We start from the raw sequence: 114,142 nt of genomic DNA, 5'->3' as shown, positions 1-114,142 counted from the left end.
AGCAACAACACCAGAAACAGCACCGCATAAAACGGCATAAGCGCTTTCACGGTGCTCTCGATACTCACCTTGCCCACCGCCGAACCGACAAACAGCACCGCGCCCACCGGCGGCGTTATCAGCCCGATCCCCAGATTGACCAGCATGATCATGCCGAACTGCACCGGGTCAACGCCAATGCCCAGAATCACCGGCATCAGGATCGGCGTCAGGATCAGGATCAGCGGCGCCATGTCCATCACCGTGCCCAGCAACAACAGCATGGCGTTGATGCACATCAGGATCACGTAGCGGTTGTCCGACAGCGTCAGGAACATCGTGGTGATCTTTGCCGGGATCTGCATCAGGGTCATGATGTAACCGAAGCTGGCGGCAAAGCCGATCAGGATCATCACGATCGAAATGGTCCGCACGGTGCGGTGCATCAGTTTCGGCAGTTCGCTCCATTTGTAGTCGCGATAGATGAACATCGTCACGAAGAATGACCACAGCACGGCGATGGCCGCCGACTCGGTGGCGGTAAAAATCCCCGAGAGAATCCCGCCCAGGATGATCACCATCGCCATCATGCCCCACATCGCCTCGCCGCAGATTTTCAAGGCCTCGCGCAGCGGTATGACTTCACCTTTGGGGTAGTTGCGTTTTTTCGCGAAGATCAAGCACAGCGCCATCAGGCACGCGCTCATCATCAGGCCGGGCACGACACCGGCCATGAACAGCGAGCCGATAGACACGGTGCCGCCAGCCGCCAGGGAATAAAGCACCGAGTTATGGCTGGGCGGCGTCAGCAACGCCTGCACCGAACCACTGACGGTGACCGCCGTGGAGAACTCGCGCGGATAGCCTTTGCGCTCCATTTCCGGGATAAGCACCGAACCGACCGAAGCGGTATCGGCCACCGAGGAGCCGGAGATCGCGCCAAAAAACGTCGAGGCCATGATGTTGACCAGCGACAGGCCGCCGCGCACGAATCCCACCAGCACCCCGGCGAACGCCACCAGCCGCCGTGACATGCCACCTTCGGCCATGATCGCGCCAGCGAGGACGAAGAACGGGATCGCCAGCAGCGAAAACTTGTTCACCCCACCAGCCACCTGAATCATCAGGGCCTGGAACGGGATATCGATCCACCACGCGCCGATCAATGCCGACAGCCCGAGGGCGTAGGCCACTGGCATGCCGATCAGGATCAAGACAATAAAACTGCCCAACAGAATCAACGCGTCCATCAGGCAGCCCCTTCGTGTTCTTCAACCAGATCGAACCGCACCACGCGGCGGTTGCTTTGGTCACCCAGAAACAATTTTTCCAGCACGAAAATCATGGTCAGCGCGCCACCGATCGGGATGGGCATGTAGGTGATGCCCACGCGCAAAGTGGGCAGGGCGCTCATGAACTGGTTCCAGGTCGACAGGCACAGTTTGGTGCCCCAAATGGTCATGAACAGGCAAATGGTGGCCATCAGCAATTGCGACACGATGCCCATGCCTTTGCGCAGTGGCGCAGGCATGCGGTCGGTCAGCATGGCCACGGCCATGTGAGCGCCAGCGCGATAACTGGCGGCGGCACCGATGAAGGTAAAGACCATCATCAGCAGGATTGAAGTCGGCTCCGGCCAGCTCGAACCGGTACCGAGAACGTAACGGGCAAACACCCCCCAAGGGATGATCAGGGAAATCGTCAGCACCGACAGACCGGCGACCCATATGCAGGCCATGTAGATCCGGTCGTTGATGCCCAGCAGCAGATTCTTCATCGGGTTCCACCGTAACCGGGCAGGCGCGGACATCCATCGAGGTCTGCGCTGCCGGGCCTTTCGTTGAGGGCAGGGAGGGTTACTGAACGGCTTCGATACGCTTGATCAGATCGGCGTAAGGCGCGCCGTATTTCTCGCGGATCGAAGCGGTGGCCTCGTAGAAGGGTTTCTTGTCGACGGTAATGAACTCGACACCGGCAGCCTTGAGTTTTTCTTCACTGCTCACCGTCTTGGCGTCCCACAACGTGCGCTCCTGGGCTTGCGCGGCCTTGGCCGCTTTTTTCACCAGGGCCTGTTGATCCGGGGTGAGTTTGTTCCAGGTGGTTTTCGACATCACGATCGGCTCGGGCAGGATCAAGTGCCCGGTCAGGCTGTAGAACTTGGCGTTCTGATAGTGGTTGTGTTCAAGCATGGTCGGCGGGTTGTTTTCTGCGCCGTCGATTACCCCGGTTTGCAAGGCACTGAAGATTTCCCCGGTGTCCATCGCAATGCCATTGCCGCCCATGGCGTTGATGGTTTCGATGAACATGGGGTTGCCCTGCACACGAATCTTCATGCCCTTGAGGTCTTCCAGTTTGCGCACGGGTTTTTTGGTGTAGAGGTTACGGGTGCCGCCGTCCATCCAGGCCAGGGCGACCAGGTTGAATTCGGAATTGGTGATTTTGTCGAGAATCTCGTCGCCGATTTCACCGTCGATGATCTTGCGCATGTGCGCCTGGTCGCGGAACACGAACGGCATGTTGAACACGTTCACGTCCGGCACCACCGGGCCGACGATGCCGAGGCTGACGCGGGCCATCTGGATCGCACCGACTTGCGCCTGTTCGACCACTTCTTTTTCCGAGCCGAGCACGCCACCGGCGAACATCTTGAAGGTCAGTTTGCCGTCGCTCTCGGCGACCAGGGTTTTGCCCAGTTGCTCTTCGGCGACCACGGTCGGGTATCCGGCCGGGTGGACATCGGCGAACTTGATTTCCAGTGCCTGAACGGCGCTGCTGAGGGTGAACGCAAGGGGAAGTGCGGCGACGAGCAAGGTGCGTTTGAAGTCCATGAGGGTGTCTCCAGTCTTGTTATTTTTGTGGTCAAGGCGAAGCGGTGCAGCAGAGGCGCGTTACAGCAAATTGTCGAAAACCGGTTCCGGCAAGCCTTTGACGCCGGCGTTCAAAGCGAACAAGCCCCCGGCCAGAGACTGCGGGTCGTGATCGTCGCCGGGGCGGATCGAGGCGACAAACAAGGTGTCCATCCGGCTACCGCCGAAGGCGCACATGGTCGGCTTTTTCACCGGCACGGGCAGTGAGTAATCGAGTCGCCCGTCGGGGGTGAAACGATGAACGAGTCCGGCGTCGTTGCCGCAGGTCCAGTAGCAACCGTCGGCGTCAACGGCGGCGCCATCAGGGCGACCGCTGTAGTGATTCATGTCGACGAACACGCGGCGGTTCGACGGCGTGCCGCTGGCGGTGTCGTAGTCAAATGCCCAGATCCGTTGCACGTTGGGGTGTGAGTCGGACAGGTACATCGTCTTGCCGTCCGGGCTGAAGCCCAGGCCGTTGGGCACGATAAAGCCATCGAGATGCGCTTCGATCAGCCCGCACTGGCCGGCGCCGTAGCGATATAGCCGGCCTTCGGGGGCGTTCAAACCCATGTTCAGCACCATGCTGCCCGCCCAGAAACGGCCCTGACGGTCGCAGCGACCATCGTTGAGGCGCATGTCTCCACGGCTGTGTTCGACTTGGGCGAGTAATTCGCTGTCGAGGCTGCCATCGCTATGCGGGTGCAAGTGAAAGAAACCGCTCTCCATGCCCGCCACCCAGCCGCCACGGCTGTGACGGGCGATGCAGGCGAGCATTTCGGGGGCTTTCCACGCGTGGACATGCCCGGTGTCAGCGCTCCAGCGTTGCAGCCCGCCATTGGGAATATCCACCCAGTAAAGAGCGTTTTCCTGCGCGACCCAGACCGGGCTTTCGCCGACCGCGTTGCGGGCGTCGACGATCAATTGGGCATGCATACTCATTCTTTTTTGTCCCTGGCAGAGTCATCAGTCACCGAACGGGCCGGCCGCGACGAAAGCGCCACCCTGATAGATCCGCGCCGGGTCATCGGCCGCCGGCATCGGCTGCGCTTCGACCTTGTCGCGGAACACTTCGGAGCTGTCCCGGGCTTCGAAACCCAAGTGGCTGGCCAAGTGGTTGTCCCACCAGACGTCCTTGTTATCGGACATGCCGTACACCACGGTGTGGCCGACGTTCGGGGTATACAGCGAGTGTTCGAGCAGTTGGGTGAGGTCGTCGAAGCTCAACCAGGTGTGCATCATTCGACGGTTCTGTGGCTCGGGGAACGAAGATCCGATGCGGATGCTGACCGTTTCAATGCCGTAGCGATCGAAATAGAAACTGGCCATGTCTTCGCCGTAGGACTTGGACAATCCGTAATAGCCGTCGGGGCGGCGCGCGGAAGCGGCGTCGAGGCGCTCGTCCTGCTGATAGAAACCGATGACGTGGTTGGAACTGGCGAAGATCACGCGTTTCACGCCATGGCGACGTGCCGCTTCATAGATGTGGTAGACGCCGCAGATGTTGGCGCCAAGGATCTCTTCGAACGAGCGCTCGACGGAAACACCGCCGAAATGCAGGATCGCGTCCACGCCTTCGACCAGTTGATGAACCGCCTGTTTGTCGGCCAGATCGCAGAGCACGACTTCTTCGTGATCATCAGCGGCCGGGAGTAGATCGGCGATGTCCGACAGCCGCAGGACATGGGCGTACGGGCGCAGGCGTTCACGCAAAACTTTGCCCAGACCACCCGCGGCGCCGGTCAGCAGCAGACGGTTGAAGGGGGCACGGGAATCAGAATCAGACGTCATGGCAATCCCTGAACACATTGTTATTAGGTTTGTTGTAGGTTGTCGTATGACTGCGCTGAAGTATCGGTAGGGTTTCCCGGTCTTGTCAACGCGACTTTTGGTGTAAATGACGCAAGGGCCAAATCAAAAAACTGCCTCGTCATGCCAACCCCTGTGTGAGCGAGCAAGCTTGCTCCCACAGGGGGGATGCGGCTTCAGGGGTTTACAGCAACGAAATCGGATAGTTGATAAAAATCCGGTTCTCATCGAACTCGTTGTTGCTGAAGTCCCGGCGAATCGTCGCGTTGCGCCATTTCACGTTGAGATTTTTCAGCGGCCCGCTCTGTACGGTGTAGGCCAGTTCGGACTCGCGACCCCATTCCTTGCCGTCGGTAATGGTCCCGGTGTGCACGTTATCGCCGCTGATGTAGCGGTTCATCAGGGTCAGACCGGGGATGCCGAGGGCGGCGAAGTTGTAGTCGTGGCGAAGCTGCCAGGAGCGTTCCTTGGCGTTGTCGTAGCTGGCGTTGTAACTGTCGTTGGCCAGGGTGCCGCCGCTGGTACCGTTGACCCGCATCCAGCCGTTATCGCCACTGAGCTTTTGCAGGCCGACATAGAAAGTGTTGCCACCGTATTTGGCCGAGAGCAGGGCGAATGCGGTTTTGTTGTCCAGATCGCCCGCCAGCGCGCTGCCATTCTCCTTGCCGTTGAAGAAGCCGAGATTGGCGCCCAGGGTCCAGTCGCCCATGGGCTGGCTGTGACTGAGGTTGAAGTACTGCTGCTGATAAATGTCGCTGAGTTCGGCGTACCACACGCCGACCAGCGTGCGCTTTTCGTTGAAGGTGTATTCGCCACCGCCGAAGTTGAAACGGTCTGAGGTGAACGCACCTTTGCCGTTCATCGACATGTCTTCCATGCTCGCATCGTTACGCGGGCTGTTGGCGCGGAACTGGCCGCCGTAGAGGCTCAGGCCATTGATTTCGGTGGAGGTGATCTGGCCACCGCGGAAGGTCTGCGGCAGGGAACGGCCATCGTCGGAGCGCAGGATCGGCAGCACTGGCATCCACTCGCCGACCTTCAGTTCGGTCTTCGATACCTTGGCTTTGAGCGCTACACCCAGGCGGCCGAAATTGTCCGCCGGACGTCCATCATCGTGGATCGGCAACAATTGCGTACCGCCGGTGCCTTTGCCGCCATCGAGCTTCTGCGAATACAGCCCCAGCACGTCCAGGCCGAAACCGACGGTGCCTTGAGTGAAGCCGGATTTGGCGTCGAGGATGAAACTTTGCGTCCACTCCTCAGCCCTGCCCTGTGCGTTGTTGGGGTTGGTGAAGTTGCGGTTGAAGTAGGCGTTGCGCAGGTTCAGCGTGGCTTTGGCATCATCGACGAAGCCTTCGGCGCTGGCGCTTAGCGGAGCCAACAAGACGAGGCTGCTGCAGCCAATCAGGCTCAGGGGAGAGCGGATGAAAGTCGTGCGGGAATGACGAACGGATTTGCGGACGAAAGTGCTCACTATGACGCTCCCTTGTTTCTTGTTTTTATTTATGTTGTGCGTTGTCGTACAACATAGGGGGCGATATTTGCGGAGCTTCAGGGGAATGTCAACAGGAAGTTATACGATGACCATCAAAGCGCAAGCAGCCCTGATCATGGCGTGAGCAGGGCTGTTTCGGCGCAATCAATGGTTGTAGAGCGCTTCGCTGTTATCTATCAGCGGATTTTTCTCGGTCAGCACGATCTGCGCAATTTGATCCTTGCGCATGAAGCTGACTTTCGGATGAGACTGTGCGTAACGGATGAACCGCTCCATGGCTTCGACCATCGCGGGAGTGCCGCCAATCCGGTCGTGCAAACTCACCGACATCATCCGTCGCTTGTTGGCGCCCAGTTCATGCCCGCGCTGGGCTATTGCCTTGGCCAGTTCCGGGTGCTTGAGCGCCGCTTCGCCGACCACATGGGAGGTGACTTTGATTGCGGTGCGATCCCACAGGTCAAGCATGCGCCACAGGCCTTCCTTGTAGCCATAATCAAACCAGGTCTGCGCCGGAAAGTCGGGGTAGCCCTTGGGCAGCGGGCTACCTGAGAACGGGCTTTCGGCGCCCTCGGGCTGGCCGCCGGTTTCGAATTGCATCGACACCGAGATCACCAGTTGCGAACCGTCCGGCCACGGGCGTTCCTGAGCAAAGGTGAGGGGGGATTAGCAGGGCGGCTGCCAGAAGGCTTTTCAGCAAGCCGTGTGAGCGTTGTGGGTGGGGCGTATTCATAACGGGCACCATGCAGATTGAGAAGGGTTGCAAGGATGGCAGTCGCCCGACGCGGGAAAAATCCGCTGTCGGCGAGAGGACCTTTAAACAAATTTTACGAATCCGGCTTCACATGATGGCGGGCGACACGCAGCCTCATTGATCAACACAACGCCTACAAAGGCTTTGCGGTGGTGTTCAGGCCGCAATCATCGGCGGCAGGGTGCCGAGTAGCGAGACGGCGGCAACTGCCCCGATCCCCAGCAACCATTCGATCATCACACTGCGTCTGAGCGCGCCGATCCGCTGTTCGCAATCCTCGCTTCGCGAGCGATTGAACAACGCCAACCCCAGCATTCCCAGCACCAGCAATGCCTTGATCAACAGAATCAGGGCGAACCCGCTGAACAATGGTGTTGGCCACCACTGGCCGGTCAGCACGCGAACGTTGATCAACCCGGTGATCAACAGGCCTGCAACCAGCGCATAGCCGACACCACTGAAGCGCCGCAGGATCTGGCCCATGGGTTCGCTTGGCGCGCGCAGCAGCATCACCAGCAACAACAGCCCGCCGAGCCACGCTGCCACACAAATCAAATGCAGGGCCTGATTGAGGATCAGCAGTTGTCCGCTCAGACCCTCCAGCATCGCGCCGTGACCGACCGGCGCCAGTGTCACCGCCAGCAGCGCGCTCAGCCCCAGCCGCAAGGGTGTGCTTGAACGCCAGGGTGTAAACAGCAACGCCAGCAGCGCTGCGTTGAGCAGCAAATGCCAGCGCCAGACTTGACCAAAAAATGTTTTGCCAAACACCAGCGCAAGCGTGTCCGGATCGAATGCCGCCGCCGTTGAACCGGCCATACTCGCGGTGATCAGCAACGCCCAGGCCACCCCGCTGAGCAGCGCAACGGTCGCCAGCCAACGGGCCAGTCGCGCGGTACGAAGGTCTAGCATCCGCGCTTCGCCCTTGAGCAGCAACGGTCTGAACAACCAGACCCCGAACAACATCAACACCACGCTCAAATGCAGGAACCGGCACAGCACCAGCGCTTCACTCATGAATTACTGACCAACCTTGAACTGATAGGCGCCTTCGCTCTTGTGCGTGTCGACCGACACCGCGTGCCATTCGACTTTGTACTCACCGCCAGTCAGCGGTGCCGCAGGGGTGACGATCAGGGTTTTCTTGTCTTTGTCCTGGGTGGTCAGCGCTTTGACCGCGACCGGCACGCCATCCTTGGTCAGCGTGACTTTGGTGAAACTGGCTTCCACACCCTCGGAGAACGTCAGGCGCAGATCCGCAGGTGCGGCGACGGTGCTGTCGGCAGCCGGGGTCTGGCTTTTCAGGTGGGCGTGGGCCCATACCGAAGAGGCGGCGAACAGCGAGGCGAGCAGGGCCGTGGTGGTCAGAACGTTCTTGAACAGCATCGCAGGTACCTCTGGGGCAGGATCGAATAAGGGGGCAGTTTAGCCATGCGACTGCGTCTATACGAAGTTTTGTTTTCAGCGGTCGCCCCAGTGGCAGAGCGGGTGCTAGTCTTGGGCAAGGTTGTTGTCAGGGAGCCCACATGGGCAATCACAAGATCGAGATTCGTCGCAGTAACGTCGAAAAAATTCTCCTGGCGGCGGAAAAGGTTTTCGCCGAAAAAGGTTTCGGTGGCACCGCCATGGCCGACATCGCCGCCGAAGTGCAACTGCCGCGCTCCAACCTGCATTACTACTTCTCAACCAAGAGTGAGTTGTACAGCGCCGTGCTGTTCGACCTGCTGGAAGTGTGGAAGCAGGATGCGTTGTGCTTCGAGATGTTCGACGATCCGCGTGTGGTGCTCAGCAGCTATATCCGCGCCAAGATGAACCACTCGCGCAGCCGGCCGTACGGTTCAAAAGTCTGGGCCAACGAAATCATCCACGGCGCGCCGACGCTGGGCGAAGCGCTGGACGCCAGCCTGTACGACTGGGCGAAGATGAAGGAAGCGAAGATTCGGCAGTGGGTCGATGACAAGCGGATTTTGCCGGTGGAACCGTCGAGCCTGCTGTACATGATCTGGGCTTCGACCCAGCACTACGCCGACTTCGACCATCAGGTGAATATCTTGAATGATCACCAGCCACTGTCGGACATGCAGTTCGAGCGGGCGGTGCAGACGGTGACCAGTGTGATCTTGCGCGGGATCGGGTTGGAGCCCTGAGACGTGGGGCGCGGCGGCCAGCCTCTTCGTAAGCAACCCCGCTCCCACAGGAAAATACATTCCAACTGTGGGAGCGGGCTTGCTCGCGAAGGCGTCAGGTCAGACGCCTCAAGCCTCAAGCCTCAAGCCTCAAGCCTCAAGCCTCAAGCCGAAACGTGATACGGATTTCTCGGATCATGATTCCAGTCCAGAAACGGCTTGCCCGTCTCCATCGGTACCATCTCGATGCAATCAGCCACCGGACAGGTGATCTGACACAGATTGCAGCCCACACACTCGTCATCGATCACTTCGTATTTATGCGTCCCGTCGGCCTGCTTCAGGCTGCTGATCGCCTGATGTGAGGTGTCCTCGCAAGCAATGTGGCAACGCCCACAACCAATGCACGCCTCCTGATCAATTTTCGCGATGACCTGATAGTTGATATCCAGGTACTTCCAGTCGGTGGTATTGCCCACCGCACGCCCGGAAAACTCGGCGATGTTGGCGTAACCCTGACTGTCCATCCACCGCGACAAGCCGTCTTTCATCTCCTCGACAATCCGGAAGCCATGCAACATGGCCGCCGTACACACCTGCACCGCGCCGCTGCCCAGCGCCATGAATTCCGCCGCATCGCGCCAACTTCCGATGCCGCCAATCCCGCAGATCGGCAGGCCTTGGGTCTGCGGATCGCGGGCGATTTCCGCGACCATGTTCAGCGCAATCGGCTTGACCGCCGAGCCGCAGTAACCACCGTGGGTGCTTTTGCTGCCGACGGTGGGCAGGGCGACCATGTGTTCCAGATCGACGCTGGTGATCGAATTGATGGTGTTGATCAGCGACACCGCATCGGCACCACCGCGATGGGCGGCGCGGGCGGCGACGCGGATGTCGGTGATGTTCGGGGTCAGTTTGACGATCACCGGCAGCGAGCTATACGTCTTGCACCAGCGGGTGACCTGCTCGACATATTCCGGCACCTGACCGACTGCCGCACCCATGCCACGCTCGGGCATGCCGTGAGGGCAGCCGAAATTCAGTTCGATGCCATCGGCGCCTGTGGCTTCCACCAGCGGCAGGATGTGTTTCCACGACTCCTCCACGCACGGCACCATCAACGACACGATCAGTGCGCGATCCGGCCAGTCCTTTTTCACCTGAGTGATTTCGCGCAGGTTGATTTCCAGCGAGCGGTCGGTGATCAGTTCGATGTTGTTGATGCCCAGCACTTCGCGGTTGTTGCCGTAATGGGCTGAGTACCGTGACGACACGTTGACCGCCGCAGGGTCTTCTCCCAGGGTCTTCCAGACCACGCCGCCCCAGCCCGCCTCGAAGGCACGCACCACGTTGTAGGCCTTGTCGGTCGGCGGCGCGGAGGCCAGCCAGAAGGGGTTGGGGGCTTTGATGCCGGCGAAGACAATCGAGAGATCGGCCATTTACGCAGCCTCCACATTGAGCATCAGTTGAGCGTTGATGGCCTCGGCGGCCCGTTTGCCGTGCTGCACGGCTTGCACGGTCAGATCCTGGTCGAGGCTGGTGCAGTCGCCACCGGCATACACGCCGGGAATGCTGGTGCGCAGATTGGCGTCGACCTGGATTCGTTCGCCCTGACGCTTGAGTTCGCGAGCCAGCGGGTCGGTGAGGGCGCTGCTGTCGAAGGCCTGGCCGATGGCTTTGAAGATCGCATCGGCGGCCAGTTCGAAGGTTTCGCCCGTGGTTTGCAGGCGACCGTCGACCAGATCGGTGCGGGCAAAACGCATACCGCACACGCGGCCCTGATCGTCGAGCAAGACTTCTTCCGGTTGTGCCCAGGTCAGCAGGCGTACCTGATTGGCTTTGGCGATGTCCTGTTCGTGACCGGTCGCGCCCATGTCCGCCGCGCCACGGCGATACACCAGATTGACGTCTCGGGCACCGAGGCGGGCCATTTGCACGGCCATGTCGATGGCGGTGTTGCCAGCGCCGAGGACGATGCAGCGCTGCGCCAATGGCAGTTGCGTGAGGTCATCGGCCTGGCGCAGTTCGCGGATGTAATCGGTGGCGGCGAGCAGCCCTGGCGCCTCTTCGTGGGCCAGACCGAGTTGTTTGCTGGCATTGAGGCCCAGGCCAAGGAACACCGCATCGAACTGTTGGTGCAGTTCGCTCAGAGTCAGATTGTCGCCGAGTTTCTGCCCGTGACGGATTTCGATGCCGCCGATCTGCAGGAGGAAATCCAGCTCCTTTTGCGCGTAATCGTCGACCAGTTTGTACTTGGCGATCCCGTACTCATTGAGGCCGCCGGCCTTCTCCCGCGCTTCGAAAATCACCACATCATGGCCGTGCATCGCGCTGCGGTGCGCGCAGGACAACCCGGCCGGGCCGGCACCGACCACGGCAATCCGTTTGCCGGTGGTGGCAGCGCGCTGGAACGGGTGTTCGCTGAAGTGTGCGTTGTCCACGGCGTAGCGCTGCAACAGGCCGATCAGCACCGGCGCGCATTCCTGGGCGTTGTTGCGCACGCAGGCTTGCTGGCAAAGGATCTCGGTCGGACAAACCCGCGCACAACTGCCGCCGAGGATGTTCGCCGAGAGGATTTTCTGCGCCGCGCCGGGCACGTTGTCCTGATGGATATTGCGGATGAACGACGGGATGTCGATCTCGCTCGGGCACGCATTGACGCAGGGCGCGTCGTAGCAATACAGGCAGCGCGACGCTTCCAGATGCGCCTGCCGGGCATTGAGCGGCGGCGCCAGATCGGTGAAGTGGCCGGCGAGGGCGGCTGCGCTTTCGTGCGGATGCGGTAGATGGTTCAGGGTCTCGATCACGGTTTTTTGCCTCACGGTTATTGAGGTGCTCTGCCTCTGATGGGCAGTGGTTTTTGTAGTGTCCGGGCGGGCCCCTTCGCGAGCAGGCCGCTCCCACATTTGGAATGCGTTCCCCTGTGGGAGCAGGCTTGCTTGCGAAGGCCGAAGGCCTGGTTCTCAGCGTTTCACCGCAGTGGGCTTGTGCATCTGTGCCCGTTTACTCAGCAAATCAAACACCGCCGGATACGCCGGTCGTTCGATATACCGTCCGGCACCACGCTCGGCGCGCAGGTCGCCATCGGCCCAGACCACTTTGCCCTGGCTGACGGTATGGCTCGGCACACCGCGCACGGTCTTGCCTTCGAAGATGTTGAAGTCCACCTGCTGATGGTGGGTTTTGGCGGAGATGGTGCGGGTGCCCTGCGGATCCCACAGCACCAGGTCGGCATCGGCACCGACGCGAATCGCGCCTTTGCGCGGGTAGAGATTGAAGATTTTTGCGGTGTTGGTGGAGGTGAGGGCGACGAAGTCCTGCATCGACAAGCGCCCGCTGTTCACGCCTTCATCCCAAAGCACGGCCATGCGGTCTTCGATGCCGGCGGTGCCATTGGGAATCTTGCTGAAGTCGTCGCGCCCGGCGGCTTTTTGCTCGGCACAGAAGCAGCAGTGATCGGTGGCGGTGGTGTGCAGGTTGCCGTTTTGCAAGCCGTGCCACAGCGCCTCTTGGTGACCCCGCGGACGGAACGGCGGACTCATCACGTAACCGGCGGCGGTTTGCCAGTCCGGGTGTTGGTAGACGCTGTCATCCAGAAGTAAATGCCCGGCGAGCACTTCGCCGTACACCGGTTGACCCTTGCTGCGGGCGTAGGTGATTTCGTCGAGGGCTTCTTTGGTCGAAACGTGGACCAGATACAGCGGCGTGCCAAGGGTTTCGGCGATACGAATGGCGCGACTTGCCGCTTCACCTTCGACCTGCGAAGGACGCGACAGAGGATGCGCTTCCGGCCCGGTAATGCCCTGCGCCATCAACTTGCGTTGCAGGTGATAAACCAGTTCGCCGTTTTCCGCGTGGACGGTCGGCACCGCCCCCAGTTCCAGGCAGCGTTCGAAGCTCGCCACCAAGGTATCGTCGGCGGCCATGATCGCGTTTTTGTAAGCCATGAAATGCTTGAAGCTGTTGACCCCGTGATGGCTGACCAGTTCGGCCATTTCCTCACGCACCTGCTCGCTCCACCAGGTGATTGCAACGTGAAAGCCGTAGTCCGAGGCGGATTTTTCCGCCCAGCCGCGCCATTGATCAAACGCCTCCATCAGCGACTGCTGCGGGTTGGGAATCACGAAGTCGATGATTGACGTGGTGCCACCGGCCAGACCGGCCGCCGTGCCACTGAAGAAGTCTTCACTGGCCACGGTGCCCATGAAGGGCAGTTGCATATGGGTGTGCGGATCGATGCCGCCGGGCATCATGTATTGGCCGCTGCCGTCGAGCACTTCGGCACCGGCGGGAACATCAAGGTTTTCACCCATGGCTTTGATCACGCCATCAGCGCAATAGACGTCGGCGCGGTAACTTTCATCGTGGGTAACAACGGTGGCGCCACGGATCAACAGAGACATTCCGAGTTCCTCGCAGGCATGACCGACTTGTGTCGGTTCTAGATGTTTTATTGAGGTACAGCGTTGATCGGTGTATTCCTGTCATCGCTGTCAGGAATAGAAACTAGTCGCAGTTTTGCAATAGTTCAAGATAATTTTTTATAAGCTTATTGTTGGACTAAGACATTGATAAATAAGGATAAAAAGCAAAAATCACCAAAATGGTGAGGCCTCTCACCATTTTGACGCACTTGACAGGATGGAAATATGGTCAAGATTTCTTATGTGAAATCAGCCGCTTGAAGTTGAGCTGCGGTTGATCGCTCATGAATAAAAAAATGCAGTGCACCAGATTGAGTCCTGACCATTCGGACAACTTGCCAAGTGTTTAGCCTGAGCGCTCAGACAAGTTTTACCGGATACCTCGGGTGAATAATTAAAACTGATGAATATCAGAAAGTTGCACCACGTTTGAAGCCCGGCGCGAGGGGCAGGCGGAGTACCCGGCACGTTTATTGATGCCGCCGCTGACACCATGGCCGGTGCATGAAAGTTGTCAGTTCCTCCGGCCATCGTCCGGCTTGTGCGTTCATACGCCAGCCGCCTGATGAGCAAAAAATAATCAGAAGAACAGTGGAGCGGCCATGCAACAGAACAGATCGCAAGTGACCGAGCGCGACGGCTTGTTTGAACTCGAAGCCGGCAGCGACGTCCTCGACAGTCCCCGTTACAACCACGACATGGCACCGACCAAGGTGCACGAACGAACCTGGAACAAATGGCATATCACCGCGTTGTGGGTCGGCATGTCGATCTGCGTGCCGACCTACACCTTGGGCGGCGTGCTCACCGCGTATTTCGGCCTGTCGGTGGGCGAAGCGTTGGTGGCGATTCTGTTTGCCAACCTCATTGTGCTCATCCCCCTGACCCTTAATGCCTTCCCCGGTACCAAGTACGGCATACCGTTTCCGGTGTTGCTGCGCTCATCCTTCGGCATCCTTGGGTCCAACGTGCCGTGTCTGATTCGCGCCTTGGTGGCCTGTGGCTGGTTCGGTATTCAGACAATGTTTGGCGGGTTGGCCATTCACCTGTTTCTCGGTTCGGTGTTCGACGGTTGGAAATCGCTCGGTGGAACCGGGGAGGTGATCGGCTTCATGATTTTCTGGGCGTTGAACCTGTGGGTGGTGATCCGCGGTGCCGAGTCGATCAAGTGGCTGGAAACCTTGTCTGCGCCGTTGCTGGTCGCGGTCGGCATCGGCTTGCTGGTGTGGGCGATGCCCAATGTATCGATGACCGAGCTGATGGCGATCCCGGCCAAGCGTCCAGAAGGGGCAAGCGTGGTCAGTTACTTCGCTGCCGGACTGACCGCCATGGTCGGGTTCTGGGCCACGCTGTCGTTGAACATTCCTGACTTCAGCCGTTACGCCAAGAGCCAGAAGGATCAGATCCTCGGGCAGATCATCGGTCTGCCGTTGACCATGTTTCTGTTCGCCGCCCTCGGTGTGGTGATGACCGCCGCGTCGGTCAAACTGGTTGGCGTCACGGTCTCCGATCCGGTCACGTTGATTGGCCATATCCAGAGCCCGGTGTGGGTGGCAGTGGCGATGGCGCTGATCATCGTCGCCACGCTCTCGACCAACACCGCCGCCAACATTGTTTCGCCAACCAACGATTTTCAGAACATTGCCCCCAAGGTGATCAACCGCACCAAAGCCGTGTTGCTGACGGGCGTTGTCGGCCTCGCGCTGATGGCCCATGAACTGCTGAAAAAACTCGGCTGGATTGTTTCCGATGTCAGCCTGGAGTCTGTGTATTCCAACTGGCTGCTGGGTTATTCGAGCCTGCTAGGGCCGATTGCCGGGATCATGGTGGTGGATTATTTCCTGATCAGGAAACAACGACTGGATCTGGCCGGGCTGTACCGCGACGACGTCTATCCGGCGTGGAACTGGGCCGGTTTTGTTGCGTTTGGCGTACCGGTGGTGTTGACCGTGATGTCGCTGGGCAGCGATGCGTTCAGCTGGTTCTACAGCTATGGCTGGTTCACCGGCTCGGCGCTGGGCGGGATTATTTATTACGGGTTGTGCGTGATGCGTGCGCAGCCCTCTGCCGTTAAAACAGCGGTGTAGCGGATGGCCTGTTCGCGATAGCGGTCTACCCGACACCACAGCAATATCCATAAGAAAAGCAGCCTGAGGAGATCCCCATGAACGCAGCCGTAGACGTTCTGCAATCGAGCCATCAGCACATCAACCGTGATCGCCTGTGGGCCTCGCTCATGGAACTGGCCAAGCTCGGTGCCACGGTCAAGGGCGGGGTTTGTCGCCTGGCCCTGACCGATCTCGACCGCCAGGCCCGCGACCTGTTTGTGCAATGGTGCAAGGATGCCGGATGCAGCGTCACCGTCGATGCCGTCGGCAACATCTTCGCCCGGCGCCCCGGGCGCAATCCCGATTTGCCACCGGTGATGACCGGCAGCCACATCGACACCCAGCCCACCGGCGGCAAGTTCGACGGCTGCTTCGGCGTGCTTGCCGGCGTCGAAGTCCTGCGCACGCTCAACGACCTCGGCGTGGAAACCGAAGCGCCGCTGGAAGTGGTGGTCTGGACCAACGAAGAAGGCTCACGATTTGCCCCGTGCATGATGGGCTCCGGGGTGTTCGCCGAGAAATTCACCCTCGAAGAAACCCTCGCCAAAGTCGATGCCGACGGCGTGACCGTTGGCGAAGCACTCAATGCCATTGGCTATGCCGGTCCGCGAAAAGTCAGCGGGCATAAGGTTGGCGCCTATTTCGAGGCGCACATCGAACAAGGTCCTATCCTCGAAGACGAACAGAAAACCATCGGCGTGGTGCTCGGCGCGCTGGGGCAGAAGTGGTTCGACCTCAAGCTGCGCGGCGTAGAGGCGCATGCCGGTCCAACGCCGATGCACTTGCGTAAAGACGCGCTGGTCGGCGCCTCGGTGATCGTCGGTGCGGTCAACCGCGCCGCCCTCGGTCATCAACCCCATGCCTGTGGCACCGTCGGATGCCTGCAAGCCTATCCCGGCTCGCGCAACGTCATTCCCGGCGAAGTGCGTATGACCCTCGACTTCCGTCATCTGGAACCGGCGCGGCTGGACTCGATGATTGCCGAGGTGAAGCACGTCATCGACGCCACGTGCGAAGAACATGGCCTGACTTACGAACTGACCCCGACTGCCGATTTCCCGCCGCTGTACTTCGAAAAAGGCTGTGTCGAAGCCGTACGCGGCGCGGCGAAAGGTTTGGGGCTGTCGCACATGGACATCGTCAGCGGCGCCGGCCACGACGCGATCTTCCTTGCGGAGTTGGGGCCTGCCGGGATGATCTTCGTGCCGTGCGAAGGCGGCATCAGCCACAACGAAATCGAAAACGCTGCACCGGATGATCTGGCGGCGGGCTGTGCGGTGTTGTTGCGGGCGATGCTCGCGGCTTCGGCGATGGTGGCGCAAGGGCAGCGGGCTGCTTGAAGATCAAAAGATCGCAGCCTGCCGCAGGCTGCGATCTTTTTGCTGTCACCCAAATGTCATCAATCCATGCGATGTTGCCGCCCATGAAAATCATCACCTCGGGCGCGGCCTATCTGGATATCGATGCCTATGCCTGCTGTATCGCCTACGCAGAACTGTTGAACCTGCAAGGCATTCCCGCTCGTGCCGTCAGCAGCACACAACCCAACGCCAGCGTGTCGAAAACCGTGCTCGGTTGGGGCCCGGCTCTGCACGTTTACGCCGCGAAGCCGAACGACGAATTCGTCCTGGTCGACGTGTCCGACTATCACCATGTCGACCCAATAGTGGTGCTCGATCAGGTGGTGGAAGTGATCGACCATCATCCGGGTTATGAACATTACTGGGCGCAGAAGCTTGGGACTGCCGCCGATATCCGACCGATTGGCGCGGCGGCGACGCAGGTTTTTCAGCGTTGGCAGGCGGCAGGTTTGGTGTCGCAGATCAGCGAGCAAAGCGCCGCGTTATTGGCCACGGCGATTCTGGATAACACGCTCAATTTCACCGGGCAGACGACTACGGCGGCAGATATCGGGGCGTATGCCGAACTTGCGTCAAGAGCCAAGCTTTGTGCTGACTGGGCCGAACAGTATTTCCTTGAATGCCAGGCCGGCATCGAAGCTAACCTCGCCGCTGCGTTGGCAGCCGATTTGAAACGGATGAAGCCCGACAGCCATTTGCCACATAACTTCGCGCAAATGACGGTGTGGGATGCCGATGCCTTGCTGCAAAAACACCGCCCGACGATCAACTGCTGGATGGCAGAGCAGGGCGAGGACGGGGTGCTGAATGTCATCGGTATCCGCGACAGGAAAAGCTGTTTTCTGGCGCCATCCACCGTTAGCCAACAAAAATTGAATAGGTTGTTGGCTCTCGATTGGGAGGCTGGAGTGGCTGTTGTAGCGCCTTCAATGCTGCGCAAGGAATTGTTGAAACTGGGGCTTTTTGCTGCCAGTCAAGGCGCGCCAAACAGCATCGTCCAGTAACCCTCTGCATCGCTGCGCGCTAGGCTTGCTCGCGAAGGGGCCAGTCCCGGTAACACAAATTCCCAGGCCCACCATCCTCACCGGTTTAACACATCCCCCATCCACTCCAGATACTGCCTGCGCTCGGAAATCGAGTTATGCCCGGAATCCGGCACCACTTTGAGCACGGCCACGCCCTTGGGGAAATACCCCAGCAAGCGCTCGGTGCTGGCCCGGGGAATCACCTCGTCATCACTCGCCGCCAGCAGCAACGTCGGCACACGAATATGCGCAGCGTACTTGCCCGACTCGAAACGATCCTTGAGCAACCACTTCACCGGCACCCACGGGTATTGCCGCGCCGCAATTTCTTCGAGGCTGTTGTACGGCGTCACCAGGATCAACTGCGCCGCCGGACGCTCACTGGCCAGGCGCACGGCGACGCCCGACCCCAGACTGCGCCCGACCACGGCAATCTGCGGATGGCGGGCAGATACCTGATCGAACAACGCCAGCGCATCTTCGGCAATCGCTTCTTCGGATGGCGAACCGCCGCTACCACCAAAGCCCCGATAGTGCAGGAAAAACAGCGCGTAATCGGGAAACGCTTCGGCAAACGCCGGCAGATTGCGCGATACATCCTCGGCATTGCCGCCGAAATAGATCAGCGCCCGAGGCCCGACGCGCTCGCGCGTAGCGACCCAGATGTCGGCGTCCGGCATCGACAGTTTCAAACGCGAATCGGCGCTCTCGATGGCAGGGGGCTGCGGAAAATAGATCAGCGAGCGCTGGAAAAAGAACAGCGCGGCGCACAGCACCACGTAAACGGCGACGATCAATGCGACGAGTGACATCAGGGTTCGGGACATTCGGCTACTTTTAACGGGGTGTGAGGGTTTGCTGTCGCAGTGTAGTCCAGCGGTTCGCCCCGGCAGCGCTCCAACACAACATGCAACAGACTCACGCAGCGGGGGAGGCAGCATGAGCCACACTGAGGGTTACTCCCGTCGCCGATTGCTCACGCTGGCTGCCGGGGGTTCGGCGGTCTTCACCTTTGAACGGGCGCTGGCCGCTGTCACATCGTGCGCCGCTACCGGAGGCCAAGCCATGCAGACCCGTGTCATCCCTTCAAGCTCGGAGCCCCTGCCTATGGTGGGACTGGGCACCTATCGCGGTTTTGATGTTGTGCCCGGCGATCTGGCCTACAAGCAACTACCGGCGGTGCTCGATGAATTGTTCGCCAAGGGCGGTACGGTGGTCGATAGCTCACCCATGTATGGCCGCGCCGAACAGACCACCGGCGAATTGCTGTCGATCCACGAACCGCGCTCGCCGGCGTTTCTGGCCACAAAGGTGTGGACGCGCGGGCGCAAGGAAGGCATCGCGCAGATGGAGCGGTCGTTCAGCCTGCTGCGCACCGAGCAAATCGACCTGATGCAGATCCACAACCTGCTCGACTGGCAAACCCACCTGCCCACCTTGCGTGAATGGAAGGAGCAGGGGCGCATCCGCTACATCGGCATCACGCATTACACGCCTTCAGCCTATGACGAAGTTGAAGCGCTACTGAAGGCCGAACAGCTGGATTTCCTGCAGATCAACTACGCCCTCGACGACCGAGGCGTGGAACAACGCATCCTGCCACTGTGCCGCGAACGCGGGGTGGCGGTGATCTGTAATCGGCCATTCGGCGGCGGTGGTTTGCTCGCCCGGCTCAAGGGTAAACCGCTCCCGGCGTGGGTCTCGGATGTGCAGGTCAACAGTTGGCCGCAACTGGCGCTGAAGTTTTTGCTGGCGCATCCGGCGGTGACTTGCGTCATCCCGGGTACCGGGAATCCGCGTTACATGGCCGATAACGTCAAGGCCGGATTCGGTCCGATGCTGACTGATGCGCAACGCCATCAGTTGATTGCATGGGTCGGTTAGGCCCGTTCAACCGCGAAACCGCAGCGCCTCCAGCAACAACGCAAACGCCGGTGCCGCCTGGCGCCGACTCGGGTAGTAGAGGTGATAACCGGCGAAGCGCGGGCACCAGTCTTGCAGAACTTGCACCAGCCGACCCTCTGCCAGATGCGCCGTGACGAGGTTCTCCGGGATGTAACTCAGGCCAAAACCGTCCAGTGCCGCGTCGAGTAACGGGTAGACACCATTCAGCGTGATCTGCCCGGACACCCGCACCTTGAGGCTTTCGCCGTCCTTTTCAAACTCCCAGGTGTACAGCCCGCCATTGGTGGGCAGGCGCAGGTTGTTGCAGGCGTGGTCGGTCAGGTCACGTGGCGTTTGTGGCGGTGGACGGCTGGCGAAGTAGGCCGGTGAGCCGACGACCACCATGCGCATGTCCGGGCCGATGCGCGTGGCGATCATGCCTTGGGCGACGTCTTCGCCCAAGCGCACGCCGGCATCGAACCCTTGCCCGGCGATGTCAACGAAGCCGTAATCGCAGCAGACTTCGACGGCGATGTCGGGGTATTTCGGCAGGAACGCCTTGAGTACCGGGCGCAGCAGCCAGTCCAGCGAATGATCGGTGGCGCTGATGCGAATCTTGCCCGCCGGGGTTTCACGCAGGTTGCTCAGGGCGGCGAGTTCCAGTTCGATCTCTTCGAAGCGCGGGCCGATGGTTTGCAGCAGGTGCTCGCCGGCCTCGGTGGGGGAGACGCTGCGAGTGGTGCGCGTGAGCAGGCGCAGACCAAGGCGCGCTTCGAGGGCGCGGATGGTGTGGCTGAGCGCGGACTGCGAGATGCCAAGTTTGGCGGCGGCTTTGGTGAAGCTGCGCGCGCGCGCCACGGCGAGGAAGGCGAGCAGGTCACTGGCGTTTTCGCGAAGCATTAATGAGTTTCCTGCATAAGTTATTTCGAACTCTAGTCGATTATCTGAAGAGTCGGCGCCGGTAAAGTTCAGGCATCACTTGCTGGAGAGACCGCCATGAACCCGATTGCCGCTTCTGCGTTGACCCTTTCCTTGCTGGCCGCCGACGCCCAAGCCAGCGAAATCCCGCGAGTCACCGTTACGCCCAACGGCTCACAACCGTCGGCCCAGGGGCCGGCGGATTGGTTCACCGGAACCGTGCGGATCGATGCGCCGTTCAAGGGCACTGATCGGGCGCGGGTCAGTGGCGCTACCGTGACGTTTGAGCCGGGTGCGCGCACGGCGTGGCACACCCATCCGCTGGGGCAGACGTTGATCGTCACGGCCGGAGCGGGGTTTGTGCAGGAGTGGGGGCAGCCGGTGCGGCAGATTCGCCCTGGCGATACCGTGTGGATCGCGCCCGGCGCCAAGCACTGGCATGGCGCCGCACCGACCACGGCGATGACGCATATCGCCATCGCTGAAATGCAGGATGGAGAAGTGGTGAAGTGGATGGAGCAGGTCGGTGAGGCGCAGTATCCGCGCAGCGAGTGAACCCATGGCCCTCGGCCCAGGCCTCTCCCTGAGTGAGAGGCCTGGGCCGAGGGGTTTTTCAGATCATTTCCGGTAATGACGAAAGAATCTTGTCCAGCGTAATCGGATACTCACGCACCCGGGTACCGGTGGCGTTGTAGATCGCATTCGCCACCGCCGCGCTCACACCGCAAATCCCCAATTCACCGACACCTTTGGCCTTCATCGGCGATGAAACCGGATCGGTTTCTTCAAGGAAAATGACCTCCTGATGCGGGATGTCGGCATGCACCGGCACTTCATATCCGGCCAGATCATGGTTGACGAAAAACCCCATTCGCGTGTCCACCGCCAACGCTTCCATGAGCGCTGCGCCCACGCCCATGGTCATCGCGCCGATGACCTGACTGCGCGCTGCTTTCGGGTTGAGAATCCGTCCGGCCGAACACACCGCCAGCATGCGCCGAACACGAACCTCTCCCGTAGCGGCATCCACCGCGACCTCAACGAAGTGCGCTCCAAACGTCGACTGCTGATATTGCTCGGCGAGGTCAGCAAACTCGATGCTGTCTTCAGCCTGCAACGCACCATCGTGTGCGGCGTTGCGCAGCGCAACCTGCTGGTCGCCGACGCGCACCAGACCGTCGCTAAACTCAGCCTTGTCGGCAGCCATGCCCAACTTGCCTGCCACCGCTTCGCGCAGTTTCATGCACGCGGCATACACCCCGGCCGTCGAGCAGTTGGCACCGAACTGGCCGCCTGATCCGGCAGACACCGGGTAACTCGAGTCGCCCAGCCGTACGGTCACGTCCTGGAGTCCAACGCCCATCATTTCAGCGGCGGTCTGGGCAATGATCGTGTAACTGCCGGTGCCGATGTCGGTCATGTCGGTTTCCACCGTGACCTTGCCGTCGCGCTCCAGCCTGACCCGCGCGCCGGATTTCAACAGCAGGTTGTTGCGGATGGCCGCAGCGACGCCCATGCCGATCAGCCAGCGGCCCTCGCGGCGCGTGCCGGGTTGCGCATTGCGCTTGTCCCAGCCGAATTTTTCGGCACCGGTTTGCAGGCACTCAATCAAATGACGTTGCGAGAAGGGCCGCTCGGTGTTCACCGGGTCGACTTGCGTGTCGTTAAGGATGCGGAACTGAACCGGGTCGAGTTTGAGCTGCTCAGCCATTTCGTCCATGGCGATTTCCAGCGCCATCAGGCCCGGGGTTTCGCCGGGGGCGCGCATGGAGTTGCCTTCGGGCAGGTCCAGCGGCGCCAGGCGCATGGTGACCAGACGGTTTTCGGCGGCGTAGAGTAATTGGCTCGGTTGCGCCGCGACTTCCACCTTGCCGTCCTCCAGATTGCCAGACCAGCCTTCGTGGGCGATGGCCGTGAGCTTGCCATCCGCTGTCGCGCCCATGCGAATGCGCTGGAGGGTGGCGGGGCGGTGGGTGGTGTTGTTGGCGATCTGCGGGCGGGCGATGGAGAATTTCACCGGGCGGTTGGCCATGCGCGCACCGAGGGCCGCGAGGATCGCGTCGGCGCGGATGAACAGTTTGCCGCCGAAGCCACCGCCAATGTATGGCGAGATCAAACGGACGTTCTCCTTCGGCAGACCAAGGGTTTGGGCAACGTCGCCGACGCTCCAGGCGATCATCTGGTTGGAGGTCCACAGGGTCAGTTGATCGCCTTTCCAGGCGGCCAGTGTCGCGTGGGGTTCCATCATCGCGTGGGACTGATCGGGGGTGGTGTAGGTCTGATCGAACTGCACCGGCGCGGCAGCGAAAGCCTTGGCGAAATCGCCGTGGGTGACGTCCGGCAATTCGTCCTTCGCTTCGACACCCTGGTCGCGCACGCTGGCCAGATCGAACTCGCCTTTGGTCGCGACGTAATCGACTTTGACCAATTGCGCGGCGGCCCGTGCCTGTTCAAAGGTTTCGGCCACCACCAGCGCCACGGCCTGGTGATAGTGCTGAACCTGAGGCCCGGCCAGCAAGTGCGCCGAGTTGAATTTGCCTTTGCCGAGTTTGCCGGCGTTGGCCGCGGTGACGATCGCCAAAACCCCTGGCGCTGCGTTCGCCTCCTCCAGATCAATGTGGCTGATTCGGCCCTTGGCGATGGCCGCACCGACCATAAATCCATAAGCCTGATTGGCCACCGCTTCATGTTGCTCGTAGGCGTAAGGCGCCTGGCCGCAGGTTTTCAGTTTGCCTTCGATACGGTCGGTGGGTTTGCCGATGACCTTCAGTTGGTCGATCGGGTTGGTGGTGGCGGGCGTGTCGAATTTCATGCTTGCTCCCTCGCTTGCGCCAACACCGAGCCGAGTGTGCGCTCGACCAGGGTCAGTTTGAACTGGTTGTCGTGGGTCGGCGTGGCGCCGTCTAGCAGGCGCGCGCTGGCGGCTTTTGCGCCCTGGGGCAGCAGGGCTTCAGCCGTTTCCACCCGCCACGGTTTTGGCGCGATACCGCCAACGGCAACGCGGCCGCTACCGTCCTTTTGCAGAATCAAACCGACGGACACCAGGGCAAACGCGTAGGACGAACGATCACGCACCTTGTGATAAATGTGGGTGCCGCCCACCGGCGCCGGCAAAGTCACTGCGGTGATGAACTCGCCAGCGGTCAGGCTGGTTTCGATGTGCGGCGTGTGCCCCGGCAACTGATGAAAGTCCGCCATGGCGATGCGACGGGTGCTGCCATCGGGTTTGACCGTTTCAATCTGTGCGTCGAGGGCGCGCATCGCAATCGCCATGTCGCTTGGGTGGGTGGCGATGCAGGCATCGCTGACGCCGATGATCCCCAGTTGCCGACTGACCCCGCCAATCGCCGCGCAACCGCTGCCGGGGTTGCGTTTGTTACAGGCTTGATTCGTGTCGTAGAAGTAGGGGCAGCGGGTGCGTTGCAGCAGGTTGCCCGCCGTAGTCGCCATGTTGCGCAACTGCCCGGAGGCTCCGGCAAGCAAGGCACGGGAGAGCAGGGCGTAGTCCTTTCGCACGCGCGCGTCGGCGGCCAGATCGGTATTGCGGACCATGGCGCCGATACGCAAACCGCCCTCGGGCGTGGCTTCGATCTGATCCAGCCCCAGGTGATTGATATCAATCAGGTGCAGCGGAGTTTCGATGTCGAGTTTCATCAAATCCAGCAGGTTGGTGCCGCCAGCGATGAACTTTGCGCCTTCGACTTGCGCGGCTTGCGCTGCGGCTGTGGCGGGGGAGTCGGCGCGGCTGTAATTGAACGCTCTCATGCCGGCACCTCTGCGACTTCAGTGATGGCTTCGATGATGTTCGAGTAGGCGCCACAGCGGCAGATGTTGCCGCTCATGCGTTCCTGAAATTCAGCGGCGATCATTTGCGGTGGTTCGGTCAGGCTGGCGCTGACGTGGCTGGGAATGCCGTCGCGGATCTCCTTGAGCACCGCCACCGCCGAACAGATCTGCCCCGGTGTGCAATAACCGCACTGATAGCCGTCGTGCTTGATGAACGCGGCTTGCATCGGATGCAGGTTGTCCGGCATGCCGAGGCCTTCGATGGTGGTGATCTCGCTGCCTTCTTGCATGACCGCCAGGGTCAGGCAGGCGTTGATTCGCCGGCCATCGGCGATCACCGTGCAGGCGCCGCACTGGCCGTGGTCGCAGCCTTTTTTGCTGCCGGTCATCTGCAGGTTTTCGCGCAAGGCATCGAGCAGGGTGGTGCGATTGTCGACCTCAAGGGTCTGAGGTTTGCCATTGACGTTTAAGGTGATTTTGCTCATGGCCGATTGCTCCAGGTTGGCCGCATAGGCCTTGAGGCTGATAAAGGGGGGCATCGCAAACGCCGTCGCGGTCACGGCGCCGAGGATCAGAAATTTACGTCGGGAAATCGGCATGGTTCGATTCCTTTACTCTCATCAGGGCAGCAGGGTCACAAAAGGCCCAGAGGGGCGCGCCGGCATGTTTGCCAGTCTCGTTTGAGGAATGACCGCTGGAGAGAGGAAAAGGTTTTTGCGGATTTGCGCTATAGAGTTATGCGCATGGCTCATGAATCTTCAGATTTATTGTGGGAACGGGCATGCTGGCGAAGGGGCGTTTCAATCAACGAGAGGTTGAATGATCCACCGCTTTCGCGAGCACGCCCGCTCCCACAGGGGTTGCCTTCAGCCGTTATAAAAAATGAGCGCTCGCCTGGACGCGGGATCGCGCAGGCGTCGAGGCCTCGAGATCCAGCAAATGGGTGGCGAGAATGTCGCTCAGAAAGCGGAACTGATCGTTGATGCCGACCACTTCATTGCTGAAATGATGGGTCGCGGCGGGCATCAGCAAATCGTCGAAATCGTCGTTGAACACCAACGCCTGCGCCTTGCGTTGCACGACGTGTTGTTCGTAGTAGTTGCTGCCGAACACCGGGAAACTTACAGAGAGCGTGATGGTGTGAATCATGATGTGAACGCCTCGTTGTGGTTCGGATGGCGCAATCGTGCCTTTGATGTGCGGCGGGCGGAACGCAATCGTCGCGATGTTGGATATCGACGGTATTGATGGTTGGCGCAGACCCCTTGTGGGAGCTGTATTTGACCCAATACCAGACAAACGGCCTGTCTCCCGCACCTATACTCAAATTTGCCGCTCCTTACTCTGGGAGACCAAAACCGTGACACCGCGCGCGCTGCTCGTTGCCGCCCTGTTTCTGCTGGCCGGCTGCGCCTCTCCGGCGCGGGCCCCTGTAACGGTGCCGGCGGTGGTGGTTTCACCCGCCACCTGGCAGCAAATCGACCGCGAAATCGTCAACGCCTCGCAACAGTCCACCGAGCAGGTCAAGCTGTTCGCCCGTGGCTCGATGGAACATTGGCGCACTCGCGTCTATCAGCAAACTGAAGAAAATTTCATCCCGTGGTTCAGCAGTTACTGGACCCAGGAATGGCTGTCGATGAAGGTCAGTTGGTACACGATCAGCGCGGGTGGTGAGGAGGACGCGTCGGCCAAGCGTCTGGCGGCGTATCTGCTTGAGCAATATCAGGAAAAGGTGTTGGCGCCGGTGGCCGTGGAGATCGATCCGGACGCGATTCTTGGCCAGGCCACGGCGTTCTATGCGCAACTGATGGCCCGGCAGATGCCGCTCATCGCTCAGCGGCATGGCGTGCCGATGGCTCAGCTCAATGGACATTTGCAGAGGATTGCGGCGATCGCCCTCGGCCCGCCGCCGGCGCGGGATGCGTCGCTGTATCAGGTCATCAGCAGCGAACCGTTGAACACGCTGCCGGCCTACGCGGCGCTGATCGACAAAATCCACACCGACGGTGGTTCGAAAGGCATTGCCTCGACCGACGCCGGTATGGCCCCGGTGGCCAAACGCGCCAGCCAGCGGATGGAGGCGCAAATGGCCCCGCGCGGCGCCGCCAGCGCAGTGGCCGCTGCAGCCGGCAAGCTGGCCGGGGCGATGATTTCGGTGGGCGTTGCGGGTATTCGCGCAATCATCCAGGCCAACGACCGCCCCGACAGTGAGGCGCTGATCCGCAGCAGTCTGGGTAACACCTTCGACAAGGCCTGGTTGAAGCTGGTGCAAAACCCGACCACCGGTGTCATGGCCGGCACGCTGCACATGGCCGGGCAGATCGAGCGCAATCTGGGCGCAGGTGAAGAGCCGTTGGTCGGGTTTGGGGCGAACCGTGTCGAATGGCAGCCGCCACCATCGACCAATCAGCAGATCGAACCCAACCTGCAAGGAGAATGACCATGGCCTACATCGATATCTTTGTCGCCCCCGTGCCGACCGCCAATCGCGAGCAATACAAAAAACACTGTGTCATCGCAGCGAAACTGTTCAAGGAGTACGGCGCCCTGAGCGTCGTCGAATGCTGGGGTGATGACGTGCCGGACGGCAAGATCACGTCGTTCCCGATGGCGGTGAAACTCAAGGAAGATGAAACCGTGGCCTCCGGCTGGCTGATCTGGCCGGACAAGGCCACCCGCGATGCGGGCATGGCGAAAATGATGGACGACCCGCGCATGCAACCGGACGTCAACCCGATGCCGTTCGACGGGCAGCGAATGATCTTCGCCGGGTTCAAATACCTCATCGAACCTTGAAACTCACGCAAGTCCCTTTGTGGGAGCGGGCTTGCTCGCGAACGCGGTATGTCATTCAAAAATAATGTTGCCTGACACACCACTTTCGCGAGCAAGCCCGCTCCCACAGGTGTGTATTTCACTCTGCCGATGGAGTAATCCGACAGCCTTTGCGATGACGAATCTGCTCATCCGTTGGCCGCTCTCGGACAAACTCGAAGCGCGGCTCACCTTCGCTGTAATGCACCAGCCAGCCCCATTCGAGCTCGGCTTCGTCCTGCCCGGGACTCGGTGGCCTGGCCCACCACGGCTCTTTGCTGAGGATCTCGCGCATGGCGGCCTCCGGTTGATGGCAATCCTTGAACTATAGACTTGTGTGGCGAGTCGTCAGAAAGGGGCAGGTAGAATCGGCAATCACAACCCTATAAGGAGCCAGGCCATGACGGATGAAAAACACGGGGATCTGCCGTCCAAGCGGCTGTTCTTTGCCCTGGACTGTCCACTGGCGCAGCGCAAGGCGATTGCCCAGTGGCGTGGGGAGTTGGGCTTGAGGGCCGGCAAACCCGTGCCCGCCGACAATTTTCACCTGACGTTATTGTTTCTCGGTGCCGTGCCATTGGCGCAGATCGGCGAAGTCTGCGAAGCCGCCAGTAAGGTACGCACGCCGGGAGAGGCTGTGCGGATTTCGCTGGATCGCTTGCAGGTCTGGCATCGCGCCGGGGTGCTGTCGTTGGCGCCCGAGCAGGCACCGCAGGCGTTATTGCGTCTGGTCTATGCGCTTGAGCAGGCCATGTTGCCGTTTGGTTTTGAGGCGCCGTCACACGCGTTTCGCCCGCATCTGACGCTGGCCCGTGATTACCGTGCGCCCGAGCCGGAAGCCGCCACACCGCCGGAGTTCTGCCTGCGTGCCGAGCGCTTTGCCCTGTTTGAATCGCACAAGGGGCGCTACCGCGTTTTGCAGGATTGGCCGCTGACCTGAGCGACAAAAAAAGGCGCCCGAGGGCGCCTGAAATTCACCTGAGCCGAGGGAGCCAGGTGAGGCCGTTCATGTGGGGGCAGCGGTGGTAAGGCGCTGCGTGAACGGGAAATCATAAATCTTCAAACCGCCACCTATCCCCTGTGGGAATGGGCTTGCTCACGAAGGCGTCAGGTCAGCCAATTCACAGGTGCCTGAGACTACGCTTTCGCGAGCAAGCCCGCTCCCACAGGGGGTTTCGGTTACTGGCCGAGTTTCACCCGCGTCCAGCCGCGGGTCATGATCCGTTGGGTGGCAATCGGCTGATCCGGCACCGCATACAACGTCGCCATCACCGCTTGCGACGGATACGAGCCCGGATCGTTGCGGATCGCTTCATCCACCAGTGGCGTCGCCGCCGAGTTGGCGTTGCTGTAGCCGATGTTGTTGGTGACTTCGGCGATGATGTCAGCACGCATCAGGAAATTCATGAACAGGTACGCGTTGTCGACGTTCGCCGCATCACGCGGGATCGCGACCATGTCGTAGAAGCTGCCGGCGCCTTCCTTGGGGATGCTGTAGTCGATCTTCACGTTGTTGCCCGATTCCGCCGCCCGGGCCTTGGCCTGCAGCACGTCACCGGAATAACCGACGGCCACGCAGATGTTGCCGTTGGCCAAATCGGAGATGTACTTCGAAGAGTGGAAGTACGCCACGTACGGGCGGATCTTCATGAACAGCGCTTCGGCTTCGAGGATGTGCGACTTGTCCTTGTCGTTCACCGGATAGCCCAGGTAGTGCAGGGCGGCCGGGAGCATTTCGGTCGGCGAGTCGAGGAAGCTGATGCCACACGCCTTGAGCTTCTCGGCGTTTTGGGGCTTGAACAGCAAGTCCCAGGAATCGGTCGGGGCGTTGGCGCCGAGCACTTCCTTGACCTTGGCCGGATTGAACCCGATACCGATCGAGCCCCACATGTACGGGAACGCGTGAGCGTTGTCCGGATCACTGGCGGAGGCGTTTTTCAGCAGCACCGGGTTGAGATTCTTCCAGTTCGGCAGCTTCGATTTGTCCAGCGTTTGATACACGCCGGCCTTGATCTGCTTGGCCAGGAAACTGTTGGACGGCACGACGATGTCGTAACCGGATTTGCCCGCCAGCAAACGCGCCTCAAGGGTTTCGTTGCTGTCGAAGACGTCGTAGGTCACGCGGATGCCGGTCTCGTCTTCAAACTTCTTGACGGTGTCCGGCGCGATGTAATCGGACCAGTTGTAAACACGCAGCACCTTGTCGTTGGCCTGGGCGCCCATGGCCATTGCGCCCATTAAGGACAGTGTCAGCAGAGTCCTGCCAAACATTTTCATCGGTACAACTCCATTGTTCTTGTTCAAAAACTCAACGCGGTAAATCTGTGGCGAGGGGGCAAGCCCCGTCGCCACAACATCCGTTATCAAGCGCTGGCAGCGGTGCGTTGCGGTTGTTGCCACGACTCATTGGCGGTCTGATCCATCGCTTCCTGAATCGCACGTTTGCGGTTGGCTTCTGCCTTGCGGCCGAAATACCAGACCAGGAAGGTCACGATCGACACCGCCAGCAGAATCAGGCTGGCCACGGCGTTGATCTCAGGCTTCACGCCCAGACGCACCGCCGAGAACACTTCCATCGGCAGGGTGGTAGAACCCGGACCCGACACGAAGCTTGCCAACACCAGGTCATCCAGCGACAAGGCAAACGACATCATCCCGCCCGCCGCCAGCGACGGCGCAATCATCGGAATGGTGATCAGGAAAAACACCTTGAAGGGTTTTGCCCCCAGATCCATTGCCGCTTCTTCAATCGACAGATCCAGTTCACGCAGTCGGGCGGAAACGACCACCGCCACATAGGCTGCACAAAACGTGGTGTGGGCGATCCAGATGGTGACGATGCCACGTTCCTGCGGCCACCCGATCAACTGCGCCATCGCCACGAACAGCAGTAACAACGACAGACCGGTAATCACTTCGGGCATCACCAACGGCGCGGTGACCAAACCACCAAACAGCGTGCGCCCCTTGAAGCGTGTGACCCGCGTCAGCACAAACGCGGCCAGGGTGCCGAGGGCAACAGCGGCAATCGCGGTGTAGCAGGCGATTTCCAGCGAGCGCAGCACCGAGCCCATCAGTTGCGTGTTGTCGAGCAGGCCGACGTACCACTTCACCGACCAGCCGCCCCACACCGTCACCAGTTTCGAGGCGTTGAACGAATAGATCACCAGAATCAGCATCGGCAGATAGATGAACATCAGGCCGAAGATCAGCATGAACTTTGCAAAACTGAAGCGTTTCATCCCCGTGCCTCCATCTCTTTGGCCTGGCTGCGGTTGAACAGCAGAATCGGCACAATCAGGATCAACAGCATCACCACTGCCAGGGCGGACGCCACCGGCCAGTCGCGGTTATTGAAGAACTCTTGCCACAACACGCGGCCGATCATCAGCGTCTCCGGGCCACCGAGCAGTTCTGGAATCACGAACTCACCGACCACCGGAATGAATACCAGCATGCAACCGGCGATGATGCCGTTCTTGGCCAGCGGCACGGTGATTTTCCAGAAGTTATTGAAGTTGCTCGAGCCCAGGTCTGACGCGGCTTCCAGCAGGCTGCCGTCGTGTTTGACGAGGTTGGCGTACAACGGCAACACCATGAACGGCAGATAGGCGTAAACCACACCGATATACACGGCCGTGTTGGTGTTGAGGATCTCGATCGGGTGATCGGTGAGCCCCGTCCACATCAGAAACGCGTTGAGCAAACCGTTGTTGCTGAGAATGCCCATCCACGCATACACGCGGATCAGGATCGCCGTCCAGGTCGGCATCATGATCAGCAGCAGCAAGACGTTTTGCGCTTCCTTGCTCGCCTTGGTGATCGCGTAAGCCATCGGGAAGCCGATCCCCAGGCACATCAGCGTGCTCAGTGCCGCGACCTTCAGCGAGCCGAGGTAGGCCGACAGATAAAGGTCGTCTTCACCCAACAGGGTGTAGTTGCCGATGTTCAGCAACAGTTGGAATTTCTGCTCGGCGTAGGTGTAGATCTCCGAGTAGGGCGGAATGGCCAGGGCTGCTTCCGAGAAGCTGATCTTCATCACCAGAAAGAACGGCAGCATGAAGAACAGGAACAGCCAGATGAACGGAATGCCGATCACCAGTTTTCGCCCGCTGGGCACCAGGCGCAGGAATTGCTGATTGAAGGTTTTCATGAGCGCAGTACCACGCCGCTGTCGTCTTCCCACCAGACGTAGACCTTGTCGTCCCAGGTCGGCCGTGCGCCACGACGTTCGGCGTTGGCCAGGAACGACTGAACGATCTTGCCGCCGGGCAATTCCACGTAGAACACCGAGTGGCCGCCGAGGTAGGCGATGTCATGCACTTTGCCTTCGGACCAGTTGTAGCGGAACTCCGGTTGGGTGGTGCTGACGAGCATTTTTTCCGGACGGATCGCGTAGGTGATCGACTTGTCCTGTACGGAGGTGCTGACGCCGTGGCCGACGTAGATCTTCTGCTGCAAGTCCGGGCTGTGAATGATCGCGTGACCTTCCAGGTCTTCCACCACGGTGCCGTCGAAAGCGTTCACGTTGCCGATGAATTCGCACACCATGCGGCTGACCGGGGCTTCATAGATGTCGATCGGGCTACCAATCTGCGCGATCCAGCCCAGGTGCATGATCGCGATGCGTTCGGCCATGGTCATGGCTTCTTCCTGGTCGTGCGTCACCATCACGCACGTTACGCCGACGCGTTCGATGATTTGCACCAGTTCCAGCTGCATCTGCGAACGCAGCTTCTTATCCAGTGCGCCCATCGGTTCGTCGAGCAGCAACAGCTTCGGACGTTTGGCCAGCGAGCGGGCGAGGGCGACGCGCTGACGCTGGCCGCCGGACAACTGATGGGGTTTGCGCTTGGCGTATTGGGTCATGTGCACCAGGCGCAGCATCTCTTCGACGCGGGCGTCGATTTCGCTGGTGGGCAAACGGTCCTGCTTGAGGCCGAAGGCAATGTTCTGCGCCACGGTCATGTGCGGAAACAGCGCGTAGGACTGGAACATCATGTTGATCGGCCGCTCGTAGGGCGGCATGTCGGTGATGTCCACGCCGTCGAGCAAGATTCGCCCTTCAGTCGGGCGCTCGAAACCGGCCAGCATGCGCAGCAGGGTCGATTTGCCCGAACCGGAGCCACCGAGCAGGGCGAAAATTTCGCCCTGATGGATCTCCAGTGACACATCGTCCACGGCGGTGGTTTCGTCGAACTTCTTGGTCACGCGATCGACTTTCACCAGAACCTTTTTCGGTTGCTGATGACCTTCAAGAGCCTTCCTGTAAGTGCTGGAGGCGTTTGCCATGTGAAACTCCCAACAGGTTTCGTTCGCCGGGCCAATGTGGCCTGGCTTAAAAGTGGATTGCAGAGCGGTCAGCGCATTGCCTGTCGGATCACATCCCCCTGTGGGAGCGGGCTTGCTCGCGAATACGTCGTGTCAATCGACATCGTTGTTGCCTGACACACCGCTTTGGCGAGCAAGCCCGCTCCCACAGGGTTTTGCGTTGTCCTGACGGGCACTGCTCTTACCGATCCGGCTTGGTCGGCGCCGCCGTCCTGGCTGCCTGGGTCGTACTTGTTGTTATTACGGTTTGTCGTTTTCACGGATGACGGATGCACAAACGCGCAGCCGCCGACCCGTGGGGGCAGTAAACAGTGATGAAATCCCGGGTTGGGTCAGCGTTGGTTGCGTCGCGTCGCCCGTTGCCGGCAAGCCTGGCCGAACGCCTGGAAAATCCTCAGGTAGTTCGGGTTATCGAGTACCTGCCATTCCGGGTGCCATTGCACACCGAGGGCAAAGGTCGGGCTGTGCTCCACCGAGATCGCCTCGATCAGGCCATCCGGCGCCACCGCTTCGGCGCGCAGGCCGGGAGCGAGGCGGTCGATGCCCTGACTGTGAATCGAGTTGACATGGAACTCGTCCGGCAACCCCAGCGCTTCGAACACGCCGCCACCAAGCACGGTGACGGCATGGGCCGGTGCGTATTGCACGGCCACATCCGGGCTGTCGGCTTCGCGGTGATCGAGCATGCCCGGCAACTCATGCACCTTCTGATGCAGGCTGCCGCCGAACGCGACGTTCATTTCCTGGAAACCACGGCAAATGCCCAGCACCGGAACGCCCGCCGCAATGGCGGCACGCAATAAAGGGAGGGTGGTGGCGTCTCGCGCCGGATCGTGATCCGTGCCGGGGACGCTGGCTGGGCCTTGATAGTGGAAAGGTTCCACATTGGAGGGCGAGCCGGTCAGCAACAGACCGTCGAGTTGACCGAGCAGGTCATCGATTTCAGTCAGGTTGCCAAGGGAAGGAATGACCACCGGCAGCCCCAGCGCCGCAACGCTGACAGCGCGAACGTACTTGTCGCCGCTGATGTGATAGGGGTGCAGGCCAATCTGTTTGACGCACGCAGTAACGCCGATTAATGGCTTGAATGCCATTTTTATTCACCTCGAAGTTTGACACTTGAACGAGCTTTTCCGGAGCTTAGCCTCGTTGATTTTAATTAACAACTGCCATGTAAAAAATTCTAAACGCCGTTCATCCATCTTTCACGGTTTCTGGGTGTCCGGCGCTTGTGTTGGCATGAAAGTGTTAAAAAACGCCCTAAAAATAAAGGCTGGGCGGTCAGGTGTTCGCTATTGACTTCACTTTGTCTTTCGGATTGACTGGCTCGGCGAAACAGCAGTGAACATAATAATTAACAGCTAAATAGGTGCATCATGTCGGTCCCTCTGCGTGCCGTTCAACTCAACGAAGCAAACGCATTCCTTAAGAAACATCCTGAGGTTTTGTACGTCGACCTTCTGATTGCGGATATGAACGGTGTGGTGCGCGGCAAGCGCATCGAACGCACCAGTCTTCATAAGGTTTACGAGAAAGGCATCAACCTGCCGGCCTCGCTTTTCGCCCTCGACATCAATGGCTCCACGGTCGAAAGCACTGGCCTGGGGCTGGACATCGGCGACGCTGACCGCATCTGCTACCCGATCCCTGGCACCCTGAGCATCGAGCCGTGGCAAAAGCGCCCCACCGCACAATTGTTGATGACCATGCACGAGATCGAAGGCCAGCCGTTTTTCGCTGACCCGCGTGAAGTGTTGGCCAACGTGGTGCGCAAGTTCGATGAAATGGGCCTGACCCTTTGCGCGGCGTTCGAACTGGAGTTCTATCTGATCGACCAGGACAACGTGAACGGCCGTCCGCAGTCGCCACGTTCGCCGGTGTCCGGCAAGCGTCCGGTGTCGACTCAGGTCTACCTGATCGACGACCTCGACGAGTACGTCGACTGCCTGCAAGACATCCTCGAAGGCGCGAAAGAGCAGGGCATCCCCGCTGACGCCATCGTCAAGGAGAGCGCCCCGGCGCAGTTCGAAGTCAACCTGCATCACGTTTGCGACCCGATCAAGGCGTGCGACTACGCCGTCCTGCTCAAGCGTCTGGTGAAAAACATCGCCTACGACCACGAGATGGACACCACCTTCATGGCCAAGCCGTATCCGGGCCAGGCGGGCAACGGTCTGCACGTACACATTTCGATTCTGGACAAAGAAGGCAACAACATTTTCGCCAGCGAGGATCCCGAGCAGAACGCCGCGCTGCGACACGCAATCGGCGGTGTGCTGGAGACCCTGCCTGCGCAAATGGCGTTCCTCTGCCCGAACGTCAACTCGTACCGCCGCTTCGGCGCACAGTTCTACGTGCCGAACTCGCCGAGCTGGGGCATCGACAACCGCACCGTGGCGGTCCGTGTGCCGACCGGTTCGGCCGACGCCGTGCGCATCGAACACCGCGTGGCCGGTGCCGACGCCAACCCGTACCTGCTGATGGCGTCGGTGCTGGCCGGTATCCACCACGGCCTGACCAACCAGATCGAACCGGGTGCGCCGGTGGAAGGCAACAGCTACGAGCAGAACGAGCAGAGCCTGCCGAACAACCTGCGCGACGCACTGCGCGAGCTGGACGACAGCGAAGTCATGGCCCGCTACATCGACCCGCTGTACATCGACGTGTTCGTCGCGTGCAAGGAAAGCGAGCTGGCCGAATTCGAAAACTCGATCTCTGACCTTGAGTACAACTGGTACCTGCATACGGTCTGATTTGCAGACCAACACCGACCCAATGTGGGAGCTGGATTGCTCGCGAATGCGGTGTGTCATTCAAAATCATTTTGTCTGGCATGGTGCTTTCGCGAGCAAGCCCGCTCCCACAGGGGATACGGTTACCAGGTTTTGATGAGTGGGCGATCGCCTGCCATCACCCCAATCCCCCCTTGTCGAGCCACAACAATGACTACAACCCGCAACGACTGGGAACAACGCTTCCAGTCCCTGACCCTCGAATCCCGCGCGTTCATCAACGGCGAATACCGCCCGGCGATCAGCGGCGACACCTTTGAATGCCTGAGCCCCGTCGACGGCCGTTTCCTCGCCTGCGTGGCCAGTACCGACGAAGCCGACGCCAACCTCGCTGTTGAAGTCGCTCGCCAGTCTTTCGAATCCGGCGTGTGGGCGAAAAAAGCCCCGGCCGAGCGCAAGCGCATCCTGATCCGCTTCGCCGATCTGATCCTGCAACACCAGGAAGAACTGGCGCTGCTTGAAACCCTGGACATGGGCAAACCGATCAGCGACTCCATGAGCATCGACATCCCGGCGACCGCCAACGCGATCCGCTGGAGCGCCGAAGCCATCGACAAAATCTACGACGAAGTCGCCGCCACGCCGCACGACCAACTCGGTCTGGTGACCCGCGAACCTTCGGGCGTGGTTGCCGCCATCGTGCCTTGGAACTTCCCGCTGATCATGGCCAGCTGGAAGTTCGCTCCAGCGCTGGCCGCCGGTAATTCGTTCATTCTCAAGCCTTCGGAAAAGTCGCCACTGACCGCCATCCGCATCGCGCAACTGGCGCTGGATGCCGGCATTCCAAAAGGCGTGTTCAACGTCCTGCCGGGCTTTGGTCACACCGTCGGCAAAGCGCTGGCGTTGCACATGGACGTCGACGTGCTGGCCTTTACTGGCTCCACGGCGATTGCCAAGCAACTGATGATTTATGCCGGCCAAAGCAACATGAAACGCGTTTGGCTCGAGGCCGGGGGCAAGAGCCCGAACGTGGTGTTTGCTGACGCCCCGGACTTGCGCGCAGCAGCCCAGGCCGCCGCCGGCGCCATCGCCTTCAACCAGGGCGAAGTGTGCACCGCCGGTTCGCGTCTGCTGGTCGAGCGTTCGATCCGCGAGCAATTCATCCCCCTGCTGGTGGAAGCGCTGCAAGCGTGGAAACCCGGTCACTCCCTCGACCCGGCCACCACCGTCGGCGCCGTGGTTGATCAGCGTCAACTCGACAACGTGCTGCGCTACATCAGCATCGGTCGCGAGCAGGGCGCCGAACTGATCGCTGGCGGCCAACGCACCCTCGAAGAAACCGGTGGCCTCTACGTGCAACCGGCGCTTTTCGACGGCGTAACCAACGCCATGACCATCGCCCAGGAAGAGATTTTTGGCCCGGTGCTGTCGCTGATCACCTTCGACACTGTGGAAGAAGCACTGCACATTGCCAACGACAGTATCTTCGGCCTCGCCGCCGGGGTCTGGACCAGCAACCTGAGCAAGGCGCACACCTTCGCTCGCGGCCTGCGCGCCGGCAGTGTGTGGGTCAACCAGTACGACGGCGGCGACATGACCGCGCCGTTCGGTGGCTTTAAACAGTCGGGCAACGGTCGCGACAAGTCGCTGCATGCGTTCGACAAGTACACCGAGCTGAAAGCGACCTGGATCAAGCTCTAATTCTTTTACAGCGACGGTCGCAGGTGTTCTGCGGCCATCGGAGAAACGTATGAAACAACAACACGTAAACAGCTACTACGCCGCCACCCGTAACGAAGTCATCGACTTCCCGATGCTGGAAGAAGCGGTGGACTGCGACGTCTGCATCATCGGCGCCGGTTACACCGGTTTGTCCTCGGCGCTGTTCCTGACCGAAGCCGGCTATAAAGTGACGGTGCTGGAAGCGGCGAAAGTCGGCTACGGCGCCAGCGGCCGCAATGGCGGTCAACTGGTCAATTCCTACAGCCGCGACGTCGACGTGATCGAAGAGCGCTACGGCGACAAGACCGCAGAAATCCTCGGCAGCATGATCTTCGAAGGCGCCGACATCATCCGTTCGCGCATCAAGGACTACGACATCCAGTGCGACTACCGCCCGGGCGGCATTTTCGCGGCGATGAACAAGAAGCAGCTCAACGGTTTGGCCGAGCAGAAGCGCAACTGGGAACGCTACGGCAATCGCAATCTGAAGATGCTCGACGCGGCGGACATTCGTCGCGAAGTCGGCTCCGACGCCTACGTCGGTGGTCTGCTGGACATGCAGGGCGGCCATGTTCACCCGCTGAACCTGGCCCTCGGTGAGGCCGCTGCAATCACGCGCCTGGGCGGCAAGATCTACGAGCAATCGGCCGCCGTGGAGATCACCTACGGCGAGCCCAACGTCGTGCGCACCGCCAAAGGCCTGGTACGCGCCAAGTACCTGTTGATCGCCGGCAACGCCTACCTGCCGCAAGGCCTCGACAACCGCGTCACCGCGAAAAGCATGCCGTGCGGTTCGCAAATCGTCGTCACCGAACCGTTGACCGAGAAGCAGGCGCGCAGCCTGATCACCAACAACTACTGCGTCGAAGACTGCAACTATCTGCTCGATTACTACCGTCTGACGGCCGATAACCGTCTGCTGTACGGCGGCGGCGTGGTTTACGGCGCGCGGGAACCGGACGACATCGAACAACTGATCCGCCCGAAGATCCTCAAGACCTTCCCACAACTCAAGGATGTGAAAATCGACTACCGCTGGACCGGCAACTTCTTGCTGACCATGTCACGCATGCCGCAATTCGGCCGCATCGAGAAAAACGCCTACTACATGCAAGGCTACAGCGGCCACGGCGTCACCTGCTCGCACCTGGCCGGCAAACTGATCTCGGAGATGATCCGCGGCGACGCCGAACGCTTCAACGCCTTCGCCTCCCTGCCACACATGCCCATGCTCGGCGGCCGTACCTTCTCCGCCCCATTGACCGCCCTCGGTGCCGTCTACTACTCGCTACGCGACCGCTTCGGCATTTAGGTTACCTCCCCGGCGGCGGCCCCCAAGACTCCCGCCGGTTTTTTTCCTGAGTCCAGCGCTCAAACTGTGGAAGCTGATCTGCCAGGGATAGCGTCATCCCGGGGTGTGCAAGGCCAACTGCTTGATCACTTCAACCACTGGCGCCACCCGTTCAGCCTGCCCATGCGGCCACACCGCATAGAGGTTGTAATGCGCCGCAATCTGCGCCAGACCGTCCGACAACACACTGGCAAACAACTGCCCGGCATCCGTCAGGTTGCTGCCGCCACCTTCACGCACGAACAGCGGCTGGCCGATGAACTGCATTTCGGTCGTGCCGCTGAGCGGTTGCATATCTGTCAGCCGCCTCTGAGCCAGCAGATTCGCCTGCTGGAAGAAGAACTCGGCACGCCGCTGTTCGAACGCAGTCATCACCGCGTCGAGCTGACAGCGGCGGGGTTGGTGTTCAAGGCGCTGACGCCACCGCTGCCGGAAGTGCCGCTGTACGCCATCTATCGGGCGGACGATGCTTCGCCGGTGCTCAAGCTGTTTCTCGATACGTTGCGTGAGTGGGTGGAACACTGATCCCTGTGAGAGCGGGCCTGCCCGCGAGGAGGCCGGATAAGTCAGCATCAAGTCTTATGACGGCCCCTTGCAGGTGCTTCGCACGATCACGCGCCGCTGCGGTCGTAATCTTCACATGGTCGTATCACTTGTGGAGATCCAATGAGCCAGGAAGTCCTGACCCGCGAAACCAATCGTCGTCAGTTGCAACAGATCATCGCCGGGTTGTCCGACGGGGTGATTCTGCTTGAGCTTGATCAGAGCATCCTCTGGGCTAATGAAGCGGCGTTGGCCATGCACGGCGTCAACCGGATCGGTGAGCTGGGCACGAACGCCGATGAGTACGCCAAGCGCTTCAGCCTGCGTTATCGCAACAATCACCCGGTGCCGCCCGAGCACTATCCCATTAGCCGTGCCGCGCGTTGCGAAGCCTTCAGCGACGTGTTGATCGAGGTGTTCGCTGTGGATGACCCCGAGCGCATCTGGGTTCACAGCGTGCGCAGCATGGTGCTGACCGACCGTGATGGCCAGCCCGAGTCGCTGGTGCTGATCATGAGTGACGTTACTGATTGGGCCAATGCTGAGCAGCGCTTCGAAAAGACCTTCAATGCCAATCCGGCACCGGCGGTGATCTGCCGTCTCAGCGATTTGCGGTATATCAAGGTCAATCCGGGGTTCCTGGAGATGACTGGCTACACCCGCGACCAAGTGATTGGCACCTCGGCCTATGAAATCGACATCCTTGAGCAGGCCGATGATAAAGACCTGGCCATCCAGCGCCTGCGCGATGTGGCGACTATTCCGCAGATGCAGGCTGAACTGCGATTGCCCGATGGCACCACCAAGCAAGTGATCGTTGCCGGACAACCGCTGGTGCTTAATGACGAGCCGTGCATGTTGTTTTCCTTTGTCGACATGGAGTCGCGGCGCCAGGCTGAAGTGGCGCTGCGCCAGAGTGAAGAGCGGTTTGCCAAGGCTTTTCGCCTGACCCCGGTGCCGATTCTGATCTGCAGCGCCGACGAGCAACGGGTCATCGACGTCAATCAAGCGTTCCTCGATACCCTGGCCTATGCCGGCGAAGACGTCGTGGGCAAAACCGTGACGCAACTGAACGTTATCAACGACGCCGAAGAGCGCGAACGGTTGCTGGTGGCACTGGAGAAAAACGGCCGGGTTGATCGGGTCGACGTAAGCGTGCGCAAGCAGGATGCAGATTTGCTTGAATGCACGCTGTCCGCCGACACGGTCAATATTCAGGGCATACCGTGCTACCTGCTGGTGCTGATGGACATCTCCGAGCGCAAGCGTACCGAGCTTGAACTGGTGGCGGCGATTGAAGAGGTGATGAAGGACGCTTCGTGGTTCAGTCGCACGCTGATCGAAAAACTGGCCAATGTGAAGAAGGTCAACTCGCCGCAATTGCCGAGTGTGTCGTTCACCGAGCTGACCGCTCGTGAGCGCGATGTGCTGGGGTTGATCTGCGAGGGGCTGGCGGACAAGGAGATCGCGGCGCGGCTGAAACTGGCACCGAACACGGTGCGTAATCATGTGGCGACGGTGTATTCCAAACTGGATGTGCACAGCCGCAGTGAAGCAATTGTCTGGGCGCGCGAGCGTGGCTTGTTTTCGGGCGATTGGCGCAGCAAAGGCCAGCGATAGGGTGCAAATGCACTAGTGCGACAGGTGCAAATTCGTGTGTTGCTGTGAGGAGGCTGTTCTTAGTCTGGCGGGGTGCGATACGAGCCTTTTTTTGGCTTGGGATCGTGTCCCAGTGAGACAGTTCAAGGAATAGCTCCAATGATGAATCTTGCGCAGTTGCGCGCGCGGCTTGAGCACAGTTTTTCGCCGCTGGCTTGTGAGTGTTCGGTGGATGGTGATCATTCGCTGACGGTGAAGCTGTTTGACCCGGTTTCCGGGCAGGTGGATTTGGTGATCGGTGGTTTGAAACTCGATGCTTTGCGCACGTCCGGGTCTGTCGATGTGTTGATTGATGAATTGCGGTATGAGTTGCAGAGCAACTCTTTGGGGACTTCGCGGGATCCTGATCTGGCGTAGATTATGGTGTGGGCAGGTTGCTTGCTGGGGCTCTGAGTTCCTTCGTTTCGGGGCGCACCAATAGCAGCCGTGGTCGCCGACCCATTTCTGTCGGATGCCCGCGATCCCTGTGGGAATGGGCTTGCTCGCGAAAGCGGCCAGACTGGCCAGCGGCTTGTGCAGGCAACCTGCGCCGGGAGCACAACGCAAAATCGACAGCCAGTCTTCCCTGATCTGACCGTTTTACTGGCGCTTGCGAGGGGCTCGGCTATAAAGAATGAGTGGTCAGGTCTTCCGTGGTCGGTTTGGTCGCGGGAGTTTGTCTCTCTTTTCGCGGGTCGTCCTATGAACAATCTTGGGAAACGCGTGTGTTCGCCGTTGTCGTTGGTTTTTTCTGTGGCGCTGTTGGCCGGTTGTGCCAGTGCGCCGCCACCGCCACCGGTAATGCCACCTGCGCCGCCGGAACGCACCTGCCAGGTCCTCGAGAATACCGAGGTAGCCGGCGATGTGTATGCCGACGGGCAAGTGACTCGTCACATCACCACTACCCGTTGCATCACCCAATAGCGTGCGCAGGGCAATAGTCTCGGTCTGAGCTGATTGTGCTGGAGGCTGGCGAGGTGGGCGGGACGGTGTTGAGTTTCGGTTGGCAAGTGCCAAGGGTCTTGGCCTGGTACACATGCCCTGTGGACGCGAGCACGCTCACCTCCACAGGGTTATTGATTGACCGCCAGGATCAGGACAGGAACCCGCCGTCCACGTTCAGTGAGACGCCTGTGGTGTAGCTCGACGCATCACTGGCCAGGTACAGCACCGCACCGGCCATTTCACTCGGATCGGCCACACGCTTGAGCGGGATCTGCGTCAGTGCCTGTTTCAGAATCGCGTCGTTCTTCACCAGCGCCGAGGCGAACTTGGTGTCGGTAAGGCCCGGCAGCAGGGCGTTGCAGCGGATGCCGAATTGCGCGCATTCCTTGGCGAAGACCTTGGTCATGTTGATCACCGCCGCTTTGGTCACCGAGTAGATGCCCTGAAAGATCCCCGGCGAGATGCCGTTGATCGAGGCGACGTTGATGATGCTGCCACCACCGTTTTCGCGCATCAGCTTGCCCGCTTCCACGGACATGAAAAAGTAGCCACGGATGTTCACGTCGACGGTCTTCTGGAACGCGCCCAGATCGGTGTCCAGCACGTTGCAGAACTGCGGGTTGGTGGCGGCATTGTTCACCAGAATATCCAGGCGGCCGAACTGTTCCTTGATCCCGGCGAACACTTGGCTGATCTGTTCCATTTCACCGATGTGGCAGGCCACCGCGGTGGCTTTGCCGCCGTCAGCGATGATGGCGTCGGCGACGTGCTGGCAGCCGTCGAGTTTGCGACTGGAAACGATGACGTGGGCGCCTTGTTGGGCGAGCAGTTTGGCGATGGCTTCACCGATGCCACGGCTGGCGCCGGAGACGAAAGCGATCTTGCCGTCGAGGTCGAACAACTGAGTCTTGGACATAAGGGTTCCTGGGTGTGGGCCGTCAGAGGCTCGATTTCGAAATGACCTGCAAGCTCATCTGCTCCAGCAGTTTGTTCATGTGAATGAACTGCGCGAAGCGTTTGTCCTGGGTCTGGCCATGGTAGAAGCGGTAGTAGATCTGCTGCACGATCCCGGCCAGACGGAACAGGCCGTAGGTGTAGTAGAAGTCGAAATTGTCGATCTGGATGCCCGAGCGCTCGGCGTAGTAATCGACGAACTCGCGGCGGGTCAGCATGCCCGGGGCGTGGCTCGGCTGGCGGCGCATCAGTTGCACCGGCGCCGGGTCGCCCGCCTCGATCCAGTAGGCGAGGGTGTTGCCCAGGTCCATCAGCGGATCGCCGAGGGTGGTCAGTTCCCAGTCGAGCACGCCGATGATCTGCATCGGGTTGTTCGGGTCGAGGATCACGTTGTCGAAGCGGTAGTCGTTGTGGACGATGCTCGACGTCGGGTGGTCGGCCGGCATCTTGTCGTTGAGCCAGGCTTTGACCGCTTCCCAGTGCGGTGCGTCCGGGGTCAGGGCTTTTTCGTAGCGCTCGCTCCAGCCTTTGATCTGGCGGGCAACGTAACCTTCAGGTTTACCCAGATCACCGAGACCACAGGCCTTGTAATCGACGCGGTGCAGTTCGACGAAACGGTCGATGAAACTCTTGCACAGCGCCTCGGTTTTCGCTGAATCCAGACCCAGCTCCGGCGGCAGTTCCGAGCGCAGGATGATCCCGTTGACCCGTTCCATCACATAGAACTCGGCGCCGATCACCGATTCGTCGGTGCAGTGCACGTAGGCTTTCGGGCAATACGGAAAACCGTCGCGCAATTGATTGAGGATGCGGAATTCGCGGCCCATGTCGTGGGCGGATTTGGCCTTGTGACCGAACGGCGGCCGGCGCAACACGAACTCCTGCTCGGGGTATTCGAGCAGGTAAGTCAGGTTTGACGCGCCGCCGGGAAACTGGCTGATCGCAGGCAAGCCGCGCAGGCCCGGAATGTGTGCCTTGAGGTATGGATCGATCAGGCTGGCATCGAGTTCTTCGCCAGAGCGGATACGGGTGGACTGGTCAGTAAGCGCCATGCTTATCCCTTCTGCTTATTTTGGAGGCCAGACATCATTGGCTAATCTAATGGGGCGCTCGGTCGGTCACAAGCGCGGGCCGGTCTTATAGGTTAGCGTGTTGCCGGACAATCACCTTTGGGAATGTGCAGGGCGGGCCGCAGCAGACTAAGGTTTAGCGGGTATGCCGTGTCCAACAAGGAGTCGGGAAATGGGCTGTCCACAAGTCTGTGCCACTGCCACTTTGCAATGCAGCTTCGGCGCCGCACCGTCGGCGCTCAACGTGTTGCCGGTCAATCGCACGCTGACCGGCGGGATGCCGGCGGCGAACATCATGGATTACATTCCGCTGGTCAACATCCTGCCGTTCGGGGTGTGCATGAGCATGGCCAATCCGACGGTGGCGGCCGCCACCGCTGCTGCGCTGGGCGTGCTGACACCGATGCCGTGCATTCCGGCAACCGCGTCGCCATGGATTCCCGGCGGCGCGCCGACCTTGCTGCTCGGCGGGATGCCAGCGATCGATGCCAACAGTACGTTGATGTGCACTTGGGCGGGGGTGATCAAGATCGTCATGCCGGGGCAGATGCAGATGCTGATTCCCTGATTGTTGCGTTGGATGTGCCGGCCTCTTCGCGAGCAAGCCCGCTCCCACATTTGATCGCATTCCAATGGGTAAGCGGGCTTGCTCGCGAAAGGGCCAGTCAATACACCCTGAAACGTCAGGCCTGCTGCGGATCCATCCAGCGTTGATACCACCAGCGCACCCGCGAAATCGGCTTGCCATCCGCGCCCAACGGCCGTCCATCCTCGGCAAACCCCTGTTCAGGCTCCATCAACTGCCCATTCACATAACGCGCTTGCACCGCCGGTTTGCCATTGGGATGAAAGCGCTGATAGCGCCCCTCACGCACGCCATCGCGATAAAACTCAGCCTCCGCCACCTGGCCGTCAGGAAAGTAATTGAGCGCTTCCCCATGCAACAACCCGCGCCGATACGTTGCCTTGCGTTGTAAAAAGCCCTCCGGCGCGTAAAAACTGGCAACCCCTTGCAGCTTGTCGTGTACAAACGGCATCTGCGCCGAGACCTTGCCATTGGGGTGATAGAGCAGCGACGTACCCTGCAACTCGCCCTGGCTGTAGTTCAGATCGGCTTGTTTGCGCCCGTCGTCCTTGATTTGCAACGGGCCATCGAGCTGGCCGTCCTGCAAACGTCCCTTGAGCTGCTTGTCATTCTGCTGCAAGTCCAGCGGTGTGATCGCCATGGTTGCTCCCTGTCAGTTGACCTGCACCAGCCCGCCCTTGATGGTCAGCATGCCGCCGCCGTCCACGGTCTGCGAGGCCGCGCCCTTGTTGGTCAGGCTGATCCCGGCATCGTTGGTCAGGGTGGTTCCGGCCTTGTTGTCCAGCGATGTACCGGCCTGATTGGTCAAGGCAGTGCCGGCCTTGTGGGTGATCGAGGTGCTGGCCGACGTCGCCAGATCGGCGCCGCTCTTGATGGTGAAGCTGCCGCCACTTTGCAGGGTCAGGGTGCCGCTGACTTTGATCGTCAGGTTGCCGTCCACGGTCAGGCTGTAATCGCCCGTGACTTTGTCGGTGTAATTACCGCCCGTGCTGTGATCTTGGTCAGCGCCGACTTTTACCGTGCGACTGTCCTTCACATCGAGCGTGTCGCTGCCGGTCTGGATCGTCACACTGCGTTTGCCTTTTTCCAGGGTCACGGTCTCGTCGCCGTCCTTGACCGTGCGGGTGCGGGCGTTCTGTACGGTGAGGGTTTCGTCGTGGCCGACGGTGGCCGTGGTGTCGTTGAGCACGTTGATCTTCAGATCCTTCTGCGCCTGCAAAAACACCTCTTCGGCGTCTTTCTTGTCCTCGAAGCGCAGTTCGTTGAAACCGCCGCCACCCTTTGACGATTGGGTCTTGATCCCCGATTGCGTCTGATTGGCCGGCAAGGCGTAGGGCAGGGCGTTGTCGCCGTTGTAGACGCACCCGGTCACCAGCGGCCGATCCGGATCGCCGTCGATAAAGGTCACGATGACTTCCTGACCGATGCGCGGGATGAACTGCATGCCAAAGCCCTTGCCGCTCCAGGGCAACACCACGCGCACCCAGCAGGAACTGGTTTCATCGTTCTTGCCATCGCGATCCCAAGGGAACTGCAACTTGATCCGGCCGTATTCGTCAGTCCAGATTTCTTCGCCGGACTTGCCCACCACAATTGCAGTTTGCGGGTGCATGCGCGGTTTTGGTGTGACCCGTTGCGGGCGAAACGGCGTGGCTTTGGGGATCGCTTCGAAACGGTTGCGATAGCTTTCATGGCTGACGTCATGGGTGACCCGCGTCACCACCCAGTCGATGTTCAGGCTCGCATCGTCGTGGCCGTCGAGGGTGAACCAGTGCCCCGGAATCAGCCAACGGCAATCACTTTCGCCGACAAAACGTTTCTCTTCACTGCGCAAACCGTCGACGCGCTGCTTGGTCAACGCATCGCCGCGCGCCTTGGCGTTGTAGCCGCCCGGATGTTCGTAGATCGCACGCGGCCCGGCGACCGCTTCGGCCTGGCCGTACAGCGAAGTGGTCGGCGTGGTGAACTCGTAATCCGTCGCCTTGTACACCCCAGCTACCGCTTGCAAACACACCTGGCCTGCGCGAATCCCGTGCAGCTCGCGCTGACCCAGTCCTTGCCCCAGATAGCTGACCTTCGGCCCATTAGGGATCTGCACGAAAGCGTCGTTGCTGTCGCCCAGTACGAGCGTGTGCTTGCCGTCGTCGTGGGTGAAGAACCAGAAAATGCCTTCTTCTTCCAGCAGCCGCGAGACGAAGGCGAAATCGGTTTCTCCGTATTGCACGCAGTATTCGCGCGGGGTGTAGCTGCCGGTCAGCGACAGTTTGAAATCGCTGAAACCGTGGGCGTTGAAAATCGTCGTGACGATGTCCGAGGTGGCGAGGTTCTGGAACACGCGGTTGTTGCTGGCCAGGGTCAGCCACCAGAGCCATGGCCTGAGTACAAGCTGATAGCGCTCGGCGGTGGCGTCAGCGGGGAGCTGGCGGATTTCAGCGACCAGCGCATCGAACGGACGCAGTTGTTCGTCGTTGTGCAGGGTGGTGGTGACGTGGGTGGCGACGGCGCTGATCAGGGTGAGGGCGGTGCCGTCGTTGAGGCCGTTGAGGATTTGTGAGCCGAGCAGGTTAAGGCCTTCGTCACCGGACAACGCCTCAGGGTAAAGCGCCGACAGCGACGTGGCAGTGAGCGAAAGGCTGGTGTTGCTGTCGGTGGAGCGGGGCATCGACGATCCTCTTTGACAGTGCAGGGTGAACTCAACCGGTGACGTCAAACAGAATAGGTCGGTGGTCGGGGCCAGACATATCGAATACTTGCGCCAGCCCGGTGAGGTCAACAGGCGTAACAGTGACATCCGCCGACGCCAGCACCCAATCGAGAATTCCGCCCTTATTCTGTGTTTGCAGGCCTCCCCAACATTCATAGGCAAGTCCGGCGCTGTCGAGTTTGCCAACGTTCTTGTAGTCCAGGTTCAGGTCCCCCGTCGCCACCCACTTACCGCCCAGAGCGGTGCAGGACTTGAGCTGGCTCTTGGTCACCTCGCTTTGTCCGGATTTGAAGTGCGCCAGGAACACGTAACCGGTATAGCCCCCGACACCATGCACTTCCACGGCGATCAGATCCCTGTTGAGGGCAAACAGGCTGCCTTGGCTGATTACACGCAGTTCTTCAAAGCCTTTGACCATGACGATATAGCCGTTGGAATAGCCTCCCGTGAAAGAGTAAACGTTGTAGGAGGGGTATATGGCCGCAAGGTTCTGTCGGTAATTGTCGATTTGCGCCGAATGTATTTCGCACAGGAAAACAATGTCGGCGTTCCACCAATTGCTTGAGCAACAGTTGTAGACAAAAACGTCGACCTGAGTCTGTTTGTCCAACGTTGAGGACTTGCCGTTTTTTTCGACATTGAAGCTTCCGATTCTCATGACTAGGACCTTCTTTGCTGCAAAGCGTTTGTCATCCGGCTGATTTTTTTTAGGCGTGGTTGTTCAACGTTTTCAATGTCTCCTTGGTAGGCCGCAGCTGGTTCATTTCGTTGTTGATGGTGGGGCAACGGGTGAACGCCACATGTTTTTTCCGCCCGGCATGGCTGTTGATCGTAGACACCGAGAAGCGCAGGCCCGAGAGATCGGCTCCATATTCGGGAACCTGAAACTGGTTGTCGGTGATGTTGAACGACCATGTCGAGCCGTTGTAGTGACTGAGCCAGGATTTGGCATCGAACGGCAGCACTGTGGTGTTGAACCCGGGGGTGACCAGTGTTCTGAGGTGGGCGAAGATTTCATCGTTGAAATGCGCGTCAGTGAGTTTGAACTTCACCTTGTCGCCGTAACCGGCGCTCTTGATGTCCTTACAGCCATTTCGCTCGTTAGGTGCCCAGTAACTGGACAGTTCGAGTTTTGCCCCGATGGCCTGGAGCGCCGCCCACCATGTGGCATCGCCATTGAAAGGTCGGTTTTTTTCCATGGTCGATTCAGGATCGTCGTTGCGCTGCTTGCCCTCCATGCCTGGAAAACCGCCGAACACCGGGCTGGTGCATTCGACGAACAACTTGGAAATATTGGCGGAAGCGGTTTCCGTGGCCAGTCGATCGGCCACCCCGTTGGATGTCCGCGCGAGACCATTGAGCAACCTCTGTGCCTCAACCATACCCAGCAGGCTTTTCACCAAGGTGATCTCGTTATTGCACTGGACGATGTCCTGGAACTTGGTATTGAGTGTCGTGCGGTTGGCTACAGCGGGGGGACCATCGGTCAACTGGCTGTAGTTAAGGATCACCGCCGTCTGGTAATACCCGAGCAGGCTGCCAAGGCAATAAAAATATTTCCACGGCAGCACGTGGTGGAAGGTCCATTTATCGCAATCGGGTGTTCCGCCACTGCGAGCGGCTGGCAGCTTCACGGTGAATACATACTCGGCCACGTCACGCACTCCCTTGAAAGCCTATCTCTTAAAAAGGGGACGGATTTATTTGTCTGGCAAACGGCCAACACCCATCCGTCCCCGTGGATACGTCCCCTTTTATTCAGTCACTTCCCGGCATTTTTGGCCTCAGCCGCCTTGGCCTGCTGCCACATCGGAATCGCCTTGAACGCAGTGACCATGTCGTAATCCAGCGCCACCGGTTTTGCACCTGCTGAGGTGTCCGGCCCCATCGGGGTCTTGCCGTCGCGGCTCTGGAACCAGCTCATCCAGAGTTTCGATCCGGGGTCGGCCATGACCAGTGCCGCGTCAGGGTCACTGCCCGAAAGTGGTGGATCGATGGTTTGTGGTGGCTGGCTGGAGGTGGGCAGCAAGAACGAGGTCATCGGATATTGGGCGCTGCTGTGGCATCCCAGGCATCCGGCACTGGCCAGACCGGCCGGGTAATAGTGCGAGCCGGTCCAGGCTGGCGTCACGACGGCACCGTCGTTCGGGCCTGACAATCGGCCGTCCCATCCCAGCGTTGAGACCGAATAAGCCGGCGACTGGGGATTGATCCAGTTTTCGCTGAGCTTCGGATTGACCGTGACGGGCGGCGTCAGCGCCGTTGGCGCCGTGTTGATGACGTCCGGGTTGCCGCCCCAGGTGGCGCCCAGCGGAATCATCTTGTCCCAGGCGTCTTTGCCCGGCGCGTTCTTGTCGTAGACCAGGGTCGAAAACACCCATCCGGTTTGCGGTGAGGCGACACTGTCCTTGACGATGATGTCGAACTGCATCAACGACACCTTGGTCATCGCCGGTTGAGTGGTGGTGCCCTTGAAGTCTTTGCCGACGCATTGTGTTTTATTCAGCGCGCTGCCATTGCTGGTGTTCACCGGTGCGTAGATTTCCCATTGGGCGGCGCCTTCCATGGGGGCCCAATCGCTGCCACAGGCACTGACCATGGCAAATTTGATGATGACGCTGCCTTCGGCAAACTGCGTGGTGCTCGTTTCCAGCACCGGATTCATTGCGCGTTCAGGGGTTTTGCCCCAGATGTCGCCGAGGGTTTTCGCCGCACGGGTGTCGTACAGTGTCAGCACATAAGTGGTCACGGGCAGGGTCTGATCCGTCAGTGTGCCGGCGGGAAACCCTGACCCGACATACACACCACGAATGGGTTCGCGTTCGATACCCAGCCAGATCGAGTCGTACCAGCCGCTGTCCTTGTAGTTCCAGTTGGCGTAGTCGTAGACGATCTTGCGCATGTCCGGGGAGACGTAATCTTTCAGCGCCTGAACGTAGGCTCCGGCGTTGGCCTGGGTGATCTTGCCGTTGCCGGTGGTCTTGCTCCAAGGGAAGGAAGTGCCGGTCGGTAATTGGGTCGGATAATCATGGCTGAGTGTGAACAGCGGCCCCTTGTAGTTCGGCGGCGGGGAAATGGGCGAGGTCAGAAAGGGGTCAATCTGCAAGTTCGCGCCATTGAGTTTTTCGACCGTAGAGGTCAGGAAGGACACCTTGCCCACCAACTCGTTTTCCAAATGTTGGGTGTCCGCTGGTGCGGACAACGGTATTGCGACACAGGCTCCCAGCAGACTCATCGGTAATTTCAGGCTTTTTTTCATGACATTATCCTTGTCAGTTTTGGAAGAGTACCTTCCTTTCATCACGGTTTTTCGTACATCGGCGAAGGGCGATGGGGATTACTCCAGCACCCACTCCGCCAACTTCCCCGTCACTTGCGTCATCAACACATTCTCGACATCCCGCGCACCCGCCGCACTGCACTTGGCGAGCACGGCTTTGACAATTCCCGCATCAAACTCGAATTGTTTGCCGGTCGCTGCCTTGTAGCGGCCACGCAACTTCTCAAGTTTCGCCAGCACAATCCCTTCCAGCGTCGCCTCATCCAGCGGTCGATACGCAACCACGGTCATGCGCGCCAGAAATGCCGGACGGAAGGCTTGCAGGAGGACTTTATGCAGGGCTTCGTTGAAGGCGTCAGAACCGAGTTGCGCCACGGGTGTGTCGAGCAGTAACTCGGCACCGACATTGCTGGTGGCGAGCATCACGGTATTTTTGAAGTCCACCACCAATCCGGTGCCGTCCTCCATCAAGCCTTTGTCGAAAACGTTGTAGAACGCCTCCAGCACATCGGGATGGGCCTTCTCGATCTCATCGAGCAACACCACGGAATACGGTTTGCGCCGCACCGCTTCCGTCAATACACCACCGCTGCCATAACCGACATAACCGGGCGGCGCGCCTTTGAGTTGGCTGACGGTGTGGGCTTCCTGGTACTCGGAGAGGTTGATGCTGATCAGGTTGCGTTCGCCGCCGTACAACGCATCGGCCAGCGCGTAAGCGGTTTCGGTTTTGCCGACGCCGGTAGGGCCGACCAGCAGGAACACCCCGACCGGTTTTTGCGGGTCGGTGAGGCCGGCGCGATAGGCCTGCAAGCGTTGGGCGATAGTGTTGAGCGCGGTGCTTTGGCCCATGACGCGTTGGCCCATGCGGGTGCCGAGTGTGCGCACGGCATGGGCTTCGTCGGCGAGCATTTTGCCGACAGGAATGCCGGTCCATCCGGCGATCACGGCGGCGACGGTTTTGGTATCGACCTGCTCGGGCACCAGTGGATCGTCCTGGCGGATCGCATCGAGTCCGGCTTCCAGACGCAGCAGTTCAGCGGCCAGATGATCGATGCGGCTGTCAGTCGCTTCGTCGGGTTTGTCGCTGTCGGCGCGCTCGCTCAAGTCGAGCAACTCACGACGAGTGTCGAGCAACTCGCGCACGGCTACACGCTCTTCACCCCAACGGGTTTCCAGTTCGCGGATGGCTTGAACGTTGCCGCCAGATTCGCTTTCCAGCAGGGTAATGCGCTCACGGTGATCCAGCCCCGTGGCCTGTTCGCGGCGCAAGCGCTCGACTTCATCCTTGAGGCTGTTTTGCCGGTGGCGCAGGCTTTCCAGCGGTGGGGGCACGTCGTGCTGGCCGAGGGCAACGCGGGCGCAGGCAGTGTCGAGGACGCTGATGGCTTTGTCCGGCAACTGACGGCCGGAGATGTAGCGGTGCGACAGTTTCACCGCTTCGTGGATCGCCGCATCGAGCACCTGCACGCCGTGGTGCTGTTCGAGTTTGGCGGCGACACCACGGAGCATTTCCACGGCGGTGATTTCGTCCGGTTCCTCGACTTGAACCAACTGAAAGCGGCGGGCGAGGGCCGGGTCTTTCTCGAAATATTTTTTGTACTCCATCCACGTCGTCGCGGCGAGGGTGCGTAATTCGCCTCGGGCCAATGCCGGTTTGAGCAGGTTGGCCGCATCACTGCCGCCCTCGGCACCGCCGGCGCCGATCAGGGTGTGGGCTTCGTCGATGAACACAATGATCGGTTTGTCGGCGCTGCGTACCGCGTCAATCACGCCTTTGAGCCGTTGTTCGAATTCGCCCTTGACCCCGGCGCCGGCCTGCAACAGACCGAGATCAAGCACGCGCAAACTGACTTCCTGCAACGAGGGCGGCACGTCGCCGGCGGCGATGCGCAGGGCCAGGCCTTCGACCACGGCGGTTTTGCCCACGCCCGGTGCGCCGACCAGAATCGGGTTGTTCTGCCGGCGCCGCAGAAGGATGTCGATGCATTGGCGAATCTCACCATCGCGGCCCACGATCGGGTCGATGCGTCCGGCATGGGCGTCGGCGGTCAGGTCCTGGGTGTATTGATCCAGCACCGAATCCTGTCGTGGCGCAGGATGTCCAGAGGAAGCCGCGGAACGCGGGCCGACATGCTCACGGGAGTTTTCGGTCCACTCCAGCAAGTTCGCCCGCAGCGCTTCTTTGGGAATGCGCAGTAACGATGAGGCACTGTTGAGCAGCAGGCTGCGGCGCTCGTCGCGGTCAATCAACGCCAATAGCAGCAGCCCCGAACGAATGCTGTCGAGTCCCAGCACACTGGCCTGCACCACCGCATCTTCGAGTAAGCCCAGGGTGTGTGACGACAGCGCTGGCGTGCGCGTGCTGCCAGCCTTGAACAGTTCCAGCGCCTTGTTGATTTCAGCGCTCAGCGCATCACGCTCCAGACCGAAGCGCGGCAGCAGAAAGGCAAAGTCGCCGCCCTCGATATCCAGCAATTCCAGCAGCAAATGCTCAATCTCGACAAAGTGATGCCCGCGTTGCAGGCACCGTTGCGCGGCGCGTTCGAGGGCGCGGCGGTTGTCCGGGTTGAGGCGTCCGATCAGGCTGGCCAGTTCCATTTCAGGTGATCTCCAGCTGACGCAGGCGGGTTTCGATGCGTTGCACTGCAAGGCTGGCCTGACGTTGCAAACCACCGTTCCAGCTCAACAACGCCGGGGCCTGACGCCCCAGCTTCATCGGCCCGGCACCGCGCACCAGCAATACCAGCGTGACATCCAGATCTGGCCCGAAGTACAACGCGGCGAGGCTCGCCAGCGCCGGGTGCGCCTCACCGTCCGGCAGGAAACGTCCGGCTTGCGCCGACAGCAACGGCCCCAGCGTCAGGCGAATGCCGGCGTGTTCATCCCAGACCCGAGTACCGGCCACGGCCGTGCGCCCCAGTTGCAGATTGCGTCCACCGGGTTTGATCACGCTGCGGCTGGCGGGCGGAATCTCGCGCCAGGCACCCTCATAAGCGTTCAGTTCGACCGGCACTTCAAACTGCTCACGGACAATGGCGGCGAATCCGGCCAGCGAGCGGCGGCCATCGGCAAACAACGCCGTACAGGCCAACACCGCACAGTCCGGAACCGCTTGGCGCTCCTGCAAGGATTTGGGCAGCAACCCCGTCAGTGCGCGCAGTTGCGCCTGTACCGGCGAAGCCCCTGGCGTGACAAAGCCAAGCGCGATCCGGTGTTTGCGCATCACCTTGTACAGCAGGCTGAGCAGGCGATGCTGAAACAGATCGAGGAATTCGGCGGGCGCATGATCCTTGGCCCGGGCGCGTTGTTGCAGCCATTCCTGATAGGCGTAGGGCAGCGGGCCGTCGGGGCCGCCGAGGCCGAAGATCGGCGTGTCGAGGGTCAGCGGTGCGCCGGGCTCTTCGCACAGATTTTCGATCTGGCTGGTGGGAAACAACGGCGTCAACGGCCCTCGCAGTTTCAAGGCCTCCGCTTGGGGCGAAGTGCCGCTGCCGAGGGTTTCGGCCTGTGGTTGTTCGCGCTCCAGCAAGAGCAGCGCCTGCAACCACTCGAACGCTTGGGGATCGCGGCGCAGTCGTTGGCTCAGGGTCAGAGCGATAGGGGCATGCCGGCTTGGGGTTGCCATGCCTTGACCTCCTTGTCGGCTTGCATCAACACCGTGCGCACAAAGCGATTGGCCGTGGCGTACACCGAGAAAAACTGCGCGAGCACTGCCGAAAACAGCACTGCGCTGCTACCGACGAAATGCTGCGGATCAAGCTGCAGTTGCACCTCCAGACCGTTGCGCCAACCGCGCCAGGCATCGACGCCGACATGGCCGATCACTCGCTCGCAACTCAGGCTCAACAACCCTTCGATCTGGCGCAAAGCGCTGGCTTCGTCACGCAGGTTGTGCAGATGCAGAATCTCTTTCAATGCGTCGAGTGCCTGCGGGCCTTCGACCAGCGACAAGTGATTGAGGGTCAGTTGCGACACCAGCCGCCAGCGCGAATCACCGTCCAGTCGCGGCATGCTCTGCGGGCTTGGCGGATTGCGCAGGCGTGCCCACGCGACCGGGCCGGGGCGTTCGAAGCCCAGCGGTGTGCCGGCGGCCAGGCTCTGAGCCAAATGACGATTGGTGCAGAGCAGTTCGGCGGTGAGGCTGTAGTCGGGCAGATCCGTTTGCGGTTCGAAGCGGGTGTCGACCACGCTCACCAGCAGGTCACTGCCGAGCCGGTTCGGGGTCATGCCGCTGACTCGCCGGGCATGCCAGTAACGCTGTTGATCACCGCCGCTGTGCTGACTGCCGTAATACGCCGGCAGGCGCTGCACGCCGGCACTGGAGCTGGCACGCATGCCGCGAATGCTGTGGATCTCGACGCTGTTCTCGCGGTGGCTGTCGGCGATCAAACGGTATTCGCTGCGGGTGCCATCGGGGCGCAGCGGCTCGGAGGTGCGCGGGAACAGGTTGATGGCGGGGGCGCAACCGAGGGCGATGTCGCTGGCCTGCAAATGCAGACGGCTGGTGGGTGCACGGTCGAAAACGATGTACAGGAAGAGCGTCTGACTGTCGCTGGAAACGCCACTGAGTGGCAGATCGAAGAAGTGGAATTTGTCCGGGAAGGCAAAGTACTCGGCCAGCAGACGCATGCCCGGATGCACGCCGTCTTCGTCGGGCAGCAGCACTTCGTCGTCGCTGAAACCGACGATCTTCGGCAAGCCTTTAACGGTCACCGGAACGCTGCCCGGCGACCCTGCCAGCACCTGCATGGCATGGGCGCCGAGCAAGTCATATAAACCGGCGTTGATCACCGGCGAAGCCGCCAGATGAATACGCAACTGCTCAATGCCCAGTTGCGCCCATTGGCTGTCACCCAGGCAGCGCAGACTCAGGCGCAATGCTGAGCGAGACTGTGCCACACCCGTAAGCGCCTGGGCTTCATCGCTGCCAAGCAACAAGGCCTCTGTGACTTCAACCGGCCACAAACGCACTGCGGCACTGGTGCGAAAGTGGATGCTTTCACCTTTGCTGGTGGTGACGAACAGCGGCGTGTCGCGGGGCAGGGGATAGCCTTCGTCGAGGTTGCCTTTGCTCGGGTCCGGTTCAAATTGCACGATGGCGCAGGACGGCAACGGGCGCATGGCCAACGGGTAAAGTTGTTCGAGCAGCGCGTCGCTGAACTCGGCGTAGTCATCGTCCAGTCGTCGTTGCAGACGTGCCGCCAGCAGCGCAAAACCTTCCAGTAAACGCTCGACATGCGGGTCCGGGCATTCGCCGGGGGACAGTTCCAGGCGCCGTGCGACTTTCGGATAGCGCTCGGCAAACTGGCTGCCGGCATGCCTGAGCCAGGTCAGTTCGCGTTGATAGTAGTCGAGCAGTTGCGGGTCAATCGAGTCGCTCATGGCGCACCTCCAGCCCTTGGCCGCCAGGCTCGATGACAAACGCCACCGGCCAGTGCTGGTGGCCGCTGCGCAACTCGCCGAGCAGGCGAATGCTCATTTGCTGAGGGTGTTCGGGCAACGGATTGACCTGAACCTCGCCCAGACGCAGGCGCGGTTCAAAATGTGTGATGGCTTCGCGAATGTCTCGCGCCAGTCGACGTCGGTCGTCGCTGCGCTGCTGTTGCAGAGCGCTCCAGTCAGCGATGCCGTAGTCGATCACGCTCGGCGGTGTGGTCAGTGTGCGCGGGCCACGGCGGGTGTTGAACAGGCGCCCGAGCTCGGCGTGCACCGAGTCGAGCAAATCCTGGCGATCAAATTTCCGCGCGCCCTCAGCCTCGCTGGATGCGAGGCGTTCGAACAGCGGGGGAAGCATGCCGGTGCCTGCCATGGCCGGGGCGCCGGGTTAGCTGACGAGCTTGTTGGCGGCCATGTCCCACGTCGACGCGGCGGTGCCTTCCTTGGTGCCGTCGTCCTTCTGCGCGGTGAGTTCCCATTTGATCTTGGTGAAGTTCAGGGAAACGGTTTCCACCGGTTTGCCTCCGGTACCGCCGCTGACGCTGACGTTCGACAGCACCACGTTGGTCAGGGTGTAGATGATGAACGGCAAGAGTTGCCCGCTGCCTTCGGCGGCGTTGCGGCCGATGGTGATCTTGGCTTCTGGAATCGGCTTGCCGGCACAGCAGTATTCGTTGAGGGAAGGCGTCGAGGTGTCGACGAATTTGGTCACGGTGAACTCGCCGACGTGAGGTTTACCGGAAGTGCGCTCCGAGTTGCTGACGTCATTGGTGACTTGCATCGCGACGTTGTGGCTGTAGGACATGACTTCGATCTTGTCCGCGTAACCCTCGAGCAGGCTGTCGCCTTTGATGTCGCCGCCGAGGTCGAGAATGATTGCATCCATCGCTTGAAACTCCTGAAAGGTGTCGCGCTAGATAAAGGACAGCCCCCGCCGCACGGGCGGCGGGGGCTGCAGGTCAGGCAGCTACCGGTGGCGGCAGGGTGGCGACCAGGCGGATCGAGGCGGTCAGCTCTTCGAGTTGAAAGTGCGGCCGCAGAAACACCGTGGCCCGATAGGCGCCCGGTTTGCCGGCGACTTCGGTGACGTCCACTCGCGCTTCGCGCAACGGGTACTGCGCCTTGATTTCCTGCGGCGCGTTGTCGTTGATCAGCACGTAGTCGGCGATCCAGTTGTTGAGGTAGGTCTGCACGTTGTCGCGGGTCATGAAACTGCCGACCTTGTCGCGCATGATCACCTTCAGGTAATGGGCGAAACGCGAGGCCGCGAGCACGTACGGCAACATCGCCGAGATGCGCGCGTTGGCATTGGCCTCGTTGGTGTTGTAGAGCTTGGATTTGTTGGTGGTCTGGCCGCCGAAGAACACGGCGACGTCGCTGTTTTTCTTGTGGCACAGGGCAATGAAACCGAGGTCGTTGAGCTCTTTTTCACGGCGGTCGGTGATCGCCACTTCGGTCGGGCATTTGAGCGACAGATCGCCCGAACTGGTGCGGAACGTGTGCGCCGGCAAGCCTTCTACTGCGCCGCCACCCTCAGCGCCACGAATCGCCGCGCACCAGCCGTACTTGGCAAACGCTTCGGTGATGCGTTGCGACAACGCCCATGCGGCATTGCCCCACAGGTATTTGCTGTGGTCGGTGCCGTTGACGTCCTCGACGTAGTTGATGCCTTCCACGGGCGAGGTGTCCGGGCCGTAAGGCAGGCGCAGGAGGAAGTGCGGCAGCACCAGCGAGACGTAGCGCGAATCTTCGCTCTCACGGAACGAGCGCCACTTGATCAGCTCCTGGCTCTCGAACACTTTCGACAGATCACGCGGCACCGCCAGTTCGGTGAAGCTGTTCATGTCGAACAGTCGCGGGCTGGCGGCGGCAATGAATGGCGCGTGCGCCGCAGCGGCGACGTTCGACAGTTTTTCCAGCAGGCCGATGTCCTGCGGGTGACGGCCAAAGGTGTAGTCACCCACCAGCAGGCTGAAGGGATGGCCACCGAAGGTGCCGTATTCCTCTTCGTAGATCTTCTTGAACAGGGCGCTCTGATCGAACTCGACGGCTTTTTCCAGGTCGTTCTGCAGCTCTTTCTGGGTCACGTTGAGCAGGCGCAGTTTCAGCCGGGTGCTGGTTTCGGTGTTCTGCACCAGCATGTGCAGGCCACGCCACGAGGCTTCGAGTTTTTGCAGGTCGGGATGGTGCAGCACCTCGTTGAGCTGGGCGCTGATCAACTCGTCGATCTGGCTGATGCGGTCGTTGATCATCGCCACGGTGTCCTTGTCGATGGCCATGCCTTCGTCGAGCACCTGGGTGGCGAATTCCGCGAGCATGTCGCGGGCGTAATCCTGCTGACTGTCATCGTGGGCCATACGGCCATCGAGAATGATCTGGTCGAGCAGGGAAAGTGTCTCGGTCGTACTGTCGCTGGCTTGGTTCTTGGCGGCGGCGGGCATGGCGAATTCTCCCCTCGGTTAAGTGGACGATCAGGCTTGCGGTTCGGCCGGCGCCTCGGCATCAGCTGCCGGGGTAGCGGTGTCTGGGCGGGCCGATTTGATTTCCTGCAAGCCTTCGGTGTTGGCGATGACGTCGCGCAACAGTTTGTCCAGGTCATCGTTGCCGTCGAGTTTGGTCAACAGGTCACGCAGACGTTGGCGGGCCTCGAACAGGCGACGCAGCGGCGTGACTTGCTCCACTACCTTGACCGGGTCGAAGTCGTCGATGTGTTTGAAATTGAGTTCGATGTTCAGCTTGCTGTCGTCGCCGCTGAGGGTGTTGTTGACCTGCAACGTGGCGCGCGGGGCGATCGAGGCGAGTACTTCGTTGAAGTTGTCGCGGTCGATTTCGGTAAAACGCCGATCGGTCAGTTTCGCCAATGGTTCAAGGGGTTTGCCCGAGAGGTCGGCGAGGATGCCGACCACCAATGGCAATTCCTTTTTCTCGATGGCGTTGCCGATTTCGACGTCGTAAGTGATTTGCACTCGGGGCGGGCGCACCCGGTCGAGCTTGTGCTGAGTACTTTCTGCCATGTCGGCGGACTCCGATGCGATGAGCGGGCGCAATGCATCGGGGGGGCCCGTTCATCGCTTTCCCTTGCTGGACCGTAGGTTAGAAAGGGTGGCAGATGAGCTGTCGTTCCTTTGACAAACCTTCTTGGATTCGGCTGTAGGAACCGAACTACCCAAGACGCTAGAACAGGTCTATAAAAATGCAAGCAAAAACATTTTTGGACACGGCCGAGAAAAGGAAAATTCATTTTGTGCGGACGATTTTTTGTAGCGTTTTGGTTGGTGCTTCTGACGGGCTGTTCTTTCTTCGAGCCGACGGTGGACCTCGACAGCCTGACCCTCGACGTAGCCCCCAAGGCCAACGACGACACGCCGATTGCCGTGGATTTCATCGCCGTCAACGACCCTGATCTGCTCAAACAACTGTCCGGTATCAGCGCCAGTCAGTGGTTTGCCGAGCGCGAACAGTACCAGCGCGACTATCGTCAGTTGATGAGTGTGTGGGGGCTGGAGTTGGTGCCGGGGCAATTTATCGACCACCAACCCTTCCCGCTGGGGGGCAAGAAGGCGGCTGGACTTTTGGTCTTCGCCAGCTATAACACTCCCGGAGCGCACCGCTTGCGCCTCGATGATCAGCGTCGAGCGTGGCTGAAGTTCGACAGTCGCGAGATGAGCCTGGTCAGTCAGGAAAACTGAAACACACCGCCCGCCGCCGGATCGCGGCGAGGTCGAAGGGAGTCGTATGAGTTTGCTACCTGACGCGGTTTGCTGGCATGAAGGCATGCAATTGCTGCCGCAGCATTTTCAGTTGCAGGGGCTGCGGGCCGAAGCACTCGGCGCGCATCTGGCGCATGCGTGTAACCCGTGGTTCTGGGGCGTCAGCCACATGGAGTTTGACCCGTCGGCACTGAGCGCCGGCGTGGTGCGGGTGGTGTCGCTGCAAGGGACGATGCCCGACGGCTTGCCGGTGGATGTGCAGGCGGGTGTGGGCCCAGTGCTGGAACTGGATGTCAGCGCGGCGATCAACGCCACTGACGACGCCACCGTCACTGTGTTCCTGGCGATCAGCCCGATGTGGCGCGCCGGACAATTGCTGCCGCTCAAGGGCCGTTTGCAATCGGTCGTCGGCGAGGCGCTGCCGGATCTCACCAGCGGCCAATTCCCTGAATCGATCACGGTGTGGCGACCCAATCCACGCCTGTGCACACAACTGAACAAAGCCGACTCGATCTGCCTGCCGCTGCTGAAAATCCGCAAGGAGGGCGGAGGCTTCCTGGCGCTGGGTTATACGCCGCCAACGCCGAACCTGTTGCCCGAATCTGTGCTCGGTCGACGCATCGCCGGGCTCTGCGCGCGGGCTCGGGAGAAGTGTCTGTTTCTGGGCGGGCGCTTGCGTCAGGCGCAACAGGCCGGCAATCAGGATGATGCGCTGGAAATCCGTCGGCAGTTGACCGCGCTATGGGCACGCCTGCCGGAAGTCGAAGGTTCACTGAACAGCCGCATTGCCCAGCCGCAAAGGCTCTATGTGCAACTGCTCGGAATGGCCGGTGCATGGTCGGCGCTTGATCCGCTGGCCGGTGTGCCGGCGTTTGCGCCGCTGGATTTTCTCGAATTGCAGCGTGGTTACGACGCGGTGCTTCAGTGGCTGGAAACCACCCTCGAACTGATCCGCGCCGGCTATCGCAGCCTGCCGTTCGAACGCAGCGAGCAGAGTTTTTCCATTCAGTTGCCCGATGAGCAACCGAGCCAGCGTCTGGTCATTGGCTTGCGCATGCCAAACGGCGCCAGCGAGCAAGCCGCGATTGACTGGTTGCGCGGCGCGATCATCGCCTCGGCACCACACATCTCGCTGCTCGGTCGCCAGCGCATGAGCGGTCTGCCCCATCAAGTGATGAACCGCAGCGAGCAGGTGGCCTACAGCGTGGGCGAGGACACGCGCCTGTTTGTCATCACCGCCGAAGGCGCGTGGTTCGACGCGCAACTGCCGCTGGTGATCGCCGCCCCCGCCGCGAAGCTGACCAGCAGTCCATGGCAAGTGGTGCTGTTTGTCGCCCAGAACAGTGAAAGTGCCTGATCACACAAGGAACGCCGTATGTCGCAAGGAAGTGCCGCAAGCCTGGGGTTGCAGGACGCACCGTTGAGCAGCGCGTTCCGGCAGACGTGGCAGCAATGGCAACAGGATTGGGTGCAATTGCCCAAGGACAGCGACGACGAAGCGGCGCTGGTGGAGACGGTGGTCGAGCTGTCGACGCAGGCTTCGCAACGGCTCTGGCGCACGGCGTATTCGCGGGTCGGTGATTCGGCGACGGATCAGGTCAAGGCACTGGTTTACGCGTTTGTTGCACTGGTCGATGAAACCCTGTTGTTTACGCCGTGGCCGGGGCAAGCGGCGTGGCAGGAAAAACCGCTGGAGTCGCGGTTGTACGCCAGCCGTCAGGCGGGCGAGCAAGTGCCGGCGGCCATTCAAACCCTTCTCGATGAACAACAACCGACCACCCGCGATCTGGCCAACGTGTACTTGCAGTGCCTGATTCTCGGCTTCCACGGACGCCTGCGCGGTGAGCACACTCAGGCGCAACGGGAGAAATGGCGGCTGGCCCTGTTCAACTTTGCCTGGCAGGACGAAGCCACGTATGACGATGTCAGCCAGCGACTGGTGCAACCTTCACTGGTGGCGCCGTTGCAGTTGCCCGTGCGCACCGCGCTGCCGGACGGCTTTCGTCTGGCGTTGGGTATTCTCGCGATGGTGTTGTTGCTGACCGGACTTGGCCAGTTCCTGTGGCGTGACATTCGTTCCGAGCTCGATCCGGTGCTGGAAATGACCGATTCAGTGGCCGCGCCGGAGCAAGACTCATGAGCCCCCTGACGATTGTCGCGTGGGTCGTCGCGCTGCTGCTGTTGCTGGTCATCATCGCCGTGGCCGTGTGGTGGCTACGGACCCAGAGCGGCGCGGCGATCCGCAGTTTTTATGCGTCCGTGCGCCATATGGAGCAGGAGCAGGGCAGTCACGATCGTTATCAGATGCCGTGGATGTTGATGCTCGGCGATGAAACTCAAGGCACGCAATTGGTCACCGAGTGGCGATTGCAGCCGACCGATAAACCGGCGTGGTTTGGCCGCTGGTGGTCGGACCCCGAAGGCGCTGTGCTGGTGGTGCCGCAGGCATTGTTTCTGCCGGACGACGGCATGCATTTGCAGCGCGGTGGCTGGTGGCGACTGCTTGGGTTGATCCTGCGTATGCGCAGCAAGCGGCCGCTGGACGGCGTGATCTGGACGGTGCCGGTCAGCCACCTGAGCAATCTTGAGCAGGCTGCCAGCCTTGGTCTGGCCGCACGCCGACGTTTTATCGATCTGCTGCAACGCTTTGGCTTGAGCGTGCCGGTGTACGTGATCGTCACGGGACTGGAAGAGTTGCCGGGGTTTCAGGAACTGATCAGCGCCTTGCCCGAGGAGGCCCGTGAACGCACCTTGGGCTGGTCGTCGCCCTACGCGCGCGATGCCGTGTGGCAAGGGCAGTGGAGTGATCAGTCGCTGGATCGAATCCACCGCGCCATGGCCGAAGCCGTGATCGAAATCGGCACGTTGTCGGGGCAGTTGAGCGCCGACCTGTACGCCTTGCCGGAGCGTCTGGAGACGTTGCGCCGTGGACTTCAGAGCGTGCTCGAACCGGTTTTTCAGGGCAACGCGCAGGGCGAAGCGCCGTGTTTTCGCGGTGTGTATTTCACCGCCAATGAAGCTTCAGAGGACGCCAAGGACGGCTTTTGCGCCGATGACAGCGGCTTGCAGCAGAGCGTGTTCGTGCGCCAGTTGTGGCGTCAGCGTCTGGTCGGCGAACACGGACTGGCCCAAGGCGTGCCGCGTCTGTTGCGTTTGCGTCAGCGTTGGCAGCGGCTGACAGCCGGGGTGGCGTTGGTGGTCGCAGTGGTCTGGGCGGTAGCGATGCTGTGGGTCTGGCACCAGTCGGTCAAGGATGCCCACGAACTGGCGTGGCTGATGCAGGGCGCGCAAAAGAGTTACGTGGCGGTCACCGATGAGGCGCATCGAATTGAACCGACCCGGCGCAATGTGCAGGGTTTCTGGCGGGTGCTGGAGCGAGCACCGCAATGGCGCTACGTTTCGCTGGCATTTCCGTCCTCTTGGTTTTCATCCCTGGACACCCTGCTTGAGCAGGAGCTGTTCCGCTCAGCTCAGGGTCAAATGCTCGTGCCGCTGCATGAACTGCTGGTCGCTGAACTGGCGAAAATCAAAACGATCCGCGCCACTGATCGGCGCAGCAGCATTGAAAGTGAAGACCCGGCGCAGTGGAAAAACTATCAAAAGGCCACGGATCTGGTGGACCGGGCATTACGTCTGGAGCAGCAGAACCAATTGTTTGGCGAAGTGCAGAACAATCAGCGGGCACCGCTGGACGATCTGGTGCAACTGAGCAACAGCGCTCTATCACTGAACCTCAATGCCGCGACATTGCCCCATGCCGCGTATTACAACCGGTTGTTGGCGGCGGGTGATGGCGGCAATTTGCAGGCGTTGGATTTGAGCGTCGAGCAGCCGCTGATACTGAGCAACTTCAACGGGTTGATGGAACTCTGGCTCAATCAGTATTTCCTTGCCGACAACTTTGTCAGCAAGGCCGGTTACCTCAAGTTGCACCTGGAACAACTGGAGGCCGGCAGCGGCAACAGCCTCGGTGAACTGGAAGAACTGCGCGCACTGATTGATGGCCTGCAAGCAGCGATTTCCATGACCAACGCGGCGTGGGGACGCGGCAAGGGCCAGGAACTGGTGCCCGGCTATCGCGCTTTTCTCGACAAGGTGCACAAGAGTTCATTGCTGGGGCCAACCGTGGAGCAACAACTGGAAAACCAGGCCAGCAAATTGCAGCAGAGTTTTCGTGACCAATGGATCGCCCGCGCAGGTTCACGGGACAACTTGCTGGTGCAGCAAGGCAGTGGACAACTGGCGCTGCAGGAACACGTGATCAAACTCGATAACGCCCTGCAGTCGCTATTCAAACGCGATTTTCTGGCCGTTGCCTTGCGCGCCAATCAAGACAATGGGGGCATGCAAGGCCAGACCGTGGACGGCGATGACTTCAACCTGTCGTTGAGCTATTTCGCCAGTTACAAAAGCTACGTGGCTGAAGAGCTGCCCCGGATCCCGCCGGCCTATCGCGGCGCGGTGTTGCAAGCCGCCGAAAACGCCGCCGCCCAGGCGATGTGGCTCAGCCTCAGGGATCACGACGACCGGACTCAATCGTACGCAGTGTTCAACGTGCGCGCCGAGCAGGCCATGGCCCTGCAAAAAGCCTTTGTGGAACTGCGTCGCAGTGATCTGGCGGCACGTTTGCAAGGCGGGTTGAACCGTCGGGCGATGGCGCAGATTGTCAGTGGCCTGAATGAAATCAGCGACCAGCCGCTGTTTGGCGGGCGCACTGAAGTCAGTCAGTGGGACGGCTCGAAAAACCTCGGTCTGCAACTGTACGGCGCCAGTGATGTGCAGGACTTGAAACTGAGCCTCAAGCAGCAGTTCAACACCATGCTCGGCATCACCGAACGGCGCACCTCGGCGTTGCAATGGCTGATGACTCAACAGGGCAGTCTGTCGGCGCTGGATTACGAGCGGGTGACACAGTTCAGCGCGCTCAACGACGACTTGCTCAAGTACAAGGATTCGAACCCGGCCAGCTCACCGGCGCAGATCGAGCAACTGGTCAGCCGCGATTTCATCGAGATGGATACCGCCTCGTGCGAACACGTATTACAGACCGCCAATGTTGCTCCCGGACGCAGCACGCTGGCGATGCGTGCCGTGGAACTGCAACAGTCCGCCATGCAGCGTTGCCAGTCCCTGCAACAGCAACAGGCCGCAGCGGCATGGAATGAACTGGCCAACTATTTCAATCAATACCTGGCCGATCGCTTTCCCTTCGCCAATGGCGTGCAAGCGCAGGATGCCGACCCGGCACGGGTTCAGTATTTCCTCGACATCATCGACAAACGCTTGCCGGTGGCGCAGGCCGGACTGGTCCTGAGCCAGACACCGGAACGCTTGGCGGCGGAAGATTTTCTCAATCGCCTGAAGCAGGCGAGCGTCTGGCTCAAGCCGCTGTTCGTGCGCGACAAGAGCGGCATTCTCGGCGTTGAACTGGACGTGCGTTGGCGTACCGATCGCGATGATGAAAAGGGCGCCGATAAGGTGATTGCCTGGAGCCTGCTCGCCGGCCGTCAGGAGATCAACTACCCGGCAGCCGAAGAGCCGAATCTGCGCTGGAGGGTTGGCCAGCCTATTCGCCTGACCCTGCGCTGGGCGCGTAACGGCAAGGAACGTCCGGTCAACGATCCGCTGCAACCGAACCTGGTGGTGCGCGATCTGGAGGCAGGCTGGGAGTACGGCGGGCCGTGGTCGCTGCTGCGCCTGATGCGTGCGCATTTCTCGGTGCAGCGCCAGCCGAGCATGGATTACACCGATTTCCCGCAGGCCCTGCGTTTGCCGGTGACCGGGGCGCCCGACAGCGTTACCAGTGAATTCGCACGGATGTACGTGCGCCTGTCGTTGATGAGTCAGGGCTCGAAACTGCCGCTGTCGATTGCACCGTTGCCCACGCGCGCACCGCACTCACCGTTTCAGTTCATCGGCACGACGACGGCCGCCATTGAATCGCAGAAGGAGGGATTGTGAATCTGCCATCGACCCCGTTGCCGGATCTGATTGATCAGTTGCTTGCGCCGATCAGCGCAGAAGCGCCGTGCGGCGTCGATCTGCGCTATGAACGCGAGTTCGACCAGTTGCGCGACCTGCGCCGCGAAGACGACGCCAGCCTGCCGACCGGCGTGTGGCAGTCGACGCTGAAGCGGGCGAACTGGCCGCAAGTCGAAAAGCTCACGACCACGTTGTTGCTGGAACGCAGCAAGGACCTGATGCTCAGCGCCTGGCTCGGCGAAGCGTGGCTGCACCAACAGGCGCTGGACGGTTTACCCGGTAGCCTGGCGCTGATTGCCGGTTTGTGTGAGCGTTTTCCCGACCAGTTGCACCCGCAAGCCGAGGACGGCGACCAGTCATGGCGGGTTATTCCTCTGGAATGGCTGGTGCGTCGATACAGCGAGGTGTTGCTCACCCGGGTGCCGCTGTTCGGCAGTCGCAACAGCGATTTCGAGGCCTATACCCTTGAAGTCTGGCGGCGTTTGCAGGTTCAGCAGGTGCAGGCCAACGACAGCAAGAATGCCAAGACATCGGCGCAAACCGCGAGCAATGAACAGAAGAAACTCAACGATCAGATCCGCGTTACGCCGCTGGCGTTCTGGCTACGCACCCAAGGCAATCTGCTGCTGAGCCTGCAACACCTGCAACGGCTCGACACCTGGAGCGAGGCTTATCTGGGCGATCAGGGCCCGGGGTTACGCCCGTTGCAGGACATCATTGAAGCGCTGCTGAAGCTGGTTCAGGAGTTTATCGCCATGCACCCACAACAACCGGCGTCGTCCGCGCCAATGCCCGACGTACCCGCCGCCGTGGCGCCATCGACTGAAGAAACCCCAGTGGCTCAGGTGTTTAGCGAACCGGCCAGCCGCGAAGAGGCCTACCGCCAATTGCTGCTGATCGCCGAATACCTGGCGCGCACCGAGCCCCATAGCCCGGTGCCGTATCTCATCCGGCGTGGAGTCGAGTGGGGCAACAAACCGCTGAGCGAGCTGCTTGGCGAGTTGATCTCGGCAGATGCCGAGTCACGACGTTTATGGACGTTGCTCGGGGTGCTTTAGTGCACGCGCTGATTGCCGGTTTTCGACGGCAGTTGAATCGGTGTGAGTACCGGTTGGCCTGAAAAGAACGCCACGAGGTTTTTGCCCACCAACTCGACGGTACCTCGAATGGCTTCCGGTGACAGACCGGCGACGTGTGGCGTGAGCAGCACATTGCTGAGGGCTTTCAGCGCCTCCGGCACTTGTGGTTCGTGGTCGAATACATCCAGCGCGGCACCGGCGATTCGGCGTTGTTCAAGGGCCGTGATCAGGTCCGCGGTGGCGATCACACTCGCCCGCGCAATATTGACGATGAAACCTTTGGGCCCCAGCGCATCAAGTACCGGGCGGGTTACCAGGTGCTGAGTGCCGATGCCGCCGGGTGTGGCGACGATGAGAAAGTCCGACGCCCGAGCCAATTCGGTCGGCGTCGAGCAGAACGCGTAAGGCACGTCATTGCGTACCTGACGGCTGTGATAGCTGATCTGCATGTCGAAGCCCAGGCCTGCGCGTTTGGCAATCGCCATGCCCACAGATCCCAAGCCGAGAATCCCCAAATGTTTGCCGGCCAGCGACGGACGCATGATCTTCGGCCATTCACCCCGACGCACGGCCGCATCGCAACGTGGAATGTCACGCACCAACGCCAGCAGCATGGCCATCGCGTGATCAGCCACCGACGAGGCGTTGACCCCGGCGCCATTGGTCACAGTGATCCCGCGATCACTGGCGGCTTGCAAGTCGACGTGTTCGTAACCGGCACCAATCACGGTGATGATTTTCAGCGTGGGCAGGGCGGCGATTTCGTCGGCGGTCAGGCCTAAGGGGCCACGGGTGAGCACAGCGTCGATGCGGCTGCCATGGGTGGCGATCGCTTGAGCGCGTTCGGCGGGTGTCGGCGCCAGAATCAGGTGGAAGCCCTGATGTTCAAGAATCGGCAAATAGTCATTGATGGTTTCAACCAGTACCAGAACGGATGCGGGCATTGCGCGGCTCCTGTGATCGTCGGTGTCGAGGGCATCAAATGAGTTTCAGAGTGCTGATAGCAAGGCAGCATGGCAATGTTCGACATTCAAGCATGGGTGCTTTGATTCTGGACGGCTTCGCGCAAGAAGCAAGGGCCGCAGCACACCGGCTATCCAGTGCGCTCAAGGTTGGCGACTGATCGTGTTTGAGCCAGACGGTCAGTTCCCACAGTTGTCAATTAGCGGTCGGCGGCCTTTACCCCCCCCCCCACACACATGAACTCGTGGTTTCAAACCTGAGTCGCACGTTGGTTACCTGCAATCTGTCAGATATTTCGTCAGCTTTTGTAGCTGATAAACGCGATTCTTGGCTTCCGTGTAAAGACATCCGTAGTTACGTGCCAATGCCCACAAATTCTTGCGTCGTTGCCTACGCGTGCGCCAGAATCCGCCGGCTTGTGCGCCTGGAGGGCGGTCGGTAACTTGGTTCGCATCACTGATTTCCAGTGATCGGGCTTAGCGGCCCGGTTTGTTCTCGGTTGCATAAGTCTTATCTAGACGGGCATATGCCTGCGCTTGATGGTGGCTGTGCGCATGGCACCTTCGGGTGCGCCGGGTTTCGAGAACTTACCGGTCCGCTAACTTGCGCATAGCCGCCACCCTTTTGCTTAGCGGCGAGAGGGGAGGCGGCATTACCGGAGGTAAGTTCTCAATGTTCAAGGTAACGCCAAACCCGCCGAATCCCGATCCGGCATCCCCCTACGAATCCCCTGGCTCCAAGAAATTCCACGAAGCCGCCGAGCGCGCCCTCGACCACTACCTGGATCCGCCAGCCGCCAAAGTCATGGCCGCGCCCTACGCACCCAATCGCCTGTACATGGCCAACCCCGCCGCCGGCAACGAACCCCTGCTGGCCGATGCGAGCGAAACCCTCGGTTCGGCCAACGTCATGCTCAACAACTTCGCCGCCCTGCTGGAAGGCACCCATCGCCAGACCGCATTAGGCATCGCCCAGAACGTGATGCTGGCTGAACTGGCGGTCAATCAGGTGCTCGATAATCTGGTGCCCACGGAATAAGCCAAACGCTGCGTCGGGGTCATTCGCCTCGCCGCAGTCTCTGTCATGGCGTTGTATGAGGCGGCCTGCTCGACTCCCGGATTTTGCCTGCGAAACCCTCGGATCCATCCGCTTTCCGGCAAGCGATGAGCGCGAAATCATGAGGACACAAAGCAGTCTGAGCAGCCACTGCCAACAGCCAAGGAAGGCCAGTTTTGCATTTCACTTGGATTCATATTGGGTCGATCGGTCTGATCAAGTTTTTTCGGTCACATGTGGCACTGAAACATGCCTAAAAACGACAGTTAACCTTTCCATGGCCGACATATATTTTGCCAAAAGCGACATTCAATAATCGGATCCGCACAACCATTGCTCAGCTAAGTCTTTGCTTCTGTTGATTTATCACGGAGAATCGCGCCCCTGTTTCGGCCGGAGCATGTCTGTCGGTTTTTTCCGACGCGTCCTGACCGAGTGGCAAGTGACCGGAATGCGGAGATCCGACCGGATGAATGAGCAGGCCAATAGCGTCAACGAACGCTATGAAGCAGCACCAGCCGAGCTGTCGAGCTGGAGTCGCCAGGACACCACCTGGATGTTGGGACTGTTTGGGACGGCGATTGGCGCCGGTACCCTGTTTTTGCCAATCAATGCGGGGCTGGGCGGCTTCTGGCCGCTGGTGATTCTCGCGCTGCTGGCGTTCCCGATGACGTTCTACGCACACCGTGGCCTGACCCGTTTTGTGCTCTCCGGTCGCGAAGGCGCCGACATCACTGAAGTGGTCGAGCAGCATTTCGGCATCAAGGCCGGGGCGCTGATCACATTGCTGTACTTTTTCGCCATTTTCCCGATTCTGCTGATCTACAGCGTGGGCCTGACCAACACGGTTGCCAGTTTCCTCGAACACCAACTGCACATTACGCCGCCACCGCGGGTGATTTTGTCGTTTGTGCTGATCCTCGGTCTGCTGGCGGTGGTACGTTGCGGCGAGCAGGCGATCGTCAAGGCGATGAGCCTGATGGTTTACCCGTTTATCGTCGCGCTGCTGTTTCTGGCGGTGTACCTGATCCCGCACTGGAATGGCGGCATCCTCGCCACCGCTTCGCACGTACCGGCGCCATCCGCGTTGCTGCATACGCTGTGGCTGGCCATTCCGGTGATGGTGTTCTCGTTCAACCACTCGCCGATCATTTCCGCGTTTGCGGTCGATCAGAAGCGTCGTTACGGCGTTCACGCACAAGAGCGCAGTTCGCAGATCCTGTCCCGCGCTCATGCGTTGATGGTGCTGATGGTGCTGTTCTTCGTGTTCAGTTGCGTGCTGACGCTGTCGCCCGCACAACTGGCTGAAGCGAAGGCGCAGAACCTGTCGATCCTGTCGTACCTGGCCAACCACTTCAGCAACCCGACCATCGCCTTCGCGGCACCGTTGATTGCATTTGTGGCGATTTCCAAGTCGTTCCTCGGTCACTACATCGGTGCCAGCGAAGGTCTGAAAGGTCTGATCGTCAAGAGCGGCAAGCGTCCGGGGGCGAAAGCGCTGGATCGCATTGTGGCGGCGTTCATGCTGGTCATCTGCTGGATCGTGGCGACGCTGAACCCGAGCATTCTGGGCATGATTGAAACCATCGGCGGCCCGGTGATTGCGGCCATTCTGTTTTTGATGCCGATGTACGCGATTCGTAAAGTGCCGGCGATGGCGCGCTATCGTGGGCAGGCGTCGAACGTGTTTGTCACGGCTGTGGGGCTGGTGGCGATTTCGGCGTTGATTTATTCGCTGACGGCGTAGGCCAAAGCGCCGGATACTCAGCTACAGTGGCCGCTGTGCGTGATGCGCACAGCGGCTTTTTTTCGTCTGGAGACAGTGGATTGTCGAGCGCCCCGCAACCTGTTGAACCCACCCACCGCTGGCAGGACGTACTCGCCGGCCTGTCGATTGCCGGGCTTCTGTTGCCTGAAGCCGTCGCGTATTCGACCATCGCCGCGCTGGCGCCGCAGGCCGGAGTCATCGCGCTGTTTGCCGGTTTGCTCTGTTACGGGTTGTTCGGCACCAGTCGCTTTGCGATTGTTTCGGCCACCTCGTCATCCGCGGCGGTGCTGGCGGCGGCGACGGCGACGCTGGCTCAGGGTGATCCGCAATTACGCTCGACCTTGGCGGTCGGCTTGGTGCTGGTCACCGGGGCGCTGTTTTTGCTGGCGGGGATCTTTCGTTTCGGCAGCGTCACTGCATTTATCGCCAAACCGGTGTTGCGCGGCTTTGCCTTTGGTCTGGCGCTGACGATCATTCTCAAACAGGTTGCCAGCGTCGTCGGTGTGCATCTGAGCGACGCCAATCTGGTGCGCTTCGCCCCGCAACTGCTGGAGCAACTGCCGCAATGGAACTGGCCGGCGGCGGGCGTCGCCGCTGTGGCGCTGGTGTTGCTGGGGCTGTTCTCACGCTTTCCACGGGTGCCGGGTGGCTTGCTGGTGGTGGTGATCGGCATTGTGGCCGGGCAATGGCTGAACCTGCCGGCCTATGGCGTGAAGATGATCGGACTCATCGATCTGAGCCTGGAAGTGCCGACTCTGCCAGTGCTGCCATTTGCTGATTGGCTGCGGTTGGGGGAGGTGGGGTTTGCGCTGGTGATGATTCTGTATGCGGAGTCTTTCGGCTCGATCAGTTCGTTTGCGCTCAAGCATGGCGATCGGGTGACTTCCAATCGCGATCTGCTGGCATTGGGGGCGTCGAACCTGTTGTCCGGGTTGTTTCATGGCATGCCGGCAGGGGCAGGGTATTCGGCGACATCGGCGAATGAGGCGGCGGGTGCGACTTCACGCTGGGCGGGTGGGGTTGCGGCGATGGTGGTGTTGCTGATCGTGCTGACGGTGTTGCCATGGATCGCCCTGACGCCGGAGCCGATTCTTGCCGCCATCGTCATGCATGCGCTGGGCAGGGGCTTGAGCTTGCAGCCGCTGGGTCGCTACTTCATTTGGCGCCGGGATCGGGTATTGGTGCTCTGTGCTGTGGGCGCGGTGCTGGTATTGGGCGTGCTGGATGGTTTGCTGGTGTCGGTGGCAATCAGTGTATTGCTGATGCTCAAGCAGATGTCGGCGGCGGATATTCAGGTACTGGGGCGGATTGACGGCGGGCATGATTTCGTCGACTTGCAGCGTCATCCGAGCGCGACAACGGAGTCGGGTGTGTTGATTGTGCGGCCCAGTGAGGCGTTGTTCTTTGCCAATGTCGAACGGATTCTCGGCGCGGCGTTGCATTTGGTCCGCCATTCGCCGGTGCCGGTGCACACGGTGATCCTCAGCCTGGAGGAAACGCCCAACCTGGATGGCACCAGCATCGAGGCCATGCAGGAGTTTTTTCTGCGGGTGGATCAGGAGGGTAAGCGACTGATCCTGGCGCGGCTCAAACATGAGGCCAAGAGTGCCTTGGCGAAGCTGCCGGAGGTTTCTGCCAATGACGTGATTCTCAGCGGGCTAAGTGTCGATGGCGCTGTCCAGCAAGCCCAATCCCACAGGTAATTTGAGTCCGATTGTTTGGGGTATAAAAAAACGCCGCTCATCTCACGATGGGCGGCGTTTTTCATTGCGTTGCAGCGTTAGGCTTGAACGACCGGGATGTTGGCGTTCGCAGCCGCTTCACGGAACTCGGCAATCTGGTCGAAGGACAGGTAGCGGTAGATATCGGCCGCCATGCTGTCGATCTTGCCAGCGTATTCCATGTACTCCTCGACGGTCGGCAGGCGACCCAGGATCGAAGCAACGGACGCCAGCTCGGCCGAAGCCAGGTAGACGTTCGCGCCGTCGCCCAGACGGTTCGGGAAGTTACGGGTGGAGGTCGACACCACGGTGCTGTTCGGCTCAACGCGTGCCTGGTTACCCATGCACAGCGAGCAACCTGGCATTTCCATGCGAGCGCCAGCCTTGCCGTAGATGCCGTAGTAGCCTTCTTCGGTCAGTTGGTGAGCGTCCATTTTGGTCGGCGGCGACAGCCACAGACGGGTTGGCAGCTGACCCTTGACCTGGTCCAGCAGTTTACCGGCAGCGCGGAAGTGACCGATGTTGGTCATGCACGAACCGATGAACACTTCGTCGATCTTCTCGCCAGCAACGCTGGACAGCAGACGGGCGTCGTCCGGATCGTTCGGCGCGCAGAGCACAGGCTCGTTGACGTCGGCCAGATCGATTTCGATGACTTCGGCGTATTCGGCGTCGGCATCGGCTTCCATCAGCTCAGGGTTGGCAACCCAGGCTTCCATTGCTTGCGCGCGACGTTCCAGGGTACGTGCATCGCCGTAGCCTTCGCCGATCATCCAGCGCAGCAGGGTGATGTTGGAGTTCAGGTACTCGGTGATCGACTCTTTCGACAGCTTGATGGTGCAACCGGCAGCCGAACGTTCGGCCGAGGCGTCGGACAGCTCGAAAGCCTGTTCCAGCGTCAGACCTTCCAGGCCTTCGATTTCCAGGATGCGTCCGGAGAAGGCGTTCTTCTTGCCTTTCTTCTCGACGGTCAGCAGACCGTTCTGAATGGCGAAGTAAGGAATGGCATGAACCAGGTCACGCAGGGTGATGCCAGGCTTCATTTTGCCTTTGAAGCGCACCAGGATCGATTCCGGCATGTCCAGCGGCATGACGCCGGTGGCAGCGGCGAACGCGACCAGACCGGAACCGGCCGGGAACGAGATGCCCATCGGGAAACGGGTGTGCGAGTCACCACCGGTACCGACGGTGTCCGGCAGCAGCATGCGGTTGAGCCACGAGTGGATGATGCCGTCGCCCGGACGCAGGGAAACGCCGCCGCGGGTCATGATGAAGTCAGGCAGGGTGTGGTGGGTGGTCACGTCGATCGGCTTTGGATAAGCCGCGGTGTGGCAGAAGGACTGCATCACCAGATCAGCGGAGAAGCCCAGGCATGCCAGGTCTTTCAGTTCGTCACGGGTCATTGGACCGGTGGTGTCCTGAGAGCCGACGGTGGTCATCTTCGGTTCGCAGTAGGTGCCAGGACGAACGCCTTGGCCTTCTGCCAGACCGCAAGCCTTGCCGACCATTTTCTGCGCCAGGGTGAAGCCCTTGGTGCTTTCAGCCGGTGCTTCAGGCTTCTTGAACAGGTCGAACGCAGGCAGACCCAGTTCGGCGCGCGCCTTCTCGGTCAGGCCGCGGCCGATGATCAGCGGAATACGACCGCCGGCACGGACTTCGTCCAGCAGCACAGGGGTCTTCATTTCGAAGGTGGTGATGACTTCGTCGGTACCGTGCTTGCAGACTTTGCCGGCGTGCGGGTACAGGTCGATCACGTCGCCCATGTTCATGTTCGAGACGTCGAACTCGATTGGCAGTGCGCCGGCATCTTCCATGGTGTTGTAGAAGATCGGAGCGATTTTGCTGCCGAAGCAGAAACCGCCAGCGCGCTTGTTCGGCACGTAAGGAACGTCGTCACCGAAGAACCACAGCACCGAGTTGGTGGCCGATTTACGCGAGGATCCGGTACCGACCACGTCACCGACGTAGGCGATCGGGAAGCCTTGACCGCGCATTTCTTCGATCTGCTTCATCGGGCCGATGGCGCCCTGCTGATCAGGAACGATGCCGTCGCGAGCCATTTTCAGCATGGCCAGCGCGTGCAGCGGGATGTCTGGACGCGACCAGGCATCAGGGGCAGGGGACAGGTCGTCGGTGTTGGTTTCGCCGGTGACCTTGAACACGCGCAGGCTGATCTTGTCGGCCAGGGTCGGGCGGTTCTTGAACCACTCGCCGTCAGCCCAGGATTGCAGCACGGCTTGGGCGTGAGCATTGCCGTTCTTGGCTTTTTCGGCCACGTCGTGGAACGCATCGAACATCAGCAGGGTGTGCTTGAGTTGCGCGGCAGCGACGGGCGCCAGTTCGGCGTCGTCCAGCAGGTCAACCAGGGTCACGATGTTGTAGCCGCCCTGCATGGTGCCGAGCAGTTCTACAGCGCGTTTTTTGTCCAGCAGAGGGGAGGCAACTTCGCCCTTGGCCAGTGCAGACAGGAAGCCGGCTTTAACGTAAGCCGCTTCGTCCACGCCAGGTGGAATGCGATTGGTGATCAGGTCAACGAGAAATTCTTCTTCGCCAGCCGGAGGGTTCTTCAGCAGCTCGACCAGGCCTGCTGTTTGTTCGGCGTTAAGCGGCTGGGGAACGATACCCAGGGCTGCACGCTCTTCGATATGTTTGCGGTAGGCTTCAAGCACAGTTATTACCCTCATCAGTGGTCCCAAATGGGTGTCCGGGACGCTCATCCCGAAATGGCCGTACTCATGCACCTCGCGACGTTGTGGGTCGCTTGGCCAGAATTGCCGGCTATTCCTTACAGAAGCTGCTTTCAAAGTTTTACGCCTGCAGAACGGGGAGCTGATGAGGGTTGGCGTTGAGTTTTTCCCCGCTGGAAAAACCCTTCGCCAACACCGCTCTGAAGGAACGACTGTGCTCGTGACGCTTTGAAAACAGCTTCTAACGGACATTGGCGCCTTAAAAGGCTGGCTGATTCTACGGCAAAAAAAAATTAAAGGTAAGTTAGGCCCTCAAGTTTGAGGGGTGATCAATGTTAGACAAAGGGCTAACATGCCGACCTGTTCCGCGTTTCAGTGCCTTTGCCAACCTTATGCCCAATCAGACCATCAAGACTCCCTGCGTCGGCCTCTGCTCCACTGTTTACGGTGATCTGGTGTGCCGTGGCTGCAAGCGTTTCCATCACGAAGTGATCAACTGGAATGGTTACAACGAGGAGGAAAAACGTGCGGTGTGGCTGCGTCTGGAGCAATTGCTGTCACAAGTGATGGCGGCCAAGGTCGAGATCTTTGATTCGGCGCGTCTGCGTCAGCAACTGGAGCAGCGCAAGATCCGCTTTGTGCCCCATCAGTCCGAGTATTGCTGGGCGTATCAGCTGATTGCCCGAGGGGCGCGGGTGATCATTAATCTGGAAGCCTACGGGATGGTGCTGCTGCCGGAGTTTCGCGACTGGAACCTGCCGGAACTGCGCGATGCCATTGATCGGGAATTCTTCCTGTTATCGGAAGCGCACTATCAGCGCTACATCGCACCGGGCTTTCTCAAAGACGCGTTTGGCGCCTGAAGGTCAAAAGTTTCGCGAGCAAGCCCGCTCCCACACGGGAATGCATTTCAAACCGTGGGAGCGGGCTTGCTCGCGAAGAGGCCCTGTGTGACGCCGCAAAACTTAATGCTTCACCGCCAATTCCAGCAAATGATCCTCAACCTCCTGCGGCTTGAGCACCAACACATCGCTTTCCAGCGTATCGAGCACCACCTCCGCCGTATTGCCGATCAACGCACCTGACAATCCGGTACGCGCCACGGTGCCGATTACGGTCACGGCTGCTTGCAGTTTGTGCGCCATGAACGGAATCAACACATCCGCTGGGCCTTCCTCGATGTGCAGATGCTCGTCATCGACATCGAACTCCGCCTGGAACGCCCTGCATTGCTCGCGATACTTCGCCTCGATTGTCGATTTGAGCTGGAAGGTCGGGTCGGCTGCCGACAGCATCGGCGACGGATGGGCGCTGATTACATGCAGATGCCCTTTGGCCAGGCTGGCAATATCAAACCCATGATCAATGATCGTGGTATGCAGATGGCGGTGTTCACCGTCGGCATTGCCGACATCGACCGCCGCCAGAATGACTCTGTCTTTCCAGGGCGTAGAGGTTTTCACCAGCAGCACCGGGGTCGGGCAGTGGCGCAACAGCTTCCAGTCCGCCGGGGTCAGCAGGGCTTTTTTCAACGAGCTGTCAGGGAAGTGCTGTTTGATCACCAGCCCGCAACCCTCGGCCTGCTGCACGTCGGTGATGGTTTCATGCAGGCTCTCGTTCCAGGCCTGTTCGGTGGTGACGCTGTAACCGTCCGCCAGCAGGGCGGCTTTGAGCACGCCGAGCATGCCGGCATGGTCGTGCTTCTTGTCGCACACCAGCAGGTGCAGATGGGCCTGGGTCACCCCTGCGATCAACTTGGCGCGCTTGAGCGCCAGGCTCTCCGAATGTTCGGGTTCGATGACCACCAGAATGCTGCGAATGGCTTGCATGAGCGGAGTCTCCAGCGAGTAAAGGGCACGGCGTTGCACAACTATAGTTGCTGCGCCAGCACCTGCGACTTGATGCATATCAACGCCAGCCGCTGGTGGTCTTCGGGCAGGCCGGTATAATCGGCGCCCTTCGCTCGAACACCTTGACCGTGAGCCCCATGATCCTTCCCGAAATCCACGAATTCCTTGGCTGCCGCACACCCGATGCCTGGGTTCAGGCCGCACTGGCCGATCAGGAAACCCTGCTGATCGACCACAAGAACTGCGAGTTCAAGGCTGCCAGCACCGCGCTGAGCCTGATTGCCAAGTATCACTCCCACGTCGACCTGATCAACATGATGTCGCGTCTGGCCCGGGAAGAACTGGTGCACCACGAGCAAGTCATGCGCCTGATGAAACGCCGCAAGATCGAGTTGCGTCAACTGCATGCCGGCCGATACGCCTCGGGCCTGCGTAAAGTGGTGCGCAGCCACGAGCCAGTGAAACTGGTGGATACGCTGGTGGTCGGTGCATTCATCGAAGCGCGCAGTTGTGAGCGGTTCGAAGCACTGGTGCCACATTTGGACGAAGAACTCGGCAAGTTTTACTTCGGCCTGTTGAAAAGCGAAGCCCGGCATTTTCAGGGGTATCTGAAGCTGGCTTATCAGTATGGTGAGGCCAGGGATGTGGCTCAGGTGATCGACAAGGTGCGTGCGGCCGAACAGGAACTGATCGAATCGCCGGACGCCGAATTCCGTTTCCACAGCGGTGTGCCGGCGCTAGCCTGAAGCTCAAACTGTCGCAGCCTTCGGGGACTCTCCGATTGCCAGGGGTGCGATTGAACCAAGAATATTCTGCATGATGCCTGCCGGTGTGATTCGATGCATGCCGCCAGCGTCTAGCCTCAGTGTCCCCGCAATCCCACGGGGCGAGACTTCGGAACCCGGCATGCAAGCGCTGTTGAACGAGATCCTTGATGCTGTCCGGCCCCTGATCGGGCAGGGCAAAGTGGCTGACTACATTCCTGCCCTCGGCACCGTGGCGCCCAACCAGTTGGGCATCGCTGTGTACGGTAACGACGGCGAGATGTATTGCGCCGGCGACGCCGAGACGCTGTTCTCGGTGCAGAGTATTTCCAAGGTGTTCAGCCTGGTGCAGGCCATTGAACATTCCGGTGAGGCGATCTGGGAGCGTCTGGGCCATGAGCCGTCCGGTCAGCCGTTCAACTCGTTGGTGCAGCTGGAATTCGAACGCGGTCGCCCGCGCAATCCGTTCATCAACGCCGGCGCGCTGGTGATCTGCGACATCAACCAGTCGCGCTTTGCCGCACCGACCTTGTCGATGCGTGACTTCGTCCGGCGTCTGTCGGGCAATCCGCAGATCATGATCGATGGCAAAGTCGCCGACTCTGAATACCAGCACCGTGCACGCAACGCGGCAATGGCGTACCTGATGCAATCGTTCGGCAACTTCCACAACGACGTCGAATCAGTGTTGCGCAGTTACTTCAGCCACTGCGCGCTGCGCATGAACTGCATTGATCTGGCCCGGGCCTTTTGCTTTCTGGCCAATGACGGCTACTGCAAGCACAGCGGCGAACAGATTCTGACGCGACGCCAGACCCAGCAGGTTAACTCGATCATGGCCACCAGCGGTTTGTATGACGAGGCGGGCAACTTCGCCTATCGCGTCGGCCTGCCGGGCAAGAGTGGCGTCGGCGGCGGGATTGTCGCGGTGGTGCCTGGGCAGTTCACGGTTTGCGTGTGGTCGCCGGAATTGAATGCTGCCGGTAATTCGCTGGCGGGCATGGCGGCGCTGGAGATGCTCAGTTCGCGCATTGGCTGGTCGGTGTTCTGACCCGATTAGCCAGGCTCTGCAAACCTTGTGGGAGTGTTATTCCGGCGAAGAATCCGCTACATTTTCCGGCCGCCCTCTGCATGGTGAATCTGCTTCATGTCTCTTGCGCTCGAACGTCTAGTCGCTGGCACGCCGATCCCTTTCGCTGGTAACCGCGTCACCGTGGTCAGCCCCGAACTGGCCGCGCGCTTTCAGCCCGGTGACCACCTGCTGGTGGAGCAGGTGAGTGGCGAGTTGTTGCTGATTCCGGTGGCCGATCAACAAGCGGCCGCCGTGGCGATTGAACGTGCGGCGGCGGCTTTTATCGCGTTGTCTGCGGTCAGCGACGAAGCGATCAGTCAGTTCTTCGATTTGTTCGCACAGCGCCTGCAAACCCCTGAGTGCTGGGCGCAGATCGAGGCAGCCAACCTTGCCGACATCGAACGGGCGAAGGCTCGCGGGCGCTCCACCACACGCTTGCTGGCCGATGAGCGCATGCGCCGCGACATGATTGCCGGCCTGCGCGCCTGGCGTGATGCCGCACCGACGCGCGGCAAAGTCATCAGCAGCGTCGAGCACGATGGCTGGAAGGTCGAGCAAGTGGTCTCGCCACTGGGTATCGTCGCTTTCGTCTTTGAAGGTCGGCCGAATGTGTTCGCCGATGCCGCCGGCGTCTTGCGCACCGGCAACACCGCTGTGCTGCGTATCGGCAGCGATGCGTTGGGCACGGCGCAGGCCATTGTTGCTCACGCGTTGAACCCGGCGCTGGCTGCGGCCGGTCTGCCCGTGGGCGCGGTGTCGCTGGTGGAGAGTGTCAATCACGCCGCCGGTTGGGCGATGTTTGCTGATCGACGTCTGTCGTTGGCGGTGGCTCGTGGGTCAGGACGTGCAGTCAGTCAATTGGGCAGCATTGCCCAGCAGGCGGGCACGGCGGTCAGCCTGCATGGCACTGGGGGGGCATGGCTGATAGCCGATCGTGAGGCTGACGCAAAACGCTTTGCGGCGGTGGTGCGCAACTCGCTGGATCGCAAGGTCTGCAACACCCTGAATGTCTGCCTGATTCAGCGCGAACGTGCCGATGAACTGGTGCCGCTGTTCCTCGACGCGCTGCAACAGGCCGGTACCGCACGCGGCCAGGGTTGCAAATTGCACATCGTCGAGGGCAGCGAACGTTGTCTGCCAGGCGAGTGGCAGAACGCGACGGTCGAGGTCTATCGTGCCGAGGGTTATCAGACCGAAGCACTGGCTGAACCGTTGGCGCAGGCGGATTTGGGGCGCGAGTGGGAATGGGAAGAAACCCCGGAAGTCAGCTTGATGATCGTCGACGATCTGGATCAGGCGATTGCATTGTTCAACCGCTATAGCCCGCAATTTACCGTGTCGTTGATCAGTGAGGATGCCGCTGTTCAGGAGCGCTTCTATAACGCGGTCAACGCACCGTTCGTGGGTAATGGCATTACCCGCTGGGTCGATGGCCAGTACGCGCTGAACAAGCCGGAGCTGGGGCTTTCGAACTGGGAGAACGGACGGTTGTTTGCGCGCAGTGCGATTCTTTCGGGCGATGGTGTGTTTACCGTGCGTAGCCGCATGACCCAGATTGATCTGGGTGTAAAGCGCTGAAAGAACCTGTGGTGGGGGAGCAGGCTCCCTCGCCACAGGGGCGCAATGTAATTCAGGCTGCTGCGCTGGTGTTTGCGTGAACGGCGCAAGTAGCCGGTTGTTCGGCCAGCGGCACAAAGGTGCGGCGGTCCGAGGACAGCGCATCGATCGAGCCGGTCTCGATGTCATACACCCAACCATGCAGATTCAGCAGGCCTTTCTCCTGTGCCAGGCGCACGCTCGGATGGGTCTGGATATTCGCCAGTTGCGCGATCACGTTTTCGCGCACCATCGAACTCAATTTTGCCGCGTCATTGGCATGTGGCCGGGCTTCGTTCACCACTTTCGCTGACTCGGCATGCTGCAACCAACCGCTGACGGCCGGCAGATGATCCATGCATTTGCATTTGGCAATCGCCGTCATCGCGCCGCAATCGGAATGGCCGCAGATCACAATGTCGGTCACACCAAGCACCGCCACCGCATATTCCACTGTCGCCGAAACCCCGCCCGGATGCGGACTGTAGGACGGCACGATATTGCCGGCGTTGCGGATCACGAACAGTTCGCCGGGTTCTTGCTGGGTCAGCAGTTCCGGGACTACACGGCTGTCGGAGCAGGTGATAAACAAGGTGCCGGGCTGCTGGGTGGTTGCCAGGTGTTTGAACAGTTCGGTGCGTTGCGGAAAGGCTTCGTTCTGGAATTTCAGGAAACCGTCGATCAGGGCTTTCATGTGCATGTCCTCGTTGAAGGGAGATCGGATGGCCCGCACGCAAAGTGCGGGCCGGGCACATCAGAACGGACGCAGGGGCAGGAACTTGCCGTCCAGGGTGACCACGGCGCGGGAGCCGCCTTCCGGGTCTTCGACTTTCTTGATGTCGAGTTTGAAGTTGATTGCGCTGATGATGCCGTCGCCGAACTGCTCGTGAACCAGTGCTTTGAGGGTGGTGCCGTAGATCTGGATCATTTCATGGAAGCGATAGATGGTCGGGTCGGTCGGCACGCCGCTGAGGCTGCCACGCAGCGGGATGATTTGCAGGGCCGCGACAGCGTCGGCGTCCAGCTCAAGCTTGTCGCCCACCACTTGGGCGGCGGTTTCCGACAGCGGATGTTGGCCGAGCAGGGCGGCGGTGACGTACGCCAGGCTGAGGCCGGTGCCGTCGGCGAGATCCTGCCACGACAGATTCTTGCGTGCCTTGATGTCCAGAATGCGGGTGGTCAGGGCCAGGCTGGCGTCGTTGTAGGCGTGGGACTGTTGCATGGTGTCACTCCTTTCAGGGGTTGGCTTGCTGTGTGGGATTGATTTTCTGCCGATTTATCCATAGCGTCCAAGACCGATATACAATGCTTTGCATAAGCCCTGCCTATAGATGGTGCTCCCACATGCTGCTGCGACATTTGCGTTACCTGCTGGCCGTTGCCGATCACGGCGGCTTCACTCGCGCGGCCGAGGCGCTGCATGTGTCGCAGCCAACCTTGTCGCAGCAGATTCGCCAACTGGAAGAAACACTGGGGGTGAGCCTGTTTGATCGAACTTCACGTACGGTCAAAGCCACCGATGCCGGCGAGGCTTACATTGAATGTGCGCGTCGGGTGCTGGTGGAGTTGGAGGCGGGCAAGCGCGCACTGCATGACGTGAAGGACCTGACCCGCGGTACGTTGCGCCTGGCGATGACGCCAACGTTTATGGCGTATCTGGTCGGGCCGCTGGTGCGCGACTACGCGGCGCGATATCCGGGGATTCATCTGGAAATCTTCGAGTTGTCGATGGACGACGTCGAGGCCGGTCTGGCGGATGACTCGCTGGACATTGCGATTGCGTTCACCCCGGTACGCAGCCCGGACATCGAGTGCATTCCGGCGTTTACCGAGACCCTGGGTGTCATGGTCGGGCGCGAGCATCCGTTGTATGAAAGTGATTCAGTGCTGACGCCTGACGATATCGCGCAGTTGGATTTCGCCTTGCTGGCGTCGGATTTCATCACGCGCTTGTCGGTCGATGAGTATTTTCGTCAGCACGGGATCACGCCGCAGGTGCGCATTGAGGTGAATTCGGTGAGTACGTTGCTGGAGGTGGTGCGGCATTCGCCGATGGCGACGATGCTGCCGGAAGCGATTGCGACGTCCGATCGGGCATTGCGCAGGCTGCGGGTCGAGAGCGAAGCGCCGCAGCGTGGGGCCGCGTTGTTGCGGCGGCGCAATAACTATCACAGTGCGGCGGCGGTGGCATTTATGAATCTAATCCTGGAGCCCCCGCTCTGAACTGGAACGCAATAAAAAGGGCCTGCTTCTTATTGGAAGCAGGCCCTTTTTATTGAAGTTGTAAATCAGCAGAACCGATCAATCACCCGAACTTCGTTCTTGTTCTGCATCGCGTCCCACGCCTGTTTCAGCGTTTGCAGAACATTACCGATGAAGTCCTTGTCGGCTGCGGCTTTTTTGCCGACATAGCCGTGGCCGCGACGGTACATCTTCAGGCGGGCCAACAGGTTCTGGTTGTTCTGCTCGAACTCTTCTTCGCCAGCGTGGGGCGACAGGCAGTCGATATGCACCTGCCCCGACTTGCTGATCCACAGAATATGGCTGTCGTGGCTGTCTTTTTGCGCAGCGAACATACGAGCCAGTTCTTCGATAGTAGGTTGGTTGTTCAGATTCATGATGTTGCCCCTTGACCAGTTTGGTGATCTTTCAAAGTTGATTCGCTAATACAGGTAGCCCATCGGTTAGTTGATCCCTGGCACCGAAACCAGGACGTCAGCGCTCGCCCGTTTGAAGTACGGGGTCGTGCATCTGTTGCATGTAGTCGTGTTGAATAACTGCTACGCAATAGCGTCACAACGAAGAGAAGCAGCGAAAACCGGGAGGCCCCTTGCCGACGTTTTCAGGGTCGACCACAAGCGTCTTGAGAATTTTCGCCAGCGCTTCTCGTCCTTGTACTGGACGTTCAGGCCAGGTCAGCTTCTTCAATCTGCCTTGTGGGCAGCGTGTATCCGGAAAAAACAACTCGGCGGTCAGACGAGTTTGCTCAAGCGTGTTACCAAATGTTCCCGATCGGGGAACGTCTTCATCATGCAAAAGCAAAACGATGCCGTCAACGGTTTTGTAGTGTTTATTTTTGGGCACTACATATTGTCGGACAAAGCAGTTTTGGAATGAGAAAGGATCCGTTCAGGCAACGGAAAAAGGTGTGTGAAGGGCGTAGAACGTGCACGGGTAACCGTCCATTTCACGCTGGTGCAAGGTGAAAGCGCCACCGGTCAATTCCGGGATCAGCTTGGTCCAGAAGCGCTGTGCCGGCAGGTTGGCGTCGATATGGAAAATTTGCCATTGACCGGGGATGCGGCTCAAGAGGGCAGAGACGACAAACTGCGCGACGCCTTGGCCACGAAAGCGCCGGGCGAGGAAGAAGTAGCCGATGTTGTGTTCGGCACCCTCGATATGTGTTTCGTTATCAACGGTCACGAAGCCGGCGAGTTCGTCGTCGACCCGTATCAGGAACGGTTGGGTTGCCGGGTGACGCCAGTATTCGGATTTCGATTGGATAGGGAAGAAGCCATGTGCAGCGAGTTTCAGCGGCAACCACTGGCTGAAGTCGTACATGTAGAACTGCATCAGGTTTTCGAGGGTTTCGAGTTCATCGCGTTGGGCCGGGTGCAGTTCTAGGGTGGGCATGCTTTGGGTTCCTGAAAGTGATGGGCCTCTCGGAAACAGTAGCGTGTTTTATTTTTTGGCTGCCGGTTTTGCTTTGCGTTTCGTAGCGACGGCGGTGTTGCTCCGCGTCGATTTGCGCTTTTTCTTCCAGGGGGTGGCAGCTTTGCCGGCGGGCGGTGGGCCGCTGATGGTCAGGCTCAGATGGGAGCAGCGTGTCACTTGTTTGCTCATCCATGCCGCCTGTTTGGTGACGAACTCTTCCAGACTCATCTCGCCGCTCTGCACCATGTCCAGCGCTTGTTCCCAAATCGCTGTGGTGCCGGGGTCGGCAATGGCGCGGGGCACGGCGTCAATCAGGCTGAACGCGGCGGGTGTGGCGGCCAGCGCCTTGCCGTTTTTCACCAGATAACCGCGATCCAGCAAGCCCTGAATGATCGACGCACGGGTGGCTTCAGTACCAATGCCCGTGGTGTCCTTGAGTTTCTGCTTGAGCAGTGGATCTTCCACCAGTTTGGCGACATTCTTCATCGCCTTGATCAAATCGCCCTCGGTGTAGGGTTTGGGTGGTTGTGTCCACAGATCCTTGAGCGTCACGTTCGCAACGGCGCACTCGATGCCCTGAGATAACGCTGGCAAGGTTTGCGGCACCGGTGCCTCACGCCCCTTGGCCGGCGCGAGCGCTTCGGGTAAGGCGCGTTTCCAGCCCGGCTCGATGATCTGTTTGCCGACGGCGCGTAACGCTTGAGCGCCGCAATCGAAATCAGCCTGGGTGCGATCGTATTCATGATTGGGCAGGAACTGCGCCAGATACCGTGCGCGGATCAGTGTATAGACCGCCCGGTGTTTGCCGCTCAGGCGTTCCAGATTCTTCGCGGCAGCGGTGGGAATGATGCCATGGTGGGCGCTGACTTTGGCGTCGTTCCACGCCCGGGATTTTCGCTGAGGTTCAAGAAAACTCTGCAGCGCTTCAAGGCTTGGGTCAGCCTGACGCAACGCCGCGAGAATCCCCGGCGCCTCACTGTGCTGGCTCAGCGGCAGAAACCCGCAATCGCTGCGTGGGTAGGTGATGACTTTGTAGGTTTCGTACAGTGCCTGGGCGATGTCGAGGGTTTCCTGCGCGCCGAGGCCGAGTTTCTTCGAGCAGACTTCCTGCAAGGTGCCGAGGTCGAAGGGCAGGGGCGCCACTTCGCGCATGCGCTCGGTACGCAACTTCACCACCCCGGCACTGGCTGCACCCCTGATCGCAGCGGCAGCTTGCTGCGCCAGCGCCTGATTCAGGCAGCGATCCTGATCATCACAAACATCCGACGGGGCGCGCCATTGCGCGGTAAACGGTGTGCCGTTGTGCAGCAGTTGCACATCGATCGCCCAAAACGGCACCGGTACGAAATCGGCAATGCTGCGGTCGCGATCCACCACCAACCGCAAGGTTGGCGTTTGCACCCGACCGACCGGCAACACACCTTGATAGCCCGACTGACGGCCTAGCAGGGTGAACAGGCGGCTCATGTTCATGCCAATCAGCCAGTCTGCCCGCGAGCGACCCAGCGCCGAGTGATACAGGCTGAACGTTTCGGCCCCCGGTTTCAGCGCGGCCAAAGCCTTGCGGATTGATGCCTCATCCAGCGCTGACAGCCACAATCGGCGGATCGGCCCGCGATAGCGGCAATGCTCGACCAGTTCCCGGGCGATCATCTCGCCCTCACGGTCGGCGTCGGTGGCGATGATCAGCTCGCTGGCTTCGCCCAGCAAGCGTTTTACCGCTTTGTACTGGCTGGCGGTACGCGGCTTGACGGTCATTTTCCACTTGTCCGGGATGATCGGCAGATCCGCCAGCACCCAACGCTTGTAGCGGGCGTCGTAGGCATCCGGCGGGGCCGTTTCCAGCAAGTGGCCGATGCACCAGGTCACCGTGACGTCTGTTCCCAGCCAGCAGCCGTCGCCCCGGCGTTTTGCACCGAGTACGGCCGCAATGTCTTTGGCCTGGGAAGGTTTTTCACAGAGGTACAGCCGCATATCCACCATCGTCGATCAATGTCCGAACAGGCGCACAGAATGGCCGGAGTTAGCGTCAGGGGCAACTTTTATCTGTATGGATATACAGATAAAAAGGATTGCCGAACATGACGGGCTTTCACGGGACATGCCCGGCGCTATCGAGAAATTGAGTAGCGCCGCGTGGGTGGCTGTGTCAGGTTTTTCGCGCCTTAAAGAAAAACGCGAGCGACAGGACGGTCTCGCCAGGAGATCGCCGTGGTCTGTCGGACACTGACTCTTTTGCAACAAGGACGTAACTCATGTCTCAAGCATCTTTCCAGGCCAGCAGCGCCTACTCCGCCGTGGACACGTTCAGCCACCTGTATGACCGTGGTGTCGGGCTGGTCAACGGCAAACCCTCGTTCACTGCCGATCAGGCCGCCGACGAAATCCTGCGCAAGGGCCTGTCGTGGGGCGATAAAAATGCCGATGGCAAGATCTCCCTCAGCTACAGCTTTCTGACCGACAAACCGGCCAACTACAACCCCAAACTCGGCAACTTCAGCGAATTCAGCGCCCAGCAAAAAGCTCAAGCGGTGCTCGCCATGCAATCCTGGGCCGACGTCGCCAACGTCACTTTCACCGAGGGCAAGGGCGGCGACGGTCACATGACGTTCGGCAATTACGACGTCAGCACCGGCGGCGCAGCGTTCGCGTATTTGCCGAGCGGCGGCAGCTATGATGGCCAATCGTGGTACTTGATCAACGATCAATATCAGGTCAACAAGACCCCGGACACCAACAACTACGGGCGCCAGACCCTGACGCATGAAATCGGTCACACACTCGGCCTGTCGCACCCTGGCGCCTACAACGCGGGCAACGGCAGCCCGACTTACGCCGACGCCAAGTACGCCGAAGACACTCGCGGTTACAGCCTGATGAGTTATTGGAGCGAAGCCAACACTGACCAGAACTTCAGCAAGGGCGGCAGCGGGGCTTACGCCTCGGCACCGTTGCTGGACGACATTGTTGCGGTGCAGAAACTCTACGGTGCCAACTACGAGACCCGCGCCGAGGACACGAGGTACGGCTTCAATTCCAACACTGACCGCGATTATTACAGCGCGACTTCGGCGTCGTCCAAAGTGGTGTTTTCGGTGTGGGACGGTGGTGGTAATGACTGGCTGGATTTCTCCGGATTCACCCAGAACCAGAAGATCAACCTCAACGAGGGTTCCTTCTCCGACGTCGGCGGTCTGGTCGGCAACGTCTCCATCGCCTATGGCGTGACCATGGAGAATGCCGTGGGCGGATCAGGCAATGACCTGCTGATCGGCAACGGGGCGGTCAATCACCTGTTTGGCGGGGCCGGCAACGACATCCTCTACGGTGGTGGCGGCGCAGATGTGCTGTGGGGCGGTGAGGGCGCGGATACCTTCGTGTTCGGCGCAGCCAGCGACTCGACCAATAACCAGCCGGACTGGATCATGGATTTCCAGAGCGGTCTGGACAAGATAGATCTGTCGGGCATTACCGCGTTTGCCACGGGGGCGGCGTCGCTGAATTTCGTCAGCAGTTTCACCGGCCATGCGGGCGATGCGATTCTGACTTACTACGCGCAGCACGGTCAGACCGGGCTGCTGGTCGATCTGACCGGGCAGGGGCAGGTCGACTTTGCCGTGGGTGTGGTAGGGCAGGCGGTGGCGACCGATATTGTTGCTTGATGCCCTGAGAAAGCGGCCCTCTCTCACCGGGAGAGGGTTGGGCGGCGTTTAGATGAGGAGCTTTTTGGCCGTTCGGCTGTGAGTCCGCCGTGAAGGAAGTCCTTGCGCTATACCTGAGCTTTCACCGCCGTCTCAGGAGAAACCCATGAAAACCCCAGGCCCCAGTCCAGTCATCGCCCTCGTAGAACTCTCAGGTTGCCTGGTAGTGAAATTCCATGGCATCCAGGTCGCCGCGTCCTCCCATGTGCTGGTTCTCAACGAGGCCAACTACCCGCCGGTCTTCTACGTCCCGCGTGAAGACATCGACGAGAAGTATTTCGCCCGCACCGACCATACCAGCTACTGCCCGTATAAAGGCGATGCCAATTATTTCAGCTTGCAGGTGCCGGGGCATGAGGGGGCGAATGCGGTGTGGACTTACGAGCATCCGAAAATATCGGTTGATCAGATCAAAAACCATGTCGCGTTTTATCCTGATCAGGTGAAGTTCGAGGTGATCGAAGCGGATGTTTAGTCCAGGAGGTGCCCGCCGCCGGGTGTGCGGTGGCGGGCTGATACTTACTTGGCCTTGCGTTTTGTCGCCGTTTTGCCTTTTGTCGGCGCAACCTGACGAGACCGCGGTGTGCGCTTGACCGCAGGTGGCGCTTGCACAGGCGCCCACTGATTCTGTACGGGCACCTGGATGCCCGCTTGAACCGTTGCAAGGGATTGTTCGAGTCTATTGAATGCCTCCAACGCGGTGGTCTTGGCCTGGGCTTTGATTAGCGCCTGTTTTGACGTCAACAGTGAATCCATCTTGTCCTCAAATTGCTTGGCCATACGCTTGTAAGCCAAGGCGTTCAGGTGCAGTTCGTTGATCCAGTCGTCGTCGTTGATCAGATTTCGCAGATCAATGAAATAGACATCGGGATGAGCGTCGGCAACAGACTTGAGCATGGTATTGAGCTGATCAATAAAGTCCGTGACGATTTGGCGTTGAACCTGCGGGTTCATGATGTTCTTGCGCGTCAGCGATGGGCGCAGCCATGGGCCGATGAAGCGGTAGTTACCAATGTTGACCACGCCTTTGCCTGTCGGAATAGCACGCCCGTAACCATGGAAAATGATCTTGATTTTCGGGTGAGCGGCTTTTACTCGTTTGATCATGTCTTCATAGGCGTTACGAAAGACCCGGTCAACGGTGTCATTGACATAATCGGTTCGCACCAGTGAGGCGGGCGAGGCATCGGCATGGTTCAGGAAAGACGCGAATTCGTCACCGGCAATGTCATTGCCAGCACCGGAAAACAGAAAAAATGCCGGTTTGATCCGTTTGATTTCCGCCAGTACATCCTCAAACTCGGGCCGCGGTCGGGTCCAGGCTCCGTCTTTGATTTCTGTCCCGTAAACCATGTTTTCCAGCGTGTCGCCACCCGAAGCGAAACTCTTGATCTTGTAGCCGGACGTCAGCTTCAGCCACTTGATGATGTCCACGCCGGGCAAATAGTCGAACCAGGAGTCTCCCTGTGCCACGACGTCTACGCCGTTGGAACCGAAGAAGAATCCAGTGACACCCTCAACCTGCTTTTGCGCTGGCTGATCGTGTTGCCATATTGCCAGATCTATTTTTGCTAACGCGTCTTCACTTTCATAGTTCATGTCGGCAGTCCTTTTTTCGGTAAACCCAGTGGAACCAATGTTTTCGCGGTTCCGTTCATTGAGTCCGAACGACGTCATGAGGGTGCTGCTACGTCCAGACTGTTCAGCACTACTGTTTTTCGCCACGCCGGATGCATCCGGCATGCTGCGAGCGATTGTTAACGATGAGACTCGTCCGGGGTTGAACACTCGGGCAGGCGTCGACTGGAGGGGAGATGTGCACGAGGGTGCGTCGTGTGGCGTACATGGAAGGATCCTCGATCCAGGAGGTTCGATCCCCCACGTCACGAACGCTTTTCTGCGTCGCAGGGCTTTGCTCTGAAATTATCGTAGACGAGTTGTGGCCAATGCAAAAGACAACCCCCAGAGAAGTTTTCGGCACGGCCTCGACGCGCCGGGGCAACTGCGGTATTTCAATCCTCCAGTGGCGGGAGGGCTTGCCCCGTCCACTGAAGGCGTGCTGGAGGGCCTGTTCAGTTCTTGTCGAGATCGATATTCTTCGTCTCACGCAAACAGATCATCCCCACCACCAGACTGACCCCGGTAATCAACACCGGGTACCACAGCCCGTAGAAAATATCCCCGGTGTACACCACCAGCGCAAACGACACGGTCGGCAGGAAACCGCCAAACCAGCCATTGCCAATGTGGTACGGCAGGGACATCGAGGTGTAGCGGATGCGGGTCGGGAACAGTTCGACCATCAGCGCCGCCAGCGGCCCGTAGCACATGGCCGAGATAATGATCAGGGCGACGATCAGGGCGACGATCATCGGTTTGTTGATTTGCTGCAGGTCGGCCTGTTGCGGATACCCGGCCAACGTCACGGCACCGCGCAGGGCCGCTTCGTCGTAGCCGTCGATCTTCACGTCGCCGATGCTCACCTGCACGCCGCTGCCGGTCGGTGCGGCGACACTGGAATAGGGCAGGCCTTGTTTGACCAGGAAGGTTTTGACCTTGTCGCACGGGCTGTCGAATTTGGCCTTGCCCACCGGATCGAACTGGAAGGTGCAGGTCGCTGGGTCGGCCAGCACGGTGATCGGTGCCTGACGACTGGCCTGGTCAATCGCCGGGTTGGCGTAGTGGGCCAGGGATTTGAAGATCGGGAAGTACAGCACGGTGGCCAGCAACAGGCCGAGCATCAGCACTGGTTTACGTCCGACTTTGTCCGACAGCCAGCCGAAAATAATGAAAAACGGCGCACCGATCACCACGCTGATGATCAGCAGCGTGTTGGCCACCGCCGGGTCCATTTTCAAGAACTGCGTGAGGAAGAACAGTACATAAAACTGCGCCGCGTAGAAGGTCACCGCTTGCCCGGCATTGATGCTGAACAGGGCGATCAGCACGACTTTGAGGTTTTCCCATTTGCCGAAGGATTCGCGGATCGGCGCCTTCGAGGTTTTGCCTTCCTTTTTCATTTTCAGATAGGCCGGCGATTCGTGCAGGCTCAGGCGGATCCAGGTGGAGATGCCCAGCAGCACAACCGACAGCAGGAACGGAATCCGCCAGCCCCAGACTTCGAACTGATCGCCCGTGAAGTAGCGGCAACCGAGTACCACCAGCAGTGATAGCAGCAAACCGAGGGTGGCGGTGGACTGAATCCAGCTGGTGTGCAAACCGCGTTTGCCGATGGGCGCGTGTTCTGCGACATAGGTTGCCGCGCCGCCGTATTCACCGCCGAGCGCCAAGCCTTGAAGCATGCGCAACAACACCAGAATGATCGGTGCGGCGATGCCGATGCTGGCGTAGTTCGGCAGCAAACCCACGCAGAAGGTCGCGATACCCATCAAAATGATGGTCGCCAGAAACGTGTACTTGCGCCCGATCATGTCACCCAACCGACCGAACACCAGCGCCCCGAACGGCCGTACGACAAATCCCGCCGCAAATGCCATTAGCGCAAAGATGAAGGCAGTCGTGTCATTGACCCCGGCGAAAAACTGCTTGCTGATCACCGCCGCGAGGGCGCCGTAGAGGAAGAAGTCATACCATTCGAACACCGTCCCCAGGGACGAGGCGAAGATGACTTTCTGCGTGGCATTGCTGGTGCTGGCGCCGCTCGCGGCATCCAGCGGCTGAACGTGTTCTGACATATCGGTATCCCTCACAGTGATTGTTTTTGTTGTTCCACTGGTGTTGCGTGTCCTGGTGATGCGCGATGCCCATGAATCAAACGCCAATCTCCTTGTGGGAGCGGGTTTGCTCGCGATAGCGGTGCTTCAGCCAACTTCAATGTTGAATGTCATACCGTCATCGCGGGCAAGCCCGCTCCCACAGGGTGGGTGTTTAGTGTTGGTTTGAGGATCAGTTGTGCGGCCTTCTCGGCAATCATCAGCGTCGGCGAACAGGTGTTGCCCGAGGTGATGCGCGGCATGATCGAGGCGTCGGCAATGCGCAAACCCGGCACACCATGCACGCGCAACTGCGCATCGACCACCGCATCGCCGTCATTGCCCATTCGACAGGTACCGACCGGATGGAAAATCGTCGTGCCGATTTTCGCCGCCGCTTCGTGCAACGCTTCCTCGCTCTGCAGGCTGTCGCCCGGCAGATACTCGACCGGTTTATACGCTTGCAGGGCAGGGGCGCTGACGATGCGTCGGGTCAGGCGAATCGCATCCGCCGCCACGCGCAGGTCTTCAGGATGGCTCAGGTAATTGGGCTGAATCAGCGGTGCGTCTTGTGGGTTGGCGGAGCGAATGTCGATGCGGCCACGGCTCTGCGGGCGCAGATCGCACACCGAAGCGGTGAACGCCGGAAAACTGTGCAACGGCTCGCCAAAGCGCTCCAGAGACAACGGCTGTACGTGATATTCAAGGTTGGCTGATGTCTGCTCCGGCCCTGAGCGCGCAAAGGCGCCCAACTGACTCGGCGCCATCGACAATGGCCCGCTGCGGTCATACAGATAACGCAGGCCCATGCCCATCTTGCCCCACACGCTGCCAGCGATCTGGTTAAGGGTGCGGGCGTTTTCCAGTTTGTAGATCAGGCGCAATTGCAGGTGATCCTGCAGATTGCCGCCCACCCCGGGCAGTTCATGTAGCACGCCGATCCCCAGTCGCTCCAACAACCCACGCGGACCGATGCCCGAACGCTGGAGAATATTCGGCGACCCAACGGCGCCTGCGCACAGGACGATTTCCTTGCGCGCCTTGAAGCGTTTGACCTGACCCTCGTGACGCGCACTGACTGCCGTCGCGCGACCGTCCGTAAGCAATACCCGATCGACCTCAACCCCGGTCAGCACCGTCAGGTTCACGCGATTGCGCAGCGGTTTGAGAAAGGCCTTGGCCGCGTTCCAGCGCACGCCGGCCTTCTGGTTGACCTGAAAGTAACCGCAACCTTCGTTATCGCCCTGATTGAAGTCATCGATGCTGGCAATGCCGCTTTGTTCGGCAGCGCTGCGAAATGCATCCAGAATGGGCCAGGACAGCCGCTGTTGCTCAACCCGCCATTCGCCCTTGGCGCCGTGAAACTCAGCCGCGCCGGCAAAGTGGTTTTCGCTTTGTTTGAACAGCGCCAGCACATCGTTCCAGGCCCAGCCCGGATTGCCTTCGGCCGCCCAGCCGTCGTAGTCGTTGGCCTGGCCGCGCATGTAGATCATGCCGTTGATGGAAGAACAGCCGCCCAGTACCTTGCCGCGCGGATAGCTCAGTGCGCGGCCGTTGAGGCCCTGTTGTTCTTCGGTTTTGAAGCACCAGTCGGTGCGCGGGTTGCCGATGCAGAACAGGTAACCGACAGGAATGTGAATCCACGCATAGTTGTCGCGCCCGCCGGCTTCGAGCAACAGCACGCGCTGCTGTGGATCGGCCGACAGTCGATTGGCCAGCAAACACCCGGCAGGGCCGGCGCCGACCACGATGTAGTCGTATTCATCGAGGGAAGTCTGCATTCCCTGACCTCGCTTTTTGTTTTTATTGTCGGACACTCTAGTTGTTAGCTTTCGTTAAAAGAATGTTAGTTTTTGCGCAGCCGCTGTGCGTTTTTAAACAGCCTTGAATGACGATCGCTGACAAGGACACCCCATGTTCGACTGGAACGACCTGCGGTTTTTTCTTGAGTTGCAACGCAGCGGCCGGCTGCTCACCGCCGCCCGCCGGCTGAACACGACCCATGCCACCGTTGCCCGCCACATCGAAGCCATCGAAAAAAGCCTCGGCACCGCGCTGTTCGTCCAGCACGCCCAAGGTTACGAAATGACCCCGGCGGGGGAGGCGTTGCTCAAACACGCCGAAGCCATGGAAAACGTCGCACTGCTGGCCCAGGAAGAAATCACCCAGTCCACGGCGCCGCTGGGCAAGATCCGCGTCGGTGTGACCGAAGGCCTGGGCATCAAATTCCTCGCCAGTCGCATGATCGGCCTGTTCGAACGCTACCCGGGGCTGGAAGTGGAACTGGTGGCTGTGCCGCGCTTTGTCAGCATCCTCAACCGAGAAGCGGAAATCAGCATCCACCTGGAGCGCCCGGCGGCCGACATGCTGGTCACGCGCAAACTCACCGATTACCGCCTCGCGCTCTATGCCAGCCAGCGCTATCTCGCCAACGCGCCGGCGTTGCGCAGTCGCGAAGATCTTGGGCGGCACGCGTGGATTGGTTATGTCGATGATTTGTTGTTCAGTCAGGAACTGATGTTTCTCAACAGTTTCTGTCGCAGCCCTCGGGTGGTGTTTCACAGCACCAGCGTCATCGCCCAGCAGGAGGCGGCGCGCTCGGGATTGGGGATTGCCGTGTTGCCGTGCTACATGGCCGCCGCCGATCCGGACCTGGTCGCGTTGCTGCCCGATGAAAGCATCGAGCGCAGTTACTGGATCAGCACGCGGCGCGAGTTGCACAAATCGGTGAGGCTGCGGGTGGTTTGGGACTATGTGGTGGGGTTGTGTGAAGCCGAGCAGGGGCTCTTACGCGGTTAACCCAGCTAACACCCATCCACAGGGGGGCTTCGATGTGCTTGGGGCCGGGGTTGATTAATATATGGATATCCGTATATTCGATTTTCCGTATGTATGGTGCGTCCAGATGATCACCCCCCCTGAACTCTTCAAAAGCCTGGCCGACGAGACCCGAGTGCGTGCCACGCTGTTGATCGCCGACCAAGGCGAATTGTGCGTCTGCGAGCTGATGTGCGCTCTCGACGACAGCCAGCCGAAAATCAGCCGCCACCTCGCGCAACTGCGCAGTAACGGGCTGTTGCTCGATCGCCGTCAGGGCCAATGGGTTTATTACCGGCTCAACCCGGATCTGCCCGAGTGGGTCCGCGACATCCTGCAAGTGACTGCAAAGGCCAACGCCGATTGGCTCAAGGACAACGCCGCCCGTCTGCGCAACATGGATGGACGTCCCGTGCGCGATAGCGCGTGTTGCTGAATCCCCACACTTTTTAGGAGCACTCCATGCGAGTTTTGTTCATGTGCACGGCCAACAGTTGCCGCAGCATTTTGTCTGAAGCGATGTTAAATCACTTGGCCCCGTCGACACACGAGGCGGTAAGTTCCGGCAGCTTCCCCAAAGGCCAGGTGCTGCCGCGCAGTTTGTCGACCTTGCAGCAGGCCGGCATCAGCATCGATGGCTTGTACAGCAAGGGCAACGACGCTTTCGAAGACCACCTGCCAGACATCGTCATTACCGTTTGCGATAAGGCCGCCGGCGAAAGCTGCCCGGTGTATTTCGGCCCGGCGCTGAAAGCCCATTGGGGCCTTGAAGATCCCTCCGACGTGGCCGGCGACGACGCGACGGTCGAGGCGGCGTTTCGCTCGACGTTGGGGCGCATCGAACGGCGTTGCCAGGCCTTTCTCGACCTTCCCTTTGACCGACTCAACCGCGATGAACTCAAGCGCGAGCTGGATCGGATCGGCACCCTTTAAGCAGGATTCCCCATGTCTGAACAACTGCCCAATCTTGACCTGAGCCTGTTCGAAAGCGAGCAGCATCCGAAGCCGCCAAGCACGCACAAGCCAAGGATTTTGTTGCTCTACGGATCGACCCGCGAACGCTCCTTCAGCCGTCTGTTGGTCGAAGAGGCCGCGCGCCTGCTCGAGCACTTCGGCGCCGAGACGCGCATTTTCAATCCTTCAGAGTTGCCCCTGCCCGACGATGTCCCTGTCGAACACCCCAAAGTGCAGGAACTGCGCGATCTGGTGCTGTGGTCGGAAGGCCAGGTCTGGTGCTCGCCGGAGCGCCACGGCGCGATGTCGGCAGTGTTCAAGGCGCAAATCGACTGGATCCCCCTGGCGCTCGGCGCCGTTCGTCCCACTCAGGGCAAAACGCTGGCGGTGATGCAGGTCTGCGGCGGTTCACAGTCGTTCAATGTGGTCAATCAGTTGCGCGTGCTGGGGCGCTGGATGCGCATGTTCACCATCCCCAATCAATCCTCGATCCCCAAGGCGTTCATGGAGTTCGACGAGGCGGGGCGGATGAAACCCTCGCCGTTCTATGACCGCGTCGTCGATGTGATGGAAGAATTGGTGAAGTTCACCGTGTTGCTGCGCGACAGTCAGGCCTATCTGGTCGATCGTTATTCAGAGCGCAAGGAGTCGGCCGAGCAACTGATGGCTCGGGTCAACCAGCGTTCGATCTGACGCCCTGGTTGCCAGTGCGCGACGTGGCGCTACAAATGCAGGCGATGGATGACCTGGCGGCTATCGTCGGGATCCGTGTGGGTTTCAAAGCCCAGGGCTCTGGCCAGGTCGCGCATGGCCGTGTTTTTGGCCGAGTCCACCGAGTACAGGTGCGTGAAACCGTTTTTGCCAGCCGCTTTGATCAGATGCTCCATCAGTAAGGTACCCAGGCCCAGATGCGCCCACTCATCGGCGACAGTCACGGCGCATTCACCTTCCTGCTCGCCCGTGGCGGCGTAGCGGCTGACACCGATTTCGATCAATTCGCCGTTTTCGTGAACCAGGGCAATGAAAGCGGCGCGTTGCTTTTGATCAATGTCCATCAACTGATCGAGCAGCGCCGTGCCCGGCTCGCTGATCTGCGCCAGAAAGCGCATGTGGCGGGACTCGGGGGACAAACGCTGGATAAATGTGTACTCGCGTTCGCGGTCGTTGTCCGCCAGTGGCCGGATCAACACATGCCGGCCGTCCTTGAGCGATTCGATCCAGTATTCACCGGTGTGTGCGGCGTAAGCGGCCGTCGCCCGGTCATTGTGGTCTTTGACAGTGAGCATGATGTGAACCTCCAGCGAGGGAAAGAGCAACGCGCGGTTGTACTGCGCTCATTCCTTTCTACACTGTTAACGACGCTGGCGTCTGATCTGATTCAAACCGACGCTAAACGTACCCCGTCGCTCGACTTCCAACCCTGTCAGGCCAATCGGAGGATGCAGCCGGACTTTGTTGTTTGTGAAAAACTCGCGCAGGTCAATTGAGTTGCAGATGAGCGCCACAGTGAGCCACCACGTCTTGCGTTGATAACGACCGGATCCCACGATCTACGCCCAACGACTACTATTGCTGCGGATGGTCGATAGTTTGTTACACGTCGTAAAGCAGGCCGTCGATCCGGTGAGGAATACCGAATGCGAGTGATGATTCTGGATGATGACCCTTGGATTTCAGATCTTTTAAAACAACTGGTGTTGAGTATTCGCCCGGCGGCACAGGTCGATTGCTATATCGACGTTGCTAGCGCTTTGGCTGCCTGGCACCCAGGTACCTATCAACTGGTCATCGCGGACTGGAATCTGCCAGATGCGCCGGGCGTTGACCTGCTGCACAGCATTCGCCAAAAAGATCACGACATGCCGCTGATCATCATCACCGGGCGCGCCGACCGAGACAGCGTGCTGGCGGTGAAATCGCTGAGGGTCAGCGCATTTTTTACCAAGCCCTTTCAGGTTTCACGCCTTGTCGAGCGCCTGGAGGCACTGCTTCCGCCGGATGACCCGCTGCGCCCCCCCACGATCAATACTGAAGACTTACCCAGCTATCTCGGCAGTTTGACTGCGGACGAACTGGACTTGCCTTTACTCGCCTCGGTAAAGGAAAAGCTTCAGCTTGGCTATGGCGGCGCCGTACTGGATCTGCGCGAACTCGCCAATGATTGGCAGTATGACCCGGCCTTGTGCGCCCATTTGATCGCTGCCGCCAACAGCGCCGCGTATCTCGGCCAGGGCCAGCCGTGCACGAACCTGAAAGCGGCACTCACCCGGTTAGGCGGGTTGACCAGCGTCAACCTGGCGATCAGCCAGGCGTTGCGACAGAGCGCAACGCACCCCGGCGCTATGCTCATGCCAGGGGTTCAGGCACTTCTGGATGATTCCGAGCGGTTGGCTGAAAGAGTTGTGCTTCTGGCCCAGCAGTGCGGGCTTGATCCTGCGCCGATGCAAACGGCCGCACTGTTGCACCGCATGGGCGAACTCTGTGTGTATTACCAGACCCAGAAATGGGAGAACCTGGGCAATAGCGTTAGTGAAGAGGCACTCTTGCACGCTGTCCGCGATTTTGCGGCGCCTTTTGCCGTTCGATTGAAAGCAAACTGGGGTCTGCCGATGGTTTTGCGTGAGCTGATTGGTGCTATTTATGTCTTGCCGACCCTGCAAGTACGTCGTGAACAGGTCGTGATGCGTTTGGCCGCCGCCATGAGTAATGGCGAACCCGAAGCAGACGTTGAAAGGCTTCAACGGTTGGCCGGTCTGGCCTGAGCGTGTCTGGTAGTGCGAGGGTGGAGCAGGGCGCGGACTCAGGGTTGTCGGTTATTCAATGCAAGGAATTTGCGAGGAGCAACGGAATGCGCAATCAGCCGTTTAGTCTCAAACCGGTCCTCCTGATCGTTGATGACCAGATTACCGCCTTGAGAACACTGAGCAGTGCCGTGTCTGACCTGGCTGAAGTCCATACGGCCCAAAGTGGTCAGCAAGCCCTCGATATCGCCCGTCAATGCCGGCCCGATGTGGTCTTGCTTGATATCGAAATGCCCGGTATGAACGGTTTCGAGGTGTGTCGGATACTCAAGTCTGACCCGGAACTGTTTAGCGTCGCGGTCATTTTTGTCAGCGCTCATACGCAAACAAGCGCTGAATTACTGGCGATGGAGTGCGGTGGCGTGGACTTCATTCAAAAACCGTTGAATATTCCGGTTGCCAGAGCCCATATCAAAGCTCACATCGCCTTGCGCGTAGAGGCCAAGAGGCTGGCCAATCACGATGCTCTGACGGGCCTGCCCAACCGGATCCTGTTGCAGGACCGCACCGAGCAGGCCTTGCAAAAGGCCCGTCGCAGGCAGGGGCGTGTGGCGATGCTCCTGATTGATCTGGACAACTTCAAGGTCATAAACGATTCGATGGGCCACTCGGTCGGTGATCTGGTGCTGCGGGAGGTTGCAGCGCGAATATCGGGTTCCCTGCGCATGGAGGACACTGTCAGCCGGCAAGGGGGAGACGAGTTCATCCTGCTCCTGCCAGAGGTGGTCGGGTTCGATGCCATGGGGGACTTCGCGCAAAGGCTGCTCGAGATCATCGCCAGTCCTTTTTCAATTCAGGGTAACCGCTACGACCTGTCGGCGAGCATCGGCATCAGCGTGTTCCCTGAAGACAGCGACGACATGGAATCGCTGCACCGACATGCTGATGCGGCCATGTATCAGGCGAAACTTTCAGGGCGTAATCGCTACTGTTTTTTTTCCTCGCATATCGAGAGCAGCATGCGCGCCAGGCACCTGCTTGAACGCCACATGCGCAACGCTTTGGAAGAAGGCGTTTTTGAAGTTTTCTACCAGGCGAAGGTTGATGCCCGGCATAACCGCATCATTGGCATGGAGGCGCTGATCCGCTGGCGCAATCCTGAAGGGGGGCTGGTTTCTCCTGCCGATTTCATCCCGCTGGCAGAAGAAACCGGGCTGATCATCCCTATTGGTAAATACGTTTTGTTGCAGGCCTGCAGGGACACCAGGACACTTCGCGAACTGGGCCATGACATTTCCATCAGCGTGAATATCTCCGTCGTGCAATTTCGCGAGGCGTCCTTTCTGACCATGGTCGAAGACATCCTGCTTGAGTCTGGATTGGAGGGCAGATATGTGGAACTGGAGATCACCGAGGGGGTACTGGCACGGGACATTGAAAGCGCCCGAGAAACCCTCTTTCATCTCAAAACGCTCGGCGTTCGTATTTCGATCGACGATTTCGGCACCGGTTATTCAAGCCTGGCTTACCTGAAACGGTTTCCGATCGATGTTCTGAAAATAGATCAGAGTTTTGTGCGAGACATGATCACCGATAAAAGCGATTCGGCCATCATCGCAGCAATCATCAAGTTAGGTCAGGCGCTAGGTCTGGAGTTGGTGGCCGAAGGTGTCGAAACCCAGGAACAGGCTCATGCACTTCTGGAACTGGGTTGTCAGATCATGCAAGGCTATCTGTATTGCCGCCCGATCAATTTTGCGCAAATAAAGTCGTTTTTATCTGCTGGGCTAGACGTTACTGTTCCCACTTTGAGCTAAGTTGCAAACACTTCCCCGACAGGGTCGAACTTTAAATGTGAAGGCTGAAAGTCTTCTGCAGCAGGGCAAACCGGGTGAAGAAATCCAGATTTTTTACATTGAACTGGGGCGTCGCGATTACCCTGGCTGTGGGCCTGGGGGCAAGCGTTCTGGGTAGCTGGGTGCTTGACCGTATCAACGAGCGCCACGCTCAAGAAGCGATCGTTGCAGCTACAGCCGAGGCCGCTGAATTGGTTTTAAGTCGCCTCAATCTTTACCAGTACGGTTTGCGTGGTGCTCGCGGTGCAGTAGTGACAGCGGGGGAGCAGGGGATAAGTCGTGAACTGTTCAGTCGTTATCAGAAAACGCGTGACCTGGCCGTGGAGTTCCCCGGCGCAAGAGCTATCGGGTTTGTCAGGCGCGTACCGGAACGCGATGAAAGCGCGTTTATCAAGTCAGCCCGGGCCGATGGCGCCGCTGATTTTTCCATTCGTCAACTCTCGGCTCATCCTGGCGAGCGCTACGTTATCCAGTATGTCGAGCCTGTTGAAGGCAATCAGCCCGCCATTGGCCTGGACATAGCCTCGGAACCTGCTCGGCGCGAAGCTGCTCACTCTGCAATACAGAGCGGCATGACGCAGATAACAGCGCCCATCACCCTGGTACAGGCCATTGGCAAACCGCAGCAGTCGTTCTTGTTGTTGATGCCCATTTTTCGCAACGGCGTGACACCTGCGACGGCAGCCGAACGTGACGCCGCCGCGTTCGGCTGGAGCTATGCAGTCTTGCAGACCGAGCAGGTCCTCACGGGCCTGCGCATAGAAGACAAGGCCGTGCACCTGAAATTGAGGGACATCACTGTCCCGGGGCAAGAGACGTTGTTTTATGAGAGCGCCGACAACTCGGCCAGCTCTGCAACGCTGATCACTCATCAGGTGGAGCGCGAGGTTTACGGCCGGCGGTGGCAAATCGAACTTGGCGCCAATTCGCTGTTCATCCAGCGTTTGCGTCAGGTCTCACCGAAGGTGGTGCTGTTGCTGGGCGGTGTTCTCACCCTTCTTTTGGCGACTCTGGTGGGGGTCGGCAGTGTCAGTCGTCAACGTCGACGTCAGGTTATTGCCGAACAGGCAAGGCTAGCCGCCATTGTTGAAAGCTCGGCAGAGGCGATTATCGGTAAAACCCTTGATGGCGTTGTCACCAACTGGAACAAAGGGGCTGAGCATCTTTTTGGGTTTACCTCGCAAGAAGCCGTGGGCCACACACTGGCCAATCTGATTGTTCCCTCGGAGCTGGCCAGTGAGGAGTCGCACATCCTTGAGCGTGTAAGGGCGGGCGATCGTATCGATAGTTTTGATACTCAGCGCCGTCACAAAGACGGACAACTGATCGACGTCTCCGCGAGCATCTCTCCGATTTATGGCGAGGGTGGCCGCGTCGTCGGTGCCTCCAAGACAATCAGGGACATTTCGGCCAAAAAGGCTGCAGAGGCGCGGATTCTCGAACTCAATTCAAGCCTGGAAGAGCAGGTCGCACAGCGAACGTCAGAACTGCAGCACCTCAATGTGTTGTTGAATAGCGTGCTGCGCTCGGCCACTGAGGTGTCGATCATTGCGACAGATCTTGAAGGCGTCATTCGTGTCTTCAACAACGGCGCCGAGCATTTGTTGGGTTATGACGCCGAAGAGGTGCTGGGCAAGCACACGCCGGCGCTCTTCCATGTAGCCGATGAAGTCACTGCGCGGGGCCAGGAACTGAGCCAGGAGTATGGTCAGACCATTAATGGCATTGGTGTGTTTACCCATAAACCCGAGCATGAAAGCGCAGAAACTCGAGAGTGGACTTACGTACGCAAGGATGACTCACGGTTTCCTGTGACGCTGGTCGTTACCTCCATGCGCGATGACGATGGGAAATTGACTGGCTACCTGGGCATCGCCGTCGATATCACCGAACGTAAAGCGGCAGAAAAGGAGCTGGCGGCAAGCCTGGAAACGACACAGCGACAGCGTAGCGAACTGATGGCGGTGCATCATCAATTGCTGATGGCCGCGGAAGTGGCGGAACTGGGGATCTGGTCCTGGACGTTGTCGGACAATGCCTTGCAATGGAATGACCGCATGTTCGAGTTTTACGGGCAGCCTTTGGCGTTGCGCGACAACGGCCTGAACTATATGCATTGGTACACCCGTGTTCACCCCGAGGATGTCGAGGCTGCGGCTGCAAGGCTCAGTGCCGCCGTCGATGGGGTGGATGAGTACGACACGGTATTCAGGGTGACTGGCCCGGACAGCCAGATTCGCTTTATCCATGCCGCCGCGCAGATCGAGCGCACGCCGACCGGGGCAGCGCTGCGTGTAACCGGTATCAACCGGGACATCACCTCCCAGCGCGAGCTGGAATCGCGCCTGCTTTACGCCAAAGAGCAGGCCGATCTGGCGAGTGCGGCGAAGTCGGCCTTTCTCGCCAACATGAGTCATGAGATTCGTACGCCAATGAACGCTGTGCTGGGCATGTTGCAGTTGGTGCAAAACACGCCGCTTGACGGGCGCCAGCTCGATTACGTGAGCAAAGCGCAGGGCGCCGCGAAATCGCTGCTGGGCTTGCTCAATGACATTCTCGATTATTCCAAGATCGAGGCGGACAAGTTGCAACTCGATGTGCACCCGTTCGAACTTGAGTCGTTGATGCGCGATCTTGCCGTCGTGCTGGCGGGCAACCAGGGTGAGAAAGAGGTTGAGGTCATGTTCGACCTGGACGCCAATCTGCCCAACGGCCTGATCGGCGATAGCCTGCGACTGCAACAAGTGCTGATCAACCTGGCGGGGAATGCGCTCAAGTTCACCCCGCAAGGCCAGATAGTCGTCAGCGTTGAACAACGCAAGCGCACGGAAAACGCCGTTGAATTGCGCATCGCTGTCTCTGATACCGGCATCGGCATCAGCCCGGAGCAACTTCAGCGCATTTTCGAAGGTTTTACCCAAGCCGAAGCGTCGACCTCCAGGCGCTTTGGTGGCACCGGTCTGGGGCTGGTGATCTGCAAGCGGTTGGTCGGTTTGATGGGGGGAGAGTTGCAAGTGGAGAGCCAGTACGGCGTCGGAAGTCGCTTCTGGTTCGATATCACCCTGAATGTCGCTCAGAACGCGCTGCTGCGATCCGACTGCCCAGGCGTTGATGTGCCGATGCGCCTACTGGTCGTCGACGACAACGCAATGGCGGGCGAACTGCTGTTACGAACCGTTCATGCGCTGGGATGGACCGCAGACTATGTGAGTGAAGGCGCGCAAGCGGTGGAACGGGTCAACAGCGCCCAGGCGCGCGGCGAGGCTTACGATGTCGTACTGATGGACTGGCGGATGTCGGGGATGGATGGCTTGAACGCTGCGCAATTGATCAAGCAGCAGAGCCGTGACGCGCCACCACCACTGATCATCATGATCACCGCCTACGGCCGTGAAGTGCTGACAGATGCCTATCTTGAAGGCGATGCTCCCTTTGCCGGGTTTCTCACCAAACCTGTCACTCCCAAGCAGTTGGCCGACTCGGTTCAGCGAGCCTTCGAGGGTAAAGACCCTCTGCAATCTGCGCGGGTGCAACCAGCGGGTGCCGGGTCACAACGCTTGGCGGGGCTGCGCTTATTGGTGGTCGAAGACAATATGCTCAATCGGCAGATTGCCAGTGAACTGCTGACCAGTGAAGGCGCTCAAGTGACGCTGGCTGAGTGTGGGTTGGAGGGTGTCAGCAAGGTGCTCAATGAGCGTGTGCCCTTCGACGCCGTATTGATGGATATCCAGATGCCGGATATCGATGGCCTGGAAGCAACCCGGCGCATTCGTGCCGACTCGCGTTTTGCGACGTTACCGATTGTGGCAATGACGGCCAATGCCTCCAGTGCAGACCGAGAAGCCTGCCTGGCGGCGGGGATGAATGAGCACGTCGGTAAACCGGTAGACCTGGAACAACTGGTCGTGACACTGCTCTGTCAAACCGGCCGCGAGGGCAGTCAAACATCGACAGACCTTGTGCAAACCGACAGGGATGAGGCCCTCATTGAGGACCGGCAGTCGATCATCAATCGCTTTGGCGGTAACCTCGAGTTGATCCGCAATGTATTGATGAACTTTGGCCCCGAGCTGGAAAAACAACTGGTGCAGTTGCATGATCAGATCCAGCGACAAGAGGCGTCGGGGGCTGTTTTCGTTCTCCACGCCATTAAAGGCAGCAGCGGCACCTTGGGGGCCAGGGCATTGTCACGGTTGGCCGGTGATCTGGAACACAAGCTTAAACACGAGGATGCTGAATCCGCAGCAAGGCTCTTGGCTGACCCCTCCTGGTTTGAGGAGCTTGGCAGGCTGCTGCAACAAAGCCTTTTACAGATGAATGTCGAATTTTCTCAGAGCCCATCAACAGAAATCCTTACCGATAGGGAAGTCATGGAATCTGCGCAATGGAAAGAGTCCCTTGAAGAGATTTTGCTCTTGCTGGAAACCGGTAATCTTCAAGCCATTGAACTGACAACTGGACTGCTGTCAAAAACGCCCCCGGCACTGCGCCCGCAATTCAACGAACTCGTTGTTATGGTGCAGTCGTTGGACTTTAGTGCTGCGATGCCCATAGGGCGTGAACTGTTGAGATCTGCCTGATGGAGCAATTGAAAAAGACTTGGCTACTTCAGCCGCACAAACGCCCAAAACTGCTTATTGTCGACGATCAACCGACCAATATCCGGGTCCTGCATGAGCTGTTTCGTGAGGACTGCGACGTGTTCATGGCCACCAGCGGCGAACAGGCAATCACGGTATGCCAGGCGCAAATTCCCGATCTGGTGCTACTGGATGTGGTCATGGATGGCGTGGACGGTCATGAAGTCTGTCGTCGCCTCAAGGCAGACCCGGCGACTCAAGACATTCCTGTCATCTTCGTTACGGCGAAACAGCAAGACTCTGATGAGGTGCTGGGCCTGGAACTGGGCGCGGTAGATTTCATCAGCAAACCCATCAACCCGATCGTGGTCAGGGCGCGGGTGCGAACACACCTGACTCTGAAACTGCAGAACGATCTGTTGCGCTCCATGGCGTTGCTGGATGGTCTGACGGGAGTGGCCAATCGGCGCAAATTCGATGAGGAGATATCAGCTGATTGGCGCCAGTGTTATCGAGAGCAAAAACCCCTGTCGCTGATCCTGGCCGATGTCGATTTTTTCAAACGCTACAACGACCAGTATGGCCATCAGGCTGGAGACAGTTGCCTGAGGTCTGTTGCTCAGGCGTTATCTGAAACGGTCAGACGCCCCTACGACCTGGTCGCTCGATACGGCGGCGAAGAGTTTGCCTGCCTTTTGCCCACGACCAGTCATGCGGGAGCCGTCGAGATTGCAGAAAAAATGCAAGCGAATGTTCGAGCGTTGGCCATCGAACATTCGACCTCCGATGCCGATCATGTGGTTACGGTCTCCCTCGGTGTGGCGACCGTGACCCCTACGGGCGTTCTTGCTTTCGAGGCCTTGATCGAAGCGGCGGACATGCAGCTCTACGAAGCGAAGAATGCCGGTCGGGCTCGGGTAGCCTCGGTGGAGCTGTAGGGCCGCGGCCTGCTGCTGGCAAGTGACCGCGATTGTCAGTGAGGTTCAACCTGATCCATCGACCGTCGCAGATCACTGCCTTGCGGGCATCGACAACGTCGCCCGCAATCCACCCTCAGCCCGGTTGACCAACGTAATCCGCCCACCCAGTCGCATGGCGATGGTGTTGACGATGGTCAGCCCCAATCCCGCACCCTGCGCGTTACCGCGGCTGTAGAACCGTTCGAACAAGCGCTCTCGATCTTCCTCATCAATGCCCGGCCCCTGATCTTCGACGCTCAAATGGCAGAAGCCGTCGGTTTGAGTCAGCGTCACGGTGATCACGCCGTGGTCCGGGGAGAAGTTGGCGGCGTTGGTGATCAGGTTGTTCAGGGCAATGTCGATGGCGGCGGTGCTGGCCAGGACATGGAGCGTTTGGGCGCCGTCTTCAAAGGCCAGTTCCAGCTGTTTACTCAGCAACCACGGGGTCAGTTGCACCAGGCTGTTGCGCACGGTTTCGCTGAGGTCGATGCGTTGCAGAGGCGGGGGGTCGGGTTTGGGCTCCAGGCGGGCCATGGTCAGCAACTGATTGACCAGACGGCTGGTGCGATCGACACCCGAGATCAGAAATTGCAGCGAGTCGCGGCGCTCCTGTTCGGTGCCGGCCTCCAGCAGGTTTTGCGCATGCACCCGCAGCACCGCCAGCGGTGTGCGCATTTCGTGGGCGGCGTCGGCGATGAAGCGGCGTTCACGGCCGAGCACTTCCTGGATCTGCGCGAGCATGCGGTTGAGCGCTGCTTGCATCGGTTCCAGCTCGCTGGGCAAGGGTGTCAGTTGCAAAGGTTCCAGCGAGCCGCTGTGGCGCGCGCGCAGGGTCGCAGCCATGTCCGCCAGTGGCTTGAGGCCCCAGCCGATGGCGAGCCAGACCATGGCCGCAAGGATCAGGCTACCGAGCACGTTCGGCCACAGTGTGTGACGGACGATGCGGTCGACCAGATCGGCGCGTACATCATCGCGCTCACCGACCCAGATGCGCAGGCCGTTCTGCTTGTCTTCCAGCATGAATGCGCGCCACTGGCGGTTTTTCAAATCCACGACATCGCTAAAGCCAGGCTGGGTTGGCGGGGAGGTGAAGGTGGGGGCGCTGGCGGTGTGTACCAGCACTTCATTCCTGGGGTCCCACACTTGAAAGGCCATTTTGCTTTCGTAAGGATGACCGTCGACGCGAGGCTCTGCTTCTCCCAGCGCAGTATTGAACGCCTGATACAGATCACTGTGCGCCTGACCATTGATCGGCATACGCATCACGCCTTGCAGTAACCGCGCGTTTTGCGCCAGTTGTGCGTCGTAGACTTCGGCGATTTCGTGGTTACTGTCGTGCAGATTGAACACGCTCAATACCGCTAAACCGGCGAGCATCAGGCCGATGATCAGCGTCAGCGTACGGCGACGAATCGAACTCATCGGCGCTCCTCCACCAGATAACCCACGCCACGGATGGTGCGGATCAGGTCGGTGGAGAACTTTTTGCGCAGGTGGTGGATATGCACTTCCAGGGTGTTGCTTTCTGCTTCTTCGTTCCAGCCGTACAACAACTGAATCAGTTGGTCGCGGGTCATGACGCGGCCCGGTGGCGAGAGCAATTCATGCAATAGCTGATATTCCTTGGGCGTCAGCGCCACGGGCTGGCCGTGATAGGTGACCTGCTGTGTGCCGGGGTTGAGGCTGATACCGGCGTGCTCGATCAGCGCTTGGGCGCGCCCGGCACTGCGTCGTAACAAGGCACGCAAACGCGCCTTGAGTTCGGCCAGATCGAACGGTTTGATCAGGTAATCGTCGGCGCCGGCATCGAGCCCGGCGATACGATCCTCGGTGGCATCGCGAGCGGTCAGGATCAGCACCGGCAGGTTCGAGCCACTGTCGCGCAGTCGACGCAGCACTTCGAGGCCGTCCATGCGCGGCAGACCCAGATCAAGCACCGCCAGGTCAAAGGTTTCACTGAGCAAGGCGTGCAGGGCGCTGCTGCCGTCCTTGAGCCAGTCGACGGTGTAGCCTTCGCGCCCCAACGCTTGATGAATACCCTCGCCGAGGGCCTCATCGTCCTCGATCAGTAATAAACGCACACGGACTCCTGTCATTCGAGTTTCTTGTTCACGTCCACCAGCAACGCGGCGATTTCTTTGCGGCGCCCGGCATCGGCGGTTTCCCGGCCCGGGCGGGGCGCCGCTTGCAGGGCTTTTTGCAATGCAGCTTTGGCTTCAGCGTAGCGCTTCTGACGGTAGAGGTGATCGCCCCAGAAGTACAGGCTGTCGATGCCCTCGGGGTTGAGTTGCAGCGCCTGCTTGAGCAGTTGCTCAGCCTTGTCGCTGTCGCCAAAACCGATTGGCCAGCCCGGCACGCGATCATACAGGGCGGCGAGGCTGGTGTAGGCCGAACCTTGCAGGGCTTTGGGGTCCAGGCTCAGGGATTTTTCCAAGTCAGCCTTGGCGTCTTTGGCTTTGCCCAACGCACCGAGCCCACCCTGGGCACCGGCCCAACTGCTGGTGACGATACCTTTCCAGATCCACGCTTCGGCCACGGCCGGGCGTTGGCTGGTGAAGCTCGTCGTTTGCGCCGACAGTTGCTCGAAAGCGGCGGCGCGCTGTTTCTCCGGTGTTTCGTATTGAATGTGCGCCCAGCTCTGTTGAATGCCGGCCAGGCGTTGCTGATCGGCGGTGTCCAGCGCCCAAACACTTTGGCTCAGCGCGCCGAGCAGTAGACATGCGTAGATTTTCTTCATGGTTTTGGCGGCTCATTGTCGGGTTTTTCACTCAGGCGACGGATCAGTGGCAACTGCTTGCGCAGGCCTCGATCCACCAGATGCGGCAGCAGGCTGTTGAGGCGCACGAAGAAGCGCTCCGGCCAGCCCAAATACAAATCGCGACGGTCGCCGGCAATCGCGTGGATCACCGCAGACGCCACGGCTTGCGGGTCATCGACGTTGGATTTCAGCGCATCGTTCAAGGCTTGCGCCGCCGCGCTGTTCATCGACGTGCGCGTAGCGCGGGGCGCGACGTAAAGCACGCTGACCCGGGTGTCGGCCAGTTCCCGGCGCAAGGCTTCGGAAAAACCGCGCAGGGCAAATTTGGTCGCGCAATAACTGGCATAACCGGGGTAGCCGATCGAGCCGTACGTGGAGCCAACGTTGACCACCATCGCACTGTCGGCGTCCTTGAGCAGCGGCAGCAGCAGTTTGGTCAGGCAGATCGGCGCACTGATGTTCACCGCCAGCATCGCGTTGATGTCGCTGTCATCGAGTTGCTCAAGCATGGCGAAGTGATTGACCCCGGCCGCGTTGATCAGCAGGTTGATGCCACCGATGGCTTCGGCGGCAGCCAGCACATTGCGCCGGTCGGCAAGGAAGGTCAGGTCAGCGGCCACCCAGCACAGGTTTTGCGGGTAGCGCTCGATCAGCGGCTGCAAGGCTTCCTGGTGGCGGGCCACGGCCAGCACCCGGGCGCCGGCGGCGCACAAGGCATTGGCGATGGCCATGCCGATGCCACCACTGGCGCCGGTCAATACCACACGCGCTTCACGCAGCTGCATGTTGAGCCTCCGCGTCACGCGGCAAGCCACGGAACATGTCGGTGTACAAGCGATAGACAACTTTCGAGGCGTGGATCACCGCGGCCTGGTCTTCTGGATCTTCCAACTGATTCATCAGTCGGCGATAGGTCTGCATATGCTCAACGTCCAGCGAACCGTGGGAGCTCAGGTAGCTGAATGCCGTCTCCGGCAGCGCCAGACGCTCGCGAATGCTGCCCGCTGCGTGGGTCGCCAGGGCAATGCTGGTGCCTTCGAGCACGTTGACCATGCCGAACAGCCCCACCGGGTTGCCGCGAGCGATCAGGTCATAAAGGAAACTGACCATCAACTCGATCGACAGCGACGGCTGACCATCACGCACCGCATCGCGGTCACCGCCACACGCGGCGATATCGTTGAGCACCCATTGTTCATGGCCGTACTCGTCCTCGATGTACTCGCACACCGCTTTGCGCAGCCATTCCAGACGCGTCGGCAAACGCGCACCGCAAGCCATCATCAAAGGCACGGTGTGGCGTACGTGGTAATAGGCCTGGGCGAGAAATGCGCGATAGCTTTCAAGGCTGACCTTGCCTTGCAGCGCATCAAGAATGATCGGCAGATTGAACAGCTCGTGACGTTCCTGTTGAGTGGCTTCTTGCAGTGTGTCGAAAAAATTCATGATGCGGATTCCTCAGAGACGGCGGATTCGGTCAGTTGTGTGTGGTACTGCGCGACGATGGCCTCGCGGCGCGGGCGGCCATTGGCGGTGAGCAAGCCATTGGCGGCGGTGAACGGTTGTGGCAGGCGCGTCCAGTTGTGTACCTGGGCGTAATCGGGCAGGGCGTCGTTGGCCTCGGCAACGGCAGCGGCCAGTTCCGCGTCGGTGCAATCCGGGCGATGTGGCCAGAGCAAGGCATGGTTGTGCGGCATCGCCTCCCCGTAGACGAACGCCTGGGCGATGTGGCGGCGCTGGGTCAGCTCGGACTCGACCCATTCCGGGTTGACGTTGCGCCCGAAACTGGTGACGAACTGATGCTTCTTGCGGCCCTTGAGGTAGAGAAACCCTTGCGAATCGAACTCGCCCAGATCGCCGCTTGGCCACCATTCTTCGGCGTACGGCGCATCCCCCAGATAACCCAACAGCGGCGAACCCTTGATCAGCACTTCGCCGTCCTCGGCCACGCGCACTTCAACGTGAGGCAGCGGCCTGCCGACGCTGCCCGGACGCCAGGCACCGGGGCGATTGAGGCAGACCACCGAGGCACACTCGGACAAGCCATAACCTTCATAAACCGGCAGGCCGACCCGTTGGGCGCGGTGCAGCAGATCCTCGGACACCCGCGCGCCACCCACCGCCGCAAAACGCAGAGTCTGGGGATCGAAGGCTTTCTGTTCGGCGGCGCCGACCAGCAATAGCAACAACTGCGGCACCAGAATCAGACTCTCCGGCGCACGGCTGGCCAGATAACCCAGCAGGCGCGGCACATCCACGCCACTGGCGCCCTGAATGCCGAGGGTTTTCTGGCCAGGCAGACTCAGCGTCGCACCGGCATACAGCGCCGCATAACAGCCAAGGTTTTCCAGCAGAATCGCCAACGGCAAAAGCGCCAGGTGATGCTGAGGAGCGGTCGGTTCGCTGGCCTGATGCAGCTCGCGTGCAACCCGCAACAAACTGTCGGCGCTCAGGCAAACGCCTTTGGGCGTGCCGGTGGTGCCAGACGTGAAGGTCAGTTTGGCCGTGCCGGCGGGCATGTGGCTCGGACCACTGAAGGTACGGCACCAGAACTCGCCGCTTTTCACATAACCGCCTGCGAGCAACTCGGCCTCCAGTTCCGGCTCGGCGATCACCCGTTCGGCCTGACTCTGCTCCAGACAATGAGCACGTTGCGCCGAGCTGAAAAACGGCGGCAGCGTCACGCAGGTCAGGCCTTCGAACAGCACGGCCAAGTCCCAGAGCATCGCGTCGACGCCGTTGTCCAGCGCCAGTGCAATCACTTGCACGTTTTCATCGCGCAAACGCTCCTGGCGATACAGCACCTCGGCGTACAGCGTGGCGTAATCGAGCCTTAGGGTGTCGCCCCACAGGGCAATCGTGTTGTCATTGCGCCCGGCATGGCTGCGCAGGGTTTCCTTGAAACGTTGCAGTTCAAGCGACATGGCAAGCTCCTTCAATCGAGGTTGGCAGACCCAGGCGCGTGAACAGACCGATATTGCGCAGATGGATAAAACCGGCGCGGATGTTGCCCACATGAACCCACGGTTTGCTTTCGTAATAACTGCCCCAGCTGTGACGGTCGTCCCCCAGGCGTGCCGGGTCGGCGGCGCACAACGTCACCGGTTTCAGGCCCAGACGATGGAAGCTGTTGACCAGCCCGATGTTGCCGGTGAACGTCACCCACTCCAGACCGCCCATGGCCAGCAAGTAAGTGATGGCGATAATGCTCAAGCGCGCACTGCCGGTGTCGCTGGCAGCAAGGTTGCCCACCTCGACGATCGCGTCGCGATCCACCGGGCGATCGGCTGCGGCGCTGATCAGCGGCTCGATCGGCTCATCCAGATAGCGCTCAAGAAACAACGGCTCCAGATGCGCGCGGCGCAGCCCGGCCACCGCACACAACTCACCGTCGCCGTTGTGCATACCGAACAGCTCGGGCATGAAGTGGCGGATGTCAGCGCCATGGGCCTTGCGAAAACGTTGCTGGATAAAGGCCTCGAACACCGGTCGCTGAACATCGTCCGGCAAGGCACTGGATAAGGTCATCTGCGGTGTTTCGGCTTGGCCGAAGTGCAGGGGCAGGGGGATGTTCCAGTGGAAATCGGGCATGGGCAGAACGCCTCCCTCAATGGTTTGAGCGAAGTATCCGAACCATTTCTTAACGAAGTCTGAAGGTAAAAAAAGGGTAATCTACGGGCCGATCTTCAGACTGTCTTAAGACTGGGCGGGCAGGGTGATGCCGTCGGTTCGCCCGGCAACCGAATCGAGACCGTCGAATGAATCGACCGTCGCTCACGACAATCACGAGGCGCTTCTTATGACCCGCGACAACGCCGTAAACCGTTATGGAAAACTCTCAATCATGCTGCACTGGCTGATGCTGGCGCTGTTCGTCGGTGTTTATGCCTGCGTCGAGCTCAAAGGTTTCATGCCCAAGGGCAGCGAAGCGCGCGGCCTGCTGATGGGCTTTCACGGCCTGTTCGGCGCCAGCATCTTCGCCCTGGTGTGGATCCGCCTCATCGGCCGCCTGACCCCACGCCCACCGATCACCCCCAAACCACCGGCCTGGCAGACCGGCATCTCGCACCTGATGCACCTGGCCCTCTACGGCCTGATGATCGCCACCCCGATCCTCGCCTGGCTGATGCTTGCCGCCGGCGACAAACCGTTCCCATACTTCGGCTTCCACGTACCGGCCCCGGTCGCCATCGACCCGGACTTCGCCAAACGCCTCAAGTACTGGCACGAACTGATCGGCAGCGCCGGCTACTGGCTGATCGGCCTGCACGCCGCGGCAGGCTTGTTCCACCACTATTGGGTGCGGGATAACACGCTGGTGCGGATGCTGCCGGGCCGTTCTGATACGCAATAAGCCCATTGACCTCAAACCCTGTGGGAGCGGGCTTGCTCGCGAAAGCGTCTCACCAGTCGACATCCATGCCGACTGACCGGACGCCTTCGCGAGCAAGCCCGCTCCCACTGTTTTTTGTGCAACGGCTGACGACTCACTGCTCCTCGGCTCTGAGTTGGCCGCTCATGGCGTCACAGCTCATCGACCACGATGTCAACCACTGCGGCATCTCGGGTGATTGTTCGGGTAATCCCAGCGCCTGGACAAATTCGCTTGGCGCAACAGTCCCCTTTGCCGAACGAAACAGCCCGCGCATGACCACGACGCCGACCACCCTGCCATTGCTCACAAAACGGTGTTCCATGAAGCTCCATTTGTCGTCCCAGCCCAGCATCTTGCTGTGGATTTCGAACGCTTCAAACAGCTTGAGCTCACGTCGAAACTTACCCCAGGTATCCCCAACAATCGGCAGTGCTTTTGCGCGCAGTGCCACGCGGAAGGCGCCACTGCGCAAAACAAAATCCATGCGTGCAACGTCAGCCATCGTGAAATAGCGGCCATTGGTGACGTGTCGATTGAAGTCCAGATCCAATGGCCACACACGCATGCGGATGACGGTCGATGCCAGTGCATTGACCGGTTTGCGCCATGGTCGCCGTAGAAGCATGCAGAGCAGTCGAAACCAGAGATTCATAAGTACGCCCATCGTTTGAGGAGGGCTGCACTCTAGCGACGCAGACTTGAACGAGGTAGGTGCGTAAATGACTGTTTTGGCCTGAAAAGTACGTTCCGGTCATGACGGCTGACGAATCATCGAACAGCGTCAGTGGCTGAATCGTCAGTCATCACGAACAGTGGATAAACGGGAGATGACCGGGCTGTTTAACGGAGGTGTCCGGTAACCACTCAAACCCTACAACGTCTTGCGCCATCGCCTACGACTACGCCAGAATCCGCCGGCTTGTGCGTCTAGGTCGCGGGTTCTATCGTTTGTCGGTCACTGAAAAACAGTGATCGGGTTTGGTAGCCCGCCATAACTAGTCGCATCGCGCACCGTTTGCAGACCCGGTCGGGTATCTGCTCAATGGTGGCCATGCGCAGGACACCTTCGGGTGTGCCGGGTCCTAGTTACCGGTCTACCAACCCGCGTATGGCCGCCACCCTTCGTTTGGTAGCGAAGGTGAAGGCTCCTCTTTAATTAACTAGGAGTTTCACCATGTTCAAAGTAACGCCGAACCCGCCAGCCACCGACCCCACATCCCCCTACGAATCCCCCGATTCCAAGAAATTCCATGACGCCGCCGAACGCGCCCTCGACCACTACCTCAAACCCGCCGACCAGATCATGGCCAGCACCAACGAACCCGAGCGCATGTACCTCGCCAACCCGAAGTACGACACCGAATCGCTGCTGGCCAACGCCAGCGAAACCCTCGGCTCCGCCAGCGAAATGCTCAACAACTTCGCCGCCATACTCGACACCTCCCACCGCAAAACCGCGCTAGGCATTGCGCAAGTCGTGATGCTCAGCGAATTGGCGGTTAACCAGGCGCTAGATCGCGTGGAAATCTCCAAATAACCCAACCACCACGACGAGGGGAAACCCTCGTCACAATCCACTGTCTCCGCCGGACTTCAACTTAAGCGTCCGGTTAGTGGCAAGCTTTCGACGGTTTATCTCAAGGTGATGCATCAACTGGCCAAGGAAAAGGGTGTTCCCTTTACCGACATACCAGGAAGAAGCGAGTATGCCGTTCCCCAAGAATTGCAAGGTATGTGCGACAGGTTCCTTGCCGGCGACTTCAGCACCACCCAAGAAGAAGAACAAATGCTGAAACTGAAGTACATCCATACCTCTGCCAATTGGAATCACCCCCAAGGCAGAAGGGACGGTAGCGGCCTGCGGGCTGTTTACATCAACGCGCCTACCGAGGATGGCATTCGTGTACAACATCCGCACGTAGCTGATTGGAAGCTCTGGTAATGAGAATAGCCGTAGCCTTATTGGGCGTTTTACTCCTCACGGGATGTCAGGTCACAAACACCAACTCGGGCGAGAATGACCCCAAATATCCTTGGTGGGAGCGGCGTTTTTCAAGGTTGTTGTCGCGTCGCCGTCTAACTATGCCGCTCTTTTCTCGGTCTGCTGCTGCCGATCCGGGTTCAACATCACAGTGCCCATCGGCTCCCAGTTTCTTGTCTGGCCAGAC

101 protein-coding genes and 3 pseudogenes (1 of these 104 cut by a window edge) are annotated in these 114,142 nt (G+C 59.9%); 43 read left to right on the top strand and 61 right to left on the bottom strand.

Annotated elements, in window-relative coordinates; translation table 11 throughout:
- The 9 genes and pseudogenes from AACY50_RS13220 to copC all read right to left on the bottom strand — a co-directional run.
- Positions 1-1,229, bottom strand: the 5' portion of a protein-coding gene (locus AACY50_RS13220; protein ID WP_221733606.1) for a TRAP transporter large permease. 52 nt of this gene lie to the left of the window's left edge; only the first 1,229 of its 1,281 coding nucleotides appear in the window; the start codon lies at positions 1,227-1,229; its stop codon lies beyond the left edge, outside the window.
- Positions 1,229-1,756 carry a TRAP transporter small permease gene (locus tag AACY50_RS13215; RefSeq protein WP_339538659.1) on the bottom strand — a complete coding sequence of 176 codons (528 nt, stop codon included), beginning with the start codon at positions 1,754-1,756 and terminating at the stop codon, positions 1,229-1,231. Before AACY50_RS13215 ends, AACY50_RS13220 begins: the two co-directional genes overlap by 1 nt.
- A 79-nt stretch (positions 1,757-1,835) precedes the next feature.
- Positions 1,836-2,807 carry a TRAP transporter substrate-binding protein gene (locus AACY50_RS13210; RefSeq protein WP_339434174.1) on the bottom strand — a complete coding sequence of 324 codons (972 nt, stop codon included), beginning with the start codon at positions 2,805-2,807 and terminating at the stop codon, positions 1,836-1,838.
- Positions 2,808-2,867: 60 nt separating this feature from the next.
- Complete coding sequence (locus tag AACY50_RS13205) at positions 2,868-3,761, bottom strand: SMP-30/gluconolactonase/LRE family protein (protein ID WP_339538669.1); 894 nt, start codon at positions 3,759-3,761, stop codon at positions 2,868-2,870.
- Positions 3,762-3,791: 30 nt separating this feature from the next.
- Positions 3,792-4,616, bottom strand: a complete 825-nt coding sequence (locus tag AACY50_RS13200; protein WP_339538658.1) for an NAD-dependent epimerase/dehydratase family protein — start codon at positions 4,614-4,616, stop codon at positions 3,792-3,794.
- A 202-nt stretch (positions 4,617-4,818) separates the two neighbouring features.
- Positions 4,819-6,108, bottom strand: a complete 1,290-nt coding sequence (locus AACY50_RS13195; RefSeq protein ID WP_445261485.1) for an OprD family porin — start codon at positions 6,106-6,108, stop codon at positions 4,819-4,821.
- A 165-nt stretch (positions 6,109-6,273) separates the two neighbouring features.
- A pseudogene (locus tag AACY50_RS13190) lies at positions 6,274-6,859 on the bottom strand (polysaccharide deacetylase family protein).
- 177 nt (positions 6,860-7,036) lie between these two features.
- Positions 7,037-7,894, bottom strand: coding sequence for a copper homeostasis membrane protein CopD (copD, locus tag AACY50_RS13185; protein ID WP_339494239.1), 858 nt, complete (start codon positions 7,892-7,894; stop codon positions 7,037-7,039).
- A 3-nt stretch (positions 7,895-7,897) separates the two neighbouring features.
- The gene (gene copC / locus AACY50_RS13180) at positions 7,898-8,263 is read right to left on the bottom strand and encodes a copper homeostasis periplasmic binding protein CopC (RefSeq protein WP_339434171.1); all 366 of its coding nucleotides are present in this window, start codon (positions 8,261-8,263) and stop codon (positions 7,898-7,900) included.
- 140 nt (positions 8,264-8,403) lie between these two features.
- On the opposite strand from copC, the gene AACY50_RS13175 reads away from it, so the two are divergent.
- A complete protein-coding gene (locus tag AACY50_RS13175) occupies positions 8,404-9,024 on the top strand; it encodes a TetR/AcrR family transcriptional regulator (protein WP_339434170.1) in 621 nt (206 codons plus the stop codon).
- A 143-nt stretch (positions 9,025-9,167) separates the two neighbouring features.
- On the opposite strand, the gene preA is transcribed toward AACY50_RS13175, so the two are convergent.
- The 3 genes from preA to hydA form a co-directional block, all read right to left on the bottom strand.
- The gene (gene preA / locus AACY50_RS13170) at positions 9,168-10,442 is read right to left on the bottom strand and encodes an NAD-dependent dihydropyrimidine dehydrogenase subunit PreA (protein ID WP_339432749.1); all 1,275 of its coding nucleotides are present in this window, start codon (positions 10,440-10,442) and stop codon (positions 9,168-9,170) included.
- Positions 10,443-11,810 (bottom strand): NAD(P)-dependent oxidoreductase, encoded by a 1,368-nt coding sequence (locus AACY50_RS13165; RefSeq protein WP_339432748.1) that lies wholly within the window; start codon positions 11,808-11,810, stop codon positions 10,443-10,445.
- A gap of 156 nt (positions 11,811-11,966) precedes the next feature.
- Positions 11,967-13,406, bottom strand: coding sequence for a dihydropyrimidinase (hydA, locus tag AACY50_RS13160; RefSeq protein WP_339538657.1), 1,440 nt, complete (start codon positions 13,404-13,406; stop codon positions 11,967-11,969).
- A gap of 623 nt (positions 13,407-14,029) precedes the next feature.
- On the opposite strand from hydA, the gene AACY50_RS13155 reads away from it, so the two are divergent.
- The 3 genes from AACY50_RS13155 (at position 14,030) to AACY50_RS13145 (ending at position 17,900) form a co-directional block, all read left to right on the top strand.
- Entirely contained in the window at positions 14,030-15,514 is a 1,485-nt protein-coding gene (locus AACY50_RS13155) for an NCS1 family nucleobase:cation symporter-1 (RefSeq protein WP_339507867.1), read from the top strand.
- A gap of 77 nt (positions 15,515-15,591) precedes the next feature.
- Positions 15,592-16,875 (top strand): Zn-dependent hydrolase, encoded by a 1,284-nt coding sequence (locus AACY50_RS13150; RefSeq protein ID WP_339538656.1) that lies wholly within the window; start codon positions 15,592-15,594, stop codon positions 16,873-16,875.
- A gap of 83 nt (positions 16,876-16,958) precedes the next feature.
- Positions 16,959-17,900, top strand: a complete 942-nt coding sequence (locus tag AACY50_RS13145; protein WP_339538655.1) for a DHH family protein — start codon at positions 16,959-16,961, stop codon at positions 17,898-17,900.
- A 77-nt stretch (positions 17,901-17,977) separates the two neighbouring features.
- On the opposite strand, the gene AACY50_RS13140 is transcribed toward AACY50_RS13145, so the two are convergent.
- Positions 17,978-18,748, bottom strand: a complete 771-nt coding sequence (locus tag AACY50_RS13140) for an alpha/beta hydrolase (RefSeq protein WP_339507869.1) — start codon at positions 18,746-18,748, stop codon at positions 17,978-17,980.
- A gap of 112 nt (positions 18,749-18,860) precedes the next feature.
- On the opposite strand from AACY50_RS13140, the gene AACY50_RS13135 reads away from it, so the two are divergent.
- Entirely contained in the window at positions 18,861-19,805 is a 945-nt protein-coding gene (locus AACY50_RS13135; RefSeq protein WP_339507870.1) for an aldo/keto reductase, read from the top strand.
- 6 nt (positions 19,806-19,811) lie between these two features.
- On the opposite strand, the gene AACY50_RS13130 is transcribed toward AACY50_RS13135, so the two are convergent.
- A complete protein-coding gene (locus AACY50_RS13130) occupies positions 19,812-20,705 on the bottom strand; it encodes a LysR family transcriptional regulator (protein ID WP_339494235.1) in 894 nt (297 codons plus the stop codon).
- 96 nt (positions 20,706-20,801) lie between these two features.
- Here AACY50_RS13130 and AACY50_RS13125 point away from each other — a divergent pair, with 96 nt between their 5' ends.
- Positions 20,802-21,278, top strand: a complete 477-nt coding sequence (locus tag AACY50_RS13125; protein WP_339432740.1) for a (R)-mandelonitrile lyase — start codon at positions 20,802-20,804, stop codon at positions 21,276-21,278.
- A gap of 58 nt (positions 21,279-21,336) precedes the next feature.
- Here the strand turns inward: AACY50_RS13125 and paoC are convergent, their stop codons facing one another.
- The 4 genes from paoC to AACY50_RS13105 form a co-directional block, all read right to left on the bottom strand.
- Positions 21,337-23,535 (bottom strand): aldehyde oxidoreductase molybdenum-binding subunit PaoC, encoded by a 2,199-nt coding sequence (gene paoC / locus AACY50_RS13120; protein ID WP_339538653.1) that lies wholly within the window; start codon positions 23,533-23,535, stop codon positions 21,337-21,339.
- A complete protein-coding gene (locus tag AACY50_RS13115) occupies positions 23,532-24,488 on the bottom strand; it encodes an FAD binding domain-containing protein (RefSeq protein WP_339538652.1) in 957 nt (318 codons plus the stop codon). Before AACY50_RS13115 ends, paoC begins: the two co-directional genes overlap by 4 nt.
- Positions 24,485-25,108, bottom strand: coding sequence for an aldehyde dehydrogenase iron-sulfur subunit PaoA (gene paoA / locus AACY50_RS13110; RefSeq protein WP_339432737.1), 624 nt, complete (start codon positions 25,106-25,108; stop codon positions 24,485-24,487). The genes AACY50_RS13115 and paoA overlap by 4 nt, the downstream gene beginning before the upstream one ends.
- A 274-nt stretch (positions 25,109-25,382) precedes the next feature.
- Positions 25,383-25,658 carry a hypothetical protein gene (locus tag AACY50_RS13105; RefSeq protein ID WP_339432736.1) on the bottom strand — a complete coding sequence of 92 codons (276 nt, stop codon included), beginning with the start codon at positions 25,656-25,658 and terminating at the stop codon, positions 25,383-25,385.
- Between the two features lie 211 nt (positions 25,659-25,869).
- Between AACY50_RS13105 and AACY50_RS13100 the strand changes: the two genes are divergently transcribed.
- Complete coding sequence (locus tag AACY50_RS13100; protein ID WP_339465630.1) at positions 25,870-26,949, top strand: hypothetical protein; 1,080 nt, start codon at positions 25,870-25,872, stop codon at positions 26,947-26,949.
- A gap of 2 nt (positions 26,950-26,951) precedes the next feature.
- Positions 26,952-27,305 carry a DUF1428 domain-containing protein gene (locus AACY50_RS13095; RefSeq protein WP_339538651.1) on the top strand — a complete coding sequence of 118 codons (354 nt, stop codon included), beginning with the start codon at positions 26,952-26,954 and terminating at the stop codon, positions 27,303-27,305.
- Between the two features lie 118 nt (positions 27,306-27,423).
- On the opposite strand, the gene AACY50_RS13090 is transcribed toward AACY50_RS13095, so the two are convergent.
- Entirely contained in the window at positions 27,424-27,618 is a 195-nt protein-coding gene (locus AACY50_RS13090; protein ID WP_339432733.1) for a hypothetical protein, read from the bottom strand.
- A gap of 105 nt (positions 27,619-27,723) precedes the next feature.
- On the opposite strand from AACY50_RS13090, the gene thpR reads away from it, so the two are divergent.
- Positions 27,724-28,263: an RNA 2',3'-cyclic phosphodiesterase gene (thpR, locus tag AACY50_RS13085; RefSeq protein ID WP_339432732.1), complete on the top strand. Its 540-nt coding sequence runs from the start codon at positions 27,724-27,726 to the stop codon at positions 28,261-28,263.
- A 239-nt stretch (positions 28,264-28,502) separates the two neighbouring features.
- Here the strand turns inward: thpR and AACY50_RS13080 are convergent, their stop codons facing one another.
- The 5 genes from AACY50_RS13080 to AACY50_RS13060 form a co-directional block, all read right to left on the bottom strand.
- A complete protein-coding gene (locus AACY50_RS13080; protein ID WP_339507875.1) occupies positions 28,503-29,600 on the bottom strand; it encodes a polyamine ABC transporter substrate-binding protein in 1,098 nt (365 codons plus the stop codon).
- A gap of 86 nt (positions 29,601-29,686) precedes the next feature.
- On the bottom strand, positions 29,687-30,565 hold the full coding sequence (locus AACY50_RS13075) for an ABC transporter permease subunit (protein ID WP_339538650.1): 879 nt from the start codon (positions 30,563-30,565) through the stop codon (positions 29,687-29,689).
- Positions 30,562-31,443 (bottom strand): ABC transporter permease subunit, encoded by an 882-nt coding sequence (locus AACY50_RS13070; RefSeq protein WP_339432751.1) that lies wholly within the window; start codon positions 31,441-31,443, stop codon positions 30,562-30,564. The genes AACY50_RS13075 and AACY50_RS13070 overlap by 4 nt, the downstream gene beginning before the upstream one ends.
- Positions 31,444-31,472: 29 nt before the next feature.
- Positions 31,473-32,615, bottom strand: coding sequence for a polyamine ABC transporter ATP-binding protein (gene potA, locus AACY50_RS13065; protein WP_339538649.1), 1,143 nt, complete (start codon positions 32,613-32,615; stop codon positions 31,473-31,475).
- Between the two features lie 371 nt (positions 32,616-32,986).
- A complete protein-coding gene (locus tag AACY50_RS13060; protein WP_339538648.1) occupies positions 32,987-33,748 on the bottom strand; it encodes a gamma-glutamyl-gamma-aminobutyrate hydrolase family protein in 762 nt (253 codons plus the stop codon).
- A gap of 282 nt (positions 33,749-34,030) precedes the next feature.
- Between AACY50_RS13060 and AACY50_RS13055 the strand changes: the two genes are divergently transcribed.
- From AACY50_RS13055 to AACY50_RS13045, 3 genes are all read left to right on the top strand, one after another.
- Positions 34,031-35,407 (top strand): glutamine synthetase family protein, encoded by a 1,377-nt coding sequence (locus AACY50_RS13055; RefSeq protein WP_339432727.1) that lies wholly within the window; start codon positions 34,031-34,033, stop codon positions 35,405-35,407.
- Between the two features lie 189 nt (positions 35,408-35,596).
- Positions 35,597-37,087, top strand: a complete 1,491-nt coding sequence (locus tag AACY50_RS13050; RefSeq protein ID WP_339432726.1) for an aldehyde dehydrogenase — start codon at positions 35,597-35,599, stop codon at positions 37,085-37,087.
- A 49-nt stretch (positions 37,088-37,136) separates the two neighbouring features.
- Positions 37,137-38,420, top strand: coding sequence for an NAD(P)/FAD-dependent oxidoreductase (locus AACY50_RS13045; protein ID WP_339432725.1), 1,284 nt, complete (start codon positions 37,137-37,139; stop codon positions 38,418-38,420).
- Positions 38,421-38,513: 93 nt separating this feature from the next.
- Here AACY50_RS13045 and AACY50_RS13040 read toward each other — a convergent pair whose 3' ends face one another.
- Positions 38,514-38,753: a hypothetical protein gene (locus AACY50_RS13040; protein ID WP_339538671.1), complete on the bottom strand. Its 240-nt coding sequence runs from the start codon at positions 38,751-38,753 to the stop codon at positions 38,514-38,516.
- Here AACY50_RS13040 and AACY50_RS13035 point away from each other — a divergent pair.
- From AACY50_RS13035 to AACY50_RS13020, 4 genes and pseudogenes are all read left to right on the top strand, one after another.
- Positions 38,709-38,867 (top strand): annotated as a pseudogene (locus AACY50_RS13035) (LysR family transcriptional regulator); the annotation flags it as partial. The gene AACY50_RS13040 and the pseudogene AACY50_RS13035 sit on opposite strands and share 45 nt — an antisense overlap.
- A 258-nt stretch (positions 38,868-39,125) precedes the next feature.
- Positions 39,126-40,622: a helix-turn-helix transcriptional regulator gene (locus AACY50_RS13030; RefSeq protein ID WP_339465626.1), complete on the top strand. Its 1,497-nt coding sequence runs from the start codon at positions 39,126-39,128 to the stop codon at positions 40,620-40,622.
- A 138-nt stretch (positions 40,623-40,760) separates the two neighbouring features.
- Complete coding sequence (locus tag AACY50_RS13025; RefSeq protein WP_339432723.1) at positions 40,761-41,018, top strand: DUF1652 domain-containing protein; 258 nt, start codon at positions 40,761-40,763, stop codon at positions 41,016-41,018.
- Between the two features lie 324 nt (positions 41,019-41,342).
- Positions 41,343-41,564, top strand: coding sequence for a hypothetical protein (locus AACY50_RS13020; RefSeq protein WP_339432722.1), 222 nt, complete (start codon positions 41,343-41,345; stop codon positions 41,562-41,564).
- A 169-nt stretch (positions 41,565-41,733) separates the two neighbouring features.
- On the opposite strand, the gene AACY50_RS13015 is transcribed toward AACY50_RS13020, so the two are convergent.
- Both AACY50_RS13015 and AACY50_RS13010 read right to left on the bottom strand, forming a co-directional pair.
- Complete coding sequence (locus AACY50_RS13015) at positions 41,734-42,501, bottom strand: SDR family oxidoreductase (protein WP_221732683.1); 768 nt, start codon at positions 42,499-42,501, stop codon at positions 41,734-41,736.
- A gap of 22 nt (positions 42,502-42,523) precedes the next feature.
- Positions 42,524-43,591 carry a phosphotransferase family protein gene (locus tag AACY50_RS13010; protein WP_339432721.1) on the bottom strand — a complete coding sequence of 356 codons (1,068 nt, stop codon included), beginning with the start codon at positions 43,589-43,591 and terminating at the stop codon, positions 42,524-42,526.
- Between the two features lie 190 nt (positions 43,592-43,781).
- On the opposite strand from AACY50_RS13010, the gene AACY50_RS13005 reads away from it, so the two are divergent.
- A complete protein-coding gene (locus AACY50_RS13005) occupies positions 43,782-44,177 on the top strand; it encodes a DUF4280 domain-containing protein (protein WP_221732681.1) in 396 nt (131 codons plus the stop codon).
- 115 nt (positions 44,178-44,292) lie between these two features.
- Here AACY50_RS13005 and AACY50_RS13000 read toward each other — a convergent pair whose 3' ends face one another.
- The 12 genes from AACY50_RS13000 to tssB all read right to left on the bottom strand — a co-directional run bounded on the left by AACY50_RS13000 (position 44,293) and on the right by tssB (position 58,632).
- Positions 44,293-44,835: a toxin-antitoxin system YwqK family antitoxin gene (locus tag AACY50_RS13000; protein ID WP_339432720.1), complete on the bottom strand. Its 543-nt coding sequence runs from the start codon at positions 44,833-44,835 to the stop codon at positions 44,293-44,295.
- Positions 44,836-44,847: 12 nt separating this feature from the next.
- The gene (tssI, locus tag AACY50_RS12995; protein ID WP_339538647.1) at positions 44,848-46,857 is read right to left on the bottom strand and encodes a type VI secretion system Vgr family protein; all 2,010 of its coding nucleotides are present in this window, start codon (positions 46,855-46,857) and stop codon (positions 44,848-44,850) included.
- Between the two features lie 31 nt (positions 46,858-46,888).
- Complete coding sequence (locus tag AACY50_RS12990) at positions 46,889-47,557, bottom strand: endonuclease/exonuclease/phosphatase family protein (RefSeq protein WP_339465622.1); 669 nt, start codon at positions 47,555-47,557, stop codon at positions 46,889-46,891.
- A 49-nt stretch (positions 47,558-47,606) separates the two neighbouring features.
- On the bottom strand, positions 47,607-48,554 hold the full coding sequence (locus tag AACY50_RS12985) for a hypothetical protein (protein ID WP_339465621.1): 948 nt from the start codon (positions 48,552-48,554) through the stop codon (positions 47,607-47,609).
- A gap of 107 nt (positions 48,555-48,661) precedes the next feature.
- Positions 48,662-50,158, bottom strand: coding sequence for a hypothetical protein (locus AACY50_RS12980; protein ID WP_339494221.1), 1,497 nt, complete (start codon positions 50,156-50,158; stop codon positions 48,662-48,664).
- Between the two features lie 78 nt (positions 50,159-50,236).
- Positions 50,237-52,780, bottom strand: a complete 2,544-nt coding sequence (gene tssH, locus AACY50_RS12975) for a type VI secretion system ATPase TssH (protein WP_339432716.1) — start codon at positions 52,778-52,780, stop codon at positions 50,237-50,239.
- Between the two features lies 1 nt (position 52,781).
- Positions 52,782-53,807 carry a type VI secretion system baseplate subunit TssG gene (gene tssG, locus AACY50_RS12970; protein WP_339432715.1) on the bottom strand — a complete coding sequence of 342 codons (1,026 nt, stop codon included), beginning with the start codon at positions 53,805-53,807 and terminating at the stop codon, positions 52,782-52,784.
- Positions 53,771-55,564 (bottom strand): type VI secretion system baseplate subunit TssF, encoded by a 1,794-nt coding sequence (gene tssF, locus AACY50_RS12965; protein WP_339538646.1) that lies wholly within the window; start codon positions 55,562-55,564, stop codon positions 53,771-53,773. The genes tssG and tssF overlap by 37 nt, the downstream gene beginning before the upstream one ends.
- Entirely contained in the window at positions 55,548-55,991 is a 444-nt protein-coding gene (gene tssE / locus AACY50_RS12960) for a type VI secretion system baseplate subunit TssE (RefSeq protein WP_339465614.1), read from the bottom strand. The genes tssF and tssE overlap by 17 nt, the downstream gene beginning before the upstream one ends.
- 15 nt (positions 55,992-56,006) lie before the next feature.
- On the bottom strand, positions 56,007-56,504 hold the full coding sequence (locus tag AACY50_RS12955; protein ID WP_221732671.1) for an Hcp family type VI secretion system effector: 498 nt from the start codon (positions 56,502-56,504) through the stop codon (positions 56,007-56,009).
- A 73-nt stretch (positions 56,505-56,577) separates the two neighbouring features.
- Complete coding sequence (gene tssC / locus AACY50_RS12950) at positions 56,578-58,059, bottom strand: type VI secretion system contractile sheath large subunit (RefSeq protein WP_339432712.1); 1,482 nt, start codon at positions 58,057-58,059, stop codon at positions 56,578-56,580.
- Positions 58,060-58,089: 30 nt separating this feature from the next.
- A complete protein-coding gene (tssB, locus tag AACY50_RS12945; RefSeq protein ID WP_339465613.1) occupies positions 58,090-58,632 on the bottom strand; it encodes a type VI secretion system contractile sheath small subunit in 543 nt (180 codons plus the stop codon).
- A gap of 228 nt (positions 58,633-58,860) precedes the next feature.
- Between tssB and AACY50_RS12940 the strand changes: the two genes are divergently transcribed.
- From AACY50_RS12940 to tssA, 5 genes are read left to right on the top strand one after another with little or no spacing between them, the layout of a single operon-like run.
- The gene (locus AACY50_RS12940) at positions 58,861-59,307 is read left to right on the top strand and encodes a type VI secretion protein (protein WP_339432710.1); all 447 of its coding nucleotides are present in this window, start codon (positions 58,861-58,863) and stop codon (positions 59,305-59,307) included.
- A gap of 46 nt (positions 59,308-59,353) precedes the next feature.
- A complete protein-coding gene (gene tssK, locus AACY50_RS12935; RefSeq protein ID WP_339432709.1) occupies positions 59,354-60,685 on the top strand; it encodes a type VI secretion system baseplate subunit TssK in 1,332 nt (443 codons plus the stop codon).
- Between the two features lie 18 nt (positions 60,686-60,703).
- Complete coding sequence (locus tag AACY50_RS12930) at positions 60,704-61,468, top strand: DotU/TssL family secretion system protein (RefSeq protein ID WP_339538645.1); 765 nt, start codon at positions 60,704-60,706, stop codon at positions 61,466-61,468.
- On the top strand, positions 61,465-65,289 hold the full coding sequence (locus tag AACY50_RS12925) for a type VI secretion system protein (protein WP_339538644.1): 3,825 nt from the start codon (positions 61,465-61,467) through the stop codon (positions 65,287-65,289). The genes AACY50_RS12930 and AACY50_RS12925 overlap by 4 nt, the downstream gene beginning before the upstream one ends.
- Positions 65,286-66,368, top strand: a complete 1,083-nt coding sequence (gene tssA / locus AACY50_RS12920; protein ID WP_339432706.1) for a type VI secretion system protein TssA — start codon at positions 65,286-65,288, stop codon at positions 66,366-66,368. Before AACY50_RS12925 ends, tssA begins: the two co-directional genes overlap by 4 nt.
- Here tssA and AACY50_RS12915 read toward each other — a convergent pair.
- Positions 66,365-67,333, bottom strand: coding sequence for a 2-hydroxyacid dehydrogenase (locus AACY50_RS12915; protein ID WP_339538643.1), 969 nt, complete (start codon positions 67,331-67,333; stop codon positions 66,365-66,367). The genes tssA and AACY50_RS12915 overlap by 4 nt on opposite strands.
- A gap of 691 nt (positions 67,334-68,024) precedes the next feature.
- Between AACY50_RS12915 and AACY50_RS12910 the strand changes: the two genes are divergently transcribed.
- The 3 genes from AACY50_RS12910 (at position 68,025) to AACY50_RS12900 (ending at position 71,879) form a co-directional block, all read left to right on the top strand.
- Complete coding sequence (locus tag AACY50_RS12910) at positions 68,025-68,390, top strand: DUF6124 family protein (protein ID WP_339465606.1); 366 nt, start codon at positions 68,025-68,027, stop codon at positions 68,388-68,390.
- A 487-nt stretch (positions 68,391-68,877) separates the two neighbouring features.
- On the top strand, positions 68,878-70,155 hold the full coding sequence (locus AACY50_RS12905) for an HAAAP family serine/threonine permease (protein WP_221732714.1): 1,278 nt from the start codon (positions 68,878-68,880) through the stop codon (positions 70,153-70,155).
- 80 nt (positions 70,156-70,235) lie between these two features.
- Positions 70,236-71,879, top strand: coding sequence for a SulP family inorganic anion transporter (locus tag AACY50_RS12900; protein ID WP_339538642.1), 1,644 nt, complete (start codon positions 70,236-70,238; stop codon positions 71,877-71,879).
- Positions 71,880-71,956: 77 nt separating this feature from the next.
- Here the strand turns inward: AACY50_RS12900 and acnB are convergent, their stop codons facing one another.
- The gene (acnB, locus tag AACY50_RS12895) at positions 71,957-74,566 is read right to left on the bottom strand and encodes a bifunctional aconitate hydratase 2/2-methylisocitrate dehydratase (protein ID WP_339432750.1); all 2,610 of its coding nucleotides are present in this window, start codon (positions 74,564-74,566) and stop codon (positions 71,957-71,959) included.
- A gap of 410 nt (positions 74,567-74,976) precedes the next feature.
- On the opposite strand from acnB, the gene AACY50_RS12890 reads away from it, so the two are divergent.
- Positions 74,977-75,447, top strand: coding sequence for a DUF1289 domain-containing protein (locus AACY50_RS12890; RefSeq protein ID WP_221732659.1), 471 nt, complete (start codon positions 74,977-74,979; stop codon positions 75,445-75,447).
- 102 nt (positions 75,448-75,549) lie between these two features.
- On the opposite strand, the gene AACY50_RS12885 is transcribed toward AACY50_RS12890, so the two are convergent.
- Positions 75,550-76,413, bottom strand: coding sequence for a universal stress protein (locus tag AACY50_RS12885; RefSeq protein WP_339432702.1), 864 nt, complete (start codon positions 76,411-76,413; stop codon positions 75,550-75,552).
- 158 nt (positions 76,414-76,571) lie between these two features.
- On the opposite strand from AACY50_RS12885, the gene AACY50_RS12880 reads away from it, so the two are divergent.
- The 3 genes from AACY50_RS12880 to AACY50_RS12870 all read left to right on the top strand — a co-directional run bounded on the left by AACY50_RS12880 (position 76,572) and on the right by AACY50_RS12870 (position 79,848).
- Positions 76,572-77,180: a tRNA-(ms[2]io[6]A)-hydroxylase gene (locus tag AACY50_RS12880; RefSeq protein ID WP_339432701.1), complete on the top strand. Its 609-nt coding sequence runs from the start codon at positions 76,572-76,574 to the stop codon at positions 77,178-77,180.
- Between the two features lie 160 nt (positions 77,181-77,340).
- Complete coding sequence (gene glsB / locus AACY50_RS12875) at positions 77,341-78,249, top strand: glutaminase B (RefSeq protein WP_339432700.1); 909 nt, start codon at positions 77,341-77,343, stop codon at positions 78,247-78,249.
- A 96-nt stretch (positions 78,250-78,345) separates the two neighbouring features.
- Positions 78,346-79,848, top strand: coding sequence for an aldehyde dehydrogenase family protein (locus AACY50_RS12870; protein ID WP_339432699.1), 1,503 nt, complete (start codon positions 78,346-78,348; stop codon positions 79,846-79,848).
- A 52-nt stretch (positions 79,849-79,900) separates the two neighbouring features.
- Here AACY50_RS12870 and AACY50_RS12865 read toward each other — a convergent pair whose 3' ends face one another.
- Both AACY50_RS12865 and cynS read right to left on the bottom strand, forming a co-directional pair.
- Complete coding sequence (locus AACY50_RS12865) at positions 79,901-80,560, bottom strand: carbonic anhydrase (protein ID WP_339432698.1); 660 nt, start codon at positions 80,558-80,560, stop codon at positions 79,901-79,903.
- Positions 80,561-80,620: 60 nt separating this feature from the next.
- Positions 80,621-81,088 (bottom strand): cyanase, encoded by a 468-nt coding sequence (gene cynS / locus AACY50_RS12860; protein ID WP_339507882.1) that lies wholly within the window; start codon positions 81,086-81,088, stop codon positions 80,621-80,623.
- A 122-nt stretch (positions 81,089-81,210) separates the two neighbouring features.
- Between cynS and cynR the strand changes: the two genes are divergently transcribed.
- Positions 81,211-82,089, top strand: a complete 879-nt coding sequence (gene cynR, locus AACY50_RS12855) for a transcriptional regulator CynR (protein WP_339465602.1) — start codon at positions 81,211-81,213, stop codon at positions 82,087-82,089.
- Between the two features lie 65 nt (positions 82,090-82,154).
- Here cynR and AACY50_RS12850 read toward each other — a convergent pair whose 3' ends face one another.
- The 4 genes from AACY50_RS12850 to AACY50_RS12835 form a co-directional block, all read right to left on the bottom strand.
- Entirely contained in the window at positions 82,155-82,484 is a 330-nt protein-coding gene (locus tag AACY50_RS12850; RefSeq protein WP_339465601.1) for a hypothetical protein, read from the bottom strand.
- Positions 82,485-82,659: 175 nt separating this feature from the next.
- Entirely contained in the window at positions 82,660-82,950 is a 291-nt protein-coding gene (locus AACY50_RS12845) for a hypothetical protein (protein ID WP_339465600.1), read from the bottom strand.
- Positions 82,951-82,995: 45 nt separating this feature from the next.
- On the bottom strand, positions 82,996-83,499 hold the full coding sequence (locus tag AACY50_RS12840; RefSeq protein WP_339432693.1) for a GNAT family N-acetyltransferase: 504 nt from the start codon (positions 83,497-83,499) through the stop codon (positions 82,996-82,998).
- 48 nt (positions 83,500-83,547) lie between these two features.
- Positions 83,548-85,494, bottom strand: coding sequence for a DNA topoisomerase III (locus tag AACY50_RS12835; RefSeq protein WP_339465599.1), 1,947 nt, complete (start codon positions 85,492-85,494; stop codon positions 83,548-83,550).
- A gap of 281 nt (positions 85,495-85,775) precedes the next feature.
- Between AACY50_RS12835 and AACY50_RS12830 the strand changes: the two genes are divergently transcribed.
- Both AACY50_RS12830 and AACY50_RS12825 read left to right on the top strand, forming a co-directional pair.
- Positions 85,776-87,182, top strand: a complete 1,407-nt coding sequence (locus AACY50_RS12830) for a serralysin family metalloprotease (RefSeq protein WP_339465598.1) — start codon at positions 85,776-85,778, stop codon at positions 87,180-87,182.
- Between the two features lie 145 nt (positions 87,183-87,327).
- Positions 87,328-87,696 (top strand): DUF427 domain-containing protein, encoded by a 369-nt coding sequence (locus AACY50_RS12825; RefSeq protein WP_339432690.1) that lies wholly within the window; start codon positions 87,328-87,330, stop codon positions 87,694-87,696.
- A gap of 44 nt (positions 87,697-87,740) precedes the next feature.
- Here the strand turns inward: AACY50_RS12825 and AACY50_RS12820 are convergent, their stop codons facing one another.
- The 3 genes from AACY50_RS12820 to AACY50_RS12810 all read right to left on the bottom strand — a co-directional run bounded on the left by AACY50_RS12820 (position 87,741) and on the right by AACY50_RS12810 (position 92,715).
- A complete protein-coding gene (locus AACY50_RS12820) occupies positions 87,741-88,964 on the bottom strand; it encodes an SGNH/GDSL hydrolase family protein (protein WP_339465597.1) in 1,224 nt (407 codons plus the stop codon).
- A gap of 329 nt (positions 88,965-89,293) precedes the next feature.
- The gene (locus AACY50_RS12815; protein WP_339432688.1) at positions 89,294-90,916 is read right to left on the bottom strand and encodes an MFS transporter; all 1,623 of its coding nucleotides are present in this window, start codon (positions 90,914-90,916) and stop codon (positions 89,294-89,296) included.
- Between the two features lie 149 nt (positions 90,917-91,065).
- Positions 91,066-92,715, bottom strand: coding sequence for a GMC family oxidoreductase (locus tag AACY50_RS12810; protein WP_339538640.1), 1,650 nt, complete (start codon positions 92,713-92,715; stop codon positions 91,066-91,068).
- Positions 92,716-92,848: 133 nt separating this feature from the next.
- Here AACY50_RS12810 and AACY50_RS12805 point away from each other — a divergent pair, with 133 nt between their 5' ends.
- From AACY50_RS12805 to arsH, 4 genes are all read left to right on the top strand, one after another.
- Entirely contained in the window at positions 92,849-93,733 is an 885-nt protein-coding gene (locus AACY50_RS12805) for a LysR family transcriptional regulator (RefSeq protein WP_339465594.1), read from the top strand.
- Positions 93,734-93,839: 106 nt separating this feature from the next.
- Positions 93,840-94,187: a metalloregulator ArsR/SmtB family transcription factor gene (locus tag AACY50_RS12800; protein ID WP_339432685.1), complete on the top strand. Its 348-nt coding sequence runs from the start codon at positions 93,840-93,842 to the stop codon at positions 94,185-94,187.
- Positions 94,188-94,213: 26 nt separating this feature from the next.
- Entirely contained in the window at positions 94,214-94,684 is a 471-nt protein-coding gene (locus AACY50_RS12795; protein WP_339538639.1) for an arsenate reductase ArsC, read from the top strand.
- Positions 94,685-94,696: 12 nt separating this feature from the next.
- The gene (arsH, locus tag AACY50_RS12790; protein WP_221732639.1) at positions 94,697-95,398 is read left to right on the top strand and encodes an arsenical resistance protein ArsH; all 702 of its coding nucleotides are present in this window, start codon (positions 94,697-94,699) and stop codon (positions 95,396-95,398) included.
- A gap of 29 nt (positions 95,399-95,427) precedes the next feature.
- Here arsH and AACY50_RS12785 read toward each other — a convergent pair whose 3' ends face one another.
- Positions 95,428-95,991 (bottom strand): GNAT family N-acetyltransferase, encoded by a 564-nt coding sequence (locus AACY50_RS12785; protein ID WP_339538638.1) that lies wholly within the window; start codon positions 95,989-95,991, stop codon positions 95,428-95,430.
- Positions 95,992-96,342: 351 nt separating this feature from the next.
- On the opposite strand from AACY50_RS12785, the gene AACY50_RS12780 reads away from it, so the two are divergent.
- From AACY50_RS12780 to AACY50_RS12765, 4 genes are all read left to right on the top strand, one after another.
- On the top strand, positions 96,343-97,467 hold the full coding sequence (locus tag AACY50_RS12780; protein WP_339432682.1) for an HDOD domain-containing protein: 1,125 nt from the start codon (positions 96,343-96,345) through the stop codon (positions 97,465-97,467).
- 86 nt (positions 97,468-97,553) lie between these two features.
- Positions 97,554-99,263 carry a two-component system response regulator gene (locus AACY50_RS12775; protein WP_339432681.1) on the top strand — a complete coding sequence of 570 codons (1,710 nt, stop codon included), beginning with the start codon at positions 97,554-97,556 and terminating at the stop codon, positions 99,261-99,263.
- Positions 99,264-99,337: 74 nt separating this feature from the next.
- Positions 99,338-103,882 carry a PAS domain-containing hybrid sensor histidine kinase/response regulator gene (locus AACY50_RS12770; protein WP_339538637.1) on the top strand — a complete coding sequence of 1,515 codons (4,545 nt, stop codon included), beginning with the start codon at positions 99,338-99,340 and terminating at the stop codon, positions 103,880-103,882.
- Positions 103,882-104,820 (top strand): diguanylate cyclase, encoded by a 939-nt coding sequence (locus AACY50_RS12765; protein WP_339432679.1) that lies wholly within the window; start codon positions 103,882-103,884, stop codon positions 104,818-104,820. The genes AACY50_RS12770 and AACY50_RS12765 overlap by 1 nt, the downstream gene beginning before the upstream one ends.
- 72 nt (positions 104,821-104,892) lie before the next feature.
- Here the strand turns inward: AACY50_RS12765 and AACY50_RS12760 are convergent, their stop codons facing one another.
- From AACY50_RS12760 to AACY50_RS12730, 7 genes are read right to left on the bottom strand one after another with little or no spacing between them, the layout of a single operon-like run.
- Positions 104,893-106,263 (bottom strand): ATP-binding protein, encoded by a 1,371-nt coding sequence (locus AACY50_RS12760; RefSeq protein WP_339538636.1) that lies wholly within the window; start codon positions 106,261-106,263, stop codon positions 104,893-104,895.
- A complete protein-coding gene (locus AACY50_RS12755) occupies positions 106,260-106,922 on the bottom strand; it encodes a response regulator (protein ID WP_221732632.1) in 663 nt (220 codons plus the stop codon). Before AACY50_RS12755 ends, AACY50_RS12760 begins: the two co-directional genes overlap by 4 nt.
- 11 nt (positions 106,923-106,933) lie before the next feature.
- The gene (locus tag AACY50_RS12750; RefSeq protein WP_221732631.1) at positions 106,934-107,578 is read right to left on the bottom strand and encodes a tetratricopeptide repeat protein; all 645 of its coding nucleotides are present in this window, start codon (positions 107,576-107,578) and stop codon (positions 106,934-106,936) included.
- Positions 107,575-108,384: an SDR family oxidoreductase gene (locus tag AACY50_RS12745; protein WP_339432677.1), complete on the bottom strand. Its 810-nt coding sequence runs from the start codon at positions 108,382-108,384 to the stop codon at positions 107,575-107,577. Before AACY50_RS12745 ends, AACY50_RS12750 begins: the two co-directional genes overlap by 4 nt.
- A complete protein-coding gene (locus tag AACY50_RS12740; protein ID WP_221732629.1) occupies positions 108,371-109,045 on the bottom strand; it encodes a TenA family transcriptional regulator in 675 nt (224 codons plus the stop codon). Before AACY50_RS12740 ends, AACY50_RS12745 begins: the two co-directional genes overlap by 14 nt.
- Positions 109,042-110,523 carry an AMP-binding protein gene (locus AACY50_RS12735; RefSeq protein WP_339465589.1) on the bottom strand — a complete coding sequence of 494 codons (1,482 nt, stop codon included), beginning with the start codon at positions 110,521-110,523 and terminating at the stop codon, positions 109,042-109,044. Before AACY50_RS12735 ends, AACY50_RS12740 begins: the two co-directional genes overlap by 4 nt.
- Positions 110,513-111,190, bottom strand: coding sequence for a thermostable hemolysin (locus AACY50_RS12730; RefSeq protein ID WP_339494201.1), 678 nt, complete (start codon positions 111,188-111,190; stop codon positions 110,513-110,515). The genes AACY50_RS12735 and AACY50_RS12730 overlap by 11 nt, the downstream gene beginning before the upstream one ends.
- 208 nt (positions 111,191-111,398) lie before the next feature.
- On the opposite strand from AACY50_RS12730, the gene AACY50_RS12725 reads away from it, so the two are divergent.
- Positions 111,399-111,953 (top strand): cytochrome b, encoded by a 555-nt coding sequence (locus AACY50_RS12725; protein WP_339432674.1) that lies wholly within the window; start codon positions 111,399-111,401, stop codon positions 111,951-111,953.
- A gap of 133 nt (positions 111,954-112,086) precedes the next feature.
- On the opposite strand, the gene AACY50_RS12720 is transcribed toward AACY50_RS12725, so the two are convergent.
- Positions 112,087-112,626: an acyl-CoA thioesterase gene (locus tag AACY50_RS12720; RefSeq protein ID WP_339432673.1), complete on the bottom strand. Its 540-nt coding sequence runs from the start codon at positions 112,624-112,626 to the stop codon at positions 112,087-112,089.
- A gap of 522 nt (positions 112,627-113,148) precedes the next feature.
- On the opposite strand from AACY50_RS12720, the gene AACY50_RS12715 reads away from it, so the two are divergent.
- Complete coding sequence (locus tag AACY50_RS12715) at positions 113,149-113,511, top strand: DUF6124 family protein (RefSeq protein ID WP_339432672.1); 363 nt, start codon at positions 113,149-113,151, stop codon at positions 113,509-113,511.
- A 42-nt stretch (positions 113,512-113,553) separates the two neighbouring features.
- Positions 113,554-113,916, top strand: a pseudogene (locus AACY50_RS12710) (DUF2235 domain-containing protein); the annotation flags it as partial.
- Between the two features lie 46 nt (positions 113,917-113,962).
- Here the strand turns inward: AACY50_RS12710 and AACY50_RS12705 are convergent.
- On the bottom strand, positions 113,963-114,142 hold a 180-nt coding region (locus AACY50_RS12705), incomplete at its 5' end, for a hypothetical protein (RefSeq protein ID WP_339538670.1).

This window comes from Pseudomonas sp. RA_15y_Pfl2_54, assembly GCF_963971015.1.
Classification (GTDB): Bacteria; Pseudomonadota; Gammaproteobacteria; order Pseudomonadales; family Pseudomonadaceae; genus Aquipseudomonas; species Aquipseudomonas baetica_A.
The sequence above is the reverse complement of the archived record's forward strand: the minus strand, read 5'-3'. Positions and strand labels throughout refer to the sequence as shown.

Excerpts from the sequence above, each read along its gene's own strand:
- AACY50_RS13215 (WP_339538659.1), bottom strand. The coding sequence starts at position 1,756 with ATGAAGAATCTGCTGCTGGGCATCAACGACCGGATCTACATGGCCTGC.
- AACY50_RS13210 (WP_339434174.1), bottom strand. The coding sequence starts at position 2,807 with ATGGACTTCAAACGCACCTTGCTCGTCGCCGCACTTCCCCTTGCGTTC.
- AACY50_RS13205 (WP_339538669.1), bottom strand. The coding sequence starts at position 3,761 with ATGCATGCCCAATTGATCGTCGACGCCCGCAACGCGGTCGGCGAAAGC.
- AACY50_RS13200 (WP_339538658.1), bottom strand. The coding sequence starts at position 4,616 with ATGACGTCTGATTCTGATTCCCGTGCCCCCTTCAACCGTCTGCTGCTG.
- copD (WP_339494239.1), bottom strand. The coding sequence starts at position 7,894 with ATGAGTGAAGCGCTGGTGCTGTGCCGGTTCCTGCATTTGAGCGTGGTG.
- copC (WP_339434171.1), bottom strand. The coding sequence starts at position 8,263 with ATGCTGTTCAAGAACGTTCTGACCACCACGGCCCTGCTCGCCTCGCTG.
- AACY50_RS13175 (WP_339434170.1), top strand. The coding sequence starts at position 8,404 with ATGGGCAATCACAAGATCGAGATTCGTCGCAGTAACGTCGAAAAAATT.
- preA (WP_339432749.1), bottom strand. The coding sequence starts at position 10,442 with ATGGCCGATCTCTCGATTGTCTTCGCCGGCATCAAAGCCCCCAACCCC.
- hydA (WP_339538657.1), bottom strand. The coding sequence starts at position 13,406 with ATGTCTCTGTTGATCCGTGGCGCCACCGTTGTTACCCACGATGAAAGT.
- AACY50_RS13155 (WP_339507867.1), top strand. The coding sequence starts at position 14,030 with ATGCAACAGAACAGATCGCAAGTGACCGAGCGCGACGGCTTGTTTGAA.
- AACY50_RS13150 (WP_339538656.1), top strand. The coding sequence starts at position 15,592 with ATGAACGCAGCCGTAGACGTTCTGCAATCGAGCCATCAGCACATCAAC.
- AACY50_RS13145 (WP_339538655.1), top strand. The coding sequence starts at position 16,959 with ATGAAAATCATCACCTCGGGCGCGGCCTATCTGGATATCGATGCCTAT.
- AACY50_RS13140 (WP_339507869.1), bottom strand. The coding sequence starts at position 18,748 with ATGTCCCGAACCCTGATGTCACTCGTCGCATTGATCGTCGCCGTTTAC.
- AACY50_RS13135 (WP_339507870.1), top strand. The coding sequence starts at position 18,861 with ATGAGCCACACTGAGGGTTACTCCCGTCGCCGATTGCTCACGCTGGCT.
- AACY50_RS13130 (WP_339494235.1), bottom strand. The coding sequence starts at position 20,705 with ATGCTTCGCGAAAACGCCAGTGACCTGCTCGCCTTCCTCGCCGTGGCG.
- AACY50_RS13125 (WP_339432740.1), top strand. The coding sequence starts at position 20,802 with ATGAACCCGATTGCCGCTTCTGCGTTGACCCTTTCCTTGCTGGCCGCC.
- paoC (WP_339538653.1), bottom strand. The coding sequence starts at position 23,535 with ATGAAATTCGACACGCCCGCCACCACCAACCCGATCGACCAACTGAAG.
- AACY50_RS13115 (WP_339538652.1), bottom strand. The coding sequence starts at position 24,488 with ATGAGAGCGTTCAATTACAGCCGCGCCGACTCCCCCGCCACAGCCGCA.
- paoA (WP_339432737.1), bottom strand. The coding sequence starts at position 25,108 with ATGCCGATTTCCCGACGTAAATTTCTGATCCTCGGCGCCGTGACCGCG.
- AACY50_RS13105 (WP_339432736.1), bottom strand. The coding sequence starts at position 25,658 with ATGATTCACACCATCACGCTCTCTGTAAGTTTCCCGGTGTTCGGCAGC.
- AACY50_RS13095 (WP_339538651.1), top strand. The coding sequence starts at position 26,952 with ATGGCCTACATCGATATCTTTGTCGCCCCCGTGCCGACCGCCAATCGC.
- AACY50_RS13090 (WP_339432733.1), bottom strand. The coding sequence starts at position 27,618 with ATGCGCGAGATCCTCAGCAAAGAGCCGTGGTGGGCCAGGCCACCGAGT.
- thpR (WP_339432732.1), top strand. The coding sequence starts at position 27,724 with ATGACGGATGAAAAACACGGGGATCTGCCGTCCAAGCGGCTGTTCTTT.
- AACY50_RS13080 (WP_339507875.1), bottom strand. The coding sequence starts at position 29,600 with ATGAAAATGTTTGGCAGGACTCTGCTGACACTGTCCTTAATGGGCGCA.
- AACY50_RS13075 (WP_339538650.1), bottom strand. The coding sequence starts at position 30,565 with ATGAAACGCTTCAGTTTTGCAAAGTTCATGCTGATCTTCGGCCTGATG.
- potA (WP_339538649.1), bottom strand. The coding sequence starts at position 32,615 with ATGGCAAACGCCTCCAGCACTTACAGGAAGGCTCTTGAAGGTCATCAG.
- AACY50_RS13060 (WP_339538648.1), bottom strand. The coding sequence starts at position 33,748 with ATGGCATTCAAGCCATTAATCGGCGTTACTGCGTGCGTCAAACAGATT.
- AACY50_RS13055 (WP_339432727.1), top strand. The coding sequence starts at position 34,031 with ATGTCGGTCCCTCTGCGTGCCGTTCAACTCAACGAAGCAAACGCATTC.
- AACY50_RS13050 (WP_339432726.1), top strand. The coding sequence starts at position 35,597 with ATGACTACAACCCGCAACGACTGGGAACAACGCTTCCAGTCCCTGACC.
- AACY50_RS13045 (WP_339432725.1), top strand. The coding sequence starts at position 37,137 with ATGAAACAACAACACGTAAACAGCTACTACGCCGCCACCCGTAACGAA.
- AACY50_RS13040 (WP_339538671.1), bottom strand. The coding sequence starts at position 38,753 with ATGCAACCGCTCAGCGGCACGACCGAAATGCAGTTCATCGGCCAGCCG.
- AACY50_RS13030 (WP_339465626.1), top strand. The coding sequence starts at position 39,126 with ATGAGCCAGGAAGTCCTGACCCGCGAAACCAATCGTCGTCAGTTGCAA.
- AACY50_RS13025 (WP_339432723.1), top strand. The coding sequence starts at position 40,761 with ATGATGAATCTTGCGCAGTTGCGCGCGCGGCTTGAGCACAGTTTTTCG.
- AACY50_RS13020 (WP_339432722.1), top strand. The coding sequence starts at position 41,343 with ATGAACAATCTTGGGAAACGCGTGTGTTCGCCGTTGTCGTTGGTTTTT.
- AACY50_RS13015 (WP_221732683.1), bottom strand. The coding sequence starts at position 42,501 with ATGTCCAAGACTCAGTTGTTCGACCTCGACGGCAAGATCGCTTTCGTC.
- AACY50_RS13010 (WP_339432721.1), bottom strand. The coding sequence starts at position 43,591 with ATGGCGCTTACTGACCAGTCCACCCGTATCCGCTCTGGCGAAGAACTC.
- AACY50_RS13005 (WP_221732681.1), top strand. The coding sequence starts at position 43,782 with ATGGGCTGTCCACAAGTCTGTGCCACTGCCACTTTGCAATGCAGCTTC.
- AACY50_RS13000 (WP_339432720.1), bottom strand. The coding sequence starts at position 44,835 with ATGGCGATCACACCGCTGGACTTGCAGCAGAATGACAAGCAGCTCAAG.
- tssI (WP_339538647.1), bottom strand. The coding sequence starts at position 46,857 with ATGCCCCGCTCCACCGACAGCAACACCAGCCTTTCGCTCACTGCCACG.
- AACY50_RS12990 (WP_339465622.1), bottom strand. The coding sequence starts at position 47,557 with ATGAGAATCGGAAGCTTCAATGTCGAAAAAAACGGCAAGTCCTCAACG.
- AACY50_RS12980 (WP_339494221.1), bottom strand. The coding sequence starts at position 50,158 with ATGAAAAAAAGCCTGAAATTACCGATGAGTCTGCTGGGAGCCTGTGTC.
- tssH (WP_339432716.1), bottom strand. The coding sequence starts at position 52,780 with ATGGAACTGGCCAGCCTGATCGGACGCCTCAACCCGGACAACCGCCGC.
- tssG (WP_339432715.1), bottom strand. The coding sequence starts at position 53,807 with ATGGCAACCCCAAGCCGGCATGCCCCTATCGCTCTGACCCTGAGCCAA.
- tssF (WP_339538646.1), bottom strand. The coding sequence starts at position 55,564 with ATGAGCGACTCGATTGACCCGCAACTGCTCGACTACTATCAACGCGAA.
- tssE (WP_339465614.1), bottom strand. The coding sequence starts at position 55,991 with ATGGCAGGCACCGGCATGCTTCCCCCGCTGTTCGAACGCCTCGCATCC.
- AACY50_RS12955 (WP_221732671.1), bottom strand. The coding sequence starts at position 56,504 with ATGGATGCAATCATTCTCGACCTCGGCGGCGACATCAAAGGCGACAGC.
- tssC (WP_339432712.1), bottom strand. The coding sequence starts at position 58,059 with ATGCCCGCCGCCGCCAAGAACCAAGCCAGCGACAGTACGACCGAGACA.
- tssB (WP_339465613.1), bottom strand. The coding sequence starts at position 58,632 with ATGGCAGAAAGTACTCAGCACAAGCTCGACCGGGTGCGCCCGCCCCGA.
- tssK (WP_339432709.1), top strand. The coding sequence starts at position 59,354 with ATGAGTTTGCTACCTGACGCGGTTTGCTGGCATGAAGGCATGCAATTG.
- AACY50_RS12930 (WP_339538645.1), top strand. The coding sequence starts at position 60,704 with ATGTCGCAAGGAAGTGCCGCAAGCCTGGGGTTGCAGGACGCACCGTTG.
- AACY50_RS12925 (WP_339538644.1), top strand. The coding sequence starts at position 61,465 with ATGAGCCCCCTGACGATTGTCGCGTGGGTCGTCGCGCTGCTGCTGTTG.
- AACY50_RS12915 (WP_339538643.1), bottom strand. The coding sequence starts at position 67,333 with ATGCCCGCATCCGTTCTGGTACTGGTTGAAACCATCAATGACTATTTG.
- AACY50_RS12910 (WP_339465606.1), top strand. The coding sequence starts at position 68,025 with ATGTTCAAGGTAACGCCAAACCCGCCGAATCCCGATCCGGCATCCCCC.
- AACY50_RS12905 (WP_221732714.1), top strand. The coding sequence starts at position 68,878 with ATGAATGAGCAGGCCAATAGCGTCAACGAACGCTATGAAGCAGCACCA.
- AACY50_RS12890 (WP_221732659.1), top strand. The coding sequence starts at position 74,977 with ATGCCCAATCAGACCATCAAGACTCCCTGCGTCGGCCTCTGCTCCACT.
- AACY50_RS12885 (WP_339432702.1), bottom strand. The coding sequence starts at position 76,413 with ATGCAAGCCATTCGCAGCATTCTGGTGGTCATCGAACCCGAACATTCG.
- AACY50_RS12880 (WP_339432701.1), top strand. The coding sequence starts at position 76,572 with ATGATCCTTCCCGAAATCCACGAATTCCTTGGCTGCCGCACACCCGAT.
- glsB (WP_339432700.1), top strand. The coding sequence starts at position 77,341 with ATGCAAGCGCTGTTGAACGAGATCCTTGATGCTGTCCGGCCCCTGATC.
- AACY50_RS12870 (WP_339432699.1), top strand. The coding sequence starts at position 78,346 with ATGTCTCTTGCGCTCGAACGTCTAGTCGCTGGCACGCCGATCCCTTTC.
- AACY50_RS12865 (WP_339432698.1), bottom strand. The coding sequence starts at position 80,560 with ATGAAAGCCCTGATCGACGGTTTCCTGAAATTCCAGAACGAAGCCTTT.
- cynS (WP_339507882.1), bottom strand. The coding sequence starts at position 81,088 with ATGCAACAGTCCCACGCCTACAACGACGCCAGCCTGGCCCTGACCACC.
- cynR (WP_339465602.1), top strand. The coding sequence starts at position 81,211 with ATGCTGCTGCGACATTTGCGTTACCTGCTGGCCGTTGCCGATCACGGC.
- AACY50_RS12850 (WP_339465601.1), bottom strand. The coding sequence starts at position 82,484 with ATGAATCTGAACAACCAACCTACTATCGAAGAACTGGCTCGTATGTTC.
- AACY50_RS12840 (WP_339432693.1), bottom strand. The coding sequence starts at position 83,499 with ATGCCCACCCTAGAACTGCACCCGGCCCAACGCGATGAACTCGAAACC.
- AACY50_RS12835 (WP_339465599.1), bottom strand. The coding sequence starts at position 85,494 with ATGCGGCTGTACCTCTGTGAAAAACCTTCCCAGGCCAAAGACATTGCG.
- AACY50_RS12830 (WP_339465598.1), top strand. The coding sequence starts at position 85,776 with ATGTCTCAAGCATCTTTCCAGGCCAGCAGCGCCTACTCCGCCGTGGAC.
- AACY50_RS12825 (WP_339432690.1), top strand. The coding sequence starts at position 87,328 with ATGAAAACCCCAGGCCCCAGTCCAGTCATCGCCCTCGTAGAACTCTCA.
- AACY50_RS12820 (WP_339465597.1), bottom strand. The coding sequence starts at position 88,964 with ATGCCGGATGCATCCGGCGTGGCGAAAAACAGTAGTGCTGAACAGTCT.
- AACY50_RS12815 (WP_339432688.1), bottom strand. The coding sequence starts at position 90,916 with ATGTCAGAACACGTTCAGCCGCTGGATGCCGCGAGCGGCGCCAGCACC.
- AACY50_RS12810 (WP_339538640.1), bottom strand. The coding sequence starts at position 92,715 with ATGCAGACTTCCCTCGATGAATACGACTACATCGTGGTCGGCGCCGGC.
- AACY50_RS12805 (WP_339465594.1), top strand. The coding sequence starts at position 92,849 with ATGTTCGACTGGAACGACCTGCGGTTTTTTCTTGAGTTGCAACGCAGC.
- AACY50_RS12800 (WP_339432685.1), top strand. The coding sequence starts at position 93,840 with ATGATCACCCCCCCTGAACTCTTCAAAAGCCTGGCCGACGAGACCCGA.
- AACY50_RS12795 (WP_339538639.1), top strand. The coding sequence starts at position 94,214 with ATGCGAGTTTTGTTCATGTGCACGGCCAACAGTTGCCGCAGCATTTTG.
- arsH (WP_221732639.1), top strand. The coding sequence starts at position 94,697 with ATGTCTGAACAACTGCCCAATCTTGACCTGAGCCTGTTCGAAAGCGAG.
- AACY50_RS12785 (WP_339538638.1), bottom strand. The coding sequence starts at position 95,991 with ATGCTCACTGTCAAAGACCACAATGACCGGGCGACGGCCGCTTACGCC.
- AACY50_RS12780 (WP_339432682.1), top strand. The coding sequence starts at position 96,343 with ATGCGAGTGATGATTCTGGATGATGACCCTTGGATTTCAGATCTTTTA.
- AACY50_RS12775 (WP_339432681.1), top strand. The coding sequence starts at position 97,554 with ATGCGCAATCAGCCGTTTAGTCTCAAACCGGTCCTCCTGATCGTTGAT.
- AACY50_RS12765 (WP_339432679.1), top strand. The coding sequence starts at position 103,882 with ATGGAGCAATTGAAAAAGACTTGGCTACTTCAGCCGCACAAACGCCCA.
- AACY50_RS12760 (WP_339538636.1), bottom strand. The coding sequence starts at position 106,263 with ATGAGTTCGATTCGTCGCCGTACGCTGACGCTGATCATCGGCCTGATG.
- AACY50_RS12750 (WP_221732631.1), bottom strand. The coding sequence starts at position 107,578 with ATGAAGAAAATCTACGCATGTCTACTGCTCGGCGCGCTGAGCCAAAGT.
- AACY50_RS12745 (WP_339432677.1), bottom strand. The coding sequence starts at position 108,384 with ATGCAGCTGCGTGAAGCGCGTGTGGTATTGACCGGCGCCAGTGGTGGC.
- AACY50_RS12740 (WP_221732629.1), bottom strand. The coding sequence starts at position 109,045 with ATGAATTTTTTCGACACACTGCAAGAAGCCACTCAACAGGAACGTCAC.
- AACY50_RS12735 (WP_339465589.1), bottom strand. The coding sequence starts at position 110,523 with ATGTCGCTTGAACTGCAACGTTTCAAGGAAACCCTGCGCAGCCATGCC.
- AACY50_RS12730 (WP_339494201.1), bottom strand. The coding sequence starts at position 111,190 with ATGCCCGATTTCCACTGGAACATCCCCCTGCCCCTGCACTTCGGCCAA.
- AACY50_RS12725 (WP_339432674.1), top strand. The coding sequence starts at position 111,399 with ATGACCCGCGACAACGCCGTAAACCGTTATGGAAAACTCTCAATCATG.
- AACY50_RS12720 (WP_339432673.1), bottom strand. The coding sequence starts at position 112,626 with ATGAATCTCTGGTTTCGACTGCTCTGCATGCTTCTACGGCGACCATGG.
- AACY50_RS12715 (WP_339432672.1), top strand. The coding sequence starts at position 113,149 with ATGTTCAAAGTAACGCCGAACCCGCCAGCCACCGACCCCACATCCCCC.